Raw genomic sequence first — 115,343 nt, 5'->3', positions numbered from 1 at the left:
CACCGTCGCGGCGTGGGGGTCGAAGCCGGCGGGCTGGTCGGGGCGGCAGCGCCGGCAAGGCCGGAAGCCGGCGCTTTCCGCCGCCTCGGCCGTGGCGTGGAAATCCACGTTTTCCGGACGGGCCGGCCGCGCGGCGCAGGACGGCCGGCAATACACGCCCGTGGTGCGCACCGAATACACGAAGCGGCCGTCGGACTGCGCATCGCGCGCTGCCACGGCGGCCCAGCGGGGATCGGCCAGCGTCACGGCCGCGCGCTCGGCGGCAGCGGACCGTGCGTTCGGGTGGGGGCTGGGCTGGGCTTTGGGGATGGAGCCGGTCTGGGAAGTCATGGCGTCGATTCCTCGTTCAATGGTAAGGGCCTGACCTGCCAATCTACGCACGCCGATGGCCGCTGGCACCCCGATTCTTGCGATCGCATTCGCAACCACGCACTTACCCACGCACGCACCCACGGCCTGGCGAATGGTGCCCGCTGCGGTGCACGGTCATGCAGACCGGCCTAGCATCACGCCTTCACTTTCGTTCTTCGCCCCTCGCACTGGAGATGCATCCATGACCTCGACCCCGGCCACCCCCGCGACCGCGCCTGCCACCGCCACGCCCCTCAAGATCGATTTCGTCTCCGATGTGTCCTGCCCCTGGTGCGTGATAGGACTGCACGCGCTGGAGCAGGCGCTGGGGCGGCTGGACGGCACCGTGGCCGCGCAGCTGCACTTCCAGCCGTTCGAGCTCAATCCGCACATGGCGCCGGAAGGCCAGGACATCGCGGAGCACTTGGCCGAAAAGTACGGCGCCACGCCCGAGCAGTCCCAGAAGAACCGCGAAGCCATCGCCGAGCGTGGGGCCGCACTGGGCTTCACGTTCGACATGGGGCAGCGCAGCCGCATCTACAACACCTTCGATGCGCACCGGCTGCTGCACTGGGCCGGCGAAGAAGGCGGCGAGGGCCTGCAGACGGCGCTGAAGCACGCGCTGTTCAAGGCGTATTTCACCGACGGGCAAAGCCCGGGCGACCACGGCGTGCTGGTGCGCGCGGCGGCCGCGGCCGGCCTGGATGCGGACCGTGCCCAGGCGGTGCTCGCCTCGGGCGAATATGCCGACGCGGTGCGCGAGCGCGAGGCGTTCTACCAGCAGCACGGCATCCATTCGGTGCCGGCCGTGATCATCAACGACCGCCACCTCATCCAGGGCGGCCAGCCACCCGAGGTGTTCGAGCAGGCGCTGCGCCAGATCGCAGAGGCCCGATAAGCCTGGCCTGTTGCTATTAAATTAATAGCAATAAATGTGATGAATACTGCGGTGGAGGGCGATTTGGCTCATGGTCGCTCTCTCCGCCCGCAGCCGCCTTGCGTCACTTCTTGAGGGGGATCGGCGTGGCCCGGTCCACCGGCACGGCGGTCACCGCGTTCTGCGGCGAGCCTTCGATCAACCGGTCGGAATACGTCAGGTACACCAGCGTGTTGCGCGCCGGGTCCACCATGCGCACGATGCGCAGGCGCTTGAACAGGATGGAGATGCGTTCGCTGAACACTTCGTCCTGCTGCTTGAGCGGAGGCTTGGGGAACGCGATGGGCCCCGTCTGGCGGCAGGCGATGGAGGCCTCGGCCTTGTCTTCCGCCAGACCGAGCGAGCCCTTGATGCCGCCCGTGCGGGCCCGCGACACGTAGCAGGTCACGCCCTGCACGGCCGGGTCGTCGTAGGCCTCCACGATGATGTCGTGGTCGCGGCCGAGCAGCTTGAACGCCGTGTCCACGGTGCCGATGGTCTCGGCCTGCGCACCCAGCGCAGTGGTGGCCAGTCCGAGCGCCAGCGCGGCGCCGCAAATGCTGCGGGGGTTCATGCCGGCACCTCCGAGCAACGCTTGGCCAGGTGCGCCAGGGCTTCTTCCACCTGGTCCACGAGCACCAGGCACAGGTCGCCGGGCTGCAGGCGGTCCAGCGCGTAATCGATGGCGACGAATTCGCCGCGGATCTCCTCGATGTGCTTGGTGCGCGATGCGCCGGCCAGGCCATCGCGCAGCAGCGCCATCACTTCGCCATCGGCACGGCCGCGCTGGGCGGCGTCCTGGTAGAGGATCACGTCGTCGAACGCGGCCCCGAGGATCACCGTCTGGTCGCGGATGTCCTCGTCGCGCCGGTCGCCCGCACCGCTGATGACCACGCTGCGGCGGTTGCCGGGCAGCGCATCGACCGCCGCCACGAGGGCGCGCATCGCATCGGGGTTGTGGCCGTAGTCGGCGATCACCGTCGCGCCCTTGAAGTCCATCACGTTGAAGCGGCCGGGGGCGTTGTCGCTGTCGTTCACGAAGCCCGACAGACCGCGGCGGATGGTCTGCCACGGCAGGCCCGCACCCCAGGCGGCGGCCACCGATGCCATCACGTTTTCGACCTGGAAGCCGATCTTGCCGTTGCGCGTGATCGGCACGTCGCGCAGGTGGATGGTCTCGCGCCATGAGCCTTCTGCCGCGACGATGGACTCGCCGTCCATGTACACCGACCGGTTGCCTTGCGCACGGTGCGTGGCCATCACGGGGTGGTGGCGGTCGCTGGCGAAATAGATCACCTTGCCCGGCGTGGACGAAGCCATGGCCGCCACGATGGGGTCGGCAGCGTTCAGCACCGCGTAGCCGTCGGGCGCCACGTTCTGCACGATCACGCGCTTGAGCACGGCCAGGTCGTCCACCGTGGTGATGTAGTTCAGCCCCAGGTGGTCGCCCGCGCCGATGTTGGTCACCACCGCCACCTGGCAGCGGTCGAAGCCCAGGCCTTCGCGCAGAATGCCGCCGCGCGCGGTCTCGAACACGGCCGCGTCCACCTCGGGGTGCAGCAGCACGTTGCGCGCGCTCTTGGGGCCGGAGCAGTCGCCGCTGTCGATCTGGCGGCCGTTCACGTACACGCCGTCGGTGTTGGTCATGCCCACGCGCAGGCCCTGCGCGGAGAACAGGTGCGCGATCAGGCGCGCAGTAGTGGTCTTGCCGTTGGTGCCCGTCACGGCCACCACGGGAATGCGCCCGTCCTGGCCGTTGGCGAAAAGCTTGTCCACCATGGCCTGCCCCACATTGCGGGGCTTGCCGTAGCTGGGTGCCAGGTGCATGCGCAGGCCGGGCGCGGCGTTCACTTCGACGAAGCCGCCGCCCTGGACTTCCAGCGGCTGCAGCACGTTCTCGGCCACCATGTCCACGCCGCAGATGTGCAGGCCCACCATCTGGGCCGCGGCGATGGCGCGGGCCGCCACTTCGGGATGCACGTCGTCCGTCACGTCGGTGGCGGTGCCGCCGGTGGACAGGTTGGCGTTGTTGCGCAGGATCACGCGCTGGCCCTTGGCCGGCACGGAATCGGGCGTGAGGCCCTGCATGGCCAGCCGCGCGACGGCGATGTCGTCCAGCCGGATCTTGGTGAGCGACGTGGCGTGGCCTTCGCCGCGGCGCGGATCGAGGTTGACCAGATGCACCAGTTCGCGCACGGTGCGCTCGCCGTCGCCCAGCACCTGCGGCGGCTCGCGGCGCGCGGCGGCCACCAGTTGGTCGCCCACCACCAGCAGCCGGAAGTCATGGCCCGGCAGGAAGCGCTCGACCATGACCGTGCCGTATTCGGCGGCGGTGCGGAAGGCTTCGTCCAGCTGGGCGCGCTCGGTGATGTTCACCGTCACGCCCTTGCCCTGGTTGCCGTCCTGGGGCTTGACCACCACGGGCAGGCCCACTTCCTGCGCGGCCTTCCAGGCGTCGTCCACCGACTCGACCGGCCGGCCCAGCGGCACGGGCACGCCGGCGGCATGCAGCAATCGTTTGGTGAGGTCTTTGTCCTGCGCGATGGATTCGGCCACGGCGCTGGTCGAATCGACCTCGGCGGCCTGGATGCGGCGCTGCTTGGAGCCCCACCCGAACTGCACCAGGCTGCCCGACGTGAGACGGCGCCACGGAATGCCGCGCGCGGCGGCTGCCTCGACGATGGAGCCGGTGCTGGGCCCCAGGCGCTCGTCTTCGTCCAGCTCGCGCAGGCGGGCGACGGCGGCTTCGGCATCGAATTGCCCGCCTTCCTGGGCGGCTTTGATCAGTGCCTGCGCGTCCTCGAACGCCTGGCGGCCCACGGCCTCTTCGCTGTATTCGACGACCACCTGGTACACGCCCGGGTCCACGGTGGCCGAGGTGCGGCTGAAGCTCACCGGGCAGCCGGCCTGGGCCTGCAGCGCGAGGGCCGCGCCCTGCAGCACATGGGCCAGCGACACGTCGGCATCGCTGCCTTCGGGGTGCAGCACGCCCACGGCGGGAAACAGCGCGCGCAGCCGGGCTTCGAAGCCATCGATCTGTCGCATGGCGAGTTCGGATTCGGCGCAGGTCACCACGGCCTCGATGGCGGTGTGGCGGCTCCAGAGGTTGGGGCCGCGCAGGGCCCGGGTGCGGGATACGTCCATGGAAAAGCGTCTCTTTCTGTGGGGTGCCGGCGCAGGCGCCGGCTCGAGTCCATGCGGTCGTTGAAAGGGGTCGGTCAGCGGGCGGGAGCGGCGCAGGGCAGCTCGGGCTCGAAGGTCTTGATGCCCGCGCCGATCAGGTCGGGCGCGATATCCAGCGCCCAGGCCGTGGCGACGATGGCAAGCAGCGTGTCCGGGTCGGCCTGCACGGCATTTCGGCCGAAGGTCAGGTCGGCCAGCGCGCCCAGCACATGCTCGGCCGTGCCAGTGGCCAGCACCACCCGGCCCGCCTTCACGAACACGGCACGGCCGCTGTCCTTGGCGCGGTGCTCGGCGATGGCCGGCAGCGTGCCGTCCTGGGCATACAGCACCACGGCACCGTCCGACAAAGGCGCCAGTTCCAGCACCTGGGGCTCGGCGGCGTTCAGCACGGCGGCGCCACCGGGCAGCACCACGTCGATCTGCGTGCGCAGGACCTTGAACATCTGGTCCTGCTCGAACACGTCGAACTCGGCCAGCGCGTCCTTGCCGTCCATGTCGGTCACTACGCCCACCTGGCAGCGGTCATAGGCCAGGCCGTCGCGCAGGATGGTGCGCGCGTCGTTCTCGATCACGGCGGCCTGCACCATCTGGTTCATGAGCAGGCGGTGGGCGGCTTCCCAGTGCGCGCTGTCGGCGGTGTCCACGCAGCGGCGGTCCAGGAACAGGCCTTCGCGGCAGGCCAGGCCGGTGTGGCGCCCGCCCAGGTGCATGAGCCAGCCCACCACGCGGGCGATGGTGCTCGTGCCGCGCGTGCCGGCCACGCCCACCAGCGGAATGCGTCCGATGGTGCCGTCGGCGTCTTCCTCGGCGGGGAACAGGTGCTCCGCGATGGCCTGGCCGACCGGGCGGGGCGCGCCGATGGCGGGCTTCAGGTGCATGAGCAGGCCGGGGCCGGCATTCACCTCGACGATGGCGCCGCTTTGTTCCTGCAGCGGCCGGCTGATGTCGCGCGCCACCAGGTCGATGCCCGCGATGTCCAGGCCCACGACCTTGGCCGCCAGCGCGGCGATGTAGGCGACTTCGGGGTGGACTTCGTCGGTGCAGTCCACGGCCACGTTGCCGTTGCGCTGCACCACGACTTCGCGGCCGGCTTCGGGCACGGCGGTGGCGGACAGGTCCTGGCGCTTGAGTTCGAGCTGCACGGCGACGTTGGTGTCCACCTGGATCAACTCGAGCGGGTATTCCTCTTCGTAGCCGCGGCGCGGGTCGGAATTGAGCTGCGTGTCGATCAGTTCCTGCACGGTGGAGCGGCCGTTGCCGGTGATGCTGACCACCTCGCCGCGCGCGGCCGCCACGACCTTGCCGCCCACTACCAGCACGCGGTGCTCGTCGCCGGGAATGAAGCGCTCGACCATCACGTCGCTGCCTTCGGGGTAGGCCACGTGGTAGGCCGCTTCGATGTCGGCCTGCTTGCGCAGGTCCAGCGTCACGCCGCGGCCATGGTTGCCGTCGGAAGGCTTGACGACCACCGGCAGGCCGATGTCCTGCGCGGCTTCCCAGGCTTCCTCGGGGCTGTTGACCACTTGGCCTTCAGGCACGGGCACCCCGCAGGATTTGAGCAGGCTCTTGGTCAGGTCCTTGTCGCTCGCGATGCCTTCGGCGATGGCGCTGGTGAATTCGCTCTCGGCCGTCCAGATGCGCCGCTGCGACGCGCCGTAGCCCAGTTGCACGAGGTTGCCGTCGTTCAGCCGGATGTGCGGAATGCCGCGGTCGGTGGCGGCGGTGACGATGCACGCCGTGCTGGGGCCGAGGTACTGGTCATCCACCTCGGTGCGCACGCGCGCCACGGCGGCCTGCACATCGAAAGGGGTGTCGTTGATGGCCGCCATGATGAGCCGGTGGCCCTGGTCGAGCGCCACGCGGGCCACCCGTTCGTCGCGGGCCCGGAACACCATGCGGTACACGCCGCGCTTGGAGGTGCTGCGCGTCTGCCCGAAGCCCGTGGGCATGCCCGACAGGTTGAGCAGCTCGATCACGATGTGCTCCAGCACGTGGCCGCACCAGGTGCCGCCCTCCAGCCGCTGCAGGAAGCCGCCGCGCTCGCCCACGCCGCAGTGGTGCTCGATCAGCGCCGGCAGCCACGCCGTCAGGCGTTCGTTGAATCCGGGCAGGGCGTTGGACGGGTGGTCCTCCAGCTCGCCGAGGTCCAGCCAGACTTCGAGCACCGGACGGTAGGTCCAGATGTTGGGTCCACGCAGGTAGTTGATGCGCAGCAGTTGGATGTCAGTGAATGTCGCCATGGAGTGCAGCGTAAAGGAAACTGCGGCCCGGAGCGGACCGATATGCGGAAGAGTTCGCGGCCAATTGTGCGCTCACTCGGAGGGTGCCTTGCGGATGTCAGCGAGGCAGGCGGGGAAGGCGTTACACGCAGATGCCGAAGCGGCGTCCGGAGCATCGGGGAGAATGGGCGCCAGCGCACTGGCTGGCTTCTCGGGTCGCCCGGGGCGAAAAAACCAACCAAAATGCAACATCACCATCCTGTGGACGCCTCGAGTGTCTTGAATGGCCCCGACGGGGCCGAATGGCGAGCCAGGCTCGCACCCCACGAAAACGTGCTGGCCGCACTGGAGGTTGACCTGAGCCCGGCGCTGCGCTTCGCACCCGGCCTGCTCTTGCTCACCCCGCAGCGCCTGCTGTCGCGCACCGAGGGCGGCGCCGTCCAGGAGTGGCCGCTGGCCGCCGGCATGGCGCTGCGGCTGACGGACCACGGCGGCGTCGGGGCCCTGGAGCTGCACGACGCCGAGCACCGGCTGGCGCTTTGGCGCTTCACGCTCGGCGCGCACCCGCAGGCGCTTCGCCTTTTGCAGAAGTTCGACCAGCGGCTGGCCGCCCTCGGCATGCCGCACGGTGCCACGGTCGAGTCCGAGCAGCCCGACGAGCCGCGATGCGAGGTCTGCCACACCCCGCTGCCGCCCGACACCGAAGAATGCCCCGCCTGCGCCCGCGCGCAGACCCCGCAGACCTCCACCTGGGTGCTGCTGCGCCTGTGGCGCTTCGCCCGGCCGTACCGCAAGCAGCTCGCGGCGGGGTTCGGGCTCACGCTCGCCTCCACCGCAGCCACCCTGGTGCCGCCGTACCTCACCATTCCGCTGATGGATGACATCCTCATCCCGTTTCAGAACGGCCAGCAGATTCCGGTGCGTCTCGTGGCGCTGTACCTGGGCGGGCTGCTGGCGTCGGCGCTGCTGGCCTGGGGGCTGGGCTGGGCGCGCACGTACATCCTGGCGCTGGTGTCCGAGCGCATCGGCGCGGATTTGCGCACGACCACCTACGAGCACCTGCTGCGCCTGTCGCTCGATTATTTCGGCGGCAAACGCACGGGCGACCTGATGGCGCGCATCGGCTCGGAGACCGACCGCATCAACGTCTTTCTGTCGTTGCACGCGCTCGACTTCGTGACCGACGTGCTCATGATCCTCATGACGGCGGCCATCCTGTTTTCCATCAACCCGTGGCTGGCGCTCGTCACGCTGGTGCCGCTGCCGTTCATCGCGTGGCTGATCCACAACGTGCGCGATCGTCTTCGCACCGGCTTCGAGAAGATCGACCGCGTGTGGTCCGAGGTCACCAACGTGCTGGCCGACACCATTCCCGGCATCCGCGTGGTGAAGGCTTTCGCGCAGGAAAAGCGCGAGGCCCAGCGCTTTCGCGATGCCAACCAGCACAACCTGGAAGTGAACGACCGGCTCAACAAGACCTGGTCGCTGTTCACGCCCACCGTTTCGCTGATGACCGAGATCGGCCTGCTCATCGTGTGGGCCTTCGGCATCTGGCTGGTGGCGCACAACCAGATCACGGTCGGTGTGCTGGCGGCGTTCATCGCCTACATCGGGCGCTTTTACACGCGCCTTGATTCGATGAGCCGCATCGTCTCGGTCACGCAGAAGGCCGCAGCGGGCGCCAAGCGCATCTTCGACATCCTGGACCACGTGAGCAACGTGCCCGATCCCGCCCAGCCGGTGACGATGGACCGCGTGCAGGGCGCCATCGCCATGCGCAACGTGGGCTTTCGCTACGGCAGCCGGTCGGTGATCAAGGGGCTGAACCTCGACATCCGCCCCGGCGAGATGATCGGCCTGGTGGGCCACAGCGGCTCGGGCAAGAGCACCCTTGTCAACCTGATCAGCCGCTTCTACGACGTGACCGAGGGTTCGATCCAGGTCGATGGCGTGGACGTGCGCCGCCTGCGCGTGGCCGACTACCGCCGGCACATCGGCCTGGTGCTGCAGGAGCCCTTCCTGTTCTTCGGCACCATCGCCGAGAACATTGCCTACGGCAAGCCCGAAGCCACGCGCGCCGAGATCGTCGCGGCCGCGCGGGCCGCGCATGCGCACGAGTTCATCCTGCGGTTGCCCCAGGGCTATGACTCGCTGGTGGGCGAGCGTGGCCAGGGGCTGTCGGGCGGGGAGCGCCAGCGCATCAGCATCGCCCGCGCGCTGTTGATCGACCCGCGCATCCTGATCCTGGACGAGGCGACCTCGGCCGTGGACACCGAAACCGAAAAGGAAATCCAGAAGGCGCTGGACAACCTGGTGCAGGGCCGCACCACCATCGCCATCGCCCACCGCCTGTCCACGCTGCGCAAGGCCGACCGGCTGGTGGTGATGGACCGCGGCGAGGTGGTCGAGGTCGGGCCGCACGACGCCCTCATGGAAAAGCAGGGCGCCTACTGGCGCCTGTACGAGGCCCAGGCCCGCCGCGCCGAGGAAGACGCCCAGGCGTCGGGCCTTGTCATCGACAGCGCGCTGCTGCACCCCGCCCACCCGGCGGGCAACCCCTGACCTGTGAGGCGCACGCCCATGACCTCTCCGCTTTCGCCTTCCGCCCCGAGCGCCTCCTCGGCCCTGGCCACCATTCGCCTGCAGCGCAACGCCCACGGGCGGCTCGTGTGGACCCACCCCGACGGAATGCAGCCGCCCATCGAAGTGGTGCCGGTGCGGGCGTTTCCCATCGCCGCACCGTCCGAGGGCATTTCCCTCGTCGGCCCGGACGGCCATGAGATGCAGTGGATCGAGCACCTCGACCATTTGCCCCCCTCCGCCCGGTCGCTGGTCGAAGAAGACCTCAATGCCCGCGAATTCGTGCCGATTCTGGAAAGGCTGGTCAGCGTGTCCGGCTTTTCGACCCCCAGCACCTGGGCGGTGGAGACCGACCGGGGGCCGGCGCAACTGGTGCTCAAGGCCGAAGAGGACATCCGCCGGCTCGGCGGGCGCACCGCCTTGCTGATCGCATCGGCCGACGGCGTGCAGTTTCGCGTGCCCGACGTGGGGGCGCTGGACCGCCAGTCGCGCCGCTTGCTGGAGCGGTTTTTATAGCGCCATCCCCGCGCCCTGCGTGGGCGGGCGGGCTGTTTGTCCGTGGTGGTGCAGGCCGCACGGCGAGCGCAGCGTCGCCAAAGAGATAGGGGTAAACCCTTGTTTTCGGGTTGATCCCTTAAAAAGGCCTTAATTTCCCCTTCTTTTTGCCGTTATGGAATACGACGAGGGAGTAATTCCCCTTGCCGCTCCACCTTCCATGAACGGACCACTGCCATGCAAATGCCACCTGTTGACCGATCGCCGAGCTGGCGTCCCCAGGGCGCCGATTTGTATTCCACTGGAGCCTCCGGGGCGGTGCCGGTGCGGCCCGTCCAGCCGGCCAACCCCGTCGAGTCGATGGACCGGCTGGGCGAGGGCGCCATCGTGAAAGAGCCGGACAAGCCGTCCGACCCCGACACGCGCAATCGCGACTGGACCGAGGTCAAGAAAAAGGACGCGGTCGAGGAGCCTCCGGAGCCTCCGCCGGAGCCCATCTACAAGCAACTGCTCGAGTTCATCCAGTCGATGTGGCGCGCCAGCGGCAGCGCCGTCGAGATGGCGCAGGAACTCAACAAGACCCCGCTGCAGGATCGCCTGGCCCAGGAGGCCAAGGACGAACCGCTGATCTACTCCGATCCGAAGATCAAGCGCACGGGCGGTCTGTAAAGCGGTTTGCTATAAAAATAATAGCTATACCCCCTAGAGCTGATTGCGCTGGAGGCCTTTTTGGCTTGAATCCCCGAAGGTGCCGCCCGCATTAAAGAAACGCTGCCTCAGGGCTTGGCGGCGCTGGCCCCACTGGCGGGAGCGCGCGCCGCGTCGGCCTTGGCACGGTCGCGTTCGGCGCGGTACTTGATGGCGAAGGCGCGCACTTCCTCGTAAGAGACGAAACCGTCGTGGTTGGTGTCGGCGTCGTCGAACGAATTCGCCAGCCGCGGAAACAGCGCCACTTCCGACCGGCTCAGCTTGCCGTCGCCATTGAAGTCCAGCATCTTGAACTCCTTTTGCGCCTTGATCTCGCCCTTGGACAGGGGCTCGCTCGCCTTGGCTGCCGGGGCCGAAGCGGCCGTCGCCGGGGGCGGTGCGGCGACTGCGTTGAAGGCCAGGGCCATGGCAAGCAGCGAAAAAAGCGCGATCGCGCGCAGGGCTGCCGCTGGGGGGCGAGCCTGAGCGGCGGCGGCGGCGGCGGCGGCGGCGGCGGCGAGGGAACGGGTGCGGGACGACAGGGGGGCGGCAGGGGCGTTCATTCGGGGCATGGTGTCACAGATGGTGCGGCAGGCCGGTATTGCAATCGGGAACGGCCGGGTTTCACCGCTGGTTGCAAAGCTTGCGTGATCTTTGCCGGTTGGACGGCTGCGTGAGCGGCCGCCGTCAGCCGGGGTTGGAGATTCCGCTGCTCACGTGGCCCGAGGGCACGTGGCGCGCCGCCGAGGTGACGTGGCCGGTCTGGTCGTCGAAGAAAAAGTCGGGCTCGAACTCACGCAGGAAGCCGCCCTTGTCCAGCCCGCCCAGGAACATGGCCTCGTCCACGGCGATGTTCCAGTTCATGAGCGTCTGGATGGCCCGCTCGTGCGCCGGCGCGCTGCGGGCGGTGACCAGGGCGGTGCGCAGGCGCATGCCCGACGCGGTGCCCGCCGCCTGCTGCAGCCGGTGCAGAGCGGCCAGCAGCGGCTTGAAGGGGCCGTCGGGCAGCGGCTGCGCGGCCTTGTCGGTTTCGTGGCGCTGGAAGGCGGCCAGCCCCTGAGCCTGGTACACGCGCTCGGCCTCGTCGGAGAACAGCACGGCGTCGCCGTCGAAGGCGATGCGCACTTCGTGCGGGTTGGCATGGCTGGCCTGCACCGATTCGGTCAGCACGCGCGCGGCCGGGTAGCCCAGTTGCAGCGCCTGGCGCACGTCGGCCTCGTTGGCGGACAGGAACAGGTGCGCACCCAGCGGCCGCAGGTAGCGGAAAGGGTCGCGCCCCTGCGTGAACACACCGCGCTCCAGGGGCACGTGCGCCGCGCTGGCGGAGCGGAAGATGCGCATGCCGCTCACCGGGTCGTTGCGCGACAGCACCACCACCTCCACGCGCTGGTGGCCGGGCTCGTTGAAGGCCAGCAGCTTCTTGACCAGCGAGAACGCCACGCCGGGCCGTGCGGGCGTGTCCAGCCGGTCGAGCTGCAATTGCATGTACGTCTGCGGCTGCAGCGGATCGAACAGGCGGTTCTCTTCTTCGAAGTCGAACAGCGCACGCGAAGAGATGGCGACGACGAGCTTGTCGTCCAAAGTCATGGCCATGGGGCGCTCCGGCGGCGGGGACTGAATCGAGGACGCATCGATGTCATTTGACGAACTGGTTGAGCTGGATGATCGGCATGAGCACGGCCAGCACGATCAGCATGACGATCAGCCCCATGGCCACGATGAGCAGCGGCTCCAGGATGGTGGCCAGCTGCAGAGCCCGCCGCTGCACCTCGGTGGAGAGTTGGGTGGCGGCGCGCTGCAGCATCACCGGCAGCTGGCCGGTCTGCTCGCCCAGGCGGGCGAACATGGCGACCAGGCCGGGAAAGCGTTTTTTCTGCGCCATGGCCGAGGCCAGCGGCGCGCCTTCGCGCACCAGCACGAGGGCATCGAGCGCATCGGCGCGCATGGCGCGGTTGTTCAGCGTTTCGGCGGCGGCCTGCAGGGCGCGCAGGATGGGCACGCCCGCGCCGGCCAGCATGGCCAGCGTGCCGGCGAAGCGTGCCGCGTTGTAGCCACGCGCCAGCTTGCCCACCAGCGGCAGGGTCAGCCACACGGCATCGAACTTCTCGCGAAAACGCGGTTGCGCCAGGGCGGATTTTGCGCCGATAGCTATGAAAATAATAGCAACCAGCGCGGCCCACCCGTAATGCCGTACCGCATCGCTGATGGCCAGCATGGCCACGGTGAGAAAGGGCAGGGCGCGCTTGGTGCCAGCGAACACGGCCGCCACCTGGGGGACCACGTAGCCCACCAGGAACAGCACGATGACGATGGCCACCACCGTGACGATGGCCGGGTACAGCGCCGCGCCGATCAGCTTGGCCTTCAGGGCCTGGCGGTCTTCCAGGTCGTCCGCCAGGCGCTCCAGCACCAGTCCCAGGTTGCCGCTGTGCTCGCCCGCCCCGATCACGGCGCAGTAGATGGGCGAGAACTCGCGCGGGTGGGCGCCCAGGGCGCGGGCGAAGGTGGAGCCGGCGTTGACCTCGGCGCGCAGCGTGGCGACGAGGTGGCGCTGGCGTTCGTCGTCAGCCTCGTCGGCCAGAGCGGTGAGCGCCCGCTCCAGCGGCAGGCCCGAGGCGACGAGCCCGGCGAGCTGGCGCGTCCAGATCGACAGCGCGGTGGCGCCGAACACCGGCCGCGTGAAGAGCCGCTGGCTGAAGGTGGCGGCGCCGCCGCCCGTCGGACCCTGGCCCGCTGCGAGCGCGTCCACGGCCAGGGGCACGAGCGCCTGCGCGCGCAGCAGGCTGCGGGCCGCCTTGGCGGTGTCGGCTTCGATGGTGCCTTTGCGGGTCTGGCCCTGTGCGTCGAGGGCTTCAAAGGAAAAGGCGGGCATGCGGTTCAGTCGGGGTCGGCAAAGTGGGCGGCTAAATGAGCAGTGAACGGGCCGCAGTGGCGGCAACGGAGCGGTGCGTGATGGTAGCCGCTACCGAAGGCGCTGCGATGTCGGCTGCCAGCCGCTCGCCGGCAGCCGTCAGCCGTGGGTCCCGCTCTGCCGACGCTACGCCGGTCAGTCCGCCCGGTTGGCTACGGCCACGATGTCCAGCGACCGCAGGCGCAGCGCGGGGTCGTACACGTCGCTCACCAGCATGAATTCGTCGGCACGGGTTTCTTCGGCCAGCTCGCGCAGGCCGGCCCGCACCGTGTCCGGGCCGCCGATCACGCCCGCCGCCAGGAAGTCGCCGATGGCTGCGCGCTCCTGGGGCGACAGCCGGGCGGCGAAGTCTTCCACGGGCGGTTGCAATTGCAGGCGGTGGCCGGTCAGGATGCCCAGCACCCGTTGGTACGTGCTGCTGGCCAGGAACTCGGCTTCGGCATCGGTCGGCGCGGCGATCACCGGCACGCCCACCACAACGTAGGGCTTGGCGAGGGTGGGCGATGGGCGGAACAGCCGGCGGTACAGATCGATGGCCTGGTGCAGCATGCGCGGCGCGAAGTGCGACGCGAAGGCGTAAGGCAGGCCGCGCTCGGCCGCCAGCTGGGCGGAGAACAGGCTGGAGCCCAGCAGCCAGATCGGCACTTCGGTGCCCGCGCCCGGCGTGGCGATGAGGCGCTGGCCGGCCTGCACGGGGCCCAGCAGGCGCTGCAGCTCGGCCACGTCGCGCGGAAAGTCCTGCTCGGTCTCCACGCGGTCGCGGCGCAGCGCGCGCATGGTGGGGCCGTCGGTGCCGGGCGCGCGGCCCAGGCCCAGGTCGATGCGGCCGGGGTACAGCTCGGCCAGGGTGCCGAAGGCTTCGGCCACCACCAGCGGCGCGTGGTTGGGCAGCATGATGCCGCCCGAGCCGACGCGGATGCGCTGCGTGGCGCCGGCGATGTGGCCCACCAGCACGGCGGTGGCCGAGCTGGCGATGCCGGGCATGTTGTGGTGTTCGGCCAGCCAGTAGCGCGAAAAGCCCAGCGATTCGGCGTGCTGGGCGGTGCGGACGGCGACCTGCAGGGCTTCGGCCACCGTGCCGCCTTCGCGCACGGCAACCAGATCGAGCATGGACAGGGCGGGGGAGCGTTGCGTGGAAGTCATTGGACGATTGTGCGGCGCGGGCCAAACCTGTGCTGGCCCGCGGCCATCGGTTCGGTGCTAGGCACGCGGGGCACCGCGCGCTGTGGATGTCGGGTTTTGCGATGGTGGGGCGAGCGTCGATAATTCCCGGCTATGACGGCAACACCGTCCATGCCCCGTGCAATGCCGCAATCCGCGGCGGTGCCGAGCGGGGCACGCACCAAGACCACCGACCATGGGATTTTTCAGCCGATTGTTCACGCCCCGCGGGGATGGCAAGGCCGTGGACGACGACTGGACCTCGCTGCCCGACAGCAACGCCAGCGAGTTGGTGGTGATGGGCGAAGAGGCGGCCAAGCTGCTGGCCGAGATCGACATCGACGCCGCCATCGCCAGCCACGAGCGCTGGCTGCCGTGGCTGGCGCAGGTGCTGGAAGGCGCGCGCGACGAGCGCCTGCGGCCCGAGGTGATCCGCGACGACGGGTGTTCGGAACTGGGGCAATGGCTGCATGGCGCCGGGCGCATCGCGCTGGGCCATTTCCCGGCGTTCGACATGATGGTGCGCCGCCACCGCCATTTCCACTGGCAGGCGGCGGACCTGGTGATGCATGCTGAAGCGGGCGACCGCGCCCTGGCGCAGCAGGCGTTCAAGGGATGCCAGCACGCCTCCAAGCAGGTCGTGCTGCTGCTGAGAGAGCTCAAGCGCGGCTTGGGGCGCTGAGGCGCCGAAGCACTGGGCAGGGTCGCCCGGTGGGGCTGCGGGCTCGGTGCGTTTTGACTCCGCTCGGCCGATGCCATTCGCAGCGGCGGTTTGAATAAAAAAGGCCTCCAGCGCAATCAGCACTAGGGGGTATTGCTATATAAGTAATAGCAAAAGCCAGGCGGCGCGATGGGCCGTCGCACCGTCAATCCCGCGTGACGCGCAGCACTTCCTCGGGGCTGGTGATGCCGGCGCGCACCAGGCGGTCGCCGTCGTCGCGCATCAGCGTCATGCCGCCGGCCAGGGCTGTGGCGCGCAGTTCGGCTTCGGAGGCCTGGTTGTGGATCTGCGCGCGCAGCGTGTCGTCCACCACCAGCATTTCGAACACGCCGGTGCGGCCGCGGTAGCCGCTCGGGTCGGCCGGGTCCAGCTTGCGCACCAGGCGCTGGGCCAGCACGCCCAGCAGCGAACTCGACAGCAGGAACGGCTCCACGCCCATGTCGGTCAAGCGCGTGACGGCGCTGGCGGCGTCGTTGGTGTGCAGCGTGGCCAGCACCAGGTGGCCGGTGAGCGAGGCCTGGATGGCGATCTGCGCGGTCTCGAAATCGCGAATTTCGCCGATCATGATCACGTCCGGGTCCTGTCGCAGGATGGCGCGCAGGGCCTTGGCGAAGGTGAGGTCGATCTTGGCGTTCACCTGCGTCTGGCCCACGCCCGGCAGCTCGTACTCGATGGGGTCTTCCACCGTCATGATGTTGCTGCTGGCTGCGTCCAGGCGTTCGAGCGCGGCATACAGCGTGGTGGTCTTGCCCGAGCCAGTGGGCCCGGTCACCAAGATGATGCCGTGCGGCTGGTGGATCAGGCTGTCGAAGCGGTTCAGGGTGTTGCCCTGCATGCCCACGGCCTCCAGGCTCAGCTTGCTTCCGCTCTTGTCCAGAAGGCGCAGCACGGCGCGTTCGCCATGGGCGCTGGGCAGGGTGGACACGCGCACGTCGATGGCGCGGGTGCCCAGGCGCAGGCTGATGCGGCCGTCCTGCGGCAGGCGCTTTTCCGAAATGTCGAGGTCCGCCATGATCTTCAGGCGAGAAATCAGCGCGGCGTGCAGCGCACGGTTGGGCTGCACCACCTCGCGCAGCGTGCCGTCCACGCGAAAGCGCACGCTGGAGTGGCGCTCGTAGGGCTCGATGTGGATGTCGCTCGCCCCGTCGCGCGCGGCCTGGGTGAGCAGCGCGTTCAGCATGCGGATGATGGGCGCATCGCCCGCCGATTCCAGCAGGTCTTCCACCGCCGGCAGCTCTTGCATCATGCGCGAGAGGTCGGCGTCGGATTCGACCTCGCTGACCACCGTGGCCGCGCTCGACTCGCCCTGCGAATAGGCGGCGCTGATGCGCTGCGCCAGCGCGTGGGCATCCAGCGGCATGAGCTGGCGCACGGCGTACTTGCGCAGCACTTCGGACAGCGCGCCGGCATCGGGCGCGGGGCCGTGCCACAGCACGGTGCTCTGGCCGTCGTCTTCGAGCAGCAGCTGCGCGGTGCGCGCGAAGGCGTAGGGAAGCGGGTGGCGCATGGGTCGTTACTGAGGGCTGAGCTTTTCCGGCGGCGCGGTGTACTCGTCGGACGGCGTGGACATCGACCGGGGAACGGGGCGCTGATCGGGCACCAGCGGCGCGATGGGCGCAGTGCGCATGGGCGCCTGCGGCGACACCGGCGTGCCGGGCGCGTTGTCGTTGCGCAGGGGCGGCAGCACCGGTGCTTCGGACACGCTGCGCATCACGTTGCTGGGCGCGGGCTGCGTGTTCTGCTGCAGCGCGCGGATCGCTTCGTAGCGGTCGGTCATGACGGCATCGCTGGTGGCGGCGTCGCGGATCACCAGGGGGCGCAGGAACACCATCAGGTTGGTCTTGCGGCGCGAGCGGTTTTCATTGCGGAACAGGCCGCCCACCAGGGGCAGGTCACCCATCAGCGGCACCTTGTCCTGGCCCAGCGCATAGCGGTCTTCCAGCAGGCCGCCCAGCACGATGACGCTGCCGTCGTTCACCAGCACGGTGGATTCGATCGACCGCTTGCTGGTGGTGGGGCCGTTGGCGGCGGTGACGGTGGCGGCGTCCACTTGCGAGACTTCCTGGTACAGCGTGAGCTTGACCAGGCCGTTCTCGTTGATCTGCGGGCGCACGCGCAGCATCAGGCCCACGTCCTTGCGCTCGACGGTCGTGAACGGGTTGACGGTGCTGCTGCCGGTGCTGTTGGCATAAGAGCCGGTGACGAACGGCACGTTGTTGCCGATGATGATCTGGGCCTCTTCGTTGTCCAGCGTCATCAGGTTGGGGGTGGAGAGCACGTTCGCGTCGCCCGTGTTCTCCAGGAAGTTGGCCAGCGCGCCGAGGTAGTAGTTGCCGTTGATGCGCGGGGCGACGGCCACGTTCAGGCCGTTGCCCAGGCTGTTGCTGCCGGAGAGCGCAGAGCCGATGGTGGTGGCGTTGCCGCTGGCTGCCGCCAGCGCCAGGTTGATGATGTTGGAGCCGCCGCCCTGCGTGGAGTTGGTGCCGATCACGCCCACCGTGCCGCTGCCGGAGTTGCCCAGCACGCCTTGCCACTGGATGCCGAACTCGGCCACCTTGTTGGCCGCGACTTCGACGATCAGGCTTTCCACCAGCACCTGGGCACGCCGCCCGTCGAGCTGGTCGATGACCGCGCGCAACTGCCGGAACTGCGGCTCGGGCGCGGAGATGATGAGCGAGTTGGTGGTCGGGTCGGCCTGGATCTGCCCGCCGGTGGACGGCTGGTTGCTGTTGGCCGAGCTGCCCAGTCCGCCGGCGTTGCTGCCCAGTCCGCCACCGCTGCTGCTGCCCCCGCCGAAGGTGGAGTTGTTGCCCATCGAACTGCTGCCGCCGCCGGTCTGCGACATGCCGCCCGACAGCCCGGTCGAGCCGAGGCCGGAGCCCGTGGGGGCGCTGGACGTGGCGCCCGAGCCCGACGATCCGCTGCCCGTGGCCGCCGACAGCGCCGCGCGCAGCGTGGCCGCCAGTTTGGTGGCGTCGGCATTCTTCAGGTACACCACGTGGATGTTGCCGCCCGCGGCACTGCTGCCGGGCGTCGGTGGCTGGTCGAGCTTTTGCACCAGGGTCCGCACGAGCGCCAGGCGGGCCGGATTGGCCGCGCGCAGGATCAGCGAATTGCTGCGCGGCTCGGCCAGCAGCGTGGTGCGGAACGACGTGTCGGACTGGCCCTGGGCCGTGGCCGGCACGGCGGCGCCGGCCGTGCCGCTGCCCTCCAGCAGGCGCGAGACCAGCGGGGCGAGCTCGGTGGCCAGCGCGTTCTGCAGCGGAATCACTTCCACGTCGCTGGCATTGGAGACATCCATGGCGGCGACGATGCGCGCCAGGCGCTGCAGGTTGTCCGCGTAGTCGGTGATCACCAGCGAGTTGTTGCCGGGGTTCACGTTGATCGTGTTGTTGGGGCTGATGAGCGGGCGCAGCACCGGCACCAGGTTGGCCGCGTTCTCGAAGTTGAGCTTGAAGATCTGCGTGACGATCTGCCCACCGCCCCGCGTGCCGCCGAGGCCGCTTTCCGAGACATTCACGCTGCCAGCCTGCAGCTTGGCGTCGGCCTCGGGCACGACCTTGTACAGGCCTGCGGCCTCCACCACCGTGAAGCCCTGCAGCCGCAGCGCGGCCAGGAACTGCTGGAAGGCGGCGGCCGGCGTCACGGCGCGCTCGGTCACCAGGGTGAGCTGGCCCTTCACGCGCGGGTCGACCACGACGTTGCGGCCGGTGATGGTGGCCATCGTGCGCGCCACGGCCTCGATCTCGGCGTTGGCGAAGTTCAGCGTGACCGGCTCGCCGGCGCGCACGCTGCTGGTGCCGGTGCCCACTGCCGTCTGGGCCTGGAGGGTGCCGCCGGCACAGGCCAGCAGGGCCCCCGCGGCCAGGGTGTGGAGTGCGAACCGCAGGCGTTGCGAAATCAAGGAAGTCATAGGGTCAACCCACGGTGATGATGGAGCGCGCGCCGGTGCGCCGCCCGATGATATTGAGAAGATTGGCCAGCGCGCCTTCGCGCTCGGGCGCTGCGGTGGCCTCGCCGGTGAAGCGCAGGCGCTGCCCCACCCACTGGCCGCTGCCCGACAGGCGCAGCGCGCCGTCCAAAGTCGAAAGCGCCAGGGTGGGCGCCTGCCCGCCCTGCAGCACCAGCCGGTAGCTGCCCATGGGGCGCAGCGTGGACAGGCGCGAGGACATGTCCAGCGCATCGACCTGCGCCTCGCCGTCCACCACGAGCCGCCCGGCGGACCAGTCGAAGGTCAGGCCCTGCGTAGTCAAGGCCAGTTGGCCCTGCGGCTGCAGCGTGTTCCACGGTGTGCCCAGGCCGGCCAGCACGGCGGCCGGCCACTGGCTGCGGGCATCCGCCACCGTCACGCTGGCGCCGCCCCAGTGCGGGTGCACGCGCAATTGCACGGCCTGTGGCGTGCAGCAATCGGCCCGCAGATCGGCGCGGGCGCCGTTCCACGTGGGCCGCAGCCGCCAGTCTAAGCGGCCGGGCAGGGCGGCCTGGTCCTGGCTGCCACGCCCGCCGGTGAGCACCACCTGGGCCGAGCCCGTCCACACCGTGCCGCGCGCCTGGGCCAGCAGCACCTGCCCGCCGCTGGCCTGCTCCACGGCGCTGGCCAACCACTGGGCCGGTGCGAAGACCAGCAGCGCCGGCAGCGCGCCCAGCAGGCAGCCGGCCAGCGCCCAGCCACGCGGCGAGCGCGGCTTGGCGGAGCCGGCGAAAGGGGAACGGTTGGCAGCGCTGCGGGACACGGTGGCGTTCAAAAGGGACTCAAGAAAAGGCTCGGATCAACGAAAGGAAAAGCATCTAAAAAGAACAGATCAGCCCGATGGCAGCGCCAGCACCAGCGTGCCGTCCCAGCGCGGCATGTCCGGTGCAGCCGGCTGGTTAGACAGTGCCGCTGGCGGCTTGTTGGCGGGCGTGGGGCCCACCACGGCCGTGCTGCTGCGCGCCAGGCGTGCTTCGATCGGCACGGTGCGCGCATTGCTGCGGGCCTGCGAAAGCCAGAGCGCCAGCGCATCCGCAGGCGCGCCTTTGAGCGTGACCGTGGCGCGGTCGCCCAGTACGGACATCTGCGCCGTCGTGCCCAGGCGCTGCGTGAGCGAACTGCGCAGGGCCTGGGCGGTGTCGCCCAGCGGGGGGCGCGGCGCGCTTTGCAGTTGCAGGGCCTCGGCCTGCAGCGACTGCATGTGCTGCAACTGGGCATCCAACTCGGCGTGGCGTGCGGGCGCGCTGCGCAGGGTCTGCAGCGCGGGCGCGATCGCCACCCACCACAGCAGCGCGGCGGCGACCAGGCCCACAGCGGCCAGCACCAGCGATTGCTCGCGCGGGGCCAGGGCCTTCCAGCGTGCGCGCAGGGGCGCAATGCCCGAAGCCGATGGCGAGGCCGCGGCGGCGGAAGAAGAAGAGCGTTTCATGGCTGGCCTCCGGTGCGCAGCAGCCATTGGCCGTCCTGCAGGCGGGCGGAATACCCGGCTGCGGACAGCCGCTGGTTGGCGCTGGCGAGCACGTCGGGCGGCAGTTCGAGGCCGCGCAGGCGCAGGTCGCCCGCGCTGTAGTCGAGCGCCGTGGGCAATTGCCCTGGCGGCAGTGCGGCGCCTGCGGCGGCCAGCATGGGTTCGAGATCGCGCGGCGAGACGCTGCCGGCGGCCTGGCGCAGCTGGGCGAGTTCGCGCTCCATCTGCACGGGCGCATCGACCACCACCTTCACCTGGGGAAAGGTCTGCGTGAGGGCGGCACGCACGCCGGCCTGCTTGGCCTCCAGCGCCTGCCGCTCCTGCCAGGCCCAGGCATTGAGGCCCACGAGCTGCGTGGCCACCAGCACGCCCAGTGCCCAGCGTGCCGCGCGCCACTGCGGGGCCCGCGCGAAGGTGCCGAGCGTGCTGCCGGCCTTGCGCAGCGCGCGGGTGCGGCTGCTGCTGGCGAGGTCGAACTGCGCCAGATCCCATTCGCCACGGGCGGCGTCCAGCGCGCGCTGGCTGGCGGTGTAGAGCACGGCGGGGCGCCCCAGCATCTGCTCGGTGAGCGCGGCCACGGCGGGTTCGGCACGCACGGCGGCGGGCTGCTCGGCCTCGGCCATCGCGCCTGTCAATTGCAAGGCCATGGGCGACAGCGGCAGCACCACCACGGCCTGGTCGGGGCCCTGTGCGGTGGCGACCAGCTGGGCGTCGTCCGGCGTGCCCAGGGCGAAATATTCGGGGGCTTCGCTGGCACCGGGGCCGGGAGCGAACTCGGGCACCACGCGCTGCACCGGGCGGCCTGCGGCTTCGAGGGCCTGCAGCGCAGCGCGCAGCCAGGCCCGGTCGCACACGGCCACCCAGGCGGGGGTGCCGGGGCGGGCGCCCGGCTCCAGGGCGAAGTGCAGCGCGGCGGGATCGTCCAGCAGGCGCTCTTCGAGCAGACCTTCGAGCACGGCGCGCAGGCGCGGTGCCTGCGTGCCGGCCCCCGGCGGCAGCGTGACGCGCTGCCACGACAGGGCGCGGGCCGGCACCACGGCCACCCGTTCGCCGGCGCGGCCGGGGTCGGGCAGCAGCGCAGCGGGCGCACTCGCGTGTCGTGTGGCGGTGTGGCCGTCGGTGGTCAGCGTGTAGCCGTACTCGGTGGCCGGCCCCGGGAGGCCCGGGGGCAAGGAAAGGATGAGGGTGCTCATGGATGGGTTTCGCGGGCCATTTTAGGGGCGTGGCATGACGGATCGGGCGGCCGGGGTCAGCGGGCGGCCGCGTTGGCTTCGCTGCGCGCGAAGACCCCGCGCTCGCGCCACAGCGTGCGCGCTTCGCGGCCTGCCTTGTAGACCAGGGAACGCTCCTGCACCACCGTGCTGCCGAGCCGCAGCCGGCCGAGCACTTCGTAGTACGACGAGGTGACGGTGTGCGTGCCGGTGTCCATCTGCGCCGAGCCGCTCAGCAGCTTGCGTGCGTCTTCCTCGTTGCGAAAGTGCCGGGCCTCGCGGGCCTGCACCAACTGCTGCGCGCCGGCCATGTCGAGCCCGTCGATGCTGGCCTGCAGCACCTGGGCGCTGGCCGTGTTGAGGTTCACCCGGGTGCCCCGCGGGAGCATGGTGACGTAGGGCTCCAGCGCGGCGATGGTGACCGCATCCACCCCCAGCCACGACAGCTGCGACACCGAGCGCGGCATGAGCGGCGCGGTGCCGGTATCGCCGCCCGTGGCCTTGGCCTGGCGCAGTCCGTCGGCCATCAGGCTCAACTGCTGGCGCGGCAGGCCGAGCTGCTCGAAGAGGCGGGTGAACTGGCGCAGCGCGAGTTCCTGCCCCGTGCCGTCCACCAGATTGAAGAGGTTCATGCGCGACTGCAGGTCGATGATCCGGCCGGACAGGAAGGCGTCGGCCGTGTCGGTGCTGGCGTCTTCGGGTTGACTCACGTTGCGGTCCGCGGCCAGGAAGGTGGACAGGCGGGCTTCTTCCAGCGGTACGGCCCAGGGCTCGGCCAGGTGGTCGGTGCCGTCGCCGTTGCGCGCCATGGCGTCCTCGCGCAGGATGAGGCGCGACCAGTCGAGCGCTCCGGCCAGAATCCAGGCCGACTGCGCCCGCGCGCGCTCTGCAGTCTCCACCTCGACCGCGCGCCACTGCTGCCACATGGCCGCGGCGGCGAACGTGGCCACCAGCGTCACGGTGAGCATGGCGGCCAGCAGCGCCGCGCCGCGCGCTCTGCGCCGGCCTGGTAGGGGGGTGTGGCGGCGGCCCGTCATGACTTGCCCCCGCCATTCACGGGGTTGACCCAGTCGCGGGTGAGCACGCCGGCCAGAGCGCGGCCCGGCGGCAGCGTCAACTGCAGGCGGATGCCCTCGGGAATGTTGGTGGCCGCCGTGGGCCCTTGCGATTGCGCCACGTTGGCATTGGTTTCGCTGCTGGACAGCGCGTTGTACCAGGCGCCGTCGCGGTAGTAATAGATCTGCCAGTTCATCAACGGCATCAGAACGGTCTCGGTGCGCCGCTCGGCCTCGCCCGGCGTGCGCGCCCATTGCGCCGCCTGCTGCCAGGATTCGCGCCACTGCGCCCGCGTGCGCACGGGGGGCGACTGCCAGCGCAGCCACTGGTCGATGCCGTTCACGTTGCGCCGCGTCCAGGCCACCACCACGGGGCCTTCATCGGGCTCGGCGCTGCTGCGGCGCGTCATGCGCAGCACCTGGCCGTCCCAGTCGAGCGGCTCGGTCTGGTCGATGGCCTGCAGGGCGTCCAGGTCGGTGCCCCATTGAGCGAGCGCCGCCTGGATGACGAGCAGGCCATCGGCGCGTTCGCGCGTCTGCTCCTGCGCACGCACCATGCCGTCCAGGCCGCGCCAGCTCATGATCGCCAGGATCGCCATGATGGCAATCGCCACGAGCAGCTCGATCAGGGTGAATCCCGAGGCAAAGGCGCGGCGATTGCGCCGCAGGCGGGCCACGTCAGTACCTCCCCACGATGGTGGACAGGCGCAGCACCGAGTTCTGCCCGTCGGACACCTGGGCATCCACCCGGCGGAACTGCGGGTTGGGCGTGGGCCGCACGATGAGCGAGACGTCGTAGCGGCGCCCCGCCTGCTCGCAGGCCAGCGTGCTGTCGCCGATGGGCGGCATCTGGCGCGAAAGGCGCACTTTCACCAGTTCGTTTTCGGCGCACAGGTGGGCCAGCAGCACATCGGTCTGGCGCGCGGCGTTGCGGGTGAGGGCGGAGGTGGCCTGCAGCCCCGCCATGAGCGCGATCGCCACGATGGCCAGCGCCACCATCACCTCGACCAGCGTGAAGCCGCGCTCGCCCTGCCGGCGCGAAAAGACGGCGCGGCCGGCCATCACTGCGCGGGCTCCACGGTGAACGGGCGCAGGCCGTCGGTGACCACGCGCACCGCACGCCCCGGGTGTCCCTGGTTGGCCAGCAGGATCTGCTGCGGGCCGATGAGCGGCTCCGGCCCGAGCTGCACCAGGCCCGGTCCGAGCACCTGCGTGCCGGGGTCGAGCCAGGCGCCCGGCGATGGATTGCCCGGCAGCCCCTCGAAACGGAAGCCGCCGGCGAACGCGCGCCAGCGCACGGTCGCGCCCGATGCCCGCGATTGCGCGCGGGCCGCTTCCAGCAGCGCGGACAGGCGTTCGCCCTCGCGGTCGAGCAGCGTCTGGCCGTTGTCGCGCAGCGCGAAGCCCACGCCGGCCGTGGCCAGCGCAATGATCGAGACCACGACCAGCAGCTCGAACAGCGTGAAGCCCCGGGCGCGGCGGGAAGGGTGCGAAGTCACGGGAGATCGATCGCGACGGGAATGGGCGCCAGTCGGTTCATGTCCATCGCGCCATGCCCGGGCTACGGGCCCGTCGGGCGGCGTTCACTGCCAGCTGCCGATGTCCGCATCCTTGCCCTCGCCGCCGGACTGGCCATCGGCCCCGAACGACATCACGTCCACCTCGCCCTTGATGCCGGGGCTGAGGTACTGGTAGGGGCGGCCCCACGGGTCGTTGGGCAGCTTTTCCAGGTAAGGGCGCCAGTTGCCGGGCGCGGGGCCGGAAGATGGCTTGGCGATCAGCGCCTGCAGGCCCTGCTCGGCGGTGGGATAGCGCTGGTTGTCCAGGCGATAGAGCTTGAGGGCCTGCACGATGTTGGTGATGTCGGTGCGCGCCGCGGTGCTGCGGGCGTCGTCGGCACGGTCGAGCACGTTGGGCACGATGAGCGCGGCGAGCACGCCGATGATCACCAGCACCACCATCAATTCGATCAGGGTGAAGCCGGCCGCCAGGCGGCGGCGTGCGGTGCGTGCAAGGGAAGAAGCGTGTGAATTCACTGAGGGTCGTCTCGGGTAGGACAGATGCGGTCAATCATAATCGTGCGATGGTGACAAACACATACGGCAGGTGGGGCGTGCGCCTGGGCACGATGGCCCTGTGGGCGCTGGCAGGCGCAAGCGTGGTCTATTGGGGCCTGCGCCTGACGGCCCGGCCGGCCGGTTCAGGCATGGTGGCGGCCGCGCCCGCGCCGCTCGCACCCGACGCCCAGGCATTGGCCCGGCTTCTGGGCGCCGGCCCTGCGGCACCCGCGGCCCCCGCAGTGAAGGAGCCCAGCCGGTTCGCCCTGGTGGGAGTCTTGGCGGGCACGGCCAGTGGCGGCGGCGCAGCCTTGATCGCGGTGGACAGCCAGCCCGCCAAGCCGTTTCGCGTCGGCGCCACGGTGGCCGAAGGGCTGGTGCTGCAGGCCCTGGGCCGCCGGCAGGCCCGGCTGGGCCCCACGCCCGACGGCGCCGCCAGCGTCACGCTGGAAATCCCGGACAAGCGATAGCCGATGCCGATAGCCGGCCTGTGGCACAAAGGGGCTGGCGGCCGGTCGATACCGCAGGGTCAGCCAGACCGATGCTCCCCTGCAATGGCGCCGGTGGTTACTTCGCCCAGCGGCACCGTCATCCATTCCCCATAGCCCGGCGCAGGCACCGGCCATTCGTCGGCACGCGGCATGCGCACGGGCTCGGCCTGCAGCCACTGCACACAGCGCGCCACCCCGGCATGGGTGATCCACAGCACATCGCCATCGCAGTCGCGCGACGTCTTCCGCGCATCGTCCAGCGCGGCGCCCACGCGATGCAGCATGGCGGCCAGGCTGTCGCCGCCGCTGGGGCGGGCGCCGTGAAAGCTCAGCGTCCAGGCGTCGATGTCGGCGCGGGCGATGTCATTCCAGGCGCGGCCTTCCCAGGTGCCGAAATCCATCTCGGCAATCCTCGCATCGGGACTGCAAGCCAAATCGGGCCGCAGCGCAAGCAGGGCATGCGCGAGATGCTCACATCTTTGTAGCGGCGAATGGTGCACGGCCGCCAGCGTGTCCGGCAGCGCCTGGGCCAGCCGGCGCGCCGCATCGGCGGTGGCGGCCGGGTCGGCGGGCACGTCGAGCGCTCCGTAGCACAGCCCCGGCGCCACCAGCGGCAGGGCATGCCGCACCAGCCACAGGCGCCGCGTCACCGCAGGCCCTGGCCGAGCACAATGGCCACGCCCAGATAAATGGCGATCTCGCCGACCTGCTGTGTGGCGCCCAGGCAATCGCCGGTGAAGCCGCCCAGCCGGCGCGCAAACCAGCGCCGCATCCACAGCATGGCCAAGGCGCTGGCAGCGATGGATGCTATCAATGCAGTAGCGCCCAGCGCAGTAGCCATCAGCGCCAGGGGCAAAAGGGTCCACAAGGCCGCAGTGCCCAGCGAGCGCCGGCTGATCTGGTCCGCCAGCGGCTTGCTTTTGGAGGTGGCCGTGTCGCCCACGTGGGCCAGCGTGCGCACCAGCACCAGCGGCCAAAAGCGCGAAAGCACATGGGCGCCCGCCATGGCCGGCAGCACCACGCCCAGGCCGGCCGAGCCCAGCAGCGCGAGCAAGGCGAGCTTGGCCGCCAGCGCCAGCACCAGTGCCATGGCCCCGAAGGCGCCCACGCGCGAGTCCTTCATGATTTCCAGCGCCCGCTCTCGCTGCAGGCTGCCGCCCAGGCCATCGGCCACGTCGGCCAGGCCGTCTTCATGAAAGCCCCCCGTGGCGAACACCGTGGCCGCCGTGCTGAACACCGCGCACACCCAGGGCGCGAGCGGCTGCGGCCCGAGCGCCCACCAAAGCATTGCGTAAATCGTCACCGCCACCGCTGCCACCAGCCATCCCACGCCTGGAAAGTGCCCGGCGCTGGCACGCAGCAGGGCAGGGCTGTAGCCCACCCACGCCGCCACGCGGCCGGTGACCGGAATCCGGGTGAAGAACTGCACGGCCAGCAGAAAGTGGCGAAGGGCTTGCATCGGATTTGCTATTGAATTAATAGCTATGTGCCCTAGTGGTGATTGCGCTGGAGGCTGTTTTGACTAAATTTCGTGCTCAGGCGTGTCCGGCCTGCAGGAACAGCTGGTAGGCAGGGTTCATCGTCTCTTCCACATACGGGTAGCCCAGCGTGGCGAGGAAGGCGTCGAACGCCGCCGCGTCGCCCGCCGGCACCTGCATGCCCACCAGAATGCGCCCGTAGTCGGCGCCCTGGTTTCGGTAGTGGAACAGGCTGATGTTCCAGCTCGGCTGCATCAGGCTCAGAAACTTGAACAGCGCCCCCGGCCGCTCCGGAAACACGAAGCGCAGCAGCCGCTCTTCCTGCGCGAGCGCCGACCGGCCGCCCACCAGGTGGCGCAAATGCTCCTTGGCCAGTTCGTCGTGCGTGAGGTCCAGCGCCTGGAAGCCGCGGTGCTGGAAATGCAGCGCGATCTTCTCCGACTCGCCCTTGCCGCGCGTGGTCAGGCCCACGAACACATGGGCGCGGGCCGCGTCGCTGATGCGGTAGTTGAACTCGGTCACGTTGCGCGGGCCGCCGGGCAGTTCGCCCACCACTTCGCAGAACCGCTTGAAGCTGCCGCGCTCTTCGGGAATGGTGACGGCCAGCAGGGCCTCGCGCTCTTCGCCGACCTCGGCGCGCTCGGCCACGAAGCGCAGGCGGTCGAAATTCATGTTGGCGCCGCACAGGATGGCGGCGTAGGTCTCGCCCTGGGTCTTGTGCGTGTCCACGTACTGCTTGATGGCCGCCACGGCCAGGGCGCCGGCCGGCTCCACGATGCTGCGCGTGTCGACGAAGATGTCCTTGATCGCAGCGCACACGGCATCGGTGTCCACGGTCATGAACTCGTCCACCAGGCCCTGGGCCACGCGGAAGGTTTCCTCGCCCACCAGCTTGACGGCCGTGCCGTCGGAAAACAGCCCCACGTCGGCCAGCGTGACCCGGTGGCCCGACGCTACCGACTGCGCCATGGCGTCGGAATCGTTCATTTGGACGCCAATGATGCGGATCTCGGGGCGCACGGCCTTGATGTAATTGGCCACGCCGCTCACCAGGCCGCCGCCGCCGATCGCCACGAACACCGCATCGAGCCGGTTGCTGCCCAGGCTTTGCAGCTGGCGCAGGATTTCCATGGCGATCGTGCCCTGGCCGGCGATCACGTCAGGGTCGTCAAAGGGGTGCACGAACGTCAGCCCCTGCGCCGCCTGCAGTTCGATGGCGTGCCCGTAGGCGTCGGAATAGCTGTCGCCATGCAGCACCACCTCGCCGCCCAGCGTCTTGACGGCATCGACCTTGAGTTGCGGGGTCGTCGTGGGCATGACGACGACGGCCCGCGTGCCCAGCTTGTGTGCGCTCATCGCCACGCCCTGCGCGTGGTTCCCGGCCGAGGCGCAGATCACGCCCCGCTGCAGTTGCTCGGGCGACAGGTGCGCCATCTTGTTGTACGCACCGCGCAGCTTGAAGCTGAACACCGCCTGCTGGTCCTCGCGCTTGAGCAGCACTTGGTTTTGGAGTCGGCGGCTCAGGGCCTTCGCGGGTTCCAGTGCCGACTCGACCGCCACGTCGTAGACGCGGGCGGTGAGGATCTTCTTCAGATAGTCCAGGGGCGTGAGGTGCTGGGTCATGTCGTTCGAATCATTGCCGCGCCGGTGGCGGGCGGGCCGCCATCATAGGGGGTGGCCTCCAGAGCGACACCGCCGCGCGACGGACAAAAAAAACGGCCCCGGACTGTGAAGACCGGGGCCGAATCCATCCTTTGAGGAGATGGAGGAGACAATGGGTGCGAACAAACTTTCTGGGTTTGCTGTCGGCCCTTTCGGGCAACGCATGGCTCGAAGTGTAGCCCAAAGGATGCTGCGTTGCAGCAAAATCCAAGGGTATTCACGAGATGGACAAGCCATTTCAACTTTTTTTGATGGAGAAAAACAACATGGAATGCACAGTCACCTGGACGGGGGCTTCGGGCACCCGTTCCGGCATGGGATTCATCGCCGAAACGGGCAGCGGTCATGTCCTGGCCATGGACGGCGCGCCCGATGATGCCAACCCTGCCAATGGCGGGCAGAACCTCGCGCCACGGCCCATGGAAACCGTGCTCGCGGGCACCGGCGGCTGTACGGCCTACGACGTCGTGCTGATCCTCAAGCGTGGCCGGCACGACGTGCGGGGCTGCAGCGTCAAGCTCACCTCGGAGCGCGCGCCGGTCGATCCGAAGGTCTTCACCCGCATCCACATGCAATTCACCGTGACCGGCAAAGACTTGCCCGCAACGGCGGTGGAGCGCGCGATCGCCATGAGCCATGAGAAATATTGCTCAGCCAGCATCATGCTGGCGAAGACGGCCGAAATCACCACGGGCTTCGACATCGTCGAAGGGTGATCGGCTATAGCGCTTTCGCTTCGCTATAGGAAGAAAAACGGCGATCCGTCGATGCCCAGGCGGGTCAGATGCGGTGCGCCACGGTGGTCATGCATTTGGCGGCTGCCGTCATCAGCAAGCGCACGGGAGCCGGCAATTCCTGCCCGCCTGCCGCCAGCGCGCCGTTCGCATGCCGCTCCTCATCGCTTTTCATGCGAGCCACGACCGAACGCGACGCCAGATCCTGGGCAGGCAGTCGCTCCAGATGGCTTTGCAAATGCTTAGCCACCTGGCGCTCGGTTTCCACCACGAAGCCCAGGCTCACCCGGTCGCTGACCTGCGCCGCCGTCCAGCCAATGGCAAACGCCCCGGCGAACCACAGCGGATTGAGCAGGCTCGGCCGGTCGCCCAGCGCGTCGAGCCGTTCGCGCGTCCAGGCGAGATGGTCCGTTTCCTCCCGGGCTGCTTCGAGCAGATGGGCGCGCAGTTGCACATCACGGGTCACCGCAGCCTGGCCGGTATAAAGCGCCTGGGCGCATACTTCGCCCACGTGATTCACCCGCATCAGGGCGCCTGCCAGACGCTTTTCGGCGGGTGTCAGTTCGGCTTCAGGATGCGCGCGAGCAGGAGACGGCTCGCTGGCACGTGGCTTGGCGAACAGGGTTCGGAGCGCGGTGTCGACCGCCGTCAAGAATTGATCCATGTGAAAACGAAGTGAAATTCGAAGTGCAACAAAAGCTTTCGAATGGATACAAAAATGCGAGCATCCTTTTCACACAGGGCGCCGCGATAAGTCGATTCCGTGACGGCCCAAAGGGTTGTTGCAGCACAGCAACGATTTAGGCCTTTCGGTGAGATTGTGAGGGAATTCCTTTGCGAAACCGACGTGCCTCTGTTGCAATAAGGACAACTTCCCCACCAGGAGGTTGGCCCGGGGACCCGGCGGACTGCGCTTGTGCATCTCAGCCCCCCGAACCGGCGCCCTCGTTTAACCTTGGAGTAACTCGCAATGAAAAAATCCCTGATTGCCCTGGCTGTGCTGGCTGCTTCCGGCGCTGCAATGGCTCAATCTTCCGTCACGATGTTCGGTATCGTTGACGCTGGCGTTGGCCGCGTCTCCGCCGACAATTCCGTGACCGGCGTGTACAACAGCGGCAATGCAACCAGCCGTCTGGGTTTCCGCGGCGTTGAAGACCTCGGTGGCGGTCTGAAGGCTGGTTTCTGGCTCGAAGGCGCTATCCAGAACGACACCGGTACCGGTGCTGGCGGCGGCGCTACGGGTCCTGGCTTCGAATTCAAGCGTCGTTCCACGCTGAGCCTGATGGGCAACTTCGGTGAAGTTCGTCTGGGTCGTGAACTGACGGCTGGCTACGACAAGCCCAGCTCGTATGACCCGTTCGGTCAAGTTGGCGTTGCTAACTTCCTGGGCTTCGGCATCGCTGGCCAACCTTTCCGTATCGGCAACGGCGTGAGCTACCGCACCCCTGGCAACCTGGGTGGTTTCTTCGGTACCGTGCACTACGCTTTCGGCGAAACGCCTTCCAACGCTGCCTACGACAAGGCTGGCAACTACCTCGGCCTGGCCGGCGGCTACGAAAACGGTCCTCTGAGCGTGACCCTGGCAGCTGACAAGCTGCGCGGCGCTACGGCTCCCCAAGACGTGACCACGTACTCCATCGCTGGTTCGTACGACCTGGGCGTCGTGAAGCCAATCTTCATCTATCACCAAGAGAAGAACAACGCTGCTGTGCAGACCAAGTACGCTACGTACCTGATCGGCCTGACGGCTCCTGTCGGTCCTGGCACGGTGAAGGCTTCGTTCGCGAACCTCGACCTGAAGAACAGCGGCGCCGATTCGCGCGTTCTGGCTCTGGGCTATGTGTATGACCTGTCCAAGCGCACCGCTGTGTACGGCACGATCGCTCACATGCAAAACAAGGGCGGCGCAACGCGCGTTCTGGCCAGCAACGGCCTGACCGGCGCTACCGCTCTGCCTGGCGAAAACGTCAACGGCTACCAAGTTGGTATTCGTCACTCCTTCTAATGAACTGCTGACGTCAGTCAGCGTTTCGTAAGAAGAAAAAAGCCGCCGACCTTCGGGTCGGCGGCTTTTTGCTTTCTGGGCCTTTTCTCTCTGTCGCGCATGTAACAAAAAACTAGGGAAAACGCCTGTGGGTCTGCCGCCATGCAGTCTGTTCTGCAAAAAGGGGAATTTCTAAAATGAATTTCCCTTATTCCAAGCAGAAAGAGACAACACATGCGTACTCCGTTTGTGACAAAGACAATTGCTGCCGCCGTATTCGCTATGGCCTCGCCATTGCTCTTCGCCCAGGCCAATACCAGCAGCGTGCAGCTGTACGGTATTGTGGATATGGCTTACCGCCATACGAACAATGAGGGTCCGGCCGGCAGCCCGGGAGGCTCGCTGAACCAGATGGTTGGCGGGGGGATGTCACAGAGCCGTTGGGGCATCAACGTGACCGAAGACCTGGGCGGTGGCCTGAAGGCGCTGGTGAACCTGGAAAACCGGTTCGGCGCCGACACCGGCACGGCAGCCACCCCGTACTTCCAGCAATCCTGGGTGGGGGTGCAGGGCGGTTTTGGGCGGCTGACGATGGGCCGCCAATACAACATCCTGTTCGACCTCGTCACCAGCACGTACGCGTCGTATCCCTACTCTCCATACATGGACGTGTACAAGCCCGAGATCGGTTTCGCGCTGGGCGCTCGGGCCGACAACATGCTGAAGTACATGGCCGAGGTTGGTCCATGGCGCGGTGCGCTGCAGTATTCGTTCGATGAGAAAAGCCCCACCGGTGGCAAGACGGCGGGTGGCTACCTGCGGTACGCAGCTGGCGGCCTCGCAGCCGGTCTGGGTTACCAGAACTATGAATTCGCCTCGGGCAAGAAAGTCGATGCCTGGACGGTGGGCGGTTCCTACCGCATGGGCGACTGGTACTTCAACGCCGGTTATGGCCAGAACAAGGTGGATGACGGCCTCACCGCCGTGGACCGCGCCGTGCTCGGGGCCATGTGGCAGGGCACCATCAACGGTGGCTTCGGCGGACCGGCTTTCCTCGCCGCCAACAAGCGCACCATCTACAAGATCGGCGCCGGATACCAGATCACGCCTCAGCTGAACATCGGCGCGCACTATTTCCGTGCCGATCAGAAGGGCAACACGCCCGCCGCCAAAGGCAAGGCCGACTTCTTCACGATGGCCTTCGACTATGCGTTCTCCAAGCGCACCGATGCCTACCTCGAACTCGATCACACCAAGCTGAAGGGCGACCAGATCAGTCTGAGCAACGCGGCAGGCCAGGTCAACGGCGCCAAGAGCCGCACGGGCTACACGATCGGCCTGCGCCATCGTTTCTGAACGCACGCTTGCCATGCGCCCGCTGTGGGCGTTGTGCGGCGACATGACTGCAGCCTCCTTCTGGAGGCTGTTCGTGCTGAGAGAAGGGCCGCAAGCCAAGCCGCTCACCGTTGCGGGTGTGCAGTGGCTGGCACCTTCCTTGCATAGGCTCACCGTCCATGCCATCTCCTGGGCCGGTCAGACGCCGGCTTGTCAGTGACCTCCGCAGTCCTCACGAAGGACACGGCATGTTCCACGCTTTATCCAAGAGGTTTCCATGAAGTTCATCGCTTCCATTCTTTCGGGCGCTGCCGCCTGCGCGCTGCTCGCATCGCCCGTGGTCCATGCCAAGCCTTTCAAATGGGCCAGCCAAGGCGAAATCTCGACCTGGGACATTCACTCGCAAAACAATGCGCTGCAAAACGGCATCCATGCGAACGTGTACGAGAGCCTCACGTACTACAACAGCCGCACGTTCGAGGTCGAGCCGGTCCTTGCGACTGCCTGGCGCGAAGTGAGTCCGACCCAGGTGCGTTTCACGCTCCGGCAAGGCGTCAAGTTCCATGACGGCTCGGCATTCACGGCCGACGATGCGGTGTACTCGCTCACGCGGGCCATGGCCAAGACGTCGAACTACACGCCCTTCGTGCAGGGATTCGACAGGATCGTGAAGGTGGATGCCCAGACGATCGACATCTTCCTCAAGGCGCCCAACCCCGTGCTGCTGCGCCAGTTGACCGAGCTGCGCATCATGAGCAAAGCCTGGGCCGAGAAGAACAAGTCCGTCGAACCCAAGGACATCAAGGGCACCGATGAAAACTTCGCGCACCGCAACGCGATGGGGACCGGGCCGTACACCCTGGAGTCGTGGCAGCCGGACGTGCGCATGGTGTTCAAGCGCAATCCGAACTGGTGGGGAACGATGGAAGGCAACGTGACGGAGATCGTCTACACCCCCATCAAATCGGCATCCACGCGCGTGGCGGCCCTGCTGTCCGGCGAGGTCGACATGGTGCTCGATCCTTCTCCGCAGGACCTGGCGCGGCTGCGGTCCGGCGCCGATCTCAAGGTGGTGGATGGCGTGGAGAACCGCACGATCTTTCTGGGCATGGACCAGTTCCGCGAAGAACTGGTGGGCTCCAGCGTGAAGGGCAAGAACCCGTTCAAGGACGTGCGCGTGCGCCGCGCTCTCTACCAGGCCATCGACGTGAACACGCTCACCCGCAGCATCATGCGCGGCCTGGGCAAACCCACCGGCACTCTGGTGGCGCCGCAGGTGGCGGGCTGGACCGAAGCGGTGGGCAAGCGCATGCCGTACGACGTGGACGCGGCCAAGAAGCTCATGGCGGACGCCGGCTATGCCGACGGGTTCGAGGTGGATTTCGCCTGTCCCAACAACCGCTACATCAATGACGAAGCGATTTGCCAGGCCGTTACGGCCATGTGGGCGCGCATCGGCGTGAAGGCCAAGCTGCGCACGCTGCCGCAGGTCACTTACTTCCCGATGATCCAGCGCAGCGAAGCCAGCATCTACATGCTCGGCTGGGGCGTGCCGACGTTCGATTCGCTCTACAGCCTGCAATCGCTGGTGCGCACGGTGGGTGCGGGCGGCGACGGCAACTACAACGTCGGCCGCTATAGCAATGAGCGCATGGACTACCTGGTGGACCGCATTAAGGCGGAGACGGATGCGCCCGTGCGGTCGCGCATGCTGACCGAGGCGCTGCAGTTGTCCAACGACACCGTGTCGCACATTCCGCTGTATGACCAGGTCATTCCCTGGGCCATGAAGAAGTCGGTGGAAGTGGTGCACCGCGCCGATAACCGCGTCGACATGCGCACGGTCAAGATCAATTGATGCACTCGATGGGCCGGGGCCTGAGTCCCCGGTCTTTAAGTTGTCCAACTGCAGGGTGGGGGGTATTCCGCGCAATGGCCCATCCCCCTGCTAGCATGCCCGATTCACTCACGGTTCACTGATGCTTGCCTTTATTCTGCGACGCCTGATCCAGGCCGTCATCGTGATGATCGCGGTGGCTTTTATTTCCTTCATGCTGTTCCAGTATGTCGGCGATCCCGTCACCTTCCTGCTTGGCCAGGACGCCACTCCCGAACAGATCCGCGAACTGCGGGCCGCGCTGGGTCTCGACAAGCCGTTCATCGTGCAGTTCTGGCACTTCCTGGTGAACGCGGCGCAGGGCGAATTCGGGCTCAGCCTGCGGCAAGGGGCCAAGGTTTCGCGGCTGATCGCCGAACGCTTTCCGGCCACGCTGGAACTGGCGCTCGTGGCGGCTGTGCTGGCCCTGGTCATCGGCGTGCCGATGGGCGTTTATGCGGCCTTGCGGCGCGGCTCGTTCGGCAGCCAGCTGTTCATGACGCTGTCGCTGCTGGGCGTGTCGCTGCCCACCTTCCTCATCGGCATTTTGCTGATCCTCGTGTTCGCCGTGCACCTGGGCTGGTTCCCCAGCTTCGGGCGCGGGCCGGTCACCCAGATCGGCTGGTGGAGCACCGGCCTGCTCACGCCCAAGGGATGGCACCACATCACGCTGCCGGCGATCACGCTGGCGATCTTCCAGCTCACGCTGATCATGCGGCTCGTGCGGGCCGAAATGCTGGAGGTGCTGCGCACCGACTACATCAAGTTCGCGCGTGCCCGCGGCTTGTCCGACCGGGCCATCCATTTCGGCCACGCCCTCAAAAACACGCTGGTTCCGGTGATGACCATCACGGGCCTGCAGCTCGGCGGCCTCATCGCCTTCGCGATCATCACCGAGACGGTGTTCCAGTGGCCCGGCATGGGCCTGCTGTTCATCCAGGCGGTGACCTTTGCCGACATTCCCGTGATGGCGGCCTACCTGTGCCTGATCGCCCTCATCTTCGTCGTGATCAACCTCGTGGTCGATCTGCTGTATTTCGCCGTCGATCCGCGCTTGCGCGTGGGCAAGGCCGGAGGGCATTGAGCCATGGCGCAGGCGCTTCGCTTCAAGGCCGGCGGACGGGCCTTCGCGCACATCGCGCAGTACCACCCTGAACTCACCGCCTTCCGGCGCGACCTGCACGCGCACCCTGAACTCGGCTTCGAGGAGGTGTACACCGGGGCGCGCGTGAAAGAGGCGCTCAAGCTGTGCGGCGTGGACGAGATCCACGACGGCATCGGCCGCACCGGCGTGGTGGCGGTCATCCGGGGGCAGGGGCGCGGCAGCCGCAGCATGATCGGCCTGCGCGCCGACATGGACGCGCTCCCGATGACCGAGCAGAACGACTTCACCTGGAAGTCCTGCAAGTCCGGCCTCATGCACGGCTGCGGGCACGACGGGCACACCGCCATGCTGGTGGGCGCCGCGCGCTACCTGGCCGCCACGCGCCAGTTCGACGGCACCGCGGTGCTGATCTTCCAGCCGGGCGAAGAAGGCTTGGCCGGTGCGCGCGTGATGATGGAAGACGGCCTGTTCGATCGTTTCCCGGTGCAGTCGGTGTATGCCATGCACAACTGGCCGGCCATGAAGCCGGGCACCATCGGACTGAATTCCGGCGCCATGATGGCCGCAGCCGACCGCGTGACGATCGAGATCACCGGCCGCGGCGGCCATGGTGCGCACGCCTACCAGACGGTGGACGTGGTGCTCGTGGCGGCGCACATCATCACGGCAGTGCAGGGCATCGTCTCGCGCAACGTGCGGCCCATCGACAGCGCGGTGATCAGCCTGTGCGCCATCCAGGCGGGCGACCTGGGCGCCTTCAGCGTGCTGCCCGGAACCGCGACGCTGGTGGGCACGGTGCGAAGCTTCGATCCCGTGGTGCAGGACATGGTGGCGCGGCGCATCCAGGAGCTTTGCAGCGCGATCGCCCTGGGCTTCGGCGCCAGCGCCACGGTGCGCTACGAGCGCATCTATCCGGCCACCATCAACACCGAAAGCCATGCGGAGTTCGCCGGCGACGTCGCCGAATCGCTGGTGGGCGCCGAGAACGTGGTGCGCGACATGGAGCCCAGCATGGGCGCGGAGGATTTCTCCTTCATGCTGCAGAACAAGCCCGGCGCCTACCTGCGCATCGGCCAGGGCACCGGCCCCGGCAACAGCGCGCTGCACAACAACCGCTACGACTTCAACGACGAGATCCTTCCCCTGGGCGCCGCGCTGCATGCCAGCCTGGTCGAGCAGGCCATGCCGCTCGCGACGGCATGACGCGAATCAACGGCTGCAGCGTGCTGATCTCTCTCCCTTTTCTTCCACAGGAGTCCCCATGAAATTCCCGACAAAAACGGCGCTGGCCCTGGCACTGATCGCCATGGTGTCCGCGGCGGGGGCGCAGACCATCCGCGTGGCCAACCAGGGCGACGCCCTGTCGATGGACCCGCACTCGCTGAACGAGTCGCTGCAGCTGAGCGTGACCGGCAACGTGTATGAGCCGCTCGTCGGCCGCAACAAGGACCTGAGCCTTGCCCCGGCGCTGGCCACGGGCTGGAAGATGACGTCGCCCACCGTGTGGCGTTTCGAACTGCGGCGCGGCGTGCAGTTCCACGACGGCACGCCGTTCACCGCGGACGATGTGGTGTTCTCGCTCGGGCGCACGCAGCTCGAGGGCTCGGACATGAAGAGCTACACCAACGACTTCAAGGAAGTGCGCAAGATCGACGACTACACGGTCGAGATCGAAACCCGCTCTCCCTATCCCATCCTTCCTGATGTGCTCACGCTCGTGTACATCATGAGCAAGAAGTGGTGCGAGACCAACCAGGCCACCGCACCGGTGGACCGCCGCAAGGGCATTGAAAACGCTGCTTCGTTCCGCGCCAACGGCACCGGCCCGTTCCGCGTGCGCGAGCGCCAGCCCAATGTGCGCACCGTGTTCACCCGCAACGGCACCTACTGGGGCCCGATCGAAAGCAATGCCAGCGAGGTCATCTACACCCCCATCGGCAACGACGCCACCCGCGTCGCCGCGCTGCTGTCGGGCGAGGTGGACGTGATGGAGCCCGTGCCGGTGCAGGACATCGAACGCGTGAACACCAGCCCCAGCACCCGCGCCGTGACCGGCCCCGAGCTGCGCACCATCTTCCTGGGCATGGACCAGAAGCGCGACGAGCTGCTGTACTCCAGCGTGAAGGGCAAGAACCCCTTCAAGGACAAGCGGGTGCGGCAGGCGTTCTACCAGGCCATCGACATCGAAGGCATCCGCAAGACCGTGATGCGCGGCGCGGCCAACCCTTCCGCCCAACTGGTCGGCCCCGGCATCAACGGCTTTCAGGCCGACATGAAGCGGCTGCCGTACGACGTGGACGCGGCCAAGAAGCTCATGGCCGAAGCGGGCTATGCCAGCGGCTTCGAGCTGACGATGAACTGCCCGAACGACCGCTACGTGAACGACGGTCGCATCTGCCAGGCGGTGGCGGCCAATCTCGCGCGCATCAACGTCAAGATCAACCTGCAGGCCGAGACCAAGGGCACCTACTTCCCGAAGGTGCTGCGGCGCGACACGAGCTTTTACATGCTGGGCTGGTCGCCTGCCACGTACGACGCCCACAACGCGCTGAATGCCCTCATGGCCTGCGTGGACGACAAGGGCGCGGGCCAGTTCAACCTGGGTGCGTACTGCAATCCCAAGGTGGATGAACTCACGAAGAAGGTGCAGTCCGAGACCGACAAGGTGCAGCGCAACGCCATGATTCGCGAGGCGTTCGAGGCCCATGCCGCCGACATCGGCCACCTGCCGCTGCACCAGCAGGCCCTGGCCTGGGGCGTGAGCAAGAAGGTCAAGCTCGTGCAGATGGCGGACAACTTCATGCCTTTCAAATGGATGAGCATCGTCAAGTAGTGGTGAGCGCTGGCAGCGCACGGCCAGCATGGCGCCCCTGCAAGGCGCCCAATCGAGGCGGCGGCCCGTCGGCGCCGCCGCAGTGAGTTTCCTGGGGTTTTCAAACACGATGAAAAAAACGCTCTTCCGATGGTTCGACAGCGATGTCGGCCACAGCTTTCGCACCTCGCCCGTCGCCATCGGCGCGGCGGTGATCGCGCTCATCTGCGTGTTCTGCTCGTTCTTCGCGGGCTGGGTCGCGCCGCACAACCCGTTCGACCTCACCACGCTCGAACTCGGCGATGCGCGGCTGCCACCCGCCTGGAGCCCTGAAGGCTCCACCAAGTACCTGCTGGGCACGGACGACCAGGGCCGCGACATCCTGTCCGCGCTGATCTACGGCGCGCGCATCTCGCTCATCGTGGGATTCGCTTCGGTGGTGCTGTCGGTGGTGGTCGGCGTGGCGCTCGGGCTGCTCGCGGGCTTTCGCGGCGGCTGGGTGGACGCGGTGCTCATGCGCCTGTGCGACGTGATGCTGTCGTTCCCGGCCATTCTGGTGGCGCTGCTGATCGCCGGCGTGGGCCGTGCGGTGTTTCCCAATGCGCACGAGTCGCTGGCGTTTGGGGTGCTGATCATCTCGATCTCGCTTACCGGCTGGGTGCAGTACGCGCGCACGGTGCGCGGCTCCACGCTGGTCGAGCGCAACAAGGAATACGTGCAGGCCGCCCGCGTGACGGGGGTGAATTCCCTGCGCATCATGCGCAAGCACGTGCTGCCCAACGTGATGGGCCCGGTCATGGTGCTTGCCACCATCCAGGTGGCCACCGCCATCATCACCGAGGCAACCCTGTCGTTCCTGGGTGTCGGGGCGCCGCCCACGTCGCCCTCGCTGGGCACGCTGATCCGCATCGGCAACGACTATCTGTTCTCGGGCGAGTGGTGGATCACGGTGTTCCCGGGCGCGATGCTGGTGCTGATCGCACTGTCGGTGAACCTGCTGGGCGACTGGTTGCGCGATGCGCTCAACCCCCGTCTTCGATAAAAAGCATGGGCGCCCCACGCTCTAAAAAGTAAACCCATGAGCCTTCTCGAAGTCAAGAACCTCGTCGTCGAATTCCCCAGCCGCCGCGGCACGCTGCGTGCGCTGGACGACATTTCCTTTTCCATCGCACCCGGCGAAATCCTGGGCGTGGTGGGCGAATCGGGTGCGGGCAAGTCGCTCACGGGCGCGGCCATCATCGGTTTGCTGGAGCCGCCAGGGCGGGTCGCCAGCGGTCAGATCGTGCTGGAGGGCCAGCGCATCGACAACCTGTCGTCGCGCGAGATGCGGCACATCCGCGGCCGGCGCATCGGCGCGATCTTCCAGGACCCGCTCACCTCGCTGAACCCGCTGTACACGGTGGGCCAGCAGCTGATCGAAACCATCCAGGCGCATCTGCCGGTGAACGCCGCCGAAGCGCGCCGCCGCGCCATCGACCTGCTGAAAGACACCGGCATTCCGGCCGCCGAGCAGCGCGTGGACCATTTCCCGCACCAGTTCTCGGGCGGCATGCGCCAGCGCGTGGTGATCGCCTTGGCGCTGGCGGCCGAGCCGCAGCTCATCGTGGCCGATGAGCCCACCACGGCATTGGACGTGTCGATCCAGGCGCAGATCATTCAGTTGCTCAAGAACATCTGCAAGTCGCGCGGCGCGGCCGTGATGCTCATCACCCACGACATGGGCGTGATCGCCGAAACCTGCGACCGCGTGGCGGTGCTGTATGCCGGGCGCGTGGCCGAGATCGGGCCCGTGCACGAGGTCATCAACCACCCCGCCCATCCCTACACCGCAGGGCTGATGGCGTCCATTCCCGACATGGAGCAGGAGCGCGAGCGCCTGAACCAGATCGATGGCGCCATGCCCCGCCTGAACGCCATTCCCCAGGGCTGCGCCTTCAATCCGCGCTGCCCCCATACCTTCGACCGCTGCAAGGTGGAGCGGCCCGACCTGCTGCAGGCCGGCGCGACCAAAGCCGCCTGCTGGCTGCACGATCTGCCCAAGGAAGCCGTCGCATGAGCGCCCACATTCCCCCGACCCCATCCGCCAGCTCCGCCCAGCCCCTGGTGCAGGCGCACGACCTGGCCAAGACCTTCGATGTGTCCGCCCCCTGGCTCAACCGCATGCTGGAGCGCAAGCCCCGCACGCTGCTGCACGCCGTCGATGGCGTGAGCTTCGAGATCGAGCGCGGCAAGACGCTGGCGCTGGTGGGCGAATCCGGCTGCGGCAAAAGCACGGTGGCGCGGCTGCTGGTGGGCCTGTACGAGCCCACGCGCGGCGGCCTCACGTTCGACGGGCAGGACGCGCACGCGGCCTTCAAGGGCAAGGATGCGCAGGCCATGCGCCGGCGCATCCAGATGATCTTCCAGGACCCCTACGCCAGCCTCAACCCGCGCTGGCTGGTCGAAGACATCATCGGCGAGCCGCTGCGCGAGCACGGCCTCATCACCGACAAGGCCGAGCTGAAGACCCGCGTGGGCGAGTTGCTGCAGTCCGTGGGTCTGTCGCCGCTGGACATGGTCAAGTACCCGCACCAGTTCTCGGGCGGGCAGCGCCAGCGCATTTCGATTGCCCGGGCCCTGGCCACCGAGCCGGAGTTCCTGGTGTGCGACGAGCCCACTTCGGCACTCGACGTGTCGGTGCAGGCGCAGGTGCTGAACATCATGAAAGACCTGCAGCGCGAGCGGCAGCTCACCTATCTGTTCATCTCGCACAACCTGGCGGTGGTGCGCCATGTGAGCGACCAGGTCGGCGTGATGTACCTGGGCCGCCTGGTGGAGCTGGCCGACAAGCGCGAGCTGTTCGCCACGCCGCGCCACCCCTACACGCGCATGCTGCTGGACGCCATTCCCAAGATGCACGACACCGGCCGTTCGCGCACGCCGGTGCAGGGGGAAGTGCCCAATCCGCTCAACCCGCCGTCCGGCTGCGCCTTCAACCCGCGCTGCCCGCATGCCAACGACCGGTGCCGCACCGAGCGCCCCCAGTTGCTGAACCAGGGCGGCGCCCGCGTGGCCTGCCATGGCATCGAGGAAGGGCGCATTCCGCTGGTGGTGATGGCAGCGCCCGTGGCGGTTTGAGCCAAATCGGCCCGCAGCGCAATCAATCCGGCGGCATGCACTCCTGAATTGATAGCAAAACACCGGCGCAGGCCGGTGTATCGTTTCAGCGGATGCCGACGGTGCTCAGTTGAACTTGCCGTTCACGCCGCCGATGCTGTAGCGGCCGGCGCCCAGCAGCACCACGCTCAAGGCGCCGAACAGGTACAGGCCCTGCAGCTCCAGCGCCCAGCCGCCCTGCTTGTTGAGCGCCATCAGATCGGCCATGTGGACCAGGCCCAGCGCCACCAGCATGTTGACCACCACGATGGCCGCGCCGGCCCGTGCGCCCAGGCCCACGATCATCAGCACCGGCGCAAGGATTTCGCCGACGAACACCAGGTAGCCCAGCGCGCCGGGCAGGCCGGCTTTTTCCAGCATGCCGCTGATGAAGCCCACGCCGTTCTGCAATTTGAAAATGCCGTGCAGCAGCACCAGCACGCCGACGGCCACGCGCAGTACGAGTTTGCCGGCATCGTCCGATGGGGCGGCGGCGGTATGGCGGGATACGTTGTTCATGGGTTCTCTCCTCTCCAGGTCAAAAAACCGCAGTATGCGGGGCCGTTCGGGGCGTGTCAGTGCGTTTTCTCACAATCTGCCGGGATGTCGCACCCGGGCCACGCGCCATGCCCCCACGCCCCACCCATCCCACATCACAGCCTCACATCACAGCCCCACATCCCACACGCCGCAGGCACCCGTGGGGCTGCCGCCGTTCAATCCGTTTTGCCAGCCGGCGCGTTCAACCTGTCGCGCAGCGTGGCGAGGATTTCATCGGACAGCGCAGGCTGGGCGGCGGCGGTCGCCCGTGCCAGCACGAGCCCGCCCACCATGGTCGCCAGCATTTCCATGGCGCGCGCACGGCCTTCGGCACTGATGGGGCCGCCGTCGGGGGCGAGCTCTTCGATCACCCGGGCGAAGCGGTCGATGTTGCGCTCGATGCCCCGCGCGAACACCTCCGACAGGTCGCTGCCCGCCCGGGCCGCGTCCACCGCCAGCGCAGCGGCGGGGCAGCCTTCGCCAGGGCGGTCGCGGTGGGTGGCCGAGAGGTAGCTGTTCACGCGCGTAGCCAGGTTGGTTTCGCCTTCCGCGCCGTCCAGCGGGGCGATCGACCAGTCGAACGCACGGGCGCAGGCCTCGCGCACCAGGGCGTCTTTAGACGCGAAATGCCGGTACAGCCCACCGTGCGTGAGTCCCGCATCACGGGTGATGTCGGCCACCCCAACGCCCGTGAGCCCGCGCTCGCGGTAGAGCCGCGCGGCGGCATCCAGGATGCCTTGCCTGTTTTCTGCCGCCTGGGCCTTGGAAACTTTCATCGCAGAAAACCTCTTTTGATTGCGACCATACGCAATAAATGATCGTGCATTTATGATGACGGCCGCAATCATAAAAGCACGGTCGTCCGTGCACCAACCAGCGAGGCCAATGATGGTGAATCACAAGGTTACCCCGGACGGGGTGTTTTCGAGCGGGGCCGCATGATGCGGCGCGTCGTCGTCACCGGCATGGGGTTGGTGTCCCCCCTGGGCTGCGGTGTGGAACTGGCCTGGGCCCGCCTGCTGTCCGGCGCATCGGGCCTTCGGCGCCTGCCCGAGGCCACCGTGGAAGGGCTGGCCGCCAAGGTGGGCGGCGCGGTGCCCTCCATCGAGGAAGACGCGCAAGGCGGCTGGGACCCCAGTTCGGTCGTCGGCACCAAAGACGCGCGCAAGATGGACCGCTTCATTCCGTTCGCCCTCGGCGCGGCGCAGCAGGCCCTGGCGCAGGCGGGCTGGGCGCCGCCGGATGCCCATGCGGCCCACCGCACCGCCACGGTGATCGCCTCCGGCATCGGCGGCTTCGGCGCCATCGCCGAGGCGGTGCGCACCACCGACACGCGGGGGCCGCAGCGCCTGTCGCCCTTCACCGTGCCGTCGTTCCTGGTCAACCTGGCGGCAGGGCATGTGTCGATACGGCATGGCCTGAAAGGCCCCATCGGCGCGCCCGTCACGGCCTGCGCCGCCAGCATCCAGGCCATTGGCGATGGCGTGCGCATGATCCGCTGCGGCGAAGCCGACGTGGCCGTGTGCGGCGGCACCGAAGCCGCGATCGACCGCGTCAGCCTGGGCGGCTTCGCCGCGGCCAAGTCGTTGTCCACCGGCTTTGCGGACGATCCGGCAGCATCTTCACGCCCGTTCGATGCGGCGCGCGACGGCTTCGTGATGGGCGAGGGCGCCGGCATGCTGGTGCTGGAGTCGCTGGAGCACGCGCTGGCGCGCGGCGCGGTGCCGCTGGCCGAGGTGGTGGGCTACGGCACTTCTGCGGATGCGCACCACATCACCTCGGGGCCGGAAGACGGCGATGGCGCCCGGCGCAGCATGGAAGCCGCGCTGGCGCAGGCCGGTTTGCAGCCGGCCGAGGTGCAGCACCTCAACGCCCATGCCACGTCCACCTATGTCGGAGACCGGGGCGAGCTGGCGGCCATCCGCAGCCTGTTCGGCGAAGGTGCCTCGGTGGCGATCGCCTCCACCAAGGGCGCGACCGGCCATTTGCTGGGGGCGGCGGGCGCCGTGGCGTCGGTCTTCACGGTGCTGGCGCTGCGGGATCAGATCGTGCCCGGCACGTTGAACCTGGACCAGCCCGACGAACTCGCCCAGGGGCTGGACATCGTGGCCCACCGGCCCCGCCCGATGGCGCTGGAGCACGCGCTGGTCAACGGCTTCGGGTTCGGCGGCGTGAACGCTTCGCTGGTGCTGCGCCGATGGATGCCCTGATGTTGATATAAAAATAATAGCTACATCCCCTAGTGGATATTGCGGTGGATGCCTGGAAGACCCTTGCCTTTTGGAGGGCCCCCGGATCAGGTGTACCGCTTGGCTCGCAGGTTGTCCTTCATCTGCTGAAGGCGCGGCTGCAGCGGTTCGCCGATGCGCAGGGCCACGCAGGTGGCGAGCACGTCGATCACCAGCAGGTGCAGCAGCCGCGAAACCATCGGGCTGTAGCGGTCGTAACCCTCGGGGTGGTCGGCGGCCAGGTGGATGTGGCAGGCCAGCGCCAGGGGCGAACCGCTCGCGGTGATGGCTATTGTTGTGGCGCCGTTCTTGCGCGCGATGTCGGCCGCGTCCATCAGGTCGCGCGTGCGGCCCGAGTTGGAGACGATCACCGCGCAGTCGCCCGGCCCGAGCAAGGTGGCGCTCATCACCTGCATGTGGCCGTCGCTCGTGCTGATGCTGGTGATGCCCAGGCGAAAGAACTTGTGCTGCGCATCCTGCGCGACGATGCCCGAGTTGCCGGCACCGTAGAACTCGATGCGCCGGCCCGTCTGCCACGTGCCCGCGATGGCCGTCGCGGCGCGCTCGATAGCGCCGGTGCTGGCAGCGTTGCGGTACTGCAGGAAAGCGGCGGCAGCGTTGTCCACCACCTTCACCAGCACGTCGCCCGTCTTGTCGTCGGCATCCACGCTGCGGTGGATGAAGGGAATGCCTTCGCTCACGCTGCCCGCCAGCTTGAGCTTGAAGTCGGCCAGCCCGTCGTAGCCCATGCTGCGGCAAAACCGCACCACCGTGGGCTTGCTCACGCTGGCGCGGGCCGCCAGCTCACGCACCGGCAGCCGGGCGAAGGCCCGCGCGTCGTCCAGCACGAGCTGCGCCACGCGCTGCTCGGCCGGGGCCAGCGAGGGCAGGGAAGCGGTGATTCGTTCAAGCATCAGTGGGGCCCTTCATCGCCGGGCAGCACGCGCGCTGCAAGCCACCGACGCGGCCTTGACCGTCGGAAGGCCGCGGAGCAGGCCACGCCCGCAGACGCCGTGGAACTGGCTTTGCCAGGCCACGGGCGTCGTCCTCCCTTGGGGGGAACGCGCTGCAGGCGACTCAGGGGGGAGTTCACGCCTCCTCCATCCAGCTGTGCCCGTCGCGCGCCACCATGGCGCTGGCGGCGCTGGGGCCCCAGCTGCCGGCGGCGTAGGGCCGGGGGCCGTCGTCGGAGTCGCGCCAGGCTTGCATGATGGGCTCCACCCAGCGCCAGGCGGCCTCTTGCTCGTCGGCCCGCACGAAAAGGTTCAGGCGCCCGCCGATCACATCCAGCAGCAAGCGCTCGTAGGCGCCCACGCGCTCGGCGCCGAAGCGCTGCTCGAAGTCGAGGTCCAGGTGCACCGGGACCAGCGCCTGCGCCTCGGACACGCGGGTGCCGCGTTTTTCCTGCCCCGCTGCGAACAGGTGCAGGGCCACGCCGTCGCGCGGTTGCAGATGGATCACCAGCCGGTTGGCGGCCCCCAGGGGCGAGCGGTAGATGGGGTGAGGCGTGGGGCGGAAATTGATGGCGATGTGCGCCTCGTGCGAGGCCAGGCGCTTGCCCGTGCGCACGTAGAACGGCACGCCAGCCCAGCGCCAGTTGGCGATTTCGGTGCGCAGGGCGACGAAGGTTTCGGTGCGGCTGCCCGGTGCCACGCCGTCTTCGTCGGCGTAGCCTTTCACGCGCTCGCCGCTCAGGCTGCCCGCCGTGTATTGGCCGCGCACCACGTCGCGGGCCAGCGTCGCGGGCGTCCAGGGGGCCAGGGAGCGCAGCACCTTGAGTTTTTCGTCGCGGATGGCGTCTGCGTGGGAATTGATGGGTGGCTCCATGCCGATCGCGCACAGCAACTGCAGTGCATGGTTCTGCACCATGTCGCGCAGGGCGCCGGTGCCGTCGTAGAACGCGCCCCGCTTTTCCACGCCGAGCTTCTCGGCCATGGTGATCTCGATGCTGGCCACGGTTTCGCGGCGCCACAGGGGCTCGAACAGCGCATTGCCGAAGCGCAGCGCCATCAGGTTCTGTACCGACGGCTTGCCCAGGTAATGGTCGATGCGGAAGATCTGCCACTCGTTGAACACCGAACGCACCGCGGCGTTGATCGCGCGGTTGGATTCCAGGTCGTGGCCCAGCGGTTTTTCCAGCACCACACGGGTGTGCGGCGTGGCCAGCCCGGCGGCGCCGAGCTGCTCGCACGCCGTGGTGAACAGGCCCGGGGCAGTGGCGAGGTACATCACCACCGTGTCGGCCTGCCGTTCTCCCAGGCGCGCCGCCAGCCGGGCGTAGTCTTCGGGCTTGGACAGGTCCATGCGCTGGTACTGCAGCAGGGAGGCGAATTGTTCGAACTCCTCGGCGCTGGGGCGCTTGTCGTCCACCACCGCGGCGAAGCGGCTGGCGATCAGTTCGCGGTAGGCGGCATCGGTGAGGTCGTCGCGCGCTACGCCGATGATGCGGCCGCCTTCGGGCAGCGAGCCATGGCGGAAGGCCTGGAAAAGCGCCGGCAGCAGCTTGCGCCATGCCAGATCGCCCGTGCCGCCGAACAGAACCAGATCGAAACTCATCGTTGTCGCGTCCCCAGAAGATTGGTAAGGAAGGTGTCGGGCATGTTACCGAGTTTCATCATGAGGCGGCGACTGACAGGAACCCCGGTTACCGCGCAATACACTCTGCGGTTGCCGTGCCGCTCGGCCCCGCCTGAGCGCCTTCGCACGCCATCTCACGCCACCTCCGGGAGCATTGCATGAACCAACTCGACGCCCTCAAACAGGTCACCACCGTGGTGGCCGACACGGGCGACTTCCGCCAACTGAGTGCCTACCAGCCGCAGGACGCGACGACCAACCCCTCGCTCATCCTGAAGGCGGTGCAGAAAACCGATTACGCCCCGCTGCTGCAGGACGCCGTGGCCCGTTTCAAGGGGCGCCCGCTGGAAGAGATCATGGACCGGCTGATCGTGCGCTTCGGTTGCGAGATCCTCTCCCTCATTCCCGGCCGTGTTTCCACCGAAGTGGACGCCCGCCTGTCGTTCGACACCATGGCCACCGTCACGCGGGGCGAGCGCATCGTCGAGCTGTACCAGGCCGAAGGCGTGGACACCGCCCGGGTGCTCATCAAGATCGCCGCGACCTGGGAGGGCATCGAGGCCGCGCGCATCCTGGAAGAGCGCGGCATCCACACCAATCTCACGCTGCTGTTCTCGCCCGTGCAGGCCATCGCCTGCGGCCGCGCCAAGGTGAAGCTGATCTCGCCGTTCGTCGGCCGCATCTACGACTGGTACAAGAAGCAGGCGGGCGCCCAGTGGGACGAGGCCGCCATGGCCGGCCCCAACGATCCCGGCGTTCAGTCGGTGCGCCAGATCTACCAGTACTACAAGCACTTCGGCATCGCCACCGAGGTCATGGGCGCGAGCTTTCGCAACCTGGGGCAGATCACCGCGCTGGCGGGATGCGACCTGCTCACCATCGCGCCCGACTTGCTGGCGCAACTGGCGGCCAGCGATGCACCGCTGACCCGCGCACTCGACCCCGATGCGGCCAAGGCCCTGGATTTGCCCGCCGTCGAATACGACGAGCCCGCCTTCCGCTATGCCTTCAACGCCGACGCCATGGCCACCGAGAAGCTCGCAGAAGGCATTCGTGCCTTCGCGGCCGATGCGGCCAAGCTCGAACAGATGATGCAGGCCGCCTGACCCATGACCATTCCCCAACGCATCCGCTGCGACCACACCACCGCCTGGGCGGCACTGCAGGCCCGCTACGACGAGAGCGGCCGCACCTTCGACGTTCGCCAGGCATTCGCCAACGATCCGCTGCGCTTCGAGGCTTTCAGCCAGGAGGCGCCACACCTGTTCGCCGACCTGTCCAAGAACCGCATCGACGAGCCGACCGAGGCGTTGCTCATGCAACTGGCGCGCGAATGCGGGCTGGAGGCCTACCGCGACGCCATGTTCCAGGGCGAGGCCATCAACCACACCGAGCAGCGCGCGGTGATGCATTGGTTGTTACGAAATCCGGCTTCCGCCCTAGAGAATCATGCGGTGAGCGCTCCTGAATTTGTAGCAAACAGCCTGCGCGACGTGCACACCACGCTCGATGCGATGCTGGCGCTGGCCGAGCGGGTGCGGGCCGACACGGGCATCACCGACATCGTGAACATCGGCATCGGCGGCTCCGACCTGGGCCCGTCGATGGTGGTCAAGGCGCTGGAAGACCTGCGCCAGAGCGACAAGCGCCTGCACTTCGTCTCCAACGTCGACGGGCAGGAACTGGGCACGCTGCTGCACACGCTGCGGCCCGAGAACACGCTGTTCCTCATCGCCTCCAAGACCTTCACCACCGCTGAAACCATGTCCAACGCCCACGCGGCGCGCGACTGGTTCCTGTCGCACGGCGGCAGCCCGCGGCAGGCGGGGCGCGTGTGCGTGTCGCGCCATTTCGTCGCGCTGACCACCAACGTCGAAGCCGCGGCGGAGTTCGGCATCGACACCACGCTGGGGTTCTGGGACTGGGTGGGCGGGCGCTATTCGCTGTGGTCGGCCATCGGCCTGCCGATCGCCATCGCCATCGGCGCGGCGCATTTCCGTGACCTGCTGGCCGGCGCCCACGCGATGGACGAGCACTTTCGCCATATGCCGCTGGAGCGCAATCTGCCGGTGCGGCTGGGGCTGCTGGACGTCTGGTACCGCAACTTCCACGGTTTCTCCAGCCGCTGCGTGGCCCCCTACAGCCACGGCCTTCGCCGGCTGCCGGCGTACCTGCAGCAACTGGAGATGGAAAGCAACGGCAAGGGCGTGGACGGGCAGGGCCAGCCTTTGGCGGTGCAGACCTCGCCCGTGGTGTGGGGCGAGCCCGGCACCAACGGCCAGCACGCGTTCTTTCAGATGATTCACCAGGGGCCGGACGTGATTCCGGTCGAATTCATCGCCCTGCGCAAGGGCGCGCGCGACCTGCCGCACCATCACTCCCGCCTGGTGGCGAACGCCCTGGCCCAGGCCAAGGCGCTCATGCTCGGTCGGCCGGACGAACCCGGCCACCGCCATTTCACCGGCAACCGGCCCAGCACGTTCCTGGTGATGGACCGGCTGGCACCGGCTTCGCTCGGCGCGCTCATCGCGTTGTACGAGCACCGCGTGTTCGTGAGCGGCGCGATCTGGGGTATCAACAGCTTCGACCAATGGGGGGTCGAGCTGGGCAAGGTGCTGGCCAAGGAACTGGAGCCGCGCCTGTCCTCGGGCGATGTGGAAGGGCTGGACCCTTCGACCGCCGGCCTGCTGCGGCAATTGCTCTGAACGAAGGGTCGCCCCCGCAGCGGGCGCTGGCCAGCGGGTGAGCAGAAATCCTCGCATGGCGCCCGGTGGAGGGGTGTCGTGCGGGTGTAACGGTGGCCGATAAAGCTCAACGGTGCCGGGTTGCTGCCGATAACGGAGGGAGACCGCGTTGTCTCCTTCCTTATCTCCACCACCGGGCCACCCATGATCCGTACCTCTTCCACCCAGACACGGTTCACGCTGCTGATCTGCGGATTTTTCCTGCTCTTGCTGCTGGGCACCTTCGCTGTCATCCAGCTGTCCGTCACGCCGGACCTTTCCACTCTCGAAGGCAAAGTCGCGGCCAGCAATGTCGACCAGATTTCCGTGCGCATCAGCGAGCAGCTGCGGCAGGTGGAGGCGCAATCGCGCAGCATCACCCAGACGGTGGCCCTGCTTGCCAGCGACCAGATCGATGTCCTGCAGCCGGGGCTGGTCGACCAGTATGGCGACCCCAACGTTTTCGGCGGCGGCATCTGGCCCCTGCCCAACAAGCGGGAACAGGGCAGGGACAAGTTCAGCACGTTCTTCGCGCGCGATGCCAGCAACAAGCTGGTAGTGAACACCCACTGGAACTCCGCTGAATCGCTCAAATACTGGGAGCAGCCCTGGTATGAAAACGGCAAGACGGCGGCCAAGGGCACCTGCAAATGGGCCAAGGCCTACCAAGATGCCGCCAGCCCGCAGCCGCGGACCAACTGCGCCATGCCCATCTACAAGGGCGACGAGTTGTACGGCGTGTCCACCATCGACGTGACGCTGGGCTTCTTCAACCGCCTGGTGGCCGACATGGAAAGCAAGGTCCAGGGCCAGATCCTGATCGTGGAGGGCGACGGCAAGATCGTCAGCAACAGCACGAAGATCCAGGGCAACGTCGTCCTCAAGAACGTCTCCGACATCGCCTCGACTTCGCCCATGGCGGCGGAAATCCAGAAAATGCTGCCCACCCTGCAGGCGACCGCCTCCGCCGAGAGTTCGTTCAAGGACGGGCAGGGGACGCAGGTGCTGTTTTTGAAGCCCATTCCCGGCAGCCCGTGGTTCATTGCCACGGCCATTCCGGCCTCGTTGCTGGCGGTGAACAGCCACCGCATCCTGACCAAGCTCGCCGCCGTGCAGGTGCCCATGGCGCTGGTGCTGCTGGGCCTGATGGTGATGGGGGTGCGCCTGTTCATGAAGCGCCTGGCAGTGCTGAAGAGCAATATCGATGCGCTGTCCGCCGGTGAGGCCGACCTGACCCGCCGCCTGCCGCAGACCGGCGGGGCGGAGTTCAGCGAAGTCGCCGCCAGCTTCAATGCCTTCATCGCGCGCCTGCAAGGCGTGGTGAGCCAGGTGGTTACGGGGGCATCGTCGATCGCATCGGCATCCGGCGAAATCTCCAGCGGCAACCACGATCTATCGGTGCGCACCGAAGAGCAGGCCGCCTTCCTGCAGGAAACCGCCGGCTCGATGGAGCAGATCACCAGCACCGTCAAGCAAAACGCCGAGAGCGCCAATCAGGCCAACCGCCTGGCGACCGACGCCTTCCAGGTCGCGTCCAAGGGCGGCCAGGTGATCGGCAACGTGGTGGAAACCATGGACTCCATCAGCAGTTCGTCCAAGAAGGTGGTCGACATCATCGGCGTGATCGACGGCATCGCTTTCCAGACCAACATCCTCGCGCTGAACGCCGCCGTGGAAGCCGCGCGGGCTGGCGAGCAGGGACGCGGGTTCGCCGTGGTGGCCAGCGAAGTGCGCAGCCTGGCGCAGCGTTCGGCCGAAGCGGCCAAGGACATTAAGAATCTGATCGCCGATTCCGTGGCCAAGGTGGAGTCGGGCAGCGCCCTCGTCGTCCAGGCTGGCACCACCATGAGTGAAATCATCGCCACCAACACCAGCGTCGCGTCCATCATGGGCGAGATCATGGCGGCCAGCAGCGAGCAGAGCCGTGACATCGAACGCGTGAACCAGGCCATTGCCCAGCTCGACACCACGACCCAGCAGAACGCCGCGCTGGTGGAAGAAGTGTCTGCCGCAGCCCGCTCCATGCAGGAACAGACCGACCTGCTGCGGCAGGTGGTGGGCGCCTTCAAGGTGTGAGGCGCTCAAGCCACAGGTCCTGCTGGCGCTGAATTGGTTGCGCCATCCCATAAAAGTCCCCGCCGGTCTCAGACCGGTGGGGGCTTTTTAATGTGTGCGTCGGGGTGGCCGCAATGCACCATTCCTTCCTTCCAGTGACGCCAACGGCATCACCCGTGGAGAAGAGCGTTCATGCCTGGTGCCGCTGCGTGAAGCATAAAAGCCCAAAGAAAAACCCCGCAGGCTTCGCAGCCTGCGGGGTTTTTATGGAGGCGCCGGACAGAAGGGTCTTCAGCCCGGTGCGGCCACCGGCAATTACATGCCCATGCCGCCCATGCCACCCATGCCGCCCATGTCAGGCATGCCGCCGCCAGCAGGCGCGTCATCCTTGGGGGCTTCGGCGATCATGCATTCCGTCGTCAGCAGCAGGGAAGCCACCGAAGCTGCGTTCTGCAGGGCCGTGCGGGTGACCTTCGTGGGGTCCAGAATGCCCAGTTCGAGCATGTCGCCGTACGTGTCGTTGGCAGCGTTGAAGCCGTAGTTGCCCTTGCCAGCCAGCACAGCGTTCACGACCACCGAGGCTTCGCCGCCGGCGTTGTTCACGATTTCGCGCAGAGGGGCTTCGATGGCCTTCAGCACCAGCTTGATACCGGCGTCCTGATCGGCGTTGTCGCCCTTGATCGAGGAACCCACGGCTTGCTTGGCACGCAGCAGGGCCACGCCACCACCAGCCACAACGCCTTCTTCCACCGCTGCGCGCGTAGCGTGCAGGGCGTCCTCCACGCGGGCCTTCTTTTCCTTCATTTCGACTTCGGTGGCAGCGCCGACCTTGATCACGGCCACACCGCCAGCCAGCTTGGCCACGCGCTCTTGCAGCTTTTCGCGGTCGTAGTCGGACGTGGCTTCTTCGATCTGCACGCGCACTTGCTTCACGCGGGCTTCGATGTCTTCGGCAGCGCCGGCGCCGTCGATGATGATGGTGTTTTCCTTGCCCACTTCGATGCGCTTGGCTTGGCCCAGATCGGCCAGCGTGACCTTCTCGAGCGTCAGACCCACTTCTTCAGCGATGACCTTGCCGCCCGTCAGGATGGCGATGTCTTCCAGCATGGCCTTGCGGCGGTCGCCGAAGCCAGGGGCCTTCACTGCCACAACCTTCAGGATGCCGCGGATCGTGTTCACCACCAGCGTCGCCAGGGCTTCGCCCTCGACTTCTTCGGCAATGATCAGCAGGGGACGGCCAGCCTTGGCGACTTGCTCCAGCGTGGGCAGCAGGTCACGGATGTTGCTGATCTTCTTGTCGAACAGCAGCACGAAGGGGTTGTCCAGAATCGCGGATTGCTTTTCAGGATTGTTGATGAAGTAGGGCGACAGGTAGCCGCGGTCGAACTGCATGCCTTCCACGACGTCCAGTTCGGACTCGAGGGACTTGCCGTCTTCCACGGTGATCACGCCTTCCTTGCCGACCTTGTCCATGGCGTCAGCGATCAGCTTGCCGATGGTTTCGTCGGAGTTGGCGGAGATCGAACCCACCTGGGCGATTTCCTTGGAGGTCGTGGTGGCCTTGGAAGCCTTCTTCAGCTCTTCCACCAGAGCCGTCACGGCCTTGTCGATACCGCGCTTCAGGTCCATCGGGTTGATGCCGGCGGCGACGTACTTGAAGCCTTCGCGCACGATGGCTTGTGCCAGCACGGTAGCGGTCGTCGTGCCGTCACCAGCGTTGTCGGACGTCTTGGAAGCCACTTCCTTCACGAGCTGGGCGCCCATGTTCTGCAGCTTGTCCTTCAGTTCGATTTCCTTGGCCACGGACACACCGTCCTTGGTCACGGTGGGGGCGCCGAACGAGCGCTCGAGCACCACGTTGCGACCCTTGGGGCCCAGGGTGACCTTGACCGCATTGGCCAAAATGTTCACGCCTTCGACCATGCGGGCGCGGGCTTCGCCGCCGAAAACTACGTCTTTTGCTGCCATTTGATTTCTCCGGATTCAGTAAACAGGATGTTCAGGAAAAGGGCCTGGAAGGCTTACTTTTCGACGACTGCGAACAGGTCGTCTTCCTTCATCACCAGCAATTCGTCGCCATTGACCTTGACGGTCTGGCCAGAGTACTTGCCGAACAGAACGCGGTCGCCGACCTTCACGTTCAAGGCGATCAGGTCGCCCTTGTCATTCTTCTTGCCGGGACCAACGGCCAGCACTTCACCTTGATCGGGCTTTTCAGCAGCGTTGTCGGGGATCACGATGCCGGAAGCGGTCGTGGTTTCGCTTTCAATACGCTTGACGATCACGCGATCGTGCAGGGGGCGAAGGTTCATTGCATCTCTCCTGGTTCAAAAAAGGATTTCGACATCAACAACGCGCCCGCAAGAGCGGGCGCTTTCTGACTTCAGCGGTCCGGTGCCGGCGTTGCTAGCACTCGTCCGCATCGAGTGCTAATGATACGGGCATTCTTTTGCATTTCAAGAGGGCAGGTTGTTGTCAGCGGTCGGCGCCCTCTGGCGAAGGCCGGCGGCTGGAGCGCAGACGAGGCATGCACCTACAATACCGACCTCCGTGAGGCCGGAGGTGATCCGGCGCCTGATTTGCGCCTGCAGTGCCGAGCAGGCAAGGCGCCGTTCTCGGCGGTGCTCTCAATCAAAACGCCCGACGGCGGGCAGATCAATAGATTCGGGAGTCTGATGGCGTCTTTGCAAGCAACCACCGCGCTGATGGGCATCGGCCTCGCGGTGCTCATCCTCTACCTGATTCGCAGGGACCACCTGTATTTGATGCACGGCCTGTTCTGGGTCGTGGTGGCGGGCGCCGCCGCCATGCTGGGCGCCTGGCCCGGGCTGATCGATCGCCTTGCCAAGCTGCTGGGCATCAGCTATCCCCCTGCGTTGCTCTTGCTTTTGGCCAGCATGGTGCTTTTGGTGAAGTCGCTGCACACCGACATGGTGAACACCCGCATCGAGAGAGACGTTCGCCGGCTGAACCAGCGGCTGGCCCTGCTGCAGGCAGACAACGAAAGCCTGCGCGCGCGCGTGATGGGCGACGGGCCTCAGCCATGACCGTGGCGCAGCCGTTACTGCCGGTGATTCTGTGCGGCGGGTCGGGCACGCGCCTGTGGCCTCTGTCGCGAGAGGCCTATCCCAAGCAATTTCTGACCTTGGCCGGCTCTCGCACCTTGTTGCAGGACACTGCGCTGAGACTGCAGGGCTGGGCCCCTGAAATCGGCATTGCCGCCGACCCCATCCTCGTCTGCAATACCGAACACCGTTTCGTGGCCGCCAGCCAGCTGCTGGCCGTCGGCATCCGCAAAGCACGTGTGCTGCTGGAGCCGGTCGGCCGCAACACAGCGCCCGCGCTGACCCTGGCTGCCCTGCAGGCAGGGGCCGAGGGGCACGATCCCGTCATGCTGGCCATGCCGGCCGACCACGTCGTGCAGGATCTGCTGGCGTTTCATGCCGCAGTCCGGCGGGCTTTCTCCATCGCCGAAGCTGGCGGGCTGGTGACGTTCGCCGTCGTGCCGGACCGGCCGGAAACGGGCTATGGGTACATGCAGTGCCACCCGGCGGGCGTGGAGGGCCCCGGCATCCACCGGATCGCCAGCTTCGCCGAAAAACCCGACGCTCCGACTGCGCAGCGCTACCTGGACGCTGGCGACTATTTCTGGAACAGCGGCCTTTTCATGGTGCGCGCCAGCCAGTGGATTGCCGCCATCCGCGCCTGCCGCCCCGACATTCTTTCGGCTTGCGAATCCGCCATGCAGGGCGCCCAGCGAGACCTCGACTTCATCCGGCCCGACGTATCCGCCTTCGAAGCTTGCCCGTCTGACTCCATCGATTACGCCGTCATGGAACGGTTGCCCCTGATGCCCGAAGTAGGCATTCCCACCTTCGCGGTCGCGCTGCAGGCCGGCTGGTCGGACCTGGGCGCCTGGGATGCATTGTGGAAGGTGCTCGAGCGGGACGGCGATGGCAACGCCACGGTCGGCGACGCGCTGCTGGAAAACAGCGAAAACACGCTGTTGATGTCCACGCACCGGCTCGTGGCGGGCGTGGGCCTGGACCACATCGTCGTCGTCGAAACACCCGATGCGGTGCTGGTGGCCGACAAGCGCCGGACGCAGGACGTCAAACACATCGTGGCCCGGCTGAAACAGGAAGGGCATGCCCTGGCCCACCACCACCGCAAAGTGCATCGGCCATGGGGCTGGTACGACGCCATCGACAGCGGCGAACGCTTTCAGGTCAAACGGATCGTGGTGAACCCCGGTGCCCGCCTGAGCATGCAAATGCACTACCACCGTGCTGAACATTGGGTGGTGGTGCGGGGCACGGCGGAAATCACCAATGGCGACGACACCTATCTGCTGGCGCAAAACGAATCCACGTTCATTCCCGTGGGCCGACGCCACCGTTTGGCCAATCCCGGAAAGACACCCCTTGAGATCATCGAAGTCCAATCCGGGGACTACTTGGGCGAGGACGATATCGTCCGGTTCGATGACATCTATGGTCGGTCTACCAATGCGGAAGGCCTTTCGTGATGAACCGTCTTCAGTCTGCTCACCATGGCCCGACCGGAATAGCCCAGTTGTCATCCGCGCCTGACCAGGCTCTATTTCTCCCGATATAAAAACATGAATCTAGAACAAGCAAGCATTGCCGTGATCGGTCTCGGCTACGTGGGATTGCCCCTGGCAGTGGAGTTCGGCAAGCAGCGCCAGGTCATCGGCTTCGACATCAATGCGGCGCGCATCGCCGAGCTGCAGTCCGGCAAGGACAGCACCCTGGAGGTGAGCCCGGAGGATCTGCAGGTGGCTCGCCATTTGCAGTACAGCGCCAACCCTGAAGACCTGCGCCATTGCAAAGTCTTCATCGTCACGGTGCCCACGCCCGTGGACAAGGCCAATCGCCCGGACATGTCGCCACTGGTCAAGGCCAGCGAAACCGTCGGCAAAGTCATGCCGGAAGGCGCCGTGGTCATTTATGAATCCACCGTGTACCCCGGTGCCACCGAAGAGGTGTGCGTGCCGGTACTCGAACGGTTCAGCGGCAAGACATTCAACGTGGGCTTCTTTTGCGGCTACAGCCCAGAGCGCATCAACCCCGGCGACCGGGTCAACACGCTGACCAAGATCAAGAAGATCACCAGCGGCAGCACCCCCGAGGTGGCCGATGCCGTGGATGCCCTGTACGGCAGCATCATCACCGCCGGAACCCACAAGGCCAGCAGCCTGAAGGTGGCCGAGGCCGCCAAGGTCATCGAGAACACGCAACGCGACTTGAACATCGCCCTGGTGAACGAGTTGTCGGTCATTTTCGAACGGCTGGGCATCGACACGCTCGACGTGTTGGAGGCCGCGGGCAGCAAGTGGAACTTCCTGCCCTTCCGGCCGGGACTGGTGGGCGGCCACTGCATCGGTGTGGACCCCTATTACCTGACCCACAAGGCCGAGGAAGTGGGCTACCACCCGCAGGTCATCCTGGCCGGGCGCCGCATCAACGACAACATGGCGCGGTATGTGGCCCGCAACACCATCCGCCTCATGCTCAAGAATGGCATGGACGTGCCGCGCTGCCGCATCGGCATCCTGGGCATTACCTTCAAGGAAAACTGCCCCGACATTCGCAACAGCAAAGTGGTCGACATGGTGCGGGAGTTCCTCGCCTGGGGCGCAGACGTGGTCATCGCCGACCCTTGGGCCAGCGCCGAAGAGGTGGACCACGAGTACAGCCTGCCTTTGGGGCGCGTCGATGCTGACCATCCTGTGGACGCCTTGGTGGTCGCCGTGGGCCATAACGAATACCGTCAGGCCACGCCCGCGGAACTGCGTGCGTACTGCCGTGGCACGCGGCCAGTGCTGGCCGACGTGAAAAGCCTTTACGACCGCCAGCAAGCCGCAGCGGCTGGCTTTACCGTTTTTCGCCTGTAATTCTTCCTCGGACCCGACATGAAAAATTTCGCCCTCATCGGCGCCGCCGGATATATCGCGCCGCGCCACATGCGCGCCATACAAGACACCGGCAACCACTTGGCGGTGGCGTATGACATCAACGACTCGGTCGGCATCATCGACAGCATTTCTCCGCAAAGCGATTTCTTCACCGAATTCGAGCGTTTCGCGGAGCATGCCCACCAACTCAAACGCAATGTGGCGACCGCGCTGGATTACGTGTCCATCTGCTCGCCCAACTACCTGCACCATGCCCACATCGCCGCAGGCCTGCGCCTGGGCTGCGACGTCATTTGCGAAAAGCCCCTGGTCCCCACGCCCCAGTTGATGGATGAGTTGGCGCGGGTCGAGCAGGAAACGGGAAAGCGCGTTTTCAACATCCTGCAACTGCGCCACCACGACGCGATCCTGAAGCTGCGGGAAAAGGTAGCTGCCGCCCCGAAAGACACCAAGTTCGACGTCGAGCTGACCTACATCACCTCGCGGGGAAAGTGGTATCTGGAAAGCTGGAAGGGCGACCCACGCAAGTCATTTGGCGTGGCTACCAACATCGGAGTGCACTTCTTCGACATGCTGCACTTCATCTTCGGCAAGCTTCAGGACAATCGCATTCACTTGAGCGAAGAAACCAAGGCGGCCGGCTACCTGGAATATGAGCGGGCTCGGGTGCGGTGGTTTCTGTCGATTGACGCCAACGACCTTCCGGACGAAGTCAAAGGCAAGAAGCCTACGTACCGCAATATCGACGTCAGCGGCGAGCAACTCGAGTTCTCCGAAGGCTTCACCGATCTGCACACGACCAGCTATCGTGAGATCCTGGCGGGCCGAGGGTATGGCTTGGCGGATGCGCGGCATTGCATCGAAACGGTGGATGTGATCCGCAGCGCTTCTATTGCGAGCGATACGGATGAGCGTGTGCATCCCTTTGTGCGCCGGAAGGGGTATTGAGAGCATGGAAGCTTCCGGTCTGAAGCCGCTTTCTCAACTCCAGTTGCTATTGTCCGACGTGCAGGGCGCGTTGAAGCTATGGCGTTTCTGGTTGCACTTGGGGCTTGAAGATATTCTCAAGCAGTACCGCAGGTCCTTTCTTGGACCAGTGTGGATATCGATCAACACAGCGATTTTCATCGGTGCTTTCGGTCTGATCGGGTCGCAGGTTTTCAAGATCGATGTGCAGACTTACCTGCCGTTTTTCTGCGTCAGCCATGTCCTGTTCTTGTTTATCTCCCAGTCTATTTCCGATAGCTGTCACACATTCACTTCAGCCGGTGCTTTCCTGAAGCAAACGCCTTATCCCAAGTCTGCCTTTGGATTACGGGTGATATGGCGCAACTTGCTCATGCTGGGACACAACATTCCCATCGCCATCATCGTGTTGCTGGTGTTCGGCGGCTTGGGAAAAGTTCAAGTACTGCCTTTTGTGCTGGGACTTGCCTTTACCGTGCTCTGCGCGGTACTGGTGGCGTGCGTTCTGGGGGCGCTATGTGCTCGATTTAGGGACATCCCAATGATCGTCACCAGCTTTATGCAGATCGCCATGTTTCTCACCCCGGTGATGTGGCAGGCCTCGCAACTCAGCGAGCGAGCCAAGCTGATCGTGCACGTCAATCCGCTCGCGGCCTTTTTGGATTTGATCCGGGCTCCCGTCTTGGGGCAAGCAGTCGATCCCCACAGCTATCTGATGGCCGGGCTGACCTTCATTGCGCTGGTGGCGGCATTTTTCACCATTTTTCTCAAGAGCCGCCGCAGGCTCGTGTATTGGCTCTGAACATGGCAAGTATCGAACTCGACCAGGTGAGCGTCGATTTCCCACTGTTTTCTTCACGCTCGCGCGGACTCCTCAATACTTTGCTGGGCAAGGCACAAGGACACCGAGGCCGAATTGAAGATATCGGCGGTGGCGCGATTGCAGTCAGGGCGCTGCGCAACGTAACTTTGTCCTTCAAGGATGGGGACCGTGTTGGGCTGATCGGGCGCAATGGTGCGGGCAAGTCGACCATGTTGCGTGTGCTGTCCAGTGTCTATGAGCCGACCTCTGGCGTCATGCGCTCATCCGGACACATCTCTTCACTGATCGACCTGATGCTGGGAATGGATCCCGAAGCAAGTGGATATGAATTCATTGCGACACGATGCGTCGTCATGGGCATCAACAGCAAGGATGCGAAAGCACTGGTGCTGGACATCGAGGAGTTCACGGAACTCGGCGATTACTTGCATCTGCCAGTTCGCACCTACTCTTCGGGAATGATGCTGCGGCTCGCCTTCGCTGTGTCCACTGCCGTGGCACCCGACATTCTTTTAATGGATGAAATGATCGGGGTAGGGGACGCGCAATTCATTGATAAAGCCCGTATTCGACTGGAGAACATGATGAGCCGCGTCAAGATTTTGGTGCTGGCCTCTCACAGCGACCCCATTCTCAAGACGTTCTGCAATCAGGGCATCTGGCTGAATGAGGGGCAAATTCGCATGCACGGCAACATCGATGACTGCCTTGCGGCATATCACGCCAGCTAGCCGAACATCAGGAGCATTGGCATGAGCGAGCCTATATATACAACGCACCCAACAGCCATCATCGACCAGGGCGCGCAGATCGGGGCCGGAACTCGCGTGTGGCACTGGGCACATATTTGTGCGGGCGCGCGCATTGGAGAAGGATGCTCATTCGGGCAGAACGTTTATGTGGGCAACGATGTGGTCATCGGCAATAACGTCAAGGTTCAAAACAATGTCAGCGTCTACGACGCTGTCACTTTGGAAGACGACGTTTTTTGTGGCCCGAGCGTCGTGTTCACAAACGTCTACAACCCAAGGAGCAGCGTGAAGCGCAAGCATGAGTACCGTCCAACTCTTGTTCAGCGTGGCGCCACCCTGGGTGCCAATGCCACCATCGTGTGCGGAAGCACCGTAGGCGCACATGCTTTCATTGCAGCAGGTGCGGTGGTCAATCGCGACGTCAAACCATATGCCTTGATGGCAGGCGTTCCCGCTCGCCAAATTGGCTGGATGAGCGAGCACGGCGAGCGACTGGATTTGCCCCTGGAAGGCGACGGTGATGCGACCTGTCCCGACACCGGTTTGCGCTACTCCTTGCGAGATGGCCGGCTTCAGCGTGCTTGAGCCCTTAAACACAATAAGTCCACACATGGAATTCACAGATCTCAAGACCCAGTATCAAAAGCTCCGGCCTGATATCGACGCCCGCATTCAGAAGGTGCTGGAGCACGGTCAGTACATCCTGGGCCCTGAAGTCAATGAACTGGAAGAGCGGTTGGCTGCGTACACCGGCGCGAAATATTGCATCACAGTGGCCAATGGCACGGACGCGCTACAGATCGCTCAGATGGCCCTGGGCATTGGTACAGGGGATGAAGTCATCACGCCTGGTTTTACATACATTGCCACGGCGGAAACCGTTGCCTTGCTCGGTGCACGGCCCGTCTATGTGGATGTCCGGGCTGACACCTACAACCTCGATGCGTCCAAGCTTGAAGCAGTGATCACGCCGAAGACCAAGGCCATCATTCCAGTCAGCCTGTATGGTCAATGCGCGGATTTCGACGCGATCAATGCGGTTGCTGCTCGCCATGGCATCCCCGTCATCGAAGATGCAGCCCAAAGCTTTGGCGCGACCTACCATGGCCGAAAAAGCTGCAATCTCACAACGGTGGCGTGTGCAAGCTTTTTCCCAAGCAAACCGCTCGGCTGCTACGGCGATGGTGGCGCCATTTTTACCAATGATGAAGCGCTTGCGCGAGTGATGCGCCAGATTGCCCGCCATGGGCAAGATCGGCGATATCACCACATACGGGTTGGGGTGAACAGCCGTCTGGACACCTTGCAAGCCGCTGTGCTTCTGGCCAAGCTGGATAGCTTTGACGAAGAAATAAAGTTGCGTCAGCAAGTGGCGGATCGTTATCACCAATTGCTGAAGTCAGCGGGTATTTCTACCATCCCGCTCATCGCAGCCAATCAGCAGAGTGCCTGGGCTCAATACACCGTTCGTGCGCAAGAGCGTGATCGCGTCCAAGCCGTGCTGAGCGAGGCAGGTGTGCCTACCGCCATTCATTACCCACTTCCTTTGAATAAGCAGCCTGCCGTGGCAGACCCGGATGTGCAGTTACCCGTGGGTGATCGTTTGGCTCAAGAGGTGCTGAGTCTGCCCATGGGACCCTTCCTGACCGTTTCCGACCAGGATCGGGTAGTCAGTGCATTGACGAAAGCCATGGAATGACCAGACGCAAGATTCTCACGATCGTGGGTGCCCGACCCCAGTTCATCAAAGCAGCCGCAGTGTCGCGGACCATCCAGTCTGGGTTTGCCGATCAATTGGAAGAACTCATCGTCCATACGGGCCAGCACTTTGACGACAACATGTCGAAGGTGTTTTTCGACGAGTTGGAGATCCCTGCACCCCACGTGCACTTGGCGATATCCGGAGGCAACCATGGTGCGATGACCGGCCGGATGCTGGAGGCGATCGAGGCGGTGCTACTGAAAGAGCGGCCAGATTGGGTGCTGGTCTACGGTGATACCAATTCGACACTGGCCGGCGCGTTGGCGGCTGCCAAGTTGAACATCCCCGTGGCGCATGTGGAAGCAGGCTTGCGATCATTCAACATGCGCATGCCGGAAGAAATCAACCGGATTTTGACGGACCGTGTTTCGACACTGCTGCTGTGTCCCACGTCTACCGCCGTTGGGCATCTTGCCAACGAAGGTCTTACCCGCGGGGTTCACTTGGTGGGGGACGTCATGTACGACGCGTCGCTGTTTTATGGCAGCCTTGCCCTGCAGCGGAGTTCCATCCTTGAACAGCTGCAACTGTCTCAGCGCGGCTATGTGCTTGCAACATGCCATCGTGCCGAAAACACAGACGACCCCTCACGTCTTACGCAGATCGTCGAAGCGTTGGTAGAAGTCGCGCAGGACATGCCCGTTGTCCTCCCTTTGCATCCGCGCACAAGACGCCTTATCGAGGCAACGGGCTTGCAAGCCAACCTGTCCAAGTTGCATGTGGTTGAACCGCTCTCATATCTCGATATGGTGGCGCTGGAGCAAGCTGCAGCAGTCATCATGACGGACTCTGGCGGTGTTCAAAAAGAAGCCTATTTCTACAGGGTTCCCTGCATCACCCTCCGCGAAGAGACGGAGTGGGTTGAAACTGTCACGCCGGGTTGGAACCGCCTGACAGGGGCGACGAAAGATCGCATTCTCTTGGCTTATCGGGACGTCGTCGCTTCGCCCCCGCCTGCGGCCGGTAACGACAATCCCTACGGAAATGGCGATGCATCCGCGCGCCTGCTGCAATTCCTTGCTTCATAACTCTCACTGGAAAATCACATGAAAGTTTTTGTCACTGGTGGCCTCGGCCAAATTGGCTCCCACGTCGTTGAAATGCTGCTTGCTCGCGGCGACGAAGTGCTCACGATCGATAACCTTGCCACTGGCAGGCGTGAACATTTGGATGAGCATCCCCAACTGAAGGTCGTGATCGGCTCTATCGCAGACAAGCCACTGGTGGACCAACTGCTGGGTGAGTTTCGCCCGGACGCGGTGGTTCACACCGCAGCCTCATACAAGGACCCCGATGACTGGTACAACGACACGCTGACGAACTGCGTGGGAGGTTCGAACGTCATCGACGCAGCGAAGCGCAACGGAGTGAAGCGGTTTGTATATTTTCAAACCGCTCTTTGCTACGGCCTGCGCCCGCAACAGCATCCCATCCGCCTAGACCATCCGCGCTTGCCGGGTGGTAGCAGTTATGCCATCAGCAAAACGGCCAACGAGCTGTACCTTGAATTGTCCGGGCTGGACTTCGTAACGTTCCGCTTGGCGAACGTGGTTGGCCCCCGCAACGTGGCTGGTCCGCTGCCCATTTTTTATCAGCGACTCAAGGATGGGAAACGTTGCTTCGTCACCAAGGCACGGCGCGACTTCGTCTTTGTCGAAGATCTGGCTCGGGTCGTCCTCAAGGCATGCGATGGCACCGGACATGGGACATACCATTTTTCATCCGGCACGGATATCGCAATTGAAGAGTTGTACAACGCTGTGGTCACCGCAATGGGCTTCACCGACAAGCCAGAAGCCGAAGTCAAAGAATTGGGCCCGGACGACGTCGCCTCAATCCTGCTGGACCCTTCCAGAACGTTCGAAGATTTTGGTCAACTGACTTTCACACCGCTCCAGCACACGGTAGATACAGCTATCGCTTATTACAAACAGCACGGTACGCTAGGCGAATACACGCATTTGAGACTGGAAAGTGGTCAGAAATGAACGTTTTCATGGCGGTAGGCTTAGTATTTCTTTAGTTTCCGAAAAGATCAAGTAATGATTCTAAATCCACCAAGAATTAATGGGCGATCAGAGGGAATTGATTTGATGCGCGGTGTATGTGCGCTTGCAGTTCTGCTTTTCGCTCATCTTATTTTTTGGTCGGATTTGGTTCATCAAGATGTTCCCTCGAATCTCTTGGTTGTTGGAAGGGCTTTAATATTCATTTTTCAGAAGCACGGTGAGCTGAACCCATTCGTATTGGCATTTATTGTGCTTAGTGGCTATTGTATTCATCGCAATGGATTGCGGCCAAGTGTGGGGATAAAACAATTTTTAATTCGAAGATTTTTCAGAATTGTTCCTGTTTTTTTTCTTGCAACAGTTCTTGGAATGTATTTATTTGGGGTGTCGGTAAATATTGATGTACGGTTAGCATCCATTTTGACTGGGACTTCTGAGATCAAAGGCGAATGCTTAGCCGCAAAATTGCTTCTGATTCCAGCGTTGCTCCCTGTAGCTCATCCTTGCGACTTTCTAGGCAATGCTCCTTCATTGACAGTGATGGTTGAATTGGTTCTCTATATTTTTTATGCTTTGATCTTTTGGAAAGGACCACGGTACTGGCTAGTGGGTATATTAATAATTTCCATTATTGCAGGAATTATTTTTTCTGCAAATAATACAAAATATCCTATTTTATACAACTGGTGGCAAAATAGTTCTGCATTGGCTTTTCTTCCGTATTGGTGGGCTGGTGCGGCGGCAATTGTTCCAAGCTACAGAAAACTGATAAAAAAACATTCGATTGGAATTTTTTGTACATGGCTGGTTTTGTCGTTTATTGCAAATCTTGCTGATAGTGCCATCGCTGCAGAGCTTCGTAAACTTGTTTTTGCAATGGTAATTGCTGGACTGGTAATTCGTCTGGATGAAGCCCCGATTCCTGTAAATCCGCTATCGATGCTTGGAAGAACTGGATACAGCTTATATGCAATTCATGCACCACTCTGTGTAATGTTTTTATTATGGGGTTTTGGATGGTGGCAAACGCTAATCGTGACAGTTGTTTGCGGGATAGGTTGTTATTTTATGTTTGAGCGACCTTTTGATAAATTCGGAAGAAAAATAACTGAGCAACACTTAGTTATAAATTCCAAAAATGAGGTATGAAATAGTATGCGGATTCTGATCACAGGAGGAGCCGGCTGTTTAGGCTCCAACCTTATTGAACATTGGTTGCCAAAGGGGCACCAAATCGCCGTGCTGGACAACTTCGCCACGGGCAAGCGGGAAGTTGTGCCAACGGTCGAAGGTCTTCAGGTACATGAAGGCCATATCGCTGATACGGCTTGGGTGGACAAGACATTCGACGCGTTTGCACCAGAGATCGTCATTCACGCCGCTGCTGCGTACAAAGATCCTGAGGACTGGCGAGAGGACGCGAACACCAACGTCACTGGCAGCATTGCCGTGGCCCGCGCCAGTGAACGTCATCAAGTCAAACGGCTCGTGAATTTTCAGACTGCGCTCTGTTACGGCCGCCCTACCTCATTGCCCATCTCGACGCAGGAGCGTTGCGCGCCTTTCACCAGCTATGGCATCAGCAAAACGGCCGGCGAGCAGTTCATGCTGATGAGCAAGGTGCCTTCGCTGTCTCTTCGCATTGCGAATGTGACTGGCCCTCGCCTCGCGATTGGTCCCATCCCTACCTTTTACAAAAGGCTCAAGGCTGGGCAGAAGTGTTTTTGCTCAGATACCGCCAGGGATTTTCTGGACATGCAGGATTTCCTGCGATTCATGGATCTGGCCATTCAGCAAGATGCCCCGGTCGGCGTCTACAACGTGTCGAGCGGCGAGGAGCACACGATCTTGGAGATCTTTCGCGCGGTAGAGCGTTATTTGGGACTTGATCCGACAGAAGTGCCTGTGGTGCCACCGTTGGCAGACGATGTTCCTGTGGTTTGCCTTGACGCGAGCAAAACAGAGGCGGACTTTGGTTGGAAGTGCCAGCTCGACTTTGAGCAAACCATTCAGCGGCAACTGCAGTGGTATGACCAGCATGGCGTTAACGACGTCTTCAGCCACCTCAAACCGCCTACCGCTGCTTAAATCATGAATGTGAATTCCGCTACGTTTTCTGGACAACGCGTGCTTATCGTTGGGGGCGCAGGCTTCGTGGGCAGTAATCTGACCCACGCAATCCTGCAACAAGATCCACGAGAAATCATTGTCGTGGACAACCTGCTTTCATCAGAGGCAAGCAATATCCCAGCCGACCCTCGCGTGCGCTTTGTGTTTGGGTCGATTACCGACGATCAGATCCTGTCATCGTTGCCCGAGGACCTTGATTACGCATTCCACTTGGCTTGCTATCACGGTAACCAATCTTCCATCGCCAATCCGTTGGCAGACCACGAAAACAATACGCTGACCAGTTTGAAGCTGTTTCAGCGATTGTCTGCCATCAAAGCGCTGAAAAAAGTGGTTTACGCAGCCGCGGCTTGTGCGGTCGCAGAAAAGACTTATGACGTCGCTTCTGCCACGACGGAAGATCAACCTGTCACGCTCTACCATGACAGCCCCTATTCGATCTCCAAGATCATTGGCGAGTTGTATGGAAACTATTTTTTCCAACGAGCAGATTTGCCGTTCGTGAAAGCTCGATTTTCAAATGTGTATGGGCCAAGAGAAATCTTGGGCGCTGGTCAATGGCGCGGCACTACCCATACCGTATGGCGCAACGTAACCCCCACGTTTGTTTGGCGGTCGTTGCAGCAAGAGGCACTGCCTTTGGACAATGGCGGCAACGCTAGTCGTGACTTTATCTTCGTGGAAGACATGGCGCGCGGATTGATGGCATGCGCGCTGAACGGACAGAAGGGTGAAATTTACAACCTGGCTACCGGTCGTGAAACCACGATTCTCGAACTAGCTACTTGGATCAATGAATTCACAGGCAACAAAACACCTCTTGATCTGCGACCTGCCAGAGATTGGGATCGATCCGGTAAACGTTTTGCCTCAACGGACAAAGCCCGCGAACAATTGGGTTTCGAAGCCCAAGTGGACATACGAGAAGGTCTTCGCCGCACGGTTGAGTGGACACAAAACAATGCCCAAATGATCGAGCGGTGCATGGAGAAGCACCAAAAGATGTTGAGCCAACACTGACATGTCATTGCCAATACAAGGCCACTCTTTCCTGGTGATTGGTGGCGCGGGCTTTATAGGTTCTCACCTGGTAGAGCAGCTGCTTAGCGCCGGGGCTGCGCACGTCAGAATTTATGACAATCTGTCCAGGGGGCGCCTTTCGAATCTTGGTGAAGCTTTGAAGGATCCTCGTTGTGAATTATTCCCCAGTGGAGGGGATATTTTGCACCGGGATACTTTAAATGCTGCAATGCGTGGTATTGATGGGGTATTTCATTTGGCGGCATTATGGCTGTTGCACTGTAATGAATATCCACGTTCTGCGTTTGAAGTCAATGTCGGTGGCACGATGAATGTTGCCGAAGCCTGCATTTCGAATGGAATTCGCCGGCTGGTTTATTCTTCTTCGGCGTCGGTATATGGGGATGCAGTTTTTGAACCGATGGATGAAAGTCATCCCTTTAATTGCGAAGAATTCTACGGCGCAACTAAAGTGTGTGGTGAGTATCTTCTGAAGGCTTTATATCGCCGTCCTGCCAGCCGCGATAAAAACTTGAGTTATGTTGGCCTCAGGTATATGAACGTATATGGGCCGCGCCAAGATGATAAGGGTGCCTATATCGGTGTGGTCACACGGATGATTAATGCATTAAAAGATGGCCAAGCTCCGATTGTTCATGGTGACGGATCTCAGGCCTATGACTTCGTGGACGTACGCGATTGTGCCCGCGCCAATATTTTAGCGATGCAGTCCAGCGCTGAAATGCGCTGCTACAACGTTGGTACGGGAATCAAGACGTCGATAAAAGAACTGGTAAACGTCCTCCAATCGATTTTTCCTAGGGCTCCTGCTGCAATTTTTAAAACAGTAGATCGACCCTTTGTCAAAAATAGAATTGGTTCGACCATGTTAGCCAAGCGCGATTTGCAATTCGAATCGACTATAGAGCTTAAACAGGGACTCCTGAATCTCTGTAATTTTAAAAACTGACGTAGTACTTCAATCCTGGAACGTTTGTTCTATCTTTAATAAGGCGTTCCTTGAAAAAAATCGATGAAGAAATTTCCCGGAAAAACGAAGATTTCTGGGATGAGCCTTGCGGTTCTCAATTGGCACAGTTTTTAGGTGTTAAGGATGCGAGTGAAGCATCCCTGCTTAAATTTGACCAATGGTATCTCGATTTTTACCCTTATCTAGAAAAACACATCCCATTCTCAAAACTGAATGGCATGAATGTTTTAGAGATAGGTTTGGGTTATGGAACTGTTGCGCAGCGTCTGGTAGAGCATGGTGCTGTTTATTCTGGCTTAGATATCGCGCTTGGCCCTGTGAAGATGGTGCGGCATAGAATTAAACAAATAAAACTAGAAGGCAATGCTGTGCAAGGGAGCATATTGCAGCCTCCGTTCTCTGATCAGTCGTTTGATGCAATTGTCGCTATCGGTTGCCTTCATCACACAGGGGATCTTCAACTTGCTATAGACGAGTGCTATAAATTGCTCAAACCAGGGGGGAGTTTGATATTTATGGTCTATTACGCATACTCATACAGACGCTGGATACAAAATACATCTGCCACCCTCAAGTATCTATTAATTGAGATTTTCGGTGGTCGTAGTGTGGTTGAAAAAGCGGATGCCAAACAAAGGTCTGCCTACGATATTAACTCGAAATCTGAAGCTGCGCCTCACACTGATTGGATTTCAAAAAAATCACTGCGCAAGTTCTGCAAAAAATTCAGCCAATGTGAAATGAGTCTCGAAAATATTGACCAAGCAACCCCTTTTAAAAGCCGGGAGAGATCGGAGTTGCTTAAAACAATTTGGCCCAAATTGATGGGCTTGGATTTATACGTAAAAGCTACTCGATAGGCGGTGTTTGTGTATAACGTTTTATTTTTATACAATGCCAGTCAAACGTATACCAATACTGTGTATGAACATGCCGCCAGTTTTGGAAATCACTCCAATAATAGGTACTTTTATCTTCATCAAGATGATTCAAGTGTCACAAATGTCGACTCTCGAAGATTTGATGCAATTGCCCTGCATTATTCAGTAAGACTGCCATACGATCAAGTTTCTGAAACCACATGCAGCTTGTTTGAAAATTTTCAGGGATTGAAAATTTTATATATTCAAGATGAGTATGATCACACCCATAAAGCTTGGGCATGGATAAAGAGGCTAAAAATAAATTTAGTTTTTACTGTCGTACCTGCTGAAAATATTGAAAAAATATACCCCGCCGAAAACTTTCCGGGCGTTAGATTTATTTCGGTTCTGACCGGGTATGTTCCACATGACCTTTCTGGATTGCTTGGTGATATTCGACCTTCTGAAAGGTCCATTACCATTGCTTATAGAGGTAGGCCCTTACCCCCTAGGTATGGCCGGTTAGGCGAAGAAAAGGTTCAGATTGGTAAAATGGTAAAAGCTTATTGCCTAAAAAATGGCATTCCATGCGACATCGAGTGGACCGAGGAGGCTCGTATATATGGTCCTTCTTGGTATGATTTTATGAAATCATGCCGTGCAATGTTGGGCTCTGAGAGTGGTAGTAATGTGTTTGACTGGGATGGTGACCTCCAGCAAAAAATAAAAGAATATCGAGAGGAAAATCCTGAGCATGATGATCAAGAGGTTTGCCACGCAGTCGTCTCCGCTCATGAAGAACCAGGTTTAATGAATCAAATATCACCTCGGGTTTTCGAGGCGATAGCTGCAAAAACGGTTCTTGTGCTTTTCGAAGGCAGATATTCAAACGTATTGAAGCCAGGCGTGCATTATCTTTCGCTTCGCAAAGATGGGTCTAATCTTCCTGAGATCATTGCGGCGCTTAATGATTCGGAGTTGGTTGACTCTATGGCAGACAGGGCCTATAAGGAAATAATAAGCGAAGGAAATTACAGCTATTCAGAATTTGTGAGAAAAACAGATTTGGCTATTTCGGATTTGATTTTGCAGAATAAAATTTCGATTCAACGCGGCTCGGTATTTTCAAGCACTTCTATTCAACCTTCTCTGTTGACCACAATGCCTGTAAGAGCTCTTTCCACTGTGGTTCCGCCCGCTATTACTTTCCCTCTGTTTAATGCAAATTTGTCCAGGATTGTGTTGGACCGACTAGTTCCGGTTTGGATGGCTTTGCCGTCTGGGATAAGAACGCCGCTGACTCCAGTAATAAAGAAAATCTTAAGAGCAAAATAATATGTGTGGTATTTTTGGTGTAATGCCTCCACAACCCATATCGATAGATTCCCTACATAGCCAAGTAAGCCTAGGACTTGATCGGATAAGACATCGAGGTCCAGATGGAACAGGGCATTGGGCTTCGAGCAATGGTTCTGTAGGATTAGGACATGTTCGCCTTGCAATTATCGATGTGGATGCCGGTGCTCAGCCCATGCATAGCAGAGATGGCAGATACACCATAGTTTTTAATGGTGAGATATATAACTACATAGAGTTGCAGCGGGAAATTGGAGGAAATTTCGCGACTCAGTCAGATACTGAAGTTATCCTCCATGCATATCAACTATGGGGTGCCCAGTGTGTAAATCGCTTGCGCGGCATGTTCGCGTTTGCGATCTGGGATGCTGAGAAACAGGAGTTATTTCTTGCGCGTGATCGCTTTGGTATAAAACCTCTGTATTGGGTACGTCAGGATGATGGGTTTTTCTTTGCTTCCGAAGCAAAAGCTCTATTGCCCTTTGTGAGGAATAAAGAGATAAGCTCGCGAGCCCTTTCCGATTATTTTACTTTTCAGTTTTGTTTAGGAGAAAAGACGCTAATTTCTGGTGTTTCGCAAATGCCGGCTGCGCACACCGCTGTGGTACTTCCTGGAAAGATGCCTGTATTCAAAAGATACTGGGAGGTGCACTATGATATTGATTATGACCATACCGAAAAGTGGTTTGAAGCAAAGCTTAAAGAGTTGCTAGAAGACTCTATTGAAAACCATTTGAGATCGGATGTTGAAATCGGTAGTTATGTCAGTGGCGGGCTTGACTCCAGCTTGTTGGCTTCAATGGCCAAAAAAGCTAGTCGTCAGAATCGATTCCAAGCCTTCAATGGTCGATTTTCAGAAGGCTCGCGTTTCGACGAGTCTATATATGCTCAAGCCTTAGCTGATGAGCAGGGAATGCAGCTTCATATAGCTGACATCAATGAAGAAGACTTTGTTAAGCATGTTGGAAAGGTTATTTGGCATTTGGATCAGCCTGTTGCTGGGCCAGGTGCTTTTCCTCAATACATGGTTTCCCAAAAAGTTGGGCAGCATGTAAAGGTAGTGCTAGGGGGGCAGGGTGGGGACGAGATTTTTGGTGGCTATGCCCGATATTTAATTGCCTATTTCGAGCAATGTATCAAGGGCGCTATAGAAGGCACTCTTCACGACGGTAATTTTGTCGTAACGTATGAATCCATTATTCCAAATTTACAAACATTGCGGCAGTATCAGCCGATGATGCAAGAGTTTTGGTCTGAAGGTTTATTTGGCGAACGAGACGCCCGTTATTGGCGCCTTGTTAATCGTTCAAATACCTTCGGTGCTATCTTGGCTCCTGGGGTAATTGATCATTCGGCGACTTACGAAGAGTTTCAGAAGATTTTTAAAGGCGAAAATGTTGGAAGTGGATCCTATTTTGATGCCATGACGCATTTCGATTTTAAAACTCTGCTCCCTGCTCTTTTGCAAGTGGAGGACCGAATGAGTATGGCGCATGGAGTTGAAGCAAGAGTTCCATTTTTAGATCATCCTTTGGTGGAGTTCGCTGCAACAATTCCCGCTGACATTAAATTTCGTGATGGGGAACTGAAGCGCTTGTTGAAATCAGTGTTTTCCGGAGCTCTGCCCAAGGCCATTACGAGTCGCAAAGATAAGATGGGATTTCCGGTGCCATTGAATCTATGGCTTTCAAAAGGTGGGCCGGCTCGGGATTATATCGGTGATGTGTTGGGGAGCGCTCGTGCGCGCCAGCGTTCGTATCTAAACGATGGATTCACTGTTGACCAGGTTCTAAACTCTCAATCTGTTTATGGGCGGAATTTGTGGGCGTTGCTAAGCTTGGAGCTTTGGCAAAATCAATTCATTGACGCATGAATGTTCTGATCCTTTACGACCACTTCGAAACCTATACCAATACGGTTTTTGACCATCTTTGCGCCTTTAAAAAATACTCTAAGAACAATCATCTTTACATGCACGCGGGGTTACCCGATGTGGAATTTGATTTTGCTGTTTTCGATGTAATTTTGATTCATTACAGCGCGAGGGTGGCTTTTGGGCATATTTCAACTGCGCTGAGGTTGAAAATTTCGAAGCATTCAGGGCAAAAAATATTATTTGTTCAAGATGAATATGATCTGACGTCTAATGTTTGGGACGCTATTGGTGAATTAAATGTTTCAACAGTTTTTACATGCGTCCCTCCGCTACACAGAGAAGAGATTTACCCATCCGCACGCTTTCCCAATGTTCGCTTTGTCACTACGTTGACCGGTTACTGTCCTGAGCAGATTCATGAGACCTCTTCGCCTCCCTTGGCAATAAATCGGCCTATTACTATTGGATATCGAGGGCGAGCATTACCGTATTTTTACGGGGATCTTGGTCAAGAAAAACTGGAAATTGCAAAGGGTATGCAACTCGCCTGCAAACATCGCGGTATTTCTTGCGACATCGAATGGGACGAAGAAAAGCGTATCTATGGCAGCGATTGGCCTCGTTTCCTGATGGATTGCAAAGCCACTCTGGGGACCGAGAGCGGCGCCAATCGATTTGATTTTGACGGTAACCTGCGTAAAGCAGTTAACGAGGCACTCACCGAAAATCCGGAATTGAATTACGCAGAATTCAAGCAGCGAATGGGTTGGGAGGACGAACAACCCATCATGAATCAAATTTCTCCCCGTTTTTTTGAAGCAATCGCTTTCCGCACGGCGTTGATTCTCTTTGAGGGAAGGTATTCCGGGATCTTGCAACCATGGGTCCACTACATCCCTTTGCGCAAAGATTTTTCCAATGTTGACGAAGTAATGGCTGCTGTGTCCGACGACGCTTTGTTGGACCGATTAACCGACAAAGCCTATTTTGATGTTGTTCAGTCTGGCCGTTATACCTATCAGAAGTTCATCACTGAGTACGATGGATTGATCCAGTCGTGCAAGCCTGCTCAGGGTAGCGGCTTGCCTTCTGGGCTGCCCGCAGAAATCACCGAACATCCCGTGAGGAAATCCAGGCTGCCTCCGGCGCCGGGACCGTTGCTGGCCTTATGGCATTCGATCCCGTGGGCCTTGCGCCGCCCATTCAATGACGGTGTCAATCGGCTCTGGGCAAAGCTGCATTCAAATTAATCTGTATGTGCGGTATTGCTGGACTGATTTCCCATAGGCCTGCGGCAGCGCTTCAGAGTCATTTGGCGCCAGCCTTGGCTTGCCTTCGCAAGCGTGGTCCCGACGATCAGGGCGTTGAAATCTGGCAGGGCCCTGGTCACAGCGTGGCGTTGGGCCACACGCGCCTGAGCGTCATTGATCTAACGGAGGCGGCCCACCAGCCCATGACCAGCGCAGATGGTCGATTTGTGTTGGTCTTCAACGGAGAAATCTACAACTACCGAGAACTGCGCCAAGCGTTGGAAGCTCGGGGTTGCCGGTTCCGCTCAGCGTCGGACACTGAGGTGTTGCTTCAGGCATGGATTGAATGGGGCGAGGCAGCGTTGCCACGCTTTGTGGGCATGTTTGCCTTCGTACTTCTGGATCGACGGACGGGCGATCTGCATGGTGCACGCGATGCTTTTGGAATCAAGCCGCTGTATTACCGCGCAGACAGTGAAGGATTGGCGTTTGCCTCGGAAGTGCCCGCTTTGCGAGCCATGCTGCCCCATCCAGCTGAGCTCGACTGGCAGACTTCATACGATTATCTAGTCCATGGCCGTTACGAAACCGGTGAGCGGACTTTTTTCCGGGACGTTTTAGCATTGCCTCCTGGCCAATGTTTTCGCTATTCGTTTGAGTCGCGACAAATGACTCTTCGCTCATGGTGGCGACCCACCATAGCGGTCGCGCCGCGTTTGTCATTCGATGACGCGGCGGAAGCTCTAAGAAGCCGGCTTCTCGATAGCGTGCGGCTGCATCTGCGCAGCGATGTGCCGCTGGGGGCCGCTCTATCTGGTGGCGTGGATTCGTCCGCCATCGTCGGTTGCATGCGTCATCTGGAGCCTGATGCACCGATTCACACGTTCAGTTTTATCGCTGCGAACAGCGCGGTCTCTGAAGAGCAATGGGTGGATCAGGTGAACACTGAAACCGGTGCCACGGCCCACAAGGTATTCATTCGGCCCAGCGAGTTGGTTGCCGACCTGGATGACATGATTTCGACCCAGGGCGAGCCCTTCGGCAGCACCAGCATCTATGCCCAGTACCGGGTTTTTCAACTGGCGCGGGAGCATGGCATGACCGTGACGCTCGATGGCCAGGGCGCTGATGAACTGTGCGGGGGCTACGTGGGCTACCCAGGCCCTCGCGTGCGCAGCCTGCTGGACGAACGCCAATGGGCAGGGGCTGTGGCGTTCTTGCGCGAGTGGGGCCGCTGGCCGGGCAGGGCAGGGCTCGAAGGTTTCAAAGCGGCAGTGGCTGAATACACCAGCGATTCCGCCTATCAAGCGCTGCGCCGCATGAATGGTGCCGATGCTTGTCCTCCCTGGCTGGACGGGCGCGTGTTGGCCGACGCTGGCGTGGCGCTGCGTTTTCCACGCGAAGTACCGACCCAGACAGCCCCAGGTCGTCGGCTAGTGGCTGAATTGGCTCGCTCGCTGCATGGCGTCGGCCTGCCTGGATTGCTTCGCCACGGCGACCGCAATTCCATGCGTTTCTCGGTAGAGAGCCGCGTGCCTTTTCTGACGACGGAGCTGGCCGACTTTTTACTGACGCTGCCTGAGGAATATTTGGTGTCGCCCCAGGGCGAAACCAAGCACCTGCTGCGCCGAGCCATGCGTGGCCTCGTGCCGGACGAGATTCTGGATCGTCGCGACAAGATCGGCTTTGCCACGCCCGAGCAAGCATGGCTTTTGCAGATGGCGCCGCAGGTGCGTGAGTGGCTGCGGTATCCGCTGAATTTGCCTTTCTTCCGCCAGGACGAGGTGCTGAAGGCTTTCGATCAGGTCGTTGCGAGACAACGCCCCTTCAGTTGGCAGGTTTGGCGCTGGATCAACTTCACCCGTTGGCACGCGCAGCATTTCGCGGGTTGAGTTGCTGTGGCCCGTCTGCTGTTGTTGTCGCTTTCGCCCATCGCGTCCGATCCCCGCGTGATGCGCCAGTACGAGGCGCTGAGCGACGCGCATGAGGTCCATGTAATAGGCTTCGGCAAGTGCCCACCCGGGGTGCGCCATTTCACGCCTGTGGACCAACCGCATGCGGGCCGCACCGTTCTATTGCGCAACGCCCTGCGGCTGGCTTTTCGCCGCTACAGCGCCTATTACTGGCAGCACCCTCAGATCCAAGGACTGGAGAAGGCTGCGGCGCAAGTGCCGGCCGGATTCGATCTGGTACTGGCCAACGATGTGATGGCCTTGCCGATGGCGCTGCGGCTTGCGGGCAATGCGCCTGTGTGGCTCGACGCGCACGAATATGCACCCCGCGAATTCGAGGACCTGTGGGCATGGCGCATGCTGCTGGGGCCTTTCTTCGATGCTACTTGCCGTGACGCGCTGCCACGCGTGGCGCACATGAGCACCGTGTGCGCAGGCATCGCGCGCGAGTACGAGCGGTGTTACGGCGTGCCCGTGTCCGTCATGCCCAATTGTCCTGAGCCCCAGGCCTTGCCCGTGCAGCCGACGCGTGCCGACCGCATTCGGCTGATCCACCATGGCGCAGCCATCGCCTCGCGCAAGATCGAGGTGATGATCGACTTGATGGACCATCTGGACGATCGCTTCAGCCTTGATCTGATGCTGATGGAGCAAGACCCGACCTATCTCGCCACCTTGAAGCAACGGGCCGCACGGCATGCGCGCATCCGGTTCATTCCGCCCGTGCCCATGCGGGATATTGCGGCGCACACCAATGGCTATGACATCGGCCTGTTCCTGCTGCCCCCCACCAATTTCAATTACCTGCACGCGCTGCCCAACAAATTCTTCGAATTCATGCAGGCACGTCTGGCCATTGCCATCGGCCCTTCGCCTGAGATGCAGGCCCTGGTGACTGAGCTTGGCTGCGGCGTGGTCAGCAGCAGTTTCGATGCGGCAGACCTGGCCGCCCATCTCTCGCGCCTCACCGCTCAGGACATCGATGCCATGAAGCGCGCTTCAGACGCTGCCAGCCAGCGCTTCAATGCGGCGGTCACCCGTCAATGGCTTCGTGACGAGGTGGGCAGCTTGCTGGCCAGCCGTGTCCACACGGTTCGCTGACGCCATGCGTGCGCTGGTTTTAGGCACCCAGTCGTTCATCGACGGCGGCACCAAGGTGGGTTCGCAGCATCTGGCGCAAGCGTTGGCGGCGGCGGGTTGGTCGGTGGACTATGTGCCCACGCTGTCGTCGCCCGTCGACGTGGTGGGCCGCCAGCGCCATGCCCGGCTGGGCAGGGCATGGGGGCATGGACTCAGGCAGCGTTCGGTGAGCATTTCGCAGGGGCTCACCGAATGGAGCCTTCAGTCGTTGTTTCCTGCGCATCGGCTTTTTCTGCGCTGGCCCTGGCAGTTGGCGGCATACGGGCAACGGTGTCCGGCGCCCCTGCGCGATGTGACTTTCGACGCCTGCATTGCCGATGTGGCCCCCAACATGTTGCTGATGCACCAGATCACGGCCCTTGCCAAGGTCTGCCGCTTGAACGACTGGCCGCAGGGGTTTGCACGCGATCTGCATCCGGTGCTCATCAACGGGCTCGAATCCATGGTGGGCGGCCCCGATTTCAACGAAGTGTGGGCCGTCTCTGGCCCCCTGGCGGAATATGCCCGGGCGTTGAATCCGCAGAGCCGGGTGGTGCACATTCCCAATGGGGTGGAGGCGCGGCTTTTGATGCCTGCGGTCCAAGGCCCGGTGGTCCGGCAGCCGCGCAGCGCGATCTATGTCGGCGGACTCACGGCGTGGCTGGACATCAATTTGCTGTCCCAGGCCGCGCGCTTGCTGCCAGATTGGACCTTCGCGGTGTATGCCCCCGGCGCGCCAGCGCAGCATGGATGGCCTTCGAACCTCCAATGGCGCGGCAGTGTGGGCCGTGCAGAGTTGCCAGCGGTTTTGCAAAGCCATGAAGTGGGCCTGATCCCTTTTTGCGAGGCCGATGGACGCATGCGGTATGTCGAGCGCCCATTGAAGTTCTATGAGTACATCGCCGCGGGATTGGGCGTGGCCAGCACCGATCTGGGCGCACTGCGCGATGGAATGGGCGACCTAGCCTGCTATGGCAACGATGCCCGTGCGTTCGCCGACGCCGTCGTACAGGCCCGGGCGCAGGCACAGGCACGCCCTGAAAGCTTTGCGAAGGCCTTCGTGCAAGCCCATGATTGGAGTGCGCGTGCACAGACCATGTTGGCCCGCCTGGAGATGTTGCTGGCATGAAAAACTACCTTTTGTACGACTTCATGCAGGTGGCTGGAGGCGCGGAGCGTGTCACCCTCACGCTGGCCGAGGCCTTTCCGGACTTTCAGGCCCTGGTCAGCCGTTGCTACCCAGCCGCCCAACCGCTGCTGGAAGGTTCCTCCGCCGATGTCCAGGAGTTGCGGGGCGGCTGGTCCACTTGCCTCCCCCGCATCCTGGAGAGCATGTGGTGTTTCCGCTTCAGGGCCGAGCGGTTGCGAGAGGCTGACACCGTTCTCTACAGCGGCTTCTATGCCCCCCTGGCGGTTTACGAGCAGCGATCTGGCCGGCGCTTTTACTACTGCCATACGATTCCCCGTTTCGCCTACGACTTGTACGACAGCACGCTGGCGGGTTTCCCGTTCTGGCTCCGGCCGTTCTACGCAATATTCGTGCGGTGGTTTCGCACGCGGTATGAAGCGGCCATCGGCCGGATGGACCGAATTTTCGTGAACTCGGAGAACGTGCGGGCGCGGCTTCGTCGCTATACGGGGTTGGACGCCGAAGTGGTTTATCCCCCGGTGGCGACGCAGCACTTTCAATGTCTGGGCGACGAGGGCTATTACCTCTCTACCGCGCGGCTCGTCCCCAACAAGCGGGTCGATGTGATCGTGCGGGCATTCCTGCAAATGCCGAACCGGTCGCTGGTGGTACTTTCCGGCGGCCCGGAGCTGGAGCGATTGAAAGCCATCGCGGGAGATGCGCGCAATATCCGGTTCACTGGCTGGCAGACCGACGAGGCCCTGCGACGCTGGGTTGGCAATGCCCGCTGCGTGATCTATCTGCCGGTGGATGAGGACTTCGGCATGTCGCCCGTGGAGGCCATGGCGGCGGGCAAGCCGGTGATCGGTGTGGCTGAGGGAGGATTGTTGGAGACGGTCGTGCCCGGGCACACCGGGGTGCTCATCGCTCCGAGCCCCACGCCGGAAGCCGCGGTGCAAGCAGTGATGCAGATCGAGCAGATCCACGGCGCGCAGTTGTCGGCGCAATGCCGGCAACGCGCTCAGCAATTCACGGAAGACGCCTTTGTCGCCCGGATGGCGGCCATCCTGCGGTAAGGGCTTGGATATTCAATCCGTTGAGCGGTGGCCGCGCCAGTGCGCGATGCACAGCAGCGATGACACCGCCACGTAGCGCAGTGCATTGGCCCACGACTGGAAAATCTTCGAGCGGTCCACCTTGGCGGTGTGCATGGGCAAGGCGACTTCCTTGATGCGCAAGCCTCGGCGCCGCATCAGCAGCAAGGTGCCGATGTCCTGGTAGTCCAGCAAGGTCGCTTCGGTGGAGACCGCGACTTCGAGGGCCTTGCGGTTGTAGAGCCGAAAGCCGGACACGAAATCGTGCAGCGCAAAACCCGTCAGGAACCGGAACCAGCTCCAGGCCAGCCGGCGCGCCCAACTGGTCCGTGTGGAAAAGTGGCTCACCACCACATCGCCTTCCTGGCGTCGGGACAACAGGCTGGAGATCTCTTCCACCTCGTAACGGCCTTCCGCATCGATGGTGATCACCGCGTCGTACCCGCGCGCAAGTCCGTAGCGAAGCCCTGTTTGCAAGCTCCCCCAGGTGGTCATGGCCAATAGCGGGCGCAGCACAGTCGCGCCAGTGCTCTCTGCGAGGTGACAGGTGCCATCGGTGCTGCGGTTGTCCACCACCAGCACGTCGGCGCCCACCAGCGACCGCACGCGCTGGATGAGGTGCTGAATGCCGGCCGCATGGTTGTGTGTCGAAATCACCACCAGTACGCGCGGATTCGGTTCGGCCGGCGTGCTGCCCAGGGCCAGGTATTGGTACTGGTGCGCCAGTGCACGCTCGCACTGGGCAATGTCGAAGTACTTCAGCAGTGCTTGGTGGCCCGCCTCGCCGAACTGCGTTCGCAGACGGGTGTCGTGCTGCAGGCGGGCGAGGGTGCTGCGCCAGCTCTCCACGTCTTCGATGGGCACATGCAGTCCGGCATGGGCATGCGCCACGACCCAGGGCATGCCGGAGCCAGGCAGGTCCGTCACCACGCATGGGCGCTTGTGCATCATGGCTTCCAGCAACACGATGCCGAAGGCTTCCGTGCGCTCGCGCGATGCCAGGCAGAAGACGTCGCAGCGTTCCAGCAATGCGTGCTTCTCGGTGTCCAGTACCGAGCCGACCAGGCGCACTGCGGGCTCGCGGCCCGCAGGGGTGGTGTCTCGAATGAGTGATTCCAGGGATACCCGCAATTCGCCTTCGCCAGCGATCACCAGCTCCACTCCTGGCATGGCCTGAACAGCCTTGATCAGTGTTTCGAATCCCTTGTAGTAGGTCAGGCGTCCGATGGACAGCAGCCGCAACTGGGTGTCGGGCCGCCATTGCAGTTCGGTGCGCAAGGTGGCCGGAGGCGGTTGCCGCAGGTTGATGCCCAGGGGAATGACCTCGCACTTGCTGCGCCACGGCTGCAGGGCTCGGCTGGCCTCCAGATAGGGAGGCGATGTGGCGAAAATCAACTGGGCCCGGTCGAGCACCGCATGCTCGAAGGGGCGGTACAGAAAATACGCCAGTGCCACGGACAGCTTGATGTCCGACACCACGATGTCCGAGTGCCAATGCACCACGCAGGGCACCTTGCGTGCCGCAGGCAGCGTGAGCGCCCACAGCGCCGAGTTGTTGGGCAGGTGCAGATGCAGCACATCGGGCTGAAACCGCCGAATGGCCCGCCCGAGCGCCGAGCGAAAACCCAGCGCGATGGGCGCATAAACCAGGTTGAATTGCACCGGCACCCGTTCCAGCCAGGGCGGATCGTCCGGCAGGGGCGTGCCGTGCACCAAGGCCGATGCCTCGATGCCTTGCGCCCGCTGCGCCTCGATCAGGTCGGCCAGAAACACTTCCATGCCGCCCAGGTAAGGCGGATAGAACTTGCCGATGTGCAGGACGCGCAATGCCACGATGGTCTCGCTGCGCAGCTTATTTCTTGGCGGCGGCGATTTGCGCCCGCACCTGTGGATATTGCGGATTGCGCGGGTCGAGCGCGATGGCGCGGTCCATGTCCTTCAGGCTGTCGTCAATGCGGCCCGCGGTGCGGAGCGCCATGGCCCGCCCGTAATAAGCCGGGGCTGCATTGGGGGTGCGCGCAAGGATCTGATCGAACAGCGCGATCGCCGCCTTCGTGTCGCCCTTGCCGACCTGGGCCATTCCCAGTCCCAGCATCAGGCGCTGGTTGTTCGGGGTGGTTTTCAGCAAGGTGCTGAAGTCGCTGATGGCGTCTTCATACCGCTGCGCACCGATGGCGGCCTCGCCGCGGCGCATGCGCATGGCTTCCCGCATGCGCTCGACTTCCTTGTCGTTCACCCCTTCGGCTGCGCGCGTCATGCCTTGGGTGAAGCTGTCGTAAGCCATGGCGAACTGGCCCAGCGCAAAGGCGGATTCGCCCCGGTGGTAGTACAGCGGCAGGTCGGTAAAGCCCTGTTTCTCCGCCTCGGTGAAAGCGGCCAGTGCTTCGGCATGTTTCTTTTGCTGCTGCAGCGCCACGCCGATGTTGAAGCGTGCCGATCCTTGCAGAGACCCCAGGGCTTCGGCGGTGGCGAAGTTCTTCTGGGCCTCGGCCACCGAGCCGCGGTCCAGGTGGTACGCACCCAGGTTCAAAAAGGGCCGCCAGCGGCCCACGGCGCTCGGAGAAGCCTGCAGGTCCACCTTCTCGGCGGCGTCGCCCCAGGCGGAATAGTCGTCTCGCAATGACTGCACACGATCCATGGCCAACACGCTGAACAAGATGCCCACGATGCAGCCCACCGCATAAACGGCTTTGGGCTTGAACCCGGTCAGCACGATGGCAACCAGCACCGGTACGGCAATGGCCCAGAGGTAGCTGCGGTACAGCACGAACGGGTCCTGCACCCAGACGGTGGCGAACTCGGTCACATACAGCAGCAGGGGGAACATGAGCGCCACGCCCACCAGGCTCAAGGCCCCGCGCCGGCGCAGCACGGCCCAGAGCGCACCTGCCCAAAGGGCCACGTAACCGACGACTCCCAGGATCTGCGGGAAGGCCAGGTACGACAGCGGAAACGCCGGCCGCAAGTCCACCGACATCCACATCACGTTCGGGACGAACCACAGGAATCCATAGGCGAAGAAAAGCGCCGCTTCGTTCAGGATGCTGAGCGGGTACATGCGCTGGGTGATTCCGGGGCTCAGGCGCTCCAGCTGCTGCGCGAAGTCCAGCGAGCGCTGGTCGAATAGCTTGCCGATGAATTCGCCGTAGATGCCGAAGAAGATCACCGCGGCCACGGCGATCAGCGCGGCAGAGGCGCCCGCCAGCGTGGCGACCGTCTTCCAGCTGGGGCGGCGCACATGGATGTATAGCGGCACGCTCATCGCAGCGATCATGACCGCGTGCTCCTTGGACAGCACGGCCGCCACGTAGCTCAGCAAGGCCAGGCCATACCAGAGCACGCCCCGGCCGGACAGGCCCCGCACGAAGCACCAGCACGCCAGCACGGCGAACAGCGTGGCCATGACGATCGAGCGCTGCACCAGATAGCCCACGGCATACACCGCCATGGGGTTGACCGCGAACAGCGCCACCCCGACCCGCACCGCGGCCAGGCGCGAAAGGCCGAAATGCGGCTGCGATTCGAATTCTTCCGGAAAGCGCGTTCGCGCCAGCAGATCGCGCACCAGGGCATACAGCGCCGCCACCGTGGCCAGGTGCAGCGCGATGTTCACCAGCCGCTGCTTGCCCCAGCCGGCCCCTGCCAGCGAATCCACCCAGATGAAGCTGCCGTACGACAGCATCCGCTGCTTGAAGGTGAGCAAACTGCCGTAACTGCCGAAGATCGCGCCGTCCGACAGCCGCAAATCGTCGAACAGCAGCGCATGGTTCCAGCCGGGCAGGTAGATGGCCAGCACGGCCGCGAGAACGGCGATGCCGAAAACAGCAAGGGAGAGAGACGGTTTGGCCATGGGCGGGTAGGGGCAGGTGGACAGGTGCGGCGGCCGGCGGTGCGCGCAAACAGCCCGGAAGTCTAAGCGATGGAATTTTCGCACCGGCCTGCGCCGCCAGCGGTCGCCACCCGAGCCAATGCCTGCCTCGCCAAGGCCCGTCGCCGCTACTGCTACAGCGGCTCGGAGCGTGGCTTCATGCCGGCGATGGCGCGGCCTGCCCGGGCTCCAGCCCGCGCATCACCAGGTGGCAGAGCAATTCCTCCGCCTTGTCGTAGTCCCGTTCCGTCAGCGCGGGCTTGCCCAGCAGCAGCGCGAACTGGGTCTGCTGGTCGGCGTAGGCCTGGGTCACGGACCAGATGATGAACATGAGGTGGGTGAAGTTCACCTTGGCGATTCGGCCCTCGCGTGCCCACCGCTCGAAGGTGCGCACGTCGTTCTTGAGCACCGGCCCCACGCGCTGGGCGATCACGTCGGCATAGCGGGGCGCACCGGCGATCACTTCCTTGGCGAAGACCTTCGCGGCGTTCGGCCGCTCCAGCGATGAACGCAGCTTGGCGCGGATGTAGCGGCGCAGCGCCTGATGCGGGTCGTCGCCGTGGGACATCTCCTCCATGCCTGCGAGCCACTGGTTGAGCACATCGTCCAGCACGCGAAGGTACAGCGCCTCCTTGCTGGGAAAGTAATACAGCAGGTTGTGACGGCTGAGGCCGATGGCTGCGGCGATGCTCTCCAGCGAGGCGCCCTCGAAGCCGAACTGCGCGAACTGCGTCTCCGCCTCGGACAGGATCGCTTGCTCCTTCTTGAGCCGCGATGCGCTGGGTGGGCGTGCCGCATCGGCCATTTCGAGGGGCGTGATGGGAGCGTTTGGCAAGGTCGGCGTGTTGGCGGTGCGTGTGCGCACTGGCGCGGGGCGGGAAGGCTTGGCGGAAGAACTCATTTGCACCATTGTGGAACGACTGCGGGGTGCTGGGGCTGGCACGGTGTTTGCAATACGGGATTTTACCGATTGGTAAATTTTTACCGGTTGGTAAATTGGAAAAAACAACAGGGCCCGGCGCCGCCGAGGACCCCCAGCCCACGACAGCGAGGCCCCCGATGAAACCTCTGCAGACTGTACCGATGTGCGACCGCCCTGTTGCCTGCGCTAGGCCCCGCCAGCGGCGCCGAAGGCCCGCCCGCGCGCCCCACCGCGTGCGCACCCCCGCCTCCCACCCCTGACCCTCCGCCGCAAGGACTCCCGATGGAAACGACCGCAAGCCGCGCCTGCGGCATTCATGCCGCACGCCTGAACCTGGCCGATTACGCCGTGAACTTCGGCGATGCGCACCCGCCGCTGACGCGCCCGCAGGCGCTCGTCGAGGCCGAGCGCTGCTACTACTGCTTCGATGCGCCGTGCGCCACGGCCTGCCCCACGGGCATCGACATTCCTTCTTTCATCCACCGCATCGCCCAAGGCAACGACCGTGGCGCGGCCCGCGCCATCCTGGAGGCGAACCCGCTGGGCGGCATGTGTGCCCGCGTCTGCCCGACGGAGGTGCTGTGCGAGCAGGCCTGCGTGCGCAACGCCCATGACGACAAACCCGTGGAGATCGGCGCGCTGCAGCGCCACGCCACCGACGCGTACTTCGCCGACCCGGGTGCGCCCTTGTTCACCCGCGCCGCACCCACGGGCCGCCGCGTGGCCGTGGTGGGGGCCGGGCCAGCGGGACTGGCCTGCGCCCACGGCCTGGCCGTGCGGGGGCACGACGTGGTGCTGTTCGACGCGCGCCCCAAGCTGGGCGGGCTGAACGAATACGGCCTGGCGAGCTACAAGACCACGGGCGGCTTCGCGCAAAAGGAGGTCGAGTGGCTGCTGTCCATCGGTGGGATCGAAGTGCGCTGCAACCAGGTGCTGGGCCGCGACGTGACCGTGGACAGCCTGCTACAGGCGTACGACGCCGTGTTCTTGGGCCTGGGGCTGGCCGGCGTGAACGCGCTGGGCATCGCCGAACCGCAGGTCGAGGGGCAGCGCAATGCGGTCGACTTCATTGCCGACGTGCGCCAGGCGCAGGACCTGTCCACCGTTCCGGTGGGCCGCCGCGTGGTGGTGATCGGTGGCGGCATGACGGCGGTGGACGCCGCGGTGCAGGCGCGCAAGCTGGGCGCTGAAGAGGTGACCATCGTCTATCGCCGCGGCGCCGACGGCATGTCCGCCTCCACCGTGGAGCAGCAGTGGGCGCAGACGAACGGCGTCGCCATTCGCCACTGGGCCGCACCCAAGGAATTGCTGAGCGACAGCGGCGCGGTGAGCGGCATGCGGTTCGCGGCCACCGCCCAGCAGGACGGGCGGCTGGTGGAAACCGGCGAAACCTTCGTGCTGGACGCCGACATGGTGCTCAAGGCCATCGGCCAGAGTTACCTGCCCGAGTACGCAGGCCCTGCCATCGCCCTGCAGGCCGGCCGCATCGCTACCGACGACGTGGGCCGCACCAGCGTGCCGCGGGTCTGGGCGGGCGGCGACTGCCGTGCGGGCGGGCGCGACCTCACGGTCGAGGCGGTCGAGCACGGCAAGGTGGCCGCCATCTCCATCAGCGAAGCCTTGCGCGGTTAAGGCGGCCGACGGCCGCGGCTTCTCTCATCGAACACCCCGTACCACCGGAGCAATTCCCATGGCAGACATTCGCAGCAGCTTTCTCGGCATCCAGAGCCCCAACCCGTTCTGGCTGGCTTCCGCGCCCCCGACCGACAAGGAGGTCAACGTCACCCGCGCGTTCGAAGCCGGCTGGGGCGGCGTGGTCTGGAAGACGCTGGGCGAAGACCCGCACGTGGTCAACGTGAACGGCCCGCGCTACGGCACGCTGATGTCGCAGGACCGCCGCGTGATCGGGCTCAACAATATCGAGCTCATCACCGACCGGCCGCTGCAGACCAACCTGGACGAGATCCGCCGCGTCAAGCGCAACTGGCCCGACCGCGCCATGATCGTCTCGCTCATGGTGCCGTGCGTGGAAGAGAGCTGGAAGCGCATCCTGCCGATGGTCGAAGACGTGGGCGCCGACGGCATCGAGCTGAACTTCGGCTGCCCGCACGGGATGAGCGAGCGCGGCATGGGCGCGGCGGTGGGGCAGGTGCCCGAATACATCCAGATGGTGACGGCATGGTGCAAGCACTACAGCCGGCTGCCCGTGATCGTGAAGCTCACGCCCAACATCACCGACGTGCGCCAGCCCGCGCGCGCCGCCAAGGCGGGCGGGGCGGATGCGGTGTCGCTCATCAACACCATCAACTCGATCATGGGCGTGGACCTGGAACGCATGGCCATGAGCCCGAACACCGGCGGCCTGGGCTCGCACGGCGGCTATTGCGGCCCGGCGGTCAAGCCCATCGCGCTCAACATGGTGGCCGAGATCGCGCGGGACGCCCAGACCGCCGGCCTGCCCATCAGCGGCATCGGCGGCATCTCCACCTGGCGCGATGCGGCCGAATACATCGCCCTGGGCTGCGGCACCGTGCAGGTTTGCACCGCCGCCATGGTGTACGGGTTCAAGATCGTGCAGGACATGTGCGACGGCCTGTCCAACTTCATGGATGCGCACGGCTACCGCACGCTGGAAGACTTTCGCGGCCAGGCCGTGCCGACCGTCAAGGACTGGAAGCAGCTCAACCTCAACCACATCGACAAGGCCGTCATCGACCAGGACTCGTGCATCCAGTGCGGCCGCTGCCACGTGGTGTGCGAAGACACTTCCCACCAGGCCATCACCTTCACCAAGGAAGGCGGCGTGCGGTTGTTCGAGGTGAACGAAGCCGAATGCGTGGGCTGCAACCTGTGCGTGTCGATCTGCCCGGTGCCGGAGTGCATCACGCTGCGCAGCCTTGCGCCCGGCGAAGTCGATGCGCGCACCGGCAAGGTGGTGACGGGCGAGCATGCCGACTGGACGGTGCACCCCAACAACCCCCAGCGCGCGCAGCCCGCGGTGGCCGCCCCTGCCCCTCAAGCGGCCGCAACGGCAGTGGCTTGAATCGCAGTGGCCTGAATCGAATAACCTGATCGGGCCTGGATTTCCCGTATCCCCGTTGCACACAGGAGAGACGACATGACCCATCCTTCCGGCGCCGCCACCGCGCCCGGCCATGCCCCGGCGGGCGCGCTCAACCCGCTGGCCAACGAAGACCTGCTGCCCACCACCGCCGCCCAGCGGCATTGGGGCTGGAAGGACTATGCGGCGCTGTGGGTCGGCATGGTCGTCTGCGTGCCCACGTACACCATGGCCAGTTCCATGCTGGACCAGGGCTTTTCCTGGCAGATGGCGGTGTGGCTCGTGTTCCTGGCCAACTGCATCGTGCTCGTGCCCATGCTGCTCATCGGGCGGGTGGGGCCGAAATACGGCGTGCCGTTTCCGGTGCTGGCTCGGGCATCGTTCGGCGTCAAAGGGGCCAACCTGCCGGCGGTATTGCGTGGGCTGGTGGCCTGCGGCTGGTTCTCCATCAATTGCTATTTCGGGGCGCTGGCGCTGCACGGGTTCCTCAACATCCTCGGCTTGCAGCTCGTGGGGCCGGCCGACGGGCAGACCATCAGCACCTCGCAGCTCGTGTGCTTCCTGGCGTTCTGGGCTGTGCACATCTGGTTCATCTGGAAGGGCCCCGAGTCGATCCGCAAGCTGGAAGTGATCGCCGCGCCACTGATGATCGCCGCCTCGGTGCTGCTGGTCGTGGTGCTGCTGATGCGCGTGCCGCCCGCGCAGCTTTTCAACCTGCCGGCCAAGGTGGTCGAGGGCGGCCCCAAGACCTGGGCGGCGCTCACGGGGCTGGTGGGCTTCTGGGCAACGCTGGCGCTCAACATTCCCGATTTCACCCGCTTCGCCCGCTCGCAGAAGGACCAGTTGCTGGGCCAGGCCATCGGCCTGCCGATTCCGATGGCGCTGTTTTCGATGGTGGGGGTGATCGGGTTCTCCGCCTCGGCCATCCTCTACGGCAAGGCGCAGCTCTTTCCCGACGGGTTGCTCACGCAGATGGGCAGCGTGGCCTCGGGGCTGGGTTTGCTGGTCATCCTGCTGGCCAACCTGACCACCAACGTGGCCGCCAACCTGGTGTCGCCGTCGTATGACTTCAGCCAGATCGCGCCCTCGAAGGTGAGCTTTCGCATGGGCGGGCTCATCGCCGCGCTGATCGGGCTCTTGTTCATGCCCTGGAAACTGCTGGCCACCTCGGGCGGCTACCTGTTCACCTGGCTGGGCGGCTACGGCACGCTGCTGGGCGCCATCGCCGGCATTCTGCTCGTGGACTACTACCTGGTGCGCAAGACCGTGCTGAAGGTGGACGACCTCTATCGCCGAGGCGGCGAATACGAATACACCAACGGCTGGAACCTGCACGCGCTCGTCGCGTTCCTGCTCGGCGTATTGCCTTGCCTGCCCGGGTATCTGGCCGTGTCGGGCGTGCTGGACAAGGCCACCATGCCCGGCGTCTGGCTGGCGCTGTTCGATTCGGGCTGGTTCTTCAGCCTGGCCGTGGCGGGCACGTATTACTTTCTGACGGCCAAGCGGCGCTGACCCGCCGCGCCCGGCCCACCTTCAAGGAGATTCCATGAGCCAAGCCCTCTTCATCCGTGGCGGCACGGTCGTCAACGCCGACCGCGAGCAACGCGCCGATGTGCTGTGCGTGGATGGCCGCATCGCCGCCGTGGGCGACGACCTGGCCGCGCAGGTGCCGGCCGGCGCGCAGGTGCTCGATGCCGGCGGGCAGTACGTGCTGCCCGGCGGAATCGACCCGCACACGCATATGCAGCTGCCGTTCATGGGCACCGTCACCATGGACGACTTCTTCACCGGCACCGCCGCCGGGCTGGCAGGCGGCACCACCAGCATCATCGACTTCGTCATTCCCGACCCGCAGGAGCCGATGATGGACGCCTACCGCAAGTGGCGCGGCTGGGCCGAGAAGTCGGCATCCGACTACGGCTTCCATGTCGCCGTCACCTGGTGGAGCGAGCAGGTGCGCGCCGACATGGGCACGCTGGTGCAGGAGGAGGGCATCAACAGCTTCAAGCACTTCATGGCCTACAAGAACGCCATCATGTGCGACGACGAAACCCTGGTGAACAGCTTCAAGCGCGCGCTGGAGCTGGGTGCCATGCCCACCGTGCATGCCGAGAACGGCGAACTGGTGTACCTGCTGCAGCAGGAAGTGGCCAAGATGGGCATCACCGGCCCCGAAGGCCATCCGCTCGCCCGCCCGCCCATGGTGGAGGCCGAGGCCGCCAACCGCGCCATCGCCATCGCCGACGTGCTGGGCGTGCCCATCTACGTCGTCCACGTGAGCTGCATGGAGGCGGCCGATGCCATCGCCCGGGCCCGCCTGCGGGGCCAGCGCGTGTACGGCGAGGTGCTGGCCGGGCACCTGCTGCTGGACGACAGCGTGTACCGCGACCCCGACTTCGCCACCGCTGCCGCCCATGTGATGAGCCCGCCGTTCCGCCCCCGTTCGGGCGGCCACCAGGAGGCGCTCTGGCGTGGCCTGCAGTCGGGCCAATTGCACACCACCGCGACCGACCACTGCACCTTCTGCGCCGAGCAAAAGGCCATGGGCCGCGACAACTTCGCCAAGATCCCCAACGGCACGGGCGGCGTGGAAGAGCGCATGGCCGCCATCTGGGACGGCGGCGTCAACACCGGCCGGCTCACGCCCTCGGAGTTCGTCGCCATTACCTCCGCCAACGCGGCCAAGCTGTTCAACCTGTACCCGCGCAAAGGCTTCGTCGGCGCCGGGGCCGATGCCGACCTGGTGCTGTGGGACCCCGAAGGCACCAAGACGTTTTCAGCCAAGACGCAGCACAGCAAGGGCGACTTCAACATTTTCGAAGGTCGCACCGTGCGCGGCATTCCGAGCCACACCGTCAGCCAGGGCCGCGTGGTGTACGCCCATGGCGACTTGCGGGCCGAGCCCGGCGCGGGCCGCTATGTGCCCCGGCCGGCGTTCGGCGCCAACTTCCAGGCCGTGCAGCGGCGCGCGCACGACCTGGCCCCCACGGCGGTTGCCCGTTGATTCCCCTTTTGCAGGAGCCCACCATGGACACGAAAGCCAAGACTGACATCCGCCAGCTGCGCATCAACGGCGAGCGCCTCTGGGATTCGCTCATGGAGCTGGCGCAGATCGGCGCCACCCCGAAAGGCGGAGTCTGCCGCCTCACCCTGACCGACCTGGACAAGCAGGGCCGCGACCTCGTCACCCGCTGGGCACGCGAGGCCGGCATGACCGTCACCATCGACCAGATCGGCAACGGCTTCATGCGCCGCGCCGGGCGCGACAACAGCCTGCCGCCCATCATGACCGGCAGCCACATCGACACCCAGCCCACGGGCGGCAAGTTCGACGGCAACTATGGCGTGCTGGCCGGCATCGAAGTGGTGCGCACCCTGAACGACCACGGCATCGAGACCGAAGCGCCGATCGAAGTCGCCTTCTGGACCAATGAAGAGGGCTCGCGGTTCGTGCCCGTGATGATGGGCTCGGGCGTGTTCGCCAAGGCCTTCACGCTGGAGCACGCCTACGCCGCCACCGACACCGAGGGCAAGACCGTCAAGGGCGAACTGGAGCGCATCGGCTACGTGGGCGACCAGGTGCCGGGCGACCACCCCATCGGTGCGTATTTCGAAACCCACATCGAGCAGGGGCCGGTGCTGGAGGACAACGACAAGACCATCGGCGTGGTGACCGGCGTGCTCGGCATCCGCTGGTACGACTGCACGGTGACCGGCATGGAAGCCCACGCCGGCCCCACGCCCATGGCGCTGCGCAAGGACGCGCTGCAGGTCGCCACGCGCCTGATGCAGGAAGTGGTGGCCTGCGCCCACCGGCACCCGCCGCACGGACGCGGCACGGTCGGCATGGTGCAGGTGCACCCCAACAGCCGCAACGTGATTCCGGGCCAGGTCAAGTTCAGCATCGACTTGCGCAACGCCACCGATGCCGATTGCGAAAGCATGGACCGGGACATTCGCGATGTGGCGGCCCGCCTCACCGCCGAAACCGGCCTGCCGATCCAGATCGACCTGGTGTCCAGCTACCCCGCGCAGGTGTTCCACCCCGACTGTGTGGACGCGGTCGGCCGCGCCGCCGCCAGCCTGGGCTACAGCCACATGCCTGCGGTGTCGGGCGCGGGGCATGACGCGGTGTACATGGCACGCCTGGCGCCGGCCGGCATGGTGTTCATTCCGTGCAAGGACGGCATCAGCCACAACGAGATCGAAGACGCGAAGCCCGAGCACATCACCGCCGGCTGCAACGTGCTGCTGCACGCCATGCTGGAACGCGCGGGCACCTGATTCGCAGCGCGTGCCCGGCGCGGGCCGCCTGCGGCGGTGTTACAGCAACCCTCCCACGGTAGGGTTGTGGCGCCGGGCCGGTGCGCATAACGTCCATCGCTTTGCTTGAAGCGATGCCTCCCATGACGACACCGACCCTGCGCGCTGGCCAGCCAGCCCCAGCCCCAGCCTCTGCCCCAGCCTCCGCGTTCTCGCCCGCCCCCATCTCCCGCATTTCCCGCACCTCCCTCGTCGCCGCGACCGTGGCCGCCGCCCTGGCGCTGGCCGGCTGCGAGACCACCAACATGCGCATGGGCAGCCCCGACGCCAAGACCGTGGCCACGGGCAGCGCCGCCGGCGGCGCCACCCAGGGCGCCAGCAGCGAACTGGAACGCTGCGAATCGCCGCTGGGCACCGTCTCGCTCATCGAAAACCAGCAGGCCGGCTGGTACACCATCCTGCGCAACGAGTACCGCCTGCCGCCCACCGCCAACCTGCTGCGCCTGCTGGTGCAGCAGTCCAACTGCTTCGTCGTGATCGAGCGCGGCGCGGCCGGCATGACGGCCATGGACCGCGAGCGCGCCATCATGCAGTCCGGCGAAATGCGCGGCGGCAGCAACTTCGGCAAGGGCCAGATGGTCGCCTCCGACTACGGCATGTCGCCCGAGATCGTGTTCCACAACGACAACGCCGGCGGTGCCTCCGCATCGCTCGGCGGCTTGGTGGGCGGGCGCGCGGGCGGGCTGCTCGCCGTGCTGGGCGGCAGCCTGAACACCAAGGAGGCGAGCGCGATGCTCACCCTCATCGACCACCGGTCCGGCGTTCAGGTGGCGGCATCCGAAGGCAGCGCCTCCAAGACCGACTTCGGCGCGATGGGCCAACTGTTCGGCGGCTCGGGCGGCGCGCGCCTGGGCGGCTACAGCAACACCGCCGAAGGCAAGGTGATCTCCGCGGCCTTCATGGACGCCTTCAACCAGATGGTGCGGTCGCTTCGCAGCTACAAGGCCCAGTCGGTGAAGGGCCAAGGCCTGGGCGGGGGCGGTCGCCTGGGAGTGGACGGCGGCGCCGCGCCCTCGCAAACCTCGGCACCCCGGGCCCAGCCCGTGTCCGCCACCGGTGGCATGTCGCTGCGCGATGCGCAGGCCAAGCTGAACGCGCTGGGGCACGACACCGGCACGCCGGACGGCGCCATGGGCGCGAAGACGGCCGCGGCCCTGCGCGCCTTCCAGAAAGAGCGCGGCCTGCCTGTGACCGGCCGCCTCGACGCCGCCACCGCAGCGCAGCTCAGCCAGTAAAGGGCCTTTCCGACGCCCTTTCCCCCAGCGGTGGGGGCGTTTGGCGCCAGAGCCGCGTCTGCCGTGCAACGGGGCCGCGGCAGGGGCCAATGCCCGTTGCGCGCACGCATCAAGGCACACGGAAAGCGGGCTTTTAGCCCCGCTCATCCATGACCGTTTCCCTTATCGTTGTTTCTTTTTGTAAACGATTTTGGAGAATTGCCATGAAATTACGCACGCGCATCTTGCTGCTGTGCGGGGCCACCCTGCTGGGGCTGGTCGTGTTGTCGGCGGTGGCCCTGACCACCTTGCGCCAGTCCATGATGACCGAGCGCACCAATCAGCTTTCCACCCTGGTGGTGCTGGCCCACGCGGCCGCGCAGAAGGCCTATGACCTGGAAAAAGCCGGCCAGCTGTCCCATGAAGACGCCTTGAAAGAGGCCAAGCGCGCCATCGGCAGCTTTCACAAGGGTGACCAGTATTTCTTCGTGCGCGGCTTCAGCGACGACGTGAACTACGTGCACCCCAACCCCAAGCGCGTCGGCATCGTCGATGCCAAGGTGGGCAAGGAGGCCGGCGTACGCTACCGCGCCGCGCTGCAGGGCAAGACCATCGGCACGGTGATCGCCAACGGCACCCGGCCCGGCGCCAAGGAAGAGGTCGAAAAGCTCTACGCCATCATCCATTTCGAGCCCTGGGACTGGATCATCGGGTTCGGCGACTACATCGACGACATCGACCAGGCCTTCTGGCGCAACACGGCCATCCTGCTGTCCATCGGCGCGGTGCTGATGCTCGTGCTGGTGGCGCTGGCGTGGGACATGCTGCGCACGCTGGTGCGGCAGTTGGGCGGCGAGCCGCAGTACGCGGCCGAAGTGGTGCGGCAGATCGCCGACGGCAACCTGGCCGTGGACGTGCATACCCGGCCCGGCGACTCCACCAGCATCCTGCATGCCATCCGCGTCATGCGCGACAACCTGGCGCGGCTGGTGCAGCAGGTGCGCGACAGCACCGGTTCGATCACCACCGCGTCGGCCGAGATCGCCTCGGGCAACGGCGACCTTTCGTCACGCACCGAGTCGCAGGCCAGCGCCCTGCAGCAGACCGCCGCTTCGATGGAAGAGCTGACCTCCACCGTGCAGCAGAACGCCGACAACGCACGCCGCGCCAACGAGCTGGCCGTGTCCGCCTCGGGCGTGGCCGTGCGCGGCGGCGCGGTGGTCGATCAGGTGGTGGACACCATGGGCTCCATCGATGCCTCGTCGCGCAAGATCGTGGACATCATCGGCGTGATCGACGGCATCGCCTTCCAGACCAACATCCTGGCGCTCAATGCCGCCGTGGAAGCCGCCCGCGCGGGCGAGCAGGGCCGGGGCTTCGCCGTGGTCGCTTCCGAGGTGCGCAGCCTGGCGCAGCGCAGCGCCGCCGCCGCGAAAGAGATCAAGGGGCTGATCGACGACTCGGTCGCCAAGGTCGGCGTGGGCACGCAACTGGTCAAGGAAGCCGGCGCCACCATGCGCGAGATCGTGGAGGGCGTGCAGCGCGTCACCTCCATGGTGGGCGAGATCAGCGCGGCCAGCGCCGAGCAAAGCGCGGGCATCGCCCAGGTGAACCAGGCCGTCTCCCAGATGGACCAGGGCACGCAGCAGAACGCCGCGCTGGTCGAAGAGGCCCTGGCGGCGGCGCAATCGCTCAGCCACCAGGCCCAGGCGCTGGCACATACCGTGGACCAGTTCCGCGTGGCGCAGGACGACAGCGCAGGCGCTGCCCTGCTGGCGCCGGCCGCCCCGGCACCGCGCGCGCTGCGCTGACCGGCCGCGCGCCCAGTGGCGGCGCTTCACGCGCCGCCCGCGGGGCTCAGGCCACGGCGTCGGCGCCGCGGTCGCCGGTCAGATTCAGGAAGTGGTCCAGCATGTGGAAGTGGTCTTCGAAGAAGGCCTCTTCCATCGCGGCCAGCTCGGCGATGGGCGTCCATTGCACCTGCATGGCGTCGTCGTCGGCCTGCACGGCGGGGAAGGGCGCATCGCCCAGATCGAAGTAGTGCGCGTGCGTGATGGTGCGCCCGCGCTGGCTGCGGTCGGGGTGGTCGAACACGGCGGTGGCGCGCAGCGCGCGGCGCAGGGTGGCGGCGGGCACGTCGCAATGCGTTTCTTCCGCCAGCTCGCGCAGGCATGACTGCCACAGCGTTTCGCGTTGCTCGATGAAGCCGCCGGGCATGGCCAACTGGCCTTTGCCCGGGGCATGCGCGCGGCGGATGATGAGCACGTGGTCCTGGCAGCGCAGCACCGCGTCCACGGTGACGAACACCGGCGCGTAGGGCGCCTGCGCCCACGACTCGCGGTAGCTGCGCAGCACGCGCCACTCTTCCTGCAAGGCGGCGTAGTGCGGCTGCTGCGCGAACACGTCCAGAAATTCGAGCGTGCTGGCCGGCACCTGGTCGGCCAGCGGGCCCAGCGCCGTCAGCACGCCCTGCGGCGACGCGCCAAAGTACGCGTCGCGGATGGCGGTGGCGTCGATGGTGCCGTGGCGCTCCATCGGGATGAGCGACCAGCCCGGGAACGCATCCAGGTAGCTGCTGGTCGCGTCCTTGAAGTGACCCACCAGGCCGATGCGCGCATCGGGCAGCACGTGGTTGGACACGGCACGCAGCACGGCCGCCACCCACAGGGCTTCGTTGTAGTAGTCGCGCACGGGCAGCACGGTCAGCCGGGCGCGGTCGGCCTGGGGCAGGGCGTTGCGCAGCATGGATTCACGTTCGGCCCAGGTGAACGGGTTCTTGGGCGAGCGTGCCTGCCAGGCCGAGCCCATGACCACGATCACGGTCTTGGCGCTGTCCAGCGCGCGCTGCAAAAGGGCCAGGTGGCCGTTGTGGACGGGCTCGAAGCGGCCGATGTAGATGGCGGTGTCGTACATGTGTGTTCCGGTTGGGCTCCCCGTGCCGTGAGCGGCGCCGTCGGGGCTGCTGCGAATGTAGCCGGCATGGCCGGGGCGGGCGGCCTGTGCGGCCAGAAACCCCGCCGCAGCCTGCTGGAAGCGTGTCAAAGCGTTTGCTATAAAAATAATAGCTATGCACCCTAGTGTTTATTGCGCTGGATGCCTTTTTGATGCATGGCCCCTGGGCCCCTGCAACGTCTGCCCACCGGCTCACACGTACCGCGCGGCGATGGGCATCTGCCGCCCCGTGCCGAACGCCTTGGCGCGCACGCGCACGATCGGCGGGGCCTGGCGCCGCTTGTACTCGCTGCGCGCCACCATCATGCGCACCCGGTGGGCGAGCGCCCGGCCTTCTTCGCTGGTGCGCAACTGGGCGGCGAAGGCGTGGGCCGATGCGTACTCGGCGCGCGACAGGCCCTCGCCCTCGATGAGCAGCTTCAGGATCTCGTCCAGCACCGGGTAGGGCGGCAGGCTGTCTTCGTCCTTCTGGCCGGGGGCGAGCTCGGCCGAAGGCGGCTTGTCGATGATGGCCTGCGGAATCAGCTCGCGGCCCGCGTTCTCGTTCACGTGGCGCGACAGCTCGAAAATCTCGGTCTTGTACAGGTCGCCCAGCAGCCCCAGGCCGCCGTTGGTGTCGCCATACAGCGTGCAGTAGCCCACCGAGATCTCCGACTTGTTGCCGGTGGTGAGCAGCAGGTGCCCGAAGGCGTTCGAATACTCCATCAGCGTCGTGCCGCGGATGCGCGCCTGCACGTTCTCCAGCGGCAGCCCGCGCAGCGGTTGGCCGAAGCTGGCCTCGAACTGCTTCGAAAAAACCGCTACCAGTTCGGCGATGGGGTGCGTGTGCAGCACCACGCCCAGGTTGCGGCACAGCTGCACCGAATCGTCCACCGATCCGCTCGACGAGAAGTGCGACGGCATGGTGATGCCCACCACGTTCTCTGGCCCGAGCGCTTCGGCCGCCAGCGCGAGCGTGAGCGCGCTGTCGATGCCGCCCGAACTGCCCACCACCACCTGGGTGAAGCCGCAGCGGCGCGCATAGTCGCGCAGGCCCAGCACGATCTGCTGGCGATAGAACGCCATGGTGGGCAGCCCTTCGCGCGGCACGGGCGGCAGGTCGGAGCCGTCCAGCCGGGCGAAGTGCCCGCTGTCCAGCAACTGCACGGTGGACACGTCTTCCTCGAAGCGGCGGGCCTCGAACACCACGCCATCCTCCGGCTCCACCGCGAAGGATGCGCCGTCATACACCACCTGGTCGTGCCCGCCGACCTGGTTCACGTACACGATCGGCAGGCCATGGCGGCGCGCCGCATCGCCGAACACCTCGTGGCGCAGTTCGCGCTTGCCGATGTGGCTGGGGCTCGCGTTGATGCTCACCACCAGGTCCGGCGCGGCATCGGCCATGCGCTGGAAGGGGTTGGTCAGGTAGTCGGCGCCGGCGTCGTTCCAGCCGTCCTCGCACACCAGGAAGCCGACCTGCGACGTGCCGATGCGCAGCACCTTCGCCACGTCGGGCCCGGGCTCGAAATGGCGGCGCTCGTCGAAGATGTTGTAGGTGGGCAGCAGTTGCTTGGCGTATGACAGCCGCACCTCGCCGGCCCGCAGCACGCGCAGCGCGTTGTGCAGCCGCTTGCCCGGCCCCGGCGTGCGCACCGGCATGCCCACCACCCAGTGCAGCGCGGGCATGCCGGCCGATGCCTGGCACAGCCGCGCCAGGCCCGCGTCCAGCCGTTCGAGAAAGGCCGGCTCGTCCAGCATGTCGCCGGGGTAGTAGCCGCACAGCGAAAGTTCGGAAAACACCACCAGGTCGGACTGCGCGGCCGCGGCCTGCTGCGCAGCGCCGATCATTCGTTCGACGTTGCCTTCGATGTCGCCCACGGTGAGATTGAGCTGGGCCAGGGTGATGCGGAGCATGGTTGGTTTCCTTCGTGTTCTTGCGTCGGTCGCTTCGGTTCAGGGTGCCGGGTGGCGGGTCACTCGGGGCGCACGTTGAACACCTGCCGCAGGTAGGCCAGGTAGGTTTCATCGTCGCACAGCGTCTTGCCCGGGCTGTCGGAGAGCTTGGCCACCGGCTGGCCGTTGGCGCGGGTGATTTTCATCACGATGTTGAGCGGCGCCACGCCCATGTCGTTGGTGAGCTGCGTGCCGATGCCGAAGCCCAGTTGCACGCGGTCGCTGAAATGCCGGTGCAGCGACAGCGCCTTGTCCACGTTCAGCCCGTCGGAGAACACGAGCCGCTTGGTGTGCGCGTCGATGCGCAGGCGGGCATAGTGCGCCAGCGCCTTCTCGCCCCAGACCACCGGGTCGCCCGAGTCGTGGCGCAGGCCGTCGAAGAGCTTGGCGAAGTACAGGTCGAAGTCGGCCAGGAAGGCATCCATGCCCACGGTGTCGGTCAGCGCGATCCCGAGGTCGCCCCGGTACTCCTGCACCCAGTCCTCCAGCGCCGCCTTCTGGAAGTCGCGCAGCCGCACGCCCAGCGCCTGGTAGGTCTGCAGGTACTCGTGCGCCATGGTGCCGATGGGAACCAGGTTCAGGTCGCGCGCCAGCATCACGTTGGAGGTGCCCTTGAACCACTGCGGCGCCTGCTGCGCGAACGCCTGCACCACCTCGCGCTGCCACGCGCCGCTGTAGCGCCGGCGCAGGCCGAAGTCGAACATCTCGAACGGGTGCGCCCGCTCGGGCTCGCCGGCCAGCGCCTGCACGTGCGCGATCTTTTCCGCCAGCCGGCGGCGCCCTTCGGCCAGCGCCGCCGCGGGGTCGAAACGGCGGAAATACAGCTCGTTCACGATCGCCAGCACAAAGATCTCGAAGCCCATCACATGCACCTGCGGGCCGCGCGCCACGATGTGCAGGTCGTCGCCATCGGCCCGCGCGTAGATGAACGCGCGCTGGAACTGGAACAGCCGCAGAAAGTCCACGAAATCGCTCTTGATGAAGCGCAGCCCTGCCAGATAGTCCAGTTCGCCGGCCGAGAACCGCAGCGCGCACAACTGGTCGAGCGCGGTGTTCACCTCGCCCAGCAACTCGGCGAGCGGGTAGGCCGGGCGGTTGCGGCACACGTAGCGGTACTCCGCCTGCGTCTGCGGATGGCTGTGCAGCAGCGCCTGCCACATCGTGAACTTGTAGAGGTCGGTATCGAGCAGGCTGGTGATGACGGGTTGCATGGCGTTTGCTATTGTTTTAGGAGTGGTGACCGGGATGGAATATGCGCTAGAGGCTGATTTCATCACTGCGGGCCAATTGCGCCCCCTGGACGCGCATGGCTTGGAGAAAGTCCTGCTGCTGTGTCTCGAAGCCGGCCACCGGGCTCATGCAGTCGGTCAGCAGCACGATGCGCCCGGCGTGCCAGCCCGGTTGCAGGCGGGGCAGGTGCTGCACGATGTGCTCGGTGGTGGCGCGCACGCAGTGGCTGCCGGCCTCGCCCGCGATGACGAGGCGGTCCGCCGTGCCCAGCGCATGCAGCAGCCGGGTGTTGAGGGCCGTGGCCGGGTCGTCGGCGTCGGGCACCTCGGCCTCGATGGCGCTGTAGTGCTCGGTCCACGGGTTGGTGCCCTTGAACACGTTGTGCACCGCGCGCTGGTGCTGCGCCTGCCATGCGCCGCAAGCGGCCAGCACATCGGCATGCACGCCATGGCCCCAACTGCCGATCTCGCAGTGCACGGGCCACACCATCAGCGTGTAGCGGCCCTGCGACTCCAGCGCATCCAGATAGGCGAGCACGCGGGCCACTGCGCCGGCGTCGCGCGGCACGAAGGCGCCGGCACGCACCTGCGCCGCCGTGATGGGCGTGAACGGGGCGAACTCGCCGCCGTCTCCCTGGCGCCAGAACGTGGGATGGGCCACGTCGTAGCGCTGGTGCGAATCGAGCGTGACGGTGATGCCGTCCAGTTGGCCGCCCGCCTGGCGGATGAAGGCCGCCAGCCGCTGCAGGTCGGCATGGGCGCCCGCCACGGGAAGCGTCGGCGCCATCGGTTGGCCGTTGATCGGATGCTCCGGCTGCCACGTCGTGGGCAGGTCGCAAAAATCGTTCTGCGGGTCGATCAGCAGCAGCTGGGTCGTCGAAGGGCGGGTCATGGTGGCAAGGTCCTTGATGCGATGAACGGAGTCTAAGCCTCTTAGTTTGATTTTGCAACTAAGTGGGTGTGACCACGTGTTTGTAGATTTCGATCGACCGAAATAGGCTGAGGAGCACTGCTATCCGCATCGAGGTGATAGGCTTGTTCGTCCATTCCTGCACATAACTGCGACCCCGATGTCCGCCAACGCCCCGCCCGCCATCATCTGCACTGTCGATACCGTGCTGCTCACGCTGCAGGGCGGCGCGCTCCACGTGCTGCTCGTGCGCCGCGACAAGGCGCCATACGCCGGAGCCTGGGCCCTGCCGGGCGGCTACATCCATGCGCAGGACGATGCCGACACCCAGGCCAGCGCCGCGCGCGTGCTGCGCGACAAGGCCGGGCTGCAGAGCCCCTATCTGGAACAGCTCGCCACGTTCTCGGGCCTGGCGCGCGACCCGCGGGGCTGGTCGCTGGCCGTGGCCTATTGCGCGCTGGTGCCCTTGGAGGCGCTGGGTGGGTTGCCGCCGCGGCAGGGCGTGAAGCTCGTGCCGGTGGATGCCTTGCCATCCCTGCCGTTCGATCACCGCGCGATGGTGGACGCCGCCCTGGCGCGCGTGCGCAGCAAAAGCCTTTATTCCTCGCTGCCCGTGCACCTGTGCGGCGAGTCGTTCACTCTGCCGCAGCTCCAGACCGTGTACGAGGCGGTGCTCGGCGAGGCGATCAACAAGGTGAGCTTTCGCCGCAAGATGGAAGAGCTGGGCATGCTGGAGCCTGTGCCCGGTGGCATGGTGCAGGGCGGTGCGCACCGCCCCGCGCAGCTGTACCGCCTGCGGCCGGCGTTTCGCCGCACGCTCGCGCTGTCGGCCCGCGGGCTCTGACGTGAAAAAGCCCCTTGCGGGGCGTTTTGAGAGCAATCGGCGTGTCAGGCCGGAACGGCCTTGGTCTCTTCGTAGGTCTGCAGGTACTGCTTGGCCAGTTCGGTCTTCTGCTTTTCCGTGAGCAGCTTGCCGGCCATCTGGAAGAAGCGGTGCTCCTCTTCCTCCAGGTGGTGGTGCACCTTCTCGCCCAGCTTCTTGGCAATCGCCAGCCAGGCGGAACTGCTCGGGTCGGCCGCTTCCAGGTCCTCGACCAGTTCGTCGAGGGCGTGGTGCTCCGCGATGGCGTGGCGCGACAGGTCGATGCCCGCGTCGTGCTCCATCAGCGGCCGGTAGAAGTGGCGGTCTTCCGCCAGCTCATGGGCCGCCAGCTCGCGCTTGAGCTCGATGAAGCATTCGTGCCGCTCGGGCGTGTCGCCGCTGGTGGCCTCCACCTTGCGGACCATCTCGCGCTGCCGCTCGTGGCTCTCGCGCAGGGCTTCGAAAATGTTCATGCGCCGTGCCGCCTTACTTCAAGGCCTTGCGCGCAGCGCCGATGCCCAGCACGGCCAGCACGACGAACACCACGGCGATGACCAAGAAGATGAAGAACAGGATCTTCGCGATACCGGCCGCGCCTGCCGCGACTCCGGTGAACCCCAGCGCGCCGGCGATGAGGGAAATGATGGCGAAGATGATGGCGTACTTCAGCATGGTGAGAGCTCCGTTGAATGGGGGTGTGGAGCGATCATTCCAGCGCGGCAGGGCTGCCAGCGTCAGTGGAGCGGGGCTGCGGCTGTAGGAAAGGCGCGCAGGTACACGCGGCGCCGGGCGGGAAAGAATTTCTTCTGTCCATCGGGCCTACCCGGACTTGACGGGTCAAGTCATGGCCGCGATAGCCGCAATCGCCGTACTGGCGATGGCTGACCTAAAAACACATGGAGGCGGTTTTGGCTCAGGCGCTCGTGCCTGGTGCCGACTGGCTGGCTCTTTTATTGGCGGTTCGGGCTTCGACCAGCAGATGCAGTACCTTGGGATGGCCCTTCGATTTCGCCAACCGCTCGGCTCGCCCCAGGCTGCCGTGCGCTCCTGCGTCCAGCAGCAGTTTCACCACCTCCGCATGTCCGTTGGCCGCTGCCTGGGTCAAGGCCGTCTCGGAGGAATCGCCTGACCATTTTTCGAGGTTGCCTGCTATCCCTTGGCGCAACAGCAGTGCGATCACTTCGGCGTGGCCGTTCGATGCTGCCAGCATGGTGGCGTTTTCTCCGTAGAACTGGGTGGCTTTCACGTCGCCAGCAGCGTCTTTCTTCAGCAAGGTCTCCATGACCTCGGCATGCCCATTGCGGGCCGCAAGCATGAAGGGCGTCAGGCCGTCTCTATCGGTCGATGTCGAATCCACCTTCGCACCCAAAAGAAGTTCCACAGCGGGTGCGTGGCCATTCTTTGCGGCCGCGAAGAGGGCGGAATACCGGAACTCGGTTGTGCGATCCGCGTGCGCGCCCGCTTTCAGCAGCAGGGACATGATCGCGACGTTGCCGGTTTCCGCCGCCCGCATCAGCGGTGTGGTGCCTTCCGGAGTGTCGCGATCGACGTTCGCCTTGGCATCGATCAGCAGCGTTGCCGCGCGGATATTCTGTTGCCCCACGGTCCGCATGAGTGCGCATTCCCCGCGCCAGTCGCGCTGGTTCAAATGGCTGCGGCTCGCCAGCATGGCGGCCATTTCGTAGTGGCCGTTGTCGAGGGCCTCCATCAGCGGCGTCACGCCGCCGTGCATCAATCCCGTGTAGGCATTGGGCTTGGCGCCCGCCTGCAGCAGCAGCCGTGCCGTCCCCATTCGGCCTTGGCGTGCGGCCTCATGCAGCGCTGTCTTGCCTTCGTCGCTCGCCAGGTCCACGCGCGCTCCGGCTGTGTGCAGCATTTGCACGAGGGTCTCGTTGCCAGCGGCGGCGGCCACCATGAGCGGCGTTCTGCCGGTGCTGGATTTCTGGTCCAGCATGCCGCGGCTTCTGGGGCCCTTGAGGGACGCCTGCACCAGGATGCCCACGGAGGCCACATCGCCTGCCTGCACTGCCAGATACAGGGCTGTCTCTCCCTTCTTGTTGCGGGTATCGATTGAAGCGCTGGCGCCCAGCAGCTTGTCGACCATGGCGGTTTGGCCGTAGCGCGCCGCATGCATCAAGGGTGTGTCGCCCCGCGCATTGACCGCCTGCACTGCCGTTGCGGAGGCGAGCAGGGTTGCGATCGAATCGGCTCCCGCCGCGACGGCATGGTGGAGCAGGGTGTTTTGATTCTGGTCTCTCCATGAGGGTGGCATGGGCAAAACCACCAGCAGGCTTGCCAGCGCCAGATCGCCGGCCATGAGGCTTTGCGCCACGGCATGCGGCCGTTCCTGCTCGGGAAGTTTGTCGACTTCCTCCGCCGCCTGGTTCAGCAGAAAGAATTCCGCTTCCGCGGAGGCTTCCCGGTAGCGCTTCAATGCTGGATGCATCAGTGCGGCTTGCCAGTTGGTGTGCGCCGCCGAGGTGCCATTGCGGACCATGTTCCAGACCTTGGCGGGATCGAGGCCGCGCAGTTCCTCTGGATCCTTGGTCGCGGTGAGGGCGCTCATGAGCAGCGCGGACGGCCACTCCACGGCCGGAGAAAGGTCGGACAGGCGCAGGCCGCGGTAGCCGACGCCGCCGGCCTTGTCCGTCTCCTTGACGTAAAAATCTCCGTCGGCGATGCGCTTGATCCTGCGGTCGGCCTCGGCCGTCAATGCGGTATCGACGACCTCGAACTTCTCTTTATCCAGCAGCCCCTGTTCCTTCATGTTCTTCGCGATGACGCGCATGAGCAATACGGGCTGCTCGAGGACGGAATAGGGTGCGTCTTCATCGCCGGTGGGCTCGTGCTCCGAGATGACGACCCAGGCAGGAATCGAGCCGAATCGCCCTTGCAATCCGGCTGCCATGGAGTCGCTGTACTCCTTGTGCAATTGGGCCGCTGTTTCCAGCGTCAGCGGCCGGCCCAGGTGTTGCCTGAAACGCTCCTTCACCTCGCTCAGGCATTCGTCGGCCAACTGTCGAACCAACTCGACCGGGTTTACGCGGGCCTGCACGAACGCCGCGGCTTCCTGAGCATGGGCGCTGACGGTGCGCACATCGACGAAGCTGTCGCTGCGTTCCGTGACGCCGAACTGCTCCGCCAGAAAATTGCGGTAACCGTTCACATAATGGATTTCGTTGCCTGCGTAGTTTTCCAATCCCTTGTGTTTGGACTGACTGAAATCACGCAGCGCCTGGTTCAGCATGTCTTCCCAGACCCTTTTGGCGTGGGTGTGCAAGCCTTTGGCCAGGTTCAGGTCCTGGGCGGCCATGATCAGGTTGGTGGTGGTGCCTTCGGAGCAGACCAGCAATCCCGACGCCAGGTTCTCGATGATTTCCATGCGTGTCGAAAGCGGGATCGTGTGGTCCGCCACCGCCGTGCACAGCGTGTCCAGCGAGGCCTTGCCTTCGCCGTAGAGGCGCGATATCTGCGTGGAATAGTGTCCTGCCATGCCACCTTCCACCCGGCTTTTGAAGGTGTCCAGCGCCTCGATGGACTGCTGGGATTTGGAGGACGGATGTTGTTCGAGAAAGGTTTTCAGTTTGCCGATGCCTGCCCGGTACTGCGTCATGAGCTGCTTGCCACGCCCCGATTTTTCGAAAGCCGGAATCGAAGTCCCGTCAAGGCTCGGCTCGTAACGCACGGCTGCTTGCGGCGCGTAAGGCTCCGCAGCCGCGGTCGCGCGGGGTGGTTTGTGGAATTGAGGTGCGATCTGCATGGTCGGCTTCCGGGATGCCAAGACCATACGAAGTGACGTGCTTGGATGGTGCGCGCATGCGAAGCAGTTGCAGTGCTGCCGCTGTTGCTTTACCTGTTGCAGGCTCACATCGCTTCGCAACATGAGCCTGCGTGAGGCCGGGAGCCACGGTGTCCGCGTGCGTCCTCACCGCTCCGCGGCAGCGTGCAGTGCGACGGCCTCGTCGGTCTTTTGGCGTTGGCAGGCCCCTGCGGGCCTTCACATCGCTGCGCGATGTGAGCTGTCGCCAAGGCACTGCCGAACCACGCCGATCGCGTGGCGGGCTTACAGCCCTGCGGCAGCCCGCAGTGTTGCTGCCTTGTCCGTCTTTTCCCAGGTGAACTCGGGCTCTTCGCGGCCGAAGTGGCCGTAGGCCGCCGTCTTTTCGTAGATGGGGCGCAGCAGGTCGAGCATCTGGATGATGCCCTTGGGCCGCAGGTCGAAATGCTCCTGCACCAGCTTGGCGATCTGGTCGTCCGGGATCACGCCGGTGCCTTCGGTGTACACCGTCACGTTCATCGGGCGGGCCACTCCGATGGCGTAGGCCACCTGGATCTGGCACTGGCGCGCCAGGCCCGCTGCCACGATGTTCTTGGCCACGTAGCGGGCGGCGTAGGCGGCCGAGCGGTCCACCTTCGTCGGGTCTTTGCCGCTGAACGCGCCGCCGCCGTGGGGGCAGGCGCCGCCGTAGGTGTCCACGATGATCTTGCGGCCGGTCAGGCCGCAATCGCCCTGAGGGCCGCCGATGACGAACCGGCCCGTGGGGTTGATGAGGTACTTGGTTTCCTTGAGCCACTCGCTGGGCAGCACGGGCTTGATGATCTCTTCGATGACGGCTTCGGTGAAGCTGGCCTTCATCTTGGTGGAGGTCTCGCTCTGGTCGGGGTGGTGCTGCGTGGAGAGCACCACGGTGTCGATGCTGTGGGGCTTGCCGTCCACGTAGCGCATGGTCACTTGCGACTTGGCGTCGGGGCGCAGGAAGGGCAGGCGGCCGTCCTTGCGCAATTGGGCCTGACGCTCGACGAGGCGGTGGGCGTAATAGATGGGCGCGGGCATCAGCTCGGGCGTCTCGTCGCAGGCGTAGCCGAACATCAGGCCCTGGTCGCCGGCGCCGGTGTTCAGGTGGTCGTCGCTGGCCTGGTCCACGCCCTGGGCGATGTCGTTGCTCTGCTTGTCGTAGGCCACGAGCACGGCACAACCTTTGTAGTCGATGCCGTAGTCGGTGTTGTCGTAGCCGATGCGCTTGATGGTGTCGCGTGCGACCTGGATGTAGTCGACGTGCGCGTTGGTGGTGATCTCGCCCGCCAGCACCACGAGCCCGGTGTTGGTGAGGGTCTCGGCCGCCACGCGGCTGCGGGGGTCCTGCTTGAAGATCGCATCCAGAATCGCGTCGGAAATCTGGTCGGCCACCTTGTCGGGGTGCCCTTCCGAGACGGATTCGGAGGTGAAAAGGAAATCGTTCGCCATTTGAATAAACTCCTGTGTTCCGGCATTTTGGGCGTTGCCCTCAGCCTTGGGAGCTTTGGCGAACGCTTTAGCAGATTTGTTTTACGTCGCCCTGCAAGTTGCTCATTTAACTCAGCGACCGCGCCATTTTAATGCCAACCCTTTTTCGCTTCCTTTCGGGGCTTCCTCTCTGGCTCGCGCACGCCCTCGGCGCGGCGGCGGGCTGGCTGGTGTTTTTCGCCTCGCCCACCTACCGGCGGCGCTTTCGCGAGAACTCTTCGCGCGCCGGTTATTCGTTCAGCCAGGTGCGTGCGGCCGTGGGCCACGCGGGCCGCATGGCGGCCGAGCTGCCGCGCCTTTGGCTGCGCGAGCAGATGCCGTGCCGCATCGAAAACGCCGACGCGGTCGAGCGGGCCTGGGCGGCCGGCAAGGGCCTCGTCTTTCTCACGCCGCACATCGGCTGCTTCGAGCTGTCGGTGCAGGCCGCGGCGCAGCGCTGGAGCGAGGCGCACGGCCCCATCACCATCCTGTACCGCCCCGCGCGCCAGCCCTGGCTGGCCGAGGTGATGTCCACCGCGCGCAACCGCCCCGGCATCCGCGCGGTGCCCACGGCGCTGACGGGCGTGCGCCAGATGATCAAGGCGCTGCGCCGTGGTGAGGCCGTGGGCCTGCTGCCCGACCAGGTGCCGCCCCAGGGGCAGGGCGTCTGGTCGCCGTTTTTCGGCCGCGACGCTTACACCATGACCCTGGCCGCGCGGCTGGCGCAGCAGACCGGCGCGGCCGTGGTGCTGGCGCGCTGCGAGCGCCTGGGCGGGGGGCGCGGCTATGTCTTGCATTTCGAGGAGTTGTCCGTGCCCCTGTCCGAAGACCTCGACGAGGCCGTGCTGCAGATCAACCAGGCCATGGAGCACACCATCCGCCAGAGCCCCGGCCAGTACCTGTGGGGCTACGCCCGCTACAAGCAGCCGCGCGCAGAGCCCCATGCCGCCGCCGGGGGCGCGGCATGAGCGGGCGCCTGAACGTCTGGCTCATGGGCGTGCTGGCGCGGTTGCCGCTGCCGGTGCTGCGCGCGCTGGGATGGTTGATCGGCCAGGTGCTCTACCTGCTGGCCGCGCCGCGCCGCAAGGTGGCGCTGCGCAACCTGGAGCTGTGCTTTCCCGATGCGTCGCCTGCCCAGCGGCGCGCCTGGGCGCGCGAGACCTTCGTGCGCTTTTGCCAGACCTGGCTGGACCGAAGCTGGCTGTGGATGGCGCCGCGCGCCGTCGTTGAAAAGCGCCTCACCATCCACGGCGCGCTGCACGAACTGGAGGGCGATGCGCCGACGATCATCTTCGCGCCGCACTTCCTGGGCATGGACGCGGCGGGCACGGCGCTCACCCTGCAGACCGACCGGGCCTTCACCTCGATCTTCACGCCGCACCCGGACCCGGCCGTGGACGCCTGGCTGTTCGCCGGCCGCCAGCGCTTCGGCAACGTGCGCATGCTCAACCGGGGCGACGGCGTCAAGCCGATCCTGAGCGGGCTGCGCAAGGGCGGGCTGCTGTACCTGCTGCCGGACATGGACTTCGGCCCGAGCGAATCGGTCTTCGTGCCGTTCTACGGCGTGCGGGCGGCGACCATCCCCTCGCTGTCGCGCTTCGCGCGGCTGGGCCGTGCCAAGGTCGTGCCGCTGGTGGGGCGGCTCACGCCGACCGGCTACAGCGCCGAGATGATGCCGGCGTGGGAGAACTTTCCCACCGACGACGCCGAAGCCGACACCGCGCGCATGAACCGCGAACTGCAGCAGTGGATCGACACCATGCCGGGCCAGTATTACTGGGTGCACAAGCGGTTCAAGTCGCGCCCGGACGGCGAGCCTTCGGTGTACAAGAAATAACGCGAAAACCGTCCTCTGCCGCCGTATTCATTGGCAGTATTGCTATTGATTTTGTAGCGATTGGCCAGAGGGCGATCGCAGGCTCTCGGCGATGGCCTGGATCACCGCCTCGGGCTGCTCGTGCACGATCCAGTGCGAAGCGCCGGGCACTTCGGTGCGCACCAGCGTGGGCACCCATTGCTCCAGCCCCTGCAGCAGTCCCGGCAGCAGGGCCGGGTCGCCCAGCCCCCAGACCACGCGCGTGGGCACTTTCACGGTCAACATGGCATCGGCCAGCGAGAGCGCGCCGGCGGCGGCATCGCCTTCGCGCGGCGGGCGCAAGGGGCTGGCGCGGTAGTAGTTGCACGGGCCGGTGAGGCCGCCGCTCCAGGTGGCGCGGTACTGGTCGCGCACCTCGGGCGTGAGCCAGTCGGGCGCGGTGCCGTCGGGCCGGTCGAAGAACCCGAACAGGCGCCGGAAATCGTCCGCCGCCAGCAGGGCTTCGGCGTCCGGGCGGCAGAGAAAGTGCATGTACTGGCTCGCCGCCTGCTGGGCCGGGTTGCTTTGTAGCTCCCGCAGGAAGGTGCCGGGGTGCGGCGAATTGACGATCACCAGCCGCTTCATCAGGTCAGGCCTCTGGTTGGCCAGGTTCCACGCCACCGCACCGCCCCAGTCGTGGGCCACCAGTGCGGCGAGCGGTCCGCCGTCGCCGCATTCCGCCGCGATCAGTGCGGTGATGTCCTGCACCAGGTGCTTGGCTCGGTACGCCTCGGCCTCGGGCGGGTGGCTCGACGGCGCGAAGCCGCGCAGCCAGGGCGCCACGCAGCGGTAGCCGCCATGGGCCGGGTCGGCGAAGTGGTCCAGCAGTGCATCCCAGATGAAGGCGCCTTCAGGAAACCCGTGCAGGAACAGCAGCACCGGACGGCCGCGCTCGCCGCGGGTGCGGCATTGCAGCGTGATGCCATGGGGCAGGGGGTGCGCGATGGTGTCGATCATGGTGCTCTGCTTTTGATAGCTGCCAGCGCATGACCTGTCTGCGCTGGAGCCTATTCTTGCTCTGAATCCTCGTCGGCGTCCGGGGTGTCGTCGGCCGCCGCCTCGGGCGAGGGGCCGGCCACCGGGTGGGACCACTGCCACAGCAGTTGCGCCACTTCGTCCACCCCTTGCTTCTTGAGGGCCGAGAACATCTTGACGTCGCCGCCGCCGGCCTGCAGTCGCGTGATGGACAGCACCTTGGCCTGCTCGGCGTGGGTGAGCTTGTCGGCCTTGGTCAGCAGCACCAGGAACTTGAGGCCCGACTCGACGCGCGGGCGCACGGCCTCCAGCAGCGCTTCGTCCAGCTCGGTCAGGCCCAGGCGCGGGTCGCACAGCAGCACGATGCCGGTCAGGCTCTGGCGCGTGACCAGGTAGCTCAGCATCACCTGCTGCCAGCGGATCTTGTCCGAGCGCGACACGGCGGCGTAGCCGTAGCCCGGCAGGTCGGCCAGCACGGCATCGGTCACGCCCTGCTTGCCCAATGAGAAAAGGTTGATGTGCTGCGTGCGCCCGGGCTTCTTGGAGGCGTAGGCCAGCTGCTTTTGCTGCGTGAGCGTGTTGATGCAGGTGGACTTGCCGGCATTGGAGCGGCCGACGAAGGCGATTTCGGGTACATCGATGGGGGGCAGATGGTGCAACTGCGCGGCCGTCGTCAGGAATCGCGTGGTGTGCAGCCACCCCATGGCGACTTTGGCGTCGGGTGCGGGCGGGAGGGAGCCAGCAACTGGCGCATGTGATGTAGTCGTCATAACGGGGGTTACCAAGGATAGAGGGCCGGGGGGTCGCATTGTAGAATCGCGCGGTTTTGCGCCCATAACACAAGAACCCTCGATATGAAGAAATTGCTTGCTCCCATGCTGATGGCTGCCGTGCTGGCAGTTCCTGCTTTCCCAGCTTTTTCTCAGGGGGCCGCCCCTGCCGCCGGGGCGCAAAAACCCGCCAAGCCGGACCTTGCCAAGGGCGAAGCCACCTACACCGCCGTGTGCGTGGCCTGCCATGCGGCCGATGGCAACTCCGCCATCGCCGCCAATCCGAAGCTGGCCCAGCAGCACCCCGAATACCTCGTCAAGCAGCTGCAGGAGTTCAAATCCGGCAAGCGCAACAACCCGATCATGAAGGGCTTCGCCTCGGCCCTGTCGGATGACGACATGCGCAACATCGCCTGGTGGGTCACCTCCAAGCAGGCCAAGCCCGGCTTCGCCAGGGACAAGGAACTGGTCGCCCTGGGCGAGCGCATCTACCGCGGCGGCATCGCCGACCGCAACATCGCCGCCTGCGCCGGCTGCCACAGCCCCAACGGCGCCGGCATTCCGGTGCAGTACCCGCGCCTGTCGGGCCAGCACGCCGACTACACCGCCGCCCAGCTCACCGCCTTCCGCGACGGCGTGCGCAGCAACAGCCTGCAGATGACGCAGGTGGCCGCCAAGCTCAACGACCGCGAGATCAAGGCCGTCGCCGATTACATCGCTGGCCTGCGTTGATCTGGGTCAATCCGCCGGGTGGGCGGCCCAGCCGCACCCCGGAACCTACCGCCGATAATCACACCCAAGACGGGCGGGCGCATCTGAACGGATGGCCCGCCCTTTTGTCTTTCGCCCATGTCTGAAACCACCCACGGCATCCGCCTCCATACCCGCTCGCAGGCCGTGCGCGCGGGCGTGGAGCTGCTGTCGTCCATGCGCTTTGCGATCTCGCTGCTGACGGTGATCTGCATCGCTTCGGTGATCGGCACGGTGCTCAAGCAGCACGAGCCTTCCTCCAATTACGTGAACCAGTTCGGGCCGTTCTGGGCCGAGCTGTTCATGGCGCTCAAGCTCAACGCCGTGTACAGCGCCTGGTGGTTCCTGCTGATCCTCGCGTTCCTGGTGGCGAGCACCTCGCTGTGCATCGCGCGCAACGGCCCGCGCTACCTGGGCGACCTGCGCAACTACAAGGAAAACATCCGCGAGCAAAGCCTGCAGGCTTTCGGGCTGCGCGCGCAGGGCCCGCTGCCCGGCGAAACCCCCGAGACGGCCGCGCGCCGCATCGGCGAGATGCTGGCCGGTGGCGGCTGGAAGGTGCGGCTGCAGCAGCGCACGACGCCCGCCGGGCCCGGCACCGGCTGGATGGTGGCGGCCAAGGCCGGCGCGGCCAACAAGATCGGCTACATCGCTGCGCACAGCGCCATCGTGCTGGTGTGCGTGGGCGGCCTGCTGGACGGCGACCTGGTCGTGCGCGCCCAGATGTGGCTGGGCGGCAAGACGCCGTACAACGGCGGGGGCCTGATCTCCGAGGTGAAGCCCGAGCACCGACTGTCCGAGCGCAACCCCACCTTCCGCGGCAACCTGCTGGTGGCCGAGGGCACGCAATCGAGCACGGCCATCCTGAACCAGTCCGACGGCGTGCTGCTGCAAGACCTGCCGTTCGCCATCGAGCTCAAGAAGTTCATCGTCGAGCACTACTCCACCGGCATGCCCAAGCTCTTCGCGAGCGAGATCATCATCCACGACAAGGCCACGGGCGAGGCCGTTCCCGCGCGGGTCGAGGTGAACCACCCGGCCAGCTACCGCGGCATCGAGATCTACCAATCGAGCTTCGACGATGGCGGCTCGCGCTTGCAGTTGCGCGCCGTGCCGCTGGCGCCCGGCATCCAGCCGTTCGATGTCGAAGGCACCGTGGGCGGCTCGACGCCATTGGCCGCCAACGCGGCCGGCCAGCCGTACACGCTGGAGTTCACCGCGCTGCGCACCATCAACGTCGAGAATTTCACCGATACCGGTGCCGTCACCTCGGGGGCGGACGTGCGCAAGGTGGACCTGCGCCAGGCCATCGAGTCGCGCCTGGGCGCCGGCAACAAGACCGTGAGCCGCAAGGAGCTGCGCAACATCGGCCCGAGCGTGAGCTACAAGCTGCGCGACGCCGCTGGCCAGGCGCGCGAGTTCCACAACTACATGCTGCCGATGGACGCGGGCGACGGCCAGCCTGTGTTTCTGTTCGGCGTGCGCGAGACGCCCTCCGAGCCCTTCCGCTTCCTGCGCATTCCGGTGGATGACCAGGGCGGCATGCAAGGCTTTTTGCGCATGCGCCTGGCGTTGGCCGATCCTGCATTGCGTGAGCAGGCGGTGCGCCGCTATGTGGCGAAGGCGGTCGATCCATCGCGCCCCGAACTGGGCGAGCAACTGGCGCAATCGACCGTGCGCGCTCTGGCGCTGTTTGCTGGCAGCAGCGGTGGTGCAGCCGCTGGTGGCACTGGCGGCGCAGGTAACCCGGGCGCGCAGGCCCGGGGCGGGCTGCAGGCGATCTCGGATTTCATGGAAGAGAACGTGCCGCCGGCCGAGCGCGAGCGCGCGGGCGAGGTGCTGATCCGCATCCTGAACGGCGCCTTGTTCGAGCTCGCCCAGCTGACCCGCGAGCGCGTGGGCCTCAAGCCGCTGGAGCAAAGCGATGCGACCCAGGCCTTCATGACGCAGGCGGTGCTGTCGCTCAGCGACGCGCAGGCATACCCGGTGCCGGTCGCGTTCGAACTCAAGGATTTCACGCAGGTGCAGGCCAGCGTGTTCCAGGTGGCGCGCGCGCCGGGCAAGAACATCGTCTACCTCGGCTGCGCACTGCTGATCATCGGCGTCTTCTCGATGCTCTACGTGCGCGAGCGGCGCCTGTGGGTGTGGCTCGTGCCGCAAAGCGGTGGCGCCCAGGCCACGATGGCGCTGTCGAGCAACCGCAAGACCATGGACGGCGACCGCGAATTCGCCCGGCTCACCGACAAACTCATCGGGGCGCGCCCCCATGGAGACACCGCATGAACACCGCCGCCACGGACGCCGCCCGAAACAGTGCCGACCGCACCATCACGCTGAACGAGGGCTTTCTCGCGCGGCGCAACGTGTTCGACTGGGTCTTCGCCGCGCTCGTCGCAGCGGGCGGGCTCTACGCGCTGCAGCGCTACGGCGCGTTCATGGACGTGTACGAAAAAGGCATCTTGCTGGGCGCCATTCCCTGCACCGTGTGGCTGGGCTGGTTCTGGCGGCCGCTGCGCGTGTTGATGGTGGTGGTGGCTGCGTTCGCCTTGCTGGCCATCGGCCTTTACCAGCAGGACGGCGCGGGCAGCCTGGCGCGCGCCGACACGGTGTTCGGCCTCAAATACTTCCTGTCCAGCCAGTCGGCCATCCTCTGGATGAGCATGCTGTTCTTCATGAGCACCGCGTTCTACTGGATCGGCATGTTCTCGCGCGGCGAGGGCCGCACGTTGTCGCTGCTGGGTTCGCGCCTGGCGTGGGTGGGCATCGGCATGGCGCTGATCGGCACGCTGGTGCGCTGGTACGAAAGCTACCTGATCGGTGCCGACGTGGGCCACATCCCGGTCAGCAACCTGTACGAAGTGTTCGTGCTGTTTTGCTGGATGACCGCGGCCTTCTACCTGTACTACGAGGCCCAGTACGAGACGCGCGCCCTGGGCGGTTTCGTCATGCTGGTGGTGAGCGCGGCGGTGGGCTTTCTGCTCTGGTACACGGTGGTGCGCGAGGCGCACGAGATCCAGCCGCTGGTACCCGCCCTCAAAAGCTGGTGGATGAAGCTGCACGTGCCCGCCAACTTCATCGGCTACGGCACCTTCGCGCTGTCGGCCATGGTGGCGTTCGCCTACCTGATCAAGCAGCAGGCCGGCGAGACGCGCTGGTACAAGCTCGCGCCGCTGTGGCTGCTGGGCGTGGTGCTGTGTTTCGAGCCCATCGTGTTCCGCCAGGGCGCCACCGAGAACGGCGGCAGCTACTGGATGGTGTACTTCGGCGTCTCGGCGCTCATCGTGGCGGGCATTCTGCTGGGGCGCCGGCGCATCGCGGCCCGGCTGCCGTCGTTCGAGGTGCTGGACGACGTCATGTACAAGGCCATCGCCGTGGGCTTTGCCTTCTTCACCATCGCCACCGTGCTGGGCGCGCTGTGGGCGGCCGAGGCCTGGGGCGGCTACTGGAGCTGGGACCCGAAGGAGACCTGGGCGCTGATCGTGTGGCTCAACTACGCCGCCTGGCTGCACATGCGCCTGATGAAGGGCCTGCGCGGCACCCTCTCGGCTTGGTGGGCCCTGGTGGGCCTGGGCGTGACGACGTTCGCCTTCCTGGGCGTGAACATGTGGCTGTCCGGCCTGCACAGTTACGGCACGTTGTGATGAAAATGTGAATCTTTGCGGGGCCAGCGCGCGTATAACGGGCGTTGCCTCCCGACACACAAGGATTCCCCATGCTGATCAAACGGAACGACGACGGATTCGTCCACGGCACCGGTAGCGAAATCACCCCCCGCGCCATCTACGAAGGCCGGCGCGACCTCATCAAGCTCATGGCCGGCGGCGCTGCCGGCGCGGCGCTGGCCACCTGGGCCGCGCGCGATGCCGGCGCCCAGGCGGCGCGACCGGGCAAGCTGGCGGCCCTGCCCGGCGGAAAATCCCCCGTGGCCGGCGCCAACACGATGGAAAAGGTGACCGACTACAAGGATGCGAGCACCTACAACAATTACTACGAGTTCGGCGTCGACAAGGCCGACCCGGCCCGCAACGCCCACACCCTGAAGACCACGCCGTGGACGGTGGAGGTCGAAGGGCTGGTCAACAAGCCGGGCAAGTTCGGCATCGAAGACCTGATCAAGCTCAGCGCGCAGGAAGAACGCATCTACCGCCTGCGCTGCGTCGAAGGCTGGTCCATGGTGATCCCGTGGGTGGGCTACTCGCTGGCCGAACTGCTCAAGCGCGTGGAGCCGCAGGGCAGCGCCAAGTACGTGGAGTTCGTCACCCTGGCCGACAAGAAGACCATGCCGTTCGTGGGCTCCGCGGTGCTCGACTGGCCTTACACCGAAGGCCTGCGCATGGACGAAGCCATGCACCCGCTCACGCTGCTCACCTTCGGCATGTACGGCGAGGTGCTGCCCAACCAGAACGGCGCGCCCGTGCGGCTGGTCGTGCCATGGAAGTACGGCTTCAAGAGTGCCAAGAGCATCGTCAAGATCCGCCTGACCGACAAGGAGCCGGGCACCGCCTGGAACAAGGCCGCCAAGCAGGAATACGGCTTTTATTCCAACGTGAACCCCAACGTGGACCACCCGCGCTGGAGCCAGGCCACCGAGCGGCGCATCGGCGAAGACGGCCTGTTCGCCAAAAAGCGCAAGACGCTGATGTTCAACGGCTACGAGGCCCAGGTGGCATCGCTCTACGCCGGCATGGACCTGAAGAAGTTCTACTGATTCACCCGCCCGCCACCTGGTCCGTTCTAGCTCTCAACTGCCAAGCCAGCGCCTTCCTGCAAGGGCCGCCGCCATGAAAAAACTGCTGATGCATCCCGCCGCCAAGCCGGTGGTGTTCGCGCTGTGCCTGCTGCCGCTGGCCTGGCTGGTGTTTGGCGCCGCGACCGACCAACTCGGCCCCAACCCGGCCGAGACGCTGATCCGGTCCAGCGGCGACTGGACGCTGCGCGCCCTGTGCCTGGCGCTGGCGGTGACGCCGCTGCGCGTCATGACCGGCACGCCGGCGCTGGCGCGGTTCCGGCGCATGCTGGGGCTGTTCGTGTACTTCTACGCGGTGCTGCACCTCATGGCCTATGCGTGGCTGGACATGGGGTTCGACTGGCCCGAGATCGTGTACGACATCGGCAAGCGCCCGTTCATTCTGGTCGGCACGCTGGCCATCGTGCTGCTCACCCTGCTGGCGGCCACGTCGTTCAACCGCGCCATCCGCTGGCTGGGCGCCAAGCGCTGGCAGGCGCTGCACCGGATCGTCTATGCGGTCGCGGGACTGGCGCTGCTGCATTTCTTCTGGATGCGCGCAGGCAAGAACAATTTCGCCGAGGTGGCGGTGTATGCCGCGATCCTGGGCGCGCTGCTGGGCTGGCGCGTGTGGAAGCGCTTCGCCCGGCGCGTGCCGCCGGCCCGCACGGCATAAGTCACGATGCTATTAATTTAATAGCGATGTCCCCTAGTGGTTATTGCGCTGGAGGCCTTTTTGGCTAAGCACGCCCCTGCACGGCGTGCAGCGCGGGCCGCACCTGCCGCGTGGCCGGGTCGATGAACGCGGTGGGAAACTGGTAGGCGCGGTCGTCGAACAGGTCGATGCCGCACATCAGGTTCTCGATCCAGTCGAAGAAATCGCCGATGGCCTTCGGCCCCATGATCGGCGCGCCGTGCTGTGGCACCAGCATGGCGATGTCCATCTGCCGCACCATGCGCACCCACAGCCGCAGGATC

Annotated in this window: 99 protein-coding genes (2 of these 99 only partly in view); 57 read left to right on the top strand and 42 right to left on the bottom strand. The window is 64.7% G+C overall.

The features are described from left to right. Positions 1-330 carry the 5' portion of a bifunctional DNA-binding transcriptional regulator/O6-methylguanine-DNA methyltransferase Ada gene (gene ada, locus BLT03_RS10965; protein WP_092743476.1) on the bottom strand. It extends 798 nt beyond the left edge of the window, so the window shows 330 of its 1,128 coding nt (coding positions 1-330); its start codon is at positions 328-330; the stop codon falls past the left edge of the window. 223 nt (positions 331-553) lie between these two features. Here ada and BLT03_RS10960 point away from each other — a divergent pair, with 223 nt between their 5' ends. Beyond that, on the top strand, positions 554-1,249 hold the full coding sequence (locus BLT03_RS10960) for a DsbA family oxidoreductase (RefSeq protein WP_092743474.1): 696 nt from the start codon (positions 554-556) through the stop codon (positions 1,247-1,249). Between the two features lie 103 nt (positions 1,250-1,352). Here BLT03_RS10960 and BLT03_RS10955 read toward each other — a convergent pair whose 3' ends face one another. The 3 genes from BLT03_RS10955 to BLT03_RS10945 all read right to left on the bottom strand — a co-directional run bounded on the left by BLT03_RS10955 (position 1,353) and on the right by BLT03_RS10945 (position 6,690). Next, positions 1,353-1,841, bottom strand: a complete 489-nt coding sequence (locus tag BLT03_RS10955; RefSeq protein WP_092743472.1) for a CreA family protein — start codon at positions 1,839-1,841, stop codon at positions 1,353-1,355. After that, on the bottom strand, positions 1,838-4,411 hold the full coding sequence (gene cphA, locus BLT03_RS10950; protein ID WP_092743470.1) for a cyanophycin synthetase: 2,574 nt from the start codon (positions 4,409-4,411) through the stop codon (positions 1,838-1,840). The genes BLT03_RS10955 and cphA overlap by 4 nt, the downstream gene beginning before the upstream one ends. Before the next feature lie 74 nt (positions 4,412-4,485). Beyond that, positions 4,486-6,690, bottom strand: a complete 2,205-nt coding sequence (locus BLT03_RS10945) for a cyanophycin synthetase (RefSeq protein WP_092743468.1) — start codon at positions 6,688-6,690, stop codon at positions 4,486-4,488. Positions 6,691-6,912: 222 nt separating this feature from the next. Between BLT03_RS10945 and BLT03_RS10940 the strand changes: the two genes are divergently transcribed. The 3 genes from BLT03_RS10940 to BLT03_RS10930 all read left to right on the top strand — a co-directional run bounded on the left by BLT03_RS10940 (position 6,913) and on the right by BLT03_RS10930 (position 10,413). Continuing rightward, the gene (locus BLT03_RS10940; protein WP_092743466.1) at positions 6,913-9,231 is read left to right on the top strand and encodes a cyanophycin metabolism-associated ABC transporter; all 2,319 of its coding nucleotides are present in this window, start codon (positions 6,913-6,915) and stop codon (positions 9,229-9,231) included. 18 nt (positions 9,232-9,249) lie between these two features. Then, positions 9,250-9,765: a cyanophycin metabolism-associated DUF1854 family protein gene (locus BLT03_RS10935; RefSeq protein WP_092743464.1), complete on the top strand. Its 516-nt coding sequence runs from the start codon at positions 9,250-9,252 to the stop codon at positions 9,763-9,765. Between the two features lie 216 nt (positions 9,766-9,981). Next, positions 9,982-10,413: a hypothetical protein gene (locus BLT03_RS10930; RefSeq protein ID WP_092743462.1), complete on the top strand. Its 432-nt coding sequence runs from the start codon at positions 9,982-9,984 to the stop codon at positions 10,411-10,413. A 107-nt stretch (positions 10,414-10,520) separates the two neighbouring features. Here the strand turns inward: BLT03_RS10930 and BLT03_RS10925 are convergent, their stop codons facing one another. The 4 genes from BLT03_RS10925 to BLT03_RS10910 all read right to left on the bottom strand — a co-directional run bounded on the left by BLT03_RS10925 (position 10,521) and on the right by BLT03_RS10910 (position 14,485). Then, positions 10,521-11,003, bottom strand: a complete 483-nt coding sequence (locus BLT03_RS10925; RefSeq protein WP_434802345.1) for an EF-hand domain-containing protein — start codon at positions 11,001-11,003, stop codon at positions 10,521-10,523. Positions 11,004-11,118: 115 nt separating this feature from the next. Further along, positions 11,119-12,024 carry a 5'-nucleotidase gene (locus BLT03_RS10920; RefSeq protein WP_092743460.1) on the bottom strand — a complete coding sequence of 302 codons (906 nt, stop codon included), beginning with the start codon at positions 12,022-12,024 and terminating at the stop codon, positions 11,119-11,121. A 43-nt stretch (positions 12,025-12,067) separates the two neighbouring features. Continuing rightward, a complete protein-coding gene (gspF, locus tag BLT03_RS10915) occupies positions 12,068-13,303 on the bottom strand; it encodes a type II secretion system inner membrane protein GspF (protein ID WP_092743458.1) in 1,236 nt (411 codons plus the stop codon). Positions 13,304-13,477: 174 nt separating this feature from the next. Continuing rightward, positions 13,478-14,485, bottom strand: a complete 1,008-nt coding sequence (locus BLT03_RS10910) for an LLM class flavin-dependent oxidoreductase (RefSeq protein WP_092743456.1) — start codon at positions 14,483-14,485, stop codon at positions 13,478-13,480. Positions 14,486-14,699: 214 nt separating this feature from the next. Between BLT03_RS10910 and BLT03_RS10905 the strand changes: the two genes are divergently transcribed. After that, positions 14,700-15,185: a CZB domain-containing protein gene (locus tag BLT03_RS10905; RefSeq protein WP_092743454.1), complete on the top strand. Its 486-nt coding sequence runs from the start codon at positions 14,700-14,702 to the stop codon at positions 15,183-15,185. A 184-nt stretch (positions 15,186-15,369) separates the two neighbouring features. Here BLT03_RS10905 and BLT03_RS10900 read toward each other — a convergent pair whose 3' ends face one another. From BLT03_RS10900 to gspG, 10 genes are all read right to left on the bottom strand, one after another. Continuing rightward, complete coding sequence (locus BLT03_RS10900) at positions 15,370-16,731, bottom strand: GspE/PulE family protein (protein ID WP_092743452.1); 1,362 nt, start codon at positions 16,729-16,731, stop codon at positions 15,370-15,372. Between the two features lie 6 nt (positions 16,732-16,737). Next, the gene (gspD, locus tag BLT03_RS10895; protein WP_092743450.1) at positions 16,738-19,137 is read right to left on the bottom strand and encodes a type II secretion system secretin GspD; all 2,400 of its coding nucleotides are present in this window, start codon (positions 19,135-19,137) and stop codon (positions 16,738-16,740) included. A 4-nt stretch (positions 19,138-19,141) separates the two neighbouring features. After that, positions 19,142-19,957, bottom strand: a complete 816-nt coding sequence (gene gspN, locus BLT03_RS10890; RefSeq protein ID WP_245711326.1) for a type II secretion system protein N — start codon at positions 19,955-19,957, stop codon at positions 19,142-19,144. Positions 19,958-20,026: 69 nt separating this feature from the next. Beyond that, positions 20,027-20,623 (bottom strand): type II secretion system protein M, encoded by a 597-nt coding sequence (locus BLT03_RS10885; RefSeq protein ID WP_092743446.1) that lies wholly within the window; start codon positions 20,621-20,623, stop codon positions 20,027-20,029. Then, positions 20,620-21,855: a type II secretion system protein GspL gene (gene gspL / locus BLT03_RS10880; protein ID WP_092743444.1), complete on the bottom strand. Its 1,236-nt coding sequence runs from the start codon at positions 21,853-21,855 to the stop codon at positions 20,620-20,622. The genes BLT03_RS10885 and gspL overlap by 4 nt, the downstream gene beginning before the upstream one ends. A gap of 56 nt (positions 21,856-21,911) precedes the next feature. Further along, on the bottom strand, positions 21,912-22,910 hold the full coding sequence (gene gspK, locus BLT03_RS10875) for a type II secretion system minor pseudopilin GspK (RefSeq protein WP_175537729.1): 999 nt from the start codon (positions 22,908-22,910) through the stop codon (positions 21,912-21,914). Next, positions 22,907-23,596, bottom strand: a complete 690-nt coding sequence (locus BLT03_RS10870; RefSeq protein ID WP_434802348.1) for a PulJ/GspJ family protein — start codon at positions 23,594-23,596, stop codon at positions 22,907-22,909. The genes gspK and BLT03_RS10870 overlap by 4 nt, the downstream gene beginning before the upstream one ends. 10 nt (positions 23,597-23,606) lie before the next feature. Beyond that, the gene (gspI, locus tag BLT03_RS10865; RefSeq protein ID WP_092743440.1) at positions 23,607-23,990 is read right to left on the bottom strand and encodes a type II secretion system minor pseudopilin GspI; all 384 of its coding nucleotides are present in this window, start codon (positions 23,988-23,990) and stop codon (positions 23,607-23,609) included. Then, positions 23,990-24,427, bottom strand: coding sequence for a pilus assembly FimT family protein (locus BLT03_RS10860; protein ID WP_092743438.1), 438 nt, complete (start codon positions 24,425-24,427; stop codon positions 23,990-23,992). Before BLT03_RS10860 ends, gspI begins: the two co-directional genes overlap by 1 nt. Before the next feature lie 84 nt (positions 24,428-24,511). Next, positions 24,512-24,964, bottom strand: a complete 453-nt coding sequence (gspG, locus tag BLT03_RS10855; protein WP_175537728.1) for a type II secretion system major pseudopilin GspG — start codon at positions 24,962-24,964, stop codon at positions 24,512-24,514. Positions 24,965-25,011: 47 nt separating this feature from the next. Here gspG and BLT03_RS10850 point away from each other — a divergent pair, with 47 nt between their 5' ends. Further along, the gene (locus BLT03_RS10850) at positions 25,012-25,455 is read left to right on the top strand and encodes a general secretion pathway protein C (RefSeq protein ID WP_092743433.1); all 444 of its coding nucleotides are present in this window, start codon (positions 25,012-25,014) and stop codon (positions 25,453-25,455) included. Between the two features lie 59 nt (positions 25,456-25,514). Here BLT03_RS10850 and BLT03_RS10845 read toward each other — a convergent pair whose 3' ends face one another. The 3 genes from BLT03_RS10845 to ilvA form a co-directional block, all read right to left on the bottom strand. After that, a complete protein-coding gene (locus tag BLT03_RS10845) occupies positions 25,515-26,126 on the bottom strand; it encodes a histidine phosphatase family protein (RefSeq protein WP_092743431.1) in 612 nt (203 codons plus the stop codon). Beyond that, positions 26,123-26,935, bottom strand: a complete 813-nt coding sequence (locus tag BLT03_RS10840; RefSeq protein ID WP_092743429.1) for an adenosylcobinamide-GDP ribazoletransferase — start codon at positions 26,933-26,935, stop codon at positions 26,123-26,125. The genes BLT03_RS10845 and BLT03_RS10840 overlap by 4 nt, the downstream gene beginning before the upstream one ends. 76 nt (positions 26,936-27,011) lie before the next feature. Next, positions 27,012-28,577 (bottom strand): threonine ammonia-lyase, biosynthetic, encoded by a 1,566-nt coding sequence (gene ilvA, locus BLT03_RS10835; protein WP_092743427.1) that lies wholly within the window; start codon positions 28,575-28,577, stop codon positions 27,012-27,014. A gap of 305 nt (positions 28,578-28,882) precedes the next feature. Here ilvA and BLT03_RS10830 point away from each other — a divergent pair, with 305 nt between their 5' ends. Further along, positions 28,883-29,332, top strand: coding sequence for an OsmC family protein (locus tag BLT03_RS10830; RefSeq protein ID WP_092743593.1), 450 nt, complete (start codon positions 28,883-28,885; stop codon positions 29,330-29,332). A 64-nt stretch (positions 29,333-29,396) separates the two neighbouring features. On the opposite strand, the gene coq7 is transcribed toward BLT03_RS10830, so the two are convergent. Next, the gene (gene coq7 / locus BLT03_RS10825; protein WP_092743425.1) at positions 29,397-30,014 is read right to left on the bottom strand and encodes a 2-polyprenyl-3-methyl-6-methoxy-1,4-benzoquinone monooxygenase; all 618 of its coding nucleotides are present in this window, start codon (positions 30,012-30,014) and stop codon (positions 29,397-29,399) included. Between the two features lie 306 nt (positions 30,015-30,320). Between coq7 and BLT03_RS10820 the strand changes: the two genes are divergently transcribed. The 9 genes from BLT03_RS10820 to BLT03_RS10775 all read left to right on the top strand — a co-directional run bounded on the left by BLT03_RS10820 (position 30,321) and on the right by BLT03_RS10775 (position 41,579). Next, positions 30,321-31,355, top strand: coding sequence for a porin (locus tag BLT03_RS10820; protein ID WP_092743423.1), 1,035 nt, complete (start codon positions 30,321-30,323; stop codon positions 31,353-31,355). A 213-nt stretch (positions 31,356-31,568) separates the two neighbouring features. Next, on the top strand, positions 31,569-32,690 hold the full coding sequence (locus BLT03_RS10815) for a porin (RefSeq protein ID WP_092743421.1): 1,122 nt from the start codon (positions 31,569-31,571) through the stop codon (positions 32,688-32,690). 256 nt (positions 32,691-32,946) lie between these two features. Next, positions 32,947-34,527 (top strand): ABC transporter substrate-binding protein, encoded by a 1,581-nt coding sequence (locus BLT03_RS10805; RefSeq protein WP_092743417.1) that lies wholly within the window; start codon positions 32,947-32,949, stop codon positions 34,525-34,527. Positions 34,528-34,648: 121 nt separating this feature from the next. Next, entirely contained in the window at positions 34,649-35,629 is a 981-nt protein-coding gene (locus tag BLT03_RS10800) for an ABC transporter permease (RefSeq protein WP_092743415.1), read from the top strand. 3 nt (positions 35,630-35,632) lie between these two features. Continuing rightward, entirely contained in the window at positions 35,633-36,853 is a 1,221-nt protein-coding gene (locus tag BLT03_RS10795) for a M20 aminoacylase family protein (protein WP_092743413.1), read from the top strand. A 58-nt stretch (positions 36,854-36,911) separates the two neighbouring features. Then, on the top strand, positions 36,912-38,483 hold the full coding sequence (locus BLT03_RS10790; RefSeq protein ID WP_092743411.1) for an ABC transporter substrate-binding protein: 1,572 nt from the start codon (positions 36,912-36,914) through the stop codon (positions 38,481-38,483). 109 nt (positions 38,484-38,592) lie between these two features. Beyond that, on the top strand, positions 38,593-39,504 hold the full coding sequence (locus BLT03_RS10785; RefSeq protein WP_092743409.1) for an ABC transporter permease: 912 nt from the start codon (positions 38,593-38,595) through the stop codon (positions 39,502-39,504). A gap of 36 nt (positions 39,505-39,540) precedes the next feature. Then, a complete protein-coding gene (locus BLT03_RS10780) occupies positions 39,541-40,518 on the top strand; it encodes an ABC transporter ATP-binding protein (protein WP_092743407.1) in 978 nt (325 codons plus the stop codon). Beyond that, complete coding sequence (locus tag BLT03_RS10775; protein WP_092743405.1) at positions 40,515-41,579, top strand: ABC transporter ATP-binding protein; 1,065 nt, start codon at positions 40,515-40,517, stop codon at positions 41,577-41,579. Before BLT03_RS10780 ends, BLT03_RS10775 begins: the two co-directional genes overlap by 4 nt. Positions 41,580-41,684: 105 nt before the next feature. On the opposite strand, the gene BLT03_RS10770 is transcribed toward BLT03_RS10775, so the two are convergent. Next, positions 41,685-42,116 (bottom strand): DoxX family protein, encoded by a 432-nt coding sequence (locus BLT03_RS10770; protein ID WP_092743403.1) that lies wholly within the window; start codon positions 42,114-42,116, stop codon positions 41,685-41,687. A gap of 197 nt (positions 42,117-42,313) precedes the next feature. Beyond that, on the bottom strand, positions 42,314-42,913 hold the full coding sequence (locus BLT03_RS10765; RefSeq protein WP_092743401.1) for a TetR/AcrR family transcriptional regulator: 600 nt from the start codon (positions 42,911-42,913) through the stop codon (positions 42,314-42,316). A 165-nt stretch (positions 42,914-43,078) separates the two neighbouring features. On the opposite strand from BLT03_RS10765, the gene fabF reads away from it, so the two are divergent. Further along, the gene (fabF, locus tag BLT03_RS10760; protein WP_092743591.1) at positions 43,079-44,347 is read left to right on the top strand and encodes a beta-ketoacyl-ACP synthase II; all 1,269 of its coding nucleotides are present in this window, start codon (positions 43,079-43,081) and stop codon (positions 44,345-44,347) included. An 86-nt stretch (positions 44,348-44,433) separates the two neighbouring features. Here the strand turns inward: fabF and BLT03_RS10755 are convergent, their stop codons facing one another. Further along, a complete protein-coding gene (locus BLT03_RS10755) occupies positions 44,434-45,279 on the bottom strand; it encodes a MurR/RpiR family transcriptional regulator (protein WP_092743399.1) in 846 nt (281 codons plus the stop codon). 175 nt (positions 45,280-45,454) lie between these two features. Then, positions 45,455-46,921, bottom strand: coding sequence for a glucose-6-phosphate dehydrogenase (gene zwf, locus BLT03_RS10750; protein ID WP_092743397.1), 1,467 nt, complete (start codon positions 46,919-46,921; stop codon positions 45,455-45,457). A 179-nt stretch (positions 46,922-47,100) separates the two neighbouring features. On the opposite strand from zwf, the gene tal reads away from it, so the two are divergent. The 3 genes from tal (at position 47,101) to BLT03_RS10735 (ending at position 51,741) form a co-directional block, all read left to right on the top strand. Next, a complete protein-coding gene (gene tal, locus BLT03_RS10745; protein WP_092743395.1) occupies positions 47,101-48,048 on the top strand; it encodes a transaldolase in 948 nt (315 codons plus the stop codon). A gap of 3 nt (positions 48,049-48,051) precedes the next feature. After that, a complete protein-coding gene (gene pgi, locus BLT03_RS10740) occupies positions 48,052-49,647 on the top strand; it encodes a glucose-6-phosphate isomerase (protein WP_092743393.1) in 1,596 nt (531 codons plus the stop codon). Positions 49,648-49,830: 183 nt separating this feature from the next. Continuing rightward, on the top strand, positions 49,831-51,741 hold the full coding sequence (locus tag BLT03_RS10735) for a methyl-accepting chemotaxis protein (RefSeq protein WP_092743390.1): 1,911 nt from the start codon (positions 49,831-49,833) through the stop codon (positions 51,739-51,741). 294 nt (positions 51,742-52,035) lie between these two features. Here the strand turns inward: BLT03_RS10735 and groL are convergent, their stop codons facing one another. Continuing rightward, complete coding sequence (groL, locus tag BLT03_RS10730; RefSeq protein WP_092743388.1) at positions 52,036-53,688, bottom strand: chaperonin GroEL; 1,653 nt, start codon at positions 53,686-53,688, stop codon at positions 52,036-52,038. Between the two features lie 53 nt (positions 53,689-53,741). Next, positions 53,742-54,032: a co-chaperone GroES gene (locus BLT03_RS10725; protein ID WP_010462231.1), complete on the bottom strand. Its 291-nt coding sequence runs from the start codon at positions 54,030-54,032 to the stop codon at positions 53,742-53,744. A gap of 363 nt (positions 54,033-54,395) precedes the next feature. Between BLT03_RS10725 and BLT03_RS10720 the strand changes: the two genes are divergently transcribed. From BLT03_RS10720 to BLT03_RS10620, 22 genes are all read left to right on the top strand, one after another. After that, entirely contained in the window at positions 54,396-54,767 is a 372-nt protein-coding gene (locus BLT03_RS10720; RefSeq protein ID WP_092743386.1) for a DUF2304 domain-containing protein, read from the top strand. Next, positions 54,764-56,248: a mannose-1-phosphate guanylyltransferase/mannose-6-phosphate isomerase gene (locus BLT03_RS10715; RefSeq protein ID WP_092743384.1), complete on the top strand. Its 1,485-nt coding sequence runs from the start codon at positions 54,764-54,766 to the stop codon at positions 56,246-56,248. Before BLT03_RS10720 ends, BLT03_RS10715 begins: the two co-directional genes overlap by 4 nt. 93 nt (positions 56,249-56,341) lie before the next feature. After that, the gene (locus BLT03_RS10710) at positions 56,342-57,637 is read left to right on the top strand and encodes a nucleotide sugar dehydrogenase (RefSeq protein WP_092743382.1); all 1,296 of its coding nucleotides are present in this window, start codon (positions 56,342-56,344) and stop codon (positions 57,635-57,637) included. 18 nt (positions 57,638-57,655) lie between these two features. Continuing rightward, complete coding sequence (locus tag BLT03_RS10705; RefSeq protein ID WP_092743380.1) at positions 57,656-58,606, top strand: Gfo/Idh/MocA family oxidoreductase; 951 nt, start codon at positions 57,656-57,658, stop codon at positions 58,604-58,606. A 4-nt stretch (positions 58,607-58,610) separates the two neighbouring features. After that, entirely contained in the window at positions 58,611-59,426 is an 816-nt protein-coding gene (locus tag BLT03_RS10700) for an ABC transporter permease (protein ID WP_175537727.1), read from the top strand. A gap of 2 nt (positions 59,427-59,428) precedes the next feature. After that, the gene (locus tag BLT03_RS10695; protein ID WP_092743589.1) at positions 59,429-60,178 is read left to right on the top strand and encodes an ABC transporter ATP-binding protein; all 750 of its coding nucleotides are present in this window, start codon (positions 59,429-59,431) and stop codon (positions 60,176-60,178) included. 21 nt (positions 60,179-60,199) lie between these two features. Next, positions 60,200-60,784: an acyltransferase gene (locus tag BLT03_RS10690; RefSeq protein ID WP_092743376.1), complete on the top strand. Its 585-nt coding sequence runs from the start codon at positions 60,200-60,202 to the stop codon at positions 60,782-60,784. Between the two features lie 25 nt (positions 60,785-60,809). Then, complete coding sequence (locus tag BLT03_RS10685; protein WP_092743587.1) at positions 60,810-61,898, top strand: DegT/DnrJ/EryC1/StrS family aminotransferase; 1,089 nt, start codon at positions 60,810-60,812, stop codon at positions 61,896-61,898. Beyond that, the gene (wecB, locus tag BLT03_RS10680) at positions 61,895-62,989 is read left to right on the top strand and encodes a non-hydrolyzing UDP-N-acetylglucosamine 2-epimerase (RefSeq protein ID WP_092743374.1); all 1,095 of its coding nucleotides are present in this window, start codon (positions 61,895-61,897) and stop codon (positions 62,987-62,989) included. Before BLT03_RS10685 ends, wecB begins: the two co-directional genes overlap by 4 nt. 18 nt (positions 62,990-63,007) lie before the next feature. After that, complete coding sequence (locus tag BLT03_RS10675; protein WP_092743372.1) at positions 63,008-63,949, top strand: NAD-dependent epimerase/dehydratase family protein; 942 nt, start codon at positions 63,008-63,010, stop codon at positions 63,947-63,949. 54 nt (positions 63,950-64,003) lie between these two features. Continuing rightward, the gene (locus tag BLT03_RS10670) at positions 64,004-65,119 is read left to right on the top strand and encodes an acyltransferase family protein (protein WP_092743370.1); all 1,116 of its coding nucleotides are present in this window, start codon (positions 64,004-64,006) and stop codon (positions 65,117-65,119) included. 6 nt (positions 65,120-65,125) lie between these two features. After that, positions 65,126-66,058, top strand: a complete 933-nt coding sequence (locus BLT03_RS10665; protein ID WP_092743368.1) for an NAD-dependent epimerase/dehydratase family protein — start codon at positions 65,126-65,128, stop codon at positions 66,056-66,058. 3 nt (positions 66,059-66,061) lie between these two features. Beyond that, positions 66,062-67,120 (top strand): NAD-dependent epimerase/dehydratase family protein, encoded by a 1,059-nt coding sequence (locus BLT03_RS10660; RefSeq protein WP_175537726.1) that lies wholly within the window; start codon positions 66,062-66,064, stop codon positions 67,118-67,120. A 1-nt stretch (position 67,121) separates the two neighbouring features. Beyond that, positions 67,122-68,090 carry an NAD-dependent epimerase/dehydratase family protein gene (locus tag BLT03_RS10655; RefSeq protein WP_092743366.1) on the top strand — a complete coding sequence of 323 codons (969 nt, stop codon included), beginning with the start codon at positions 67,122-67,124 and terminating at the stop codon, positions 68,088-68,090. A gap of 50 nt (positions 68,091-68,140) precedes the next feature. Next, complete coding sequence (locus BLT03_RS10650; RefSeq protein WP_139160370.1) at positions 68,141-68,971, top strand: class I SAM-dependent methyltransferase; 831 nt, start codon at positions 68,141-68,143, stop codon at positions 68,969-68,971. Positions 68,972-68,980: 9 nt separating this feature from the next. Continuing rightward, entirely contained in the window at positions 68,981-70,309 is a 1,329-nt protein-coding gene (locus BLT03_RS23880) for a ribulose bisphosphate carboxylase small subunit (RefSeq protein ID WP_139160369.1), read from the top strand. A gap of 1 nt (position 70,310) precedes the next feature. Continuing rightward, a complete protein-coding gene (gene asnB, locus BLT03_RS10645) occupies positions 70,311-72,203 on the top strand; it encodes an asparagine synthase (glutamine-hydrolyzing) (protein WP_092743362.1) in 1,893 nt (630 codons plus the stop codon). Continuing rightward, positions 72,200-73,456, top strand: coding sequence for a hypothetical protein (locus tag BLT03_RS23875; protein ID WP_139160368.1), 1,257 nt, complete (start codon positions 72,200-72,202; stop codon positions 73,454-73,456). The genes asnB (BLT03_RS10645) and BLT03_RS23875 overlap by 4 nt, the downstream gene beginning before the upstream one ends. A 5-nt stretch (positions 73,457-73,461) precedes the next feature. Continuing rightward, on the top strand, positions 73,462-75,348 hold the full coding sequence (asnB, locus tag BLT03_RS10635) for an asparagine synthase (glutamine-hydrolyzing) (RefSeq protein ID WP_092743357.1): 1,887 nt from the start codon (positions 73,462-73,464) through the stop codon (positions 75,346-75,348). Positions 75,349-75,354: 6 nt separating this feature from the next. Then, a complete protein-coding gene (locus BLT03_RS10630; protein WP_092743355.1) occupies positions 75,355-76,509 on the top strand; it encodes a glycosyltransferase in 1,155 nt (384 codons plus the stop codon). Positions 76,510-76,513: 4 nt separating this feature from the next. Then, positions 76,514-77,656, top strand: coding sequence for a glycosyltransferase (locus tag BLT03_RS10625; protein ID WP_092743353.1), 1,143 nt, complete (start codon positions 76,514-76,516; stop codon positions 77,654-77,656). After that, positions 77,653-78,732 carry a glycosyltransferase gene (locus BLT03_RS10620; RefSeq protein ID WP_092743351.1) on the top strand — a complete coding sequence of 360 codons (1,080 nt, stop codon included), beginning with the start codon at positions 77,653-77,655 and terminating at the stop codon, positions 78,730-78,732. Before BLT03_RS10625 ends, BLT03_RS10620 begins: the two co-directional genes overlap by 4 nt. Before the next feature lie 12 nt (positions 78,733-78,744). Here BLT03_RS10620 and BLT03_RS10615 read toward each other — a convergent pair whose 3' ends face one another. The 3 genes from BLT03_RS10615 to BLT03_RS10605 all read right to left on the bottom strand — a co-directional run bounded on the left by BLT03_RS10615 (position 78,745) and on the right by BLT03_RS10605 (position 83,528). Further along, a complete protein-coding gene (locus BLT03_RS10615; RefSeq protein WP_175537732.1) occupies positions 78,745-80,529 on the bottom strand; it encodes a glycosyltransferase in 1,785 nt (594 codons plus the stop codon). A gap of 73 nt (positions 80,530-80,602) precedes the next feature. Further along, entirely contained in the window at positions 80,603-82,600 is a 1,998-nt protein-coding gene (locus BLT03_RS10610) for a tetratricopeptide repeat protein (protein ID WP_092743347.1), read from the bottom strand. Between the two features lie 175 nt (positions 82,601-82,775). Beyond that, entirely contained in the window at positions 82,776-83,528 is a 753-nt protein-coding gene (locus BLT03_RS10605; protein WP_092743345.1) for a TetR/AcrR family transcriptional regulator, read from the bottom strand. Between the two features lie 294 nt (positions 83,529-83,822). Between BLT03_RS10605 and BLT03_RS10600 the strand changes: the two genes are divergently transcribed. From BLT03_RS10600 to BLT03_RS10570, 7 genes are all read left to right on the top strand, one after another. Continuing rightward, positions 83,823-85,172: an NAD(P)-dependent oxidoreductase gene (locus BLT03_RS10600; RefSeq protein WP_092743343.1), complete on the top strand. Its 1,350-nt coding sequence runs from the start codon at positions 83,823-83,825 to the stop codon at positions 85,170-85,172. A 58-nt stretch (positions 85,173-85,230) separates the two neighbouring features. Continuing rightward, on the top strand, positions 85,231-86,583 hold the full coding sequence (preA, locus tag BLT03_RS10595; RefSeq protein WP_092743341.1) for an NAD-dependent dihydropyrimidine dehydrogenase subunit PreA: 1,353 nt from the start codon (positions 85,231-85,233) through the stop codon (positions 86,581-86,583). Positions 86,584-86,658: 75 nt separating this feature from the next. Next, entirely contained in the window at positions 86,659-88,113 is a 1,455-nt protein-coding gene (locus BLT03_RS10590; protein WP_092743339.1) for an NCS1 family nucleobase:cation symporter-1, read from the top strand. 34 nt (positions 88,114-88,147) lie between these two features. Further along, positions 88,148-89,605 carry a dihydropyrimidinase gene (gene hydA, locus BLT03_RS10585; RefSeq protein WP_092743337.1) on the top strand — a complete coding sequence of 486 codons (1,458 nt, stop codon included), beginning with the start codon at positions 88,148-88,150 and terminating at the stop codon, positions 89,603-89,605. Positions 89,606-89,628: 23 nt separating this feature from the next. Further along, a complete protein-coding gene (locus tag BLT03_RS10580) occupies positions 89,629-90,885 on the top strand; it encodes a Zn-dependent hydrolase (RefSeq protein ID WP_092743335.1) in 1,257 nt (418 codons plus the stop codon). Positions 90,886-91,088: 203 nt separating this feature from the next. Beyond that, a complete protein-coding gene (locus BLT03_RS10575; RefSeq protein WP_434802347.1) occupies positions 91,089-92,159 on the top strand; it encodes a peptidoglycan-binding protein in 1,071 nt (356 codons plus the stop codon). A gap of 203 nt (positions 92,160-92,362) precedes the next feature. Further along, positions 92,363-93,949: a methyl-accepting chemotaxis protein gene (locus tag BLT03_RS10570; protein ID WP_092743331.1), complete on the top strand. Its 1,587-nt coding sequence runs from the start codon at positions 92,363-92,365 to the stop codon at positions 93,947-93,949. Positions 93,950-93,995: 46 nt separating this feature from the next. On the opposite strand, the gene BLT03_RS10565 is transcribed toward BLT03_RS10570, so the two are convergent. The 4 genes from BLT03_RS10565 to BLT03_RS10550 form a co-directional block, all read right to left on the bottom strand. Continuing rightward, positions 93,996-95,051, bottom strand: a complete 1,056-nt coding sequence (locus BLT03_RS10565; protein WP_092743583.1) for a bifunctional nicotinamide-nucleotide adenylyltransferase/Nudix hydroxylase — start codon at positions 95,049-95,051, stop codon at positions 93,996-93,998. Positions 95,052-95,282: 231 nt separating this feature from the next. Next, positions 95,283-96,986, bottom strand: coding sequence for an NAD+ synthase (locus tag BLT03_RS10560; protein WP_092743329.1), 1,704 nt, complete (start codon positions 96,984-96,986; stop codon positions 95,283-95,285). 59 nt (positions 96,987-97,045) lie between these two features. Continuing rightward, complete coding sequence (gene pncB / locus BLT03_RS10555) at positions 97,046-98,236, bottom strand: nicotinate phosphoribosyltransferase (protein WP_092743327.1); 1,191 nt, start codon at positions 98,234-98,236, stop codon at positions 97,046-97,048. A gap of 46 nt (positions 98,237-98,282) precedes the next feature. After that, positions 98,283-99,146, bottom strand: a complete 864-nt coding sequence (locus tag BLT03_RS10550; RefSeq protein ID WP_092743325.1) for a cysteine hydrolase family protein — start codon at positions 99,144-99,146, stop codon at positions 98,283-98,285. A gap of 178 nt (positions 99,147-99,324) precedes the next feature. On the opposite strand from BLT03_RS10550, the gene BLT03_RS10545 reads away from it, so the two are divergent. After that, a complete protein-coding gene (locus BLT03_RS10545; RefSeq protein ID WP_092743323.1) occupies positions 99,325-100,008 on the top strand; it encodes an NUDIX hydrolase in 684 nt (227 codons plus the stop codon). Between the two features lie 44 nt (positions 100,009-100,052). Here BLT03_RS10545 and BLT03_RS10540 read toward each other — a convergent pair whose 3' ends face one another. From BLT03_RS10540 to metK, 4 genes are all read right to left on the bottom strand, one after another. Continuing rightward, complete coding sequence (locus tag BLT03_RS10540; protein WP_092743321.1) at positions 100,053-100,499, bottom strand: hemerythrin domain-containing protein; 447 nt, start codon at positions 100,497-100,499, stop codon at positions 100,053-100,055. Between the two features lie 13 nt (positions 100,500-100,512). Beyond that, positions 100,513-100,698 carry a DUF1328 family protein gene (locus tag BLT03_RS10535; RefSeq protein ID WP_092743319.1) on the bottom strand — a complete coding sequence of 62 codons (186 nt, stop codon included), beginning with the start codon at positions 100,696-100,698 and terminating at the stop codon, positions 100,513-100,515. A gap of 241 nt (positions 100,699-100,939) precedes the next feature. Then, positions 100,940-103,786: an ankyrin repeat domain-containing protein gene (locus BLT03_RS10530; protein WP_175537725.1), complete on the bottom strand. Its 2,847-nt coding sequence runs from the start codon at positions 103,784-103,786 to the stop codon at positions 100,940-100,942. Positions 103,787-104,089: 303 nt separating this feature from the next. After that, a complete protein-coding gene (metK, locus tag BLT03_RS10525) occupies positions 104,090-105,271 on the bottom strand; it encodes a methionine adenosyltransferase (protein ID WP_092743315.1) in 1,182 nt (393 codons plus the stop codon). A 131-nt stretch (positions 105,272-105,402) separates the two neighbouring features. Here metK and BLT03_RS10520 point away from each other — a divergent pair, with 131 nt between their 5' ends. Next, positions 105,403-106,257, top strand: coding sequence for a lysophospholipid acyltransferase family protein (locus tag BLT03_RS10520; protein ID WP_092743313.1), 855 nt, complete (start codon positions 105,403-105,405; stop codon positions 106,255-106,257). Further along, complete coding sequence (locus BLT03_RS10515; RefSeq protein ID WP_092743311.1) at positions 106,254-107,126, top strand: lysophospholipid acyltransferase family protein; 873 nt, start codon at positions 106,254-106,256, stop codon at positions 107,124-107,126. Before BLT03_RS10520 ends, BLT03_RS10515 begins: the two co-directional genes overlap by 4 nt. A gap of 42 nt (positions 107,127-107,168) precedes the next feature. Here the strand turns inward: BLT03_RS10515 and BLT03_RS10510 are convergent, their stop codons facing one another. Next, positions 107,169-108,101, bottom strand: a complete 933-nt coding sequence (locus tag BLT03_RS10510) for an alpha/beta fold hydrolase (protein WP_092743309.1) — start codon at positions 108,099-108,101, stop codon at positions 107,169-107,171. 50 nt (positions 108,102-108,151) lie between these two features. Beyond that, positions 108,152-108,889 carry a ribosome biogenesis GTP-binding protein YihA/YsxC gene (gene yihA, locus BLT03_RS10505; protein WP_092743307.1) on the bottom strand — a complete coding sequence of 246 codons (738 nt, stop codon included), beginning with the start codon at positions 108,887-108,889 and terminating at the stop codon, positions 108,152-108,154. A gap of 84 nt (positions 108,890-108,973) precedes the next feature. Between yihA and BLT03_RS10500 the strand changes: the two genes are divergently transcribed. The 5 genes from BLT03_RS10500 (at position 108,974) to msrQ (ending at position 115,041) form a co-directional block, all read left to right on the top strand. Next, a complete protein-coding gene (locus BLT03_RS10500) occupies positions 108,974-109,621 on the top strand; it encodes a c-type cytochrome (RefSeq protein ID WP_092743305.1) in 648 nt (215 codons plus the stop codon). Between the two features lie 117 nt (positions 109,622-109,738). Continuing rightward, a complete protein-coding gene (locus BLT03_RS10495; protein ID WP_092743303.1) occupies positions 109,739-111,922 on the top strand; it encodes a cytochrome c biogenesis protein ResB in 2,184 nt (727 codons plus the stop codon). Then, positions 111,919-113,280, top strand: a complete 1,362-nt coding sequence (gene ccsB, locus BLT03_RS10490; protein ID WP_092743301.1) for a c-type cytochrome biogenesis protein CcsB — start codon at positions 111,919-111,921, stop codon at positions 113,278-113,280. Before BLT03_RS10495 ends, ccsB begins: the two co-directional genes overlap by 4 nt. A gap of 71 nt (positions 113,281-113,351) precedes the next feature. Continuing rightward, positions 113,352-114,347, top strand: a complete 996-nt coding sequence (gene msrP, locus BLT03_RS10485) for a protein-methionine-sulfoxide reductase catalytic subunit MsrP (RefSeq protein ID WP_092743299.1) — start codon at positions 113,352-113,354, stop codon at positions 114,345-114,347. A gap of 73 nt (positions 114,348-114,420) precedes the next feature. Continuing rightward, positions 114,421-115,041, top strand: a complete 621-nt coding sequence (gene msrQ, locus BLT03_RS10480; protein WP_092743297.1) for a protein-methionine-sulfoxide reductase heme-binding subunit MsrQ — start codon at positions 114,421-114,423, stop codon at positions 115,039-115,041. 64 nt (positions 115,042-115,105) lie between these two features. Here msrQ and BLT03_RS10475 read toward each other — a convergent pair whose 3' ends face one another. Then, positions 115,106-115,343, bottom strand: partial view of an oxygen-binding di-iron domain-containing protein gene (locus BLT03_RS10475; RefSeq protein WP_092743295.1) — the 3' end only. 605 nt of this gene lie beyond the right edge of the window; 238 of the gene's 843 nt are visible here — the last part of the coding sequence; its start codon lies beyond the right edge, outside the window; it ends in the stop codon at positions 115,106-115,108.

Source organism: Paracidovorax valerianellae (genome assembly GCF_900102625.1).
Taxonomy (GTDB): domain Bacteria; phylum Pseudomonadota; class Gammaproteobacteria; order Burkholderiales; family Burkholderiaceae_C; genus Paracidovorax; species Paracidovorax valerianellae.
Note: the sequence above shows the minus strand (reverse complement) of the source record. Positions and strands in the feature narration are given on the sequence as shown.

Coding starts and splice junctions, on each gene's coding strand:
- BLT03_RS10530 (WP_175537725.1), bottom strand. CDS start 103,786: ATGCAGATCGCACCTCAATTCCACAAACCACCCCGCGCGACCGCGGCT.
- BLT03_RS10805 (WP_092743417.1), top strand. CDS start 32,947: ATGAAGTTCATCGCTTCCATTCTTTCGGGCGCTGCCGCCTGCGCGCTG.
- coq7 (WP_092743425.1), bottom strand. CDS start 30,014: ATGGATCAATTCTTGACGGCGGTCGACACCGCGCTCCGAACCCTGTTC.
- gspK (WP_175537729.1), bottom strand. CDS start 22,910: ATGACGGGCCGCCGCCACACCCCCCTACCAGGCCGGCGCAGAGCGCGC.
- BLT03_RS10665 (WP_092743368.1), top strand. CDS start 65,126: ATGCGGATTCTGATCACAGGAGGAGCCGGCTGTTTAGGCTCCAACCTT.
- BLT03_RS10900 (WP_092743452.1), bottom strand. CDS start 16,731: ATGCGCCACCCGCTTCCCTACGCCTTCGCGCGCACCGCGCAGCTGCTG.
- BLT03_RS10510 (WP_092743309.1), bottom strand. CDS start 108,101: ATGATCGACACCATCGCGCACCCCCTGCCCCATGGCATCACGCTGCAA.
- BLT03_RS10610 (WP_092743347.1), bottom strand. CDS start 82,600: ATGGCCAAACCGTCTCTCTCCCTTGCTGTTTTCGGCATCGCCGTTCTC.
- BLT03_RS10495 (WP_092743303.1), top strand. CDS start 109,739: ATGTCTGAAACCACCCACGGCATCCGCCTCCATACCCGCTCGCAGGCC.
- BLT03_RS10655 (WP_092743366.1), top strand. CDS start 67,122: ATGTCATTGCCAATACAAGGCCACTCTTTCCTGGTGATTGGTGGCGCG.
- BLT03_RS10670 (WP_092743370.1), top strand. CDS start 64,004: ATGATTCTAAATCCACCAAGAATTAATGGGCGATCAGAGGGAATTGAT.
- groL (WP_092743388.1), bottom strand. CDS start 53,688: ATGGCAGCAAAAGACGTAGTTTTCGGCGGCGAAGCCCGCGCCCGCATG.
- BLT03_RS10560 (WP_092743329.1), bottom strand. CDS start 96,986: ATGCTCCGCATCACCCTGGCCCAGCTCAATCTCACCGTGGGCGACATC.
- BLT03_RS10625 (WP_092743353.1), top strand. CDS start 76,514: ATGCGTGCGCTGGTTTTAGGCACCCAGTCGTTCATCGACGGCGGCACC.
- BLT03_RS10755 (WP_092743399.1), bottom strand. CDS start 45,279: ATGCTTGAACGAATCACCGCTTCCCTGCCCTCGCTGGCCCCGGCCGAG.
- gspF (WP_092743458.1), bottom strand. CDS start 13,303: ATGCCCGCCTTTTCCTTTGAAGCCCTCGACGCACAGGGCCAGACCCGC.
- BLT03_RS10605 (WP_092743345.1), bottom strand. CDS start 83,528: ATGGTGCAAATGAGTTCTTCCGCCAAGCCTTCCCGCCCCGCGCCAGTG.
- BLT03_RS10685 (WP_092743587.1), top strand. CDS start 60,810: ATGGAATTCACAGATCTCAAGACCCAGTATCAAAAGCTCCGGCCTGAT.
- BLT03_RS10905 (WP_092743454.1), top strand. CDS start 14,700: ATGGGATTTTTCAGCCGATTGTTCACGCCCCGCGGGGATGGCAAGGCC.
- BLT03_RS10850 (WP_092743433.1), top strand. CDS start 25,012: ATGGTGACAAACACATACGGCAGGTGGGGCGTGCGCCTGGGCACGATG.
- BLT03_RS10765 (WP_092743401.1), bottom strand. CDS start 42,913: ATGAAAGTTTCCAAGGCCCAGGCGGCAGAAAACAGGCAAGGCATCCTG.
- BLT03_RS10500 (WP_092743305.1), top strand. CDS start 108,974: ATGAAGAAATTGCTTGCTCCCATGCTGATGGCTGCCGTGCTGGCAGTT.
- BLT03_RS10775 (WP_092743405.1), top strand. CDS start 40,515: ATGAGCGCCCACATTCCCCCGACCCCATCCGCCAGCTCCGCCCAGCCC.
- BLT03_RS10770 (WP_092743403.1), bottom strand. CDS start 42,116: ATGAACAACGTATCCCGCCATACCGCCGCCGCCCCATCGGACGATGCC.
- BLT03_RS10705 (WP_092743380.1), top strand. CDS start 57,656: ATGAAAAATTTCGCCCTCATCGGCGCCGCCGGATATATCGCGCCGCGC.
- BLT03_RS10535 (WP_092743319.1), bottom strand. CDS start 100,698: ATGCTGAAGTACGCCATCATCTTCGCCATCATTTCCCTCATCGCCGGC.
- BLT03_RS10815 (WP_092743421.1), top strand. CDS start 31,569: ATGCGTACTCCGTTTGTGACAAAGACAATTGCTGCCGCCGTATTCGCT.
- cphA (WP_092743470.1), bottom strand. CDS start 4,411: ATGGACGTATCCCGCACCCGGGCCCTGCGCGGCCCCAACCTCTGGAGC.
- metK (WP_092743315.1), bottom strand. CDS start 105,271: ATGGCGAACGATTTCCTTTTCACCTCCGAATCCGTCTCGGAAGGGCAC.
- BLT03_RS10920 (WP_092743460.1), bottom strand. CDS start 12,024: ATGGCCATGACTTTGGACGACAAGCTCGTCGTCGCCATCTCTTCGCGT.
- ilvA (WP_092743427.1), bottom strand. CDS start 28,577: ATGACCCAGCACCTCACGCCCCTGGACTATCTGAAGAAGATCCTCACC.
- BLT03_RS10790 (WP_092743411.1), top strand. CDS start 36,912: ATGAAATTCCCGACAAAAACGGCGCTGGCCCTGGCACTGATCGCCATG.
- hydA (WP_092743337.1), top strand. CDS start 88,148: ATGAGCCAAGCCCTCTTCATCCGTGGCGGCACGGTCGTCAACGCCGAC.
- BLT03_RS10570 (WP_092743331.1), top strand. CDS start 92,363: ATGAAATTACGCACGCGCATCTTGCTGCTGTGCGGGGCCACCCTGCTG.
- BLT03_RS10945 (WP_092743468.1), bottom strand. CDS start 6,690: ATGGCGACATTCACTGACATCCAACTGCTGCGCATCAACTACCTGCGT.
- BLT03_RS10820 (WP_092743423.1), top strand. CDS start 30,321: ATGAAAAAATCCCTGATTGCCCTGGCTGTGCTGGCTGCTTCCGGCGCT.
- wecB (WP_092743374.1), top strand. CDS start 61,895: ATGACCAGACGCAAGATTCTCACGATCGTGGGTGCCCGACCCCAGTTC.
- pncB (WP_092743327.1), bottom strand. CDS start 98,236: ATGCAACCCGTCATCACCAGCCTGCTCGATACCGACCTCTACAAGTTC.
- msrP (WP_092743299.1), top strand. CDS start 113,352: ATGCTGATCAAACGGAACGACGACGGATTCGTCCACGGCACCGGTAGC.
- BLT03_RS10800 (WP_092743415.1), top strand. CDS start 34,649: ATGCTTGCCTTTATTCTGCGACGCCTGATCCAGGCCGTCATCGTGATG.
- BLT03_RS10520 (WP_092743313.1), top strand. CDS start 105,403: ATGCCAACCCTTTTTCGCTTCCTTTCGGGGCTTCCTCTCTGGCTCGCG.
- BLT03_RS10545 (WP_092743323.1), top strand. CDS start 99,325: ATGTCCGCCAACGCCCCGCCCGCCATCATCTGCACTGTCGATACCGTG.
- BLT03_RS10715 (WP_092743384.1), top strand. CDS start 54,764: ATGACCGTGGCGCAGCCGTTACTGCCGGTGATTCTGTGCGGCGGGTCG.
- asnB (WP_092743357.1), top strand. CDS start 73,462: ATGTGCGGTATTGCTGGACTGATTTCCCATAGGCCTGCGGCAGCGCTT.
- preA (WP_092743341.1), top strand. CDS start 85,231: ATGGCAGACATTCGCAGCAGCTTTCTCGGCATCCAGAGCCCCAACCCG.
- BLT03_RS10720 (WP_092743386.1), top strand. CDS start 54,396: ATGGCGTCTTTGCAAGCAACCACCGCGCTGATGGGCATCGGCCTCGCG.
- tal (WP_092743395.1), top strand. CDS start 47,101: ATGAACCAACTCGACGCCCTCAAACAGGTCACCACCGTGGTGGCCGAC.
- BLT03_RS10955 (WP_092743472.1), bottom strand. CDS start 1,841: ATGAACCCCCGCAGCATTTGCGGCGCCGCGCTGGCGCTCGGACTGGCC.
- BLT03_RS10615 (WP_175537732.1), bottom strand. CDS start 80,529: ATGGAAGTGTTTCTGGCCGACCTGATCGAGGCGCAGCGGGCGCAAGGC.
- ccsB (WP_092743301.1), top strand. CDS start 111,919: ATGAACACCGCCGCCACGGACGCCGCCCGAAACAGTGCCGACCGCACC.
- BLT03_RS10910 (WP_092743456.1), bottom strand. CDS start 14,485: ATGACTTCCACGCAACGCTCCCCCGCCCTGTCCATGCTCGATCTGGTT.
- BLT03_RS10960 (WP_092743474.1), top strand. CDS start 554: ATGACCTCGACCCCGGCCACCCCCGCGACCGCGCCTGCCACCGCCACG.
- BLT03_RS10660 (WP_175537726.1), top strand. CDS start 66,062: ATGAATGTGAATTCCGCTACGTTTTCTGGACAACGCGTGCTTATCGTT.
- gspI (WP_092743440.1), bottom strand. CDS start 23,990: ATGGCCGGCCGCGCCGTCTTTTCGCGCCGGCAGGGCGAGCGCGGCTTC.
- BLT03_RS10550 (WP_092743325.1), bottom strand. CDS start 99,146: ATGACCCGCCCTTCGACGACCCAGCTGCTGCTGATCGACCCGCAGAAC.
- asnB (WP_092743362.1), top strand. CDS start 70,311: ATGTGTGGTATTTTTGGTGTAATGCCTCCACAACCCATATCGATAGAT.
- yihA (WP_092743307.1), bottom strand. CDS start 108,889: ATGACGACTACATCACATGCGCCAGTTGCTGGCTCCCTCCCGCCCGCA.
- msrQ (WP_092743297.1), top strand. CDS start 114,421: ATGAAAAAACTGCTGATGCATCCCGCCGCCAAGCCGGTGGTGTTCGCG.
- BLT03_RS10830 (WP_092743593.1), top strand. CDS start 28,883: ATGGAATGCACAGTCACCTGGACGGGGGCTTCGGGCACCCGTTCCGGC.
- BLT03_RS10620 (WP_092743351.1), top strand. CDS start 77,653: ATGAAAAACTACCTTTTGTACGACTTCATGCAGGTGGCTGGAGGCGCG.
- BLT03_RS10930 (WP_092743462.1), top strand. CDS start 9,982: ATGCAAATGCCACCTGTTGACCGATCGCCGAGCTGGCGTCCCCAGGGC.
- BLT03_RS10695 (WP_092743589.1), top strand. CDS start 59,429: ATGGCAAGTATCGAACTCGACCAGGTGAGCGTCGATTTCCCACTGTTT.
- BLT03_RS10725 (WP_010462231.1), bottom strand. CDS start 54,032: ATGAACCTTCGCCCCCTGCACGATCGCGTGATCGTCAAGCGTATTGAA.
- BLT03_RS10710 (WP_092743382.1), top strand. CDS start 56,342: ATGAATCTAGAACAAGCAAGCATTGCCGTGATCGGTCTCGGCTACGTG.
- BLT03_RS10735 (WP_092743390.1), top strand. CDS start 49,831: ATGATCCGTACCTCTTCCACCCAGACACGGTTCACGCTGCTGATCTGC.
- BLT03_RS10580 (WP_092743335.1), top strand. CDS start 89,629: ATGGACACGAAAGCCAAGACTGACATCCGCCAGCTGCGCATCAACGGC.
- BLT03_RS23875 (WP_139160368.1), top strand. CDS start 72,200: ATGAATGTTCTGATCCTTTACGACCACTTCGAAACCTATACCAATACG.
- BLT03_RS10780 (WP_092743407.1), top strand. CDS start 39,541: ATGAGCCTTCTCGAAGTCAAGAACCTCGTCGTCGAATTCCCCAGCCGC.
- gspL (WP_092743444.1), bottom strand. CDS start 21,855: ATGAGCACCCTCATCCTTTCCTTGCCCCCGGGCCTCCCGGGGCCGGCC.
- BLT03_RS10515 (WP_092743311.1), top strand. CDS start 106,254: ATGAGCGGGCGCCTGAACGTCTGGCTCATGGGCGTGCTGGCGCGGTTG.
- BLT03_RS10690 (WP_092743376.1), top strand. CDS start 60,200: ATGAGCGAGCCTATATATACAACGCACCCAACAGCCATCATCGACCAG.
- BLT03_RS10935 (WP_092743464.1), top strand. CDS start 9,250: ATGACCTCTCCGCTTTCGCCTTCCGCCCCGAGCGCCTCCTCGGCCCTG.
- BLT03_RS10675 (WP_092743372.1), top strand. CDS start 63,008: ATGAAAGTTTTTGTCACTGGTGGCCTCGGCCAAATTGGCTCCCACGTC.
- zwf (WP_092743397.1), bottom strand. CDS start 46,921: ATGAGTTTCGATCTGGTTCTGTTCGGCGGCACGGGCGATCTGGCATGG.
- BLT03_RS10925 (WP_434802345.1), bottom strand. CDS start 11,003: ATGCCCCGAATGAACGCCCCTGCCGCCCCCCTGTCGTCCCGCACCCGT.
- BLT03_RS10940 (WP_092743466.1), top strand. CDS start 6,913: ATGCAACATCACCATCCTGTGGACGCCTCGAGTGTCTTGAATGGCCCC.
- pgi (WP_092743393.1), top strand. CDS start 48,052: ATGACCATTCCCCAACGCATCCGCTGCGACCACACCACCGCCTGGGCG.
- BLT03_RS10540 (WP_092743321.1), bottom strand. CDS start 100,499: ATGAACATTTTCGAAGCCCTGCGCGAGAGCCACGAGCGGCAGCGCGAG.
- BLT03_RS10795 (WP_092743413.1), top strand. CDS start 35,633: ATGGCGCAGGCGCTTCGCTTCAAGGCCGGCGGACGGGCCTTCGCGCAC.
- BLT03_RS10565 (WP_092743583.1), bottom strand. CDS start 95,051: ATGTACGACACCGCCATCTACATCGGCCGCTTCGAGCCCGTCCACAAC.
- BLT03_RS10590 (WP_092743339.1), top strand. CDS start 86,659: ATGACCCATCCTTCCGGCGCCGCCACCGCGCCCGGCCATGCCCCGGCG.
- BLT03_RS10785 (WP_092743409.1), top strand. CDS start 38,593: ATGAAAAAAACGCTCTTCCGATGGTTCGACAGCGATGTCGGCCACAGC.
- gspD (WP_092743450.1), bottom strand. CDS start 19,137: ATGACTTCCTTGATTTCGCAACGCCTGCGGTTCGCACTCCACACCCTG.
- BLT03_RS10600 (WP_092743343.1), top strand. CDS start 83,823: ATGGAAACGACCGCAAGCCGCGCCTGCGGCATTCATGCCGCACGCCTG.
- BLT03_RS10700 (WP_175537727.1), top strand. CDS start 58,611: ATGGAAGCTTCCGGTCTGAAGCCGCTTTCTCAACTCCAGTTGCTATTG.
- BLT03_RS10885 (WP_092743446.1), bottom strand. CDS start 20,623: ATGAAACGCTCTTCTTCTTCCGCCGCCGCGGCCTCGCCATCGGCTTCG.
- fabF (WP_092743591.1), top strand. CDS start 43,079: ATGCGGCGCGTCGTCGTCACCGGCATGGGGTTGGTGTCCCCCCTGGGC.
- BLT03_RS10840 (WP_092743429.1), bottom strand. CDS start 26,935: ATGCAAGCCCTTCGCCACTTTCTGCTGGCCGTGCAGTTCTTCACCCGG.